This window comes from Streptomyces sp. CC208A, assembly GCF_030010625.1.
Classification (GTDB): domain Bacteria; phylum Actinomycetota; class Actinomycetes; order Streptomycetales; family Streptomycetaceae; genus Streptomyces.
Map to the genome: position 1 here is coordinate 228,533 of NZ_JASCXN010000002.1, position 114,049 is coordinate 342,581.

General features: G+C 74.5%; 101 protein-coding genes and 1 pseudogene (2 of these 102 cut by a window edge). 62 read left to right on the forward strand and 40 right to left on the reverse strand.

The genetic code is table 11. The features are described 5' to 3' along the window. Positions 1-456, reverse strand: partial view of a LacI family DNA-binding transcriptional regulator gene (locus QK442_RS03310; protein WP_282692247.1) — the beginning only. 552 nt of this gene lie to the left of the window's left edge; only the first 456 of its 1,008 coding nucleotides appear in the window; it begins with the start codon at positions 454-456; its stop codon lies beyond the left edge, outside the window. 215 nt (positions 457-671) lie between these two features. On the opposite strand from QK442_RS03310, the gene QK442_RS03315 reads away from it, so the two are divergent. The 3 genes from QK442_RS03315 (at position 672) to QK442_RS03330 (ending at position 6,270) form a co-directional block, all read left to right on the forward strand. Further along, positions 672-1,919, forward strand: a complete 1,248-nt coding sequence (locus QK442_RS03315; RefSeq protein ID WP_282692248.1) for an MFS transporter — start codon at positions 672-674, stop codon at positions 1,917-1,919. Positions 1,920-2,960: 1,041 nt separating this feature from the next. Then, positions 2,961-4,589, forward strand: a complete 1,629-nt coding sequence (locus tag QK442_RS03325; RefSeq protein WP_282692249.1) for an amidohydrolase — start codon at positions 2,961-2,963, stop codon at positions 4,587-4,589. A gap of 100 nt (positions 4,590-4,689) precedes the next feature. Continuing rightward, complete coding sequence (locus tag QK442_RS03330; RefSeq protein WP_282692250.1) at positions 4,690-6,270, forward strand: carboxylesterase family protein; 1,581 nt, start codon at positions 4,690-4,692, stop codon at positions 6,268-6,270. A gap of 482 nt (positions 6,271-6,752) precedes the next feature. Here the strand turns inward: QK442_RS03330 and QK442_RS03335 are convergent, their stop codons facing one another. Then, complete coding sequence (locus QK442_RS03335; protein ID WP_282692251.1) at positions 6,753-8,219, reverse strand: carboxylesterase family protein; 1,467 nt, start codon at positions 8,217-8,219, stop codon at positions 6,753-6,755. 292 nt (positions 8,220-8,511) lie between these two features. Next, the gene (surE, locus tag QK442_RS03340) at positions 8,512-9,429 is read right to left on the reverse strand and encodes a 5'/3'-nucleotidase SurE (protein WP_282692252.1); all 918 of its coding nucleotides are present in this window, start codon (positions 9,427-9,429) and stop codon (positions 8,512-8,514) included. Between the two features lie 963 nt (positions 9,430-10,392). Here surE and QK442_RS03345 point away from each other — a divergent pair. Continuing rightward, positions 10,393-10,914, forward strand: a complete 522-nt coding sequence (locus tag QK442_RS03345; RefSeq protein WP_282692253.1) for a phosphatase PAP2 family protein — start codon at positions 10,393-10,395, stop codon at positions 10,912-10,914. Positions 10,915-11,456: 542 nt separating this feature from the next. Here QK442_RS03345 and QK442_RS03350 read toward each other — a convergent pair. Next, positions 11,457-13,913: an ABC transporter permease gene (locus tag QK442_RS03350; RefSeq protein ID WP_282692254.1), complete on the reverse strand. Its 2,457-nt coding sequence runs from the start codon at positions 13,911-13,913 to the stop codon at positions 11,457-11,459. Next, positions 13,907-14,644 (reverse strand): ABC transporter ATP-binding protein, encoded by a 738-nt coding sequence (locus QK442_RS03355; RefSeq protein ID WP_282692255.1) that lies wholly within the window; start codon positions 14,642-14,644, stop codon positions 13,907-13,909. Before QK442_RS03355 ends, QK442_RS03350 begins: the two co-directional genes overlap by 7 nt. A gap of 190 nt (positions 14,645-14,834) precedes the next feature. Here QK442_RS03355 and QK442_RS03360 point away from each other — a divergent pair, with 190 nt between their 5' ends. Together QK442_RS03360 and QK442_RS03365 are read left to right on the forward strand one after the other, a co-directional pair. Continuing rightward, a complete protein-coding gene (locus tag QK442_RS03360) occupies positions 14,835-16,136 on the forward strand; it encodes a sensor histidine kinase (protein WP_282692256.1) in 1,302 nt (433 codons plus the stop codon). Further along, complete coding sequence (locus QK442_RS03365) at positions 16,109-16,768, forward strand: response regulator transcription factor (protein WP_282692257.1); 660 nt, start codon at positions 16,109-16,111, stop codon at positions 16,766-16,768. The genes QK442_RS03360 and QK442_RS03365 overlap by 28 nt, the downstream gene beginning before the upstream one ends. Here the strand turns inward: QK442_RS03365 and QK442_RS03370 are convergent. Beyond that, a complete protein-coding gene (locus tag QK442_RS03370; RefSeq protein WP_282692258.1) occupies positions 16,753-19,326 on the reverse strand; it encodes an AMP-binding protein in 2,574 nt (857 codons plus the stop codon). The genes QK442_RS03365 and QK442_RS03370 overlap by 16 nt on opposite strands. 207 nt (positions 19,327-19,533) lie before the next feature. On the opposite strand from QK442_RS03370, the gene QK442_RS03375 reads away from it, so the two are divergent. From QK442_RS03375 to QK442_RS03410, 8 genes are all read left to right on the forward strand, one after another. Beyond that, on the forward strand, positions 19,534-20,553 hold the full coding sequence (locus QK442_RS03375) for an iron ABC transporter substrate-binding protein (RefSeq protein ID WP_282692259.1): 1,020 nt from the start codon (positions 19,534-19,536) through the stop codon (positions 20,551-20,553). A 1-nt stretch (position 20,554) separates the two neighbouring features. Further along, positions 20,555-22,144: an iron ABC transporter permease gene (locus QK442_RS03380; RefSeq protein WP_282692260.1), complete on the forward strand. Its 1,590-nt coding sequence runs from the start codon at positions 20,555-20,557 to the stop codon at positions 22,142-22,144. Then, entirely contained in the window at positions 22,141-23,202 is a 1,062-nt protein-coding gene (locus QK442_RS03385; protein ID WP_282692261.1) for an ABC transporter ATP-binding protein, read from the forward strand. Before QK442_RS03380 ends, QK442_RS03385 begins: the two co-directional genes overlap by 4 nt. A gap of 75 nt (positions 23,203-23,277) precedes the next feature. Then, positions 23,278-24,114, forward strand: coding sequence for a DUF2785 domain-containing protein (locus QK442_RS03390; RefSeq protein WP_282692262.1), 837 nt, complete (start codon positions 23,278-23,280; stop codon positions 24,112-24,114). A gap of 86 nt (positions 24,115-24,200) precedes the next feature. Then, entirely contained in the window at positions 24,201-24,761 is a 561-nt protein-coding gene (locus tag QK442_RS03395; protein ID WP_282692263.1) for a PadR family transcriptional regulator, read from the forward strand. A gap of 36 nt (positions 24,762-24,797) precedes the next feature. Next, entirely contained in the window at positions 24,798-26,522 is a 1,725-nt protein-coding gene (locus tag QK442_RS03400; RefSeq protein WP_282692264.1) for an acyl-CoA dehydrogenase family protein, read from the forward strand. 79 nt (positions 26,523-26,601) lie between these two features. Continuing rightward, positions 26,602-28,293, forward strand: coding sequence for a serine/threonine-protein kinase (locus QK442_RS03405; protein ID WP_282692265.1), 1,692 nt, complete (start codon positions 26,602-26,604; stop codon positions 28,291-28,293). Positions 28,294-28,347: 54 nt separating this feature from the next. Further along, a complete protein-coding gene (locus QK442_RS03410) occupies positions 28,348-30,372 on the forward strand; it encodes a prolyl oligopeptidase family serine peptidase (protein WP_282692266.1) in 2,025 nt (674 codons plus the stop codon). 9 nt (positions 30,373-30,381) lie between these two features. On the opposite strand, the gene QK442_RS03415 is transcribed toward QK442_RS03410, so the two are convergent. Beyond that, positions 30,382-31,365 (reverse strand): LuxR family transcriptional regulator, encoded by a 984-nt coding sequence (locus QK442_RS03415; RefSeq protein ID WP_282692267.1) that lies wholly within the window; start codon positions 31,363-31,365, stop codon positions 30,382-30,384. Positions 31,366-31,513: 148 nt separating this feature from the next. On the opposite strand from QK442_RS03415, the gene QK442_RS03420 reads away from it, so the two are divergent. From QK442_RS03420 to QK442_RS03465, 10 genes are all read left to right on the forward strand, one after another. After that, positions 31,514-32,926, forward strand: coding sequence for an aminopeptidase P family protein (locus tag QK442_RS03420; protein WP_282692268.1), 1,413 nt, complete (start codon positions 31,514-31,516; stop codon positions 32,924-32,926). A 35-nt stretch (positions 32,927-32,961) separates the two neighbouring features. Then, complete coding sequence (locus tag QK442_RS03425; protein ID WP_282692269.1) at positions 32,962-33,885, forward strand: glutaminase; 924 nt, start codon at positions 32,962-32,964, stop codon at positions 33,883-33,885. A 196-nt stretch (positions 33,886-34,081) separates the two neighbouring features. Then, on the forward strand, positions 34,082-34,288 hold the full coding sequence (locus QK442_RS03430) for a cold shock domain-containing protein (RefSeq protein ID WP_282692270.1): 207 nt from the start codon (positions 34,082-34,084) through the stop codon (positions 34,286-34,288). A 54-nt stretch (positions 34,289-34,342) separates the two neighbouring features. Continuing rightward, positions 34,343-34,915, forward strand: coding sequence for a GNAT family N-acetyltransferase (locus tag QK442_RS03435; protein WP_282692271.1), 573 nt, complete (start codon positions 34,343-34,345; stop codon positions 34,913-34,915). 151 nt (positions 34,916-35,066) lie between these two features. Continuing rightward, the gene (locus QK442_RS03440) at positions 35,067-35,459 is read left to right on the forward strand and encodes an STAS domain-containing protein (RefSeq protein ID WP_282692272.1); all 393 of its coding nucleotides are present in this window, start codon (positions 35,067-35,069) and stop codon (positions 35,457-35,459) included. A gap of 23 nt (positions 35,460-35,482) precedes the next feature. Continuing rightward, positions 35,483-36,031, forward strand: a complete 549-nt coding sequence (locus QK442_RS03445) for a PadR family transcriptional regulator (protein WP_282692273.1) — start codon at positions 35,483-35,485, stop codon at positions 36,029-36,031. A 101-nt stretch (positions 36,032-36,132) separates the two neighbouring features. Then, a complete protein-coding gene (locus tag QK442_RS03450) occupies positions 36,133-37,329 on the forward strand; it encodes a DUF2306 domain-containing protein (protein WP_282692274.1) in 1,197 nt (398 codons plus the stop codon). Then, positions 37,326-38,231 (forward strand): hypothetical protein, encoded by a 906-nt coding sequence (locus QK442_RS03455; protein WP_282692275.1) that lies wholly within the window; start codon positions 37,326-37,328, stop codon positions 38,229-38,231. Before QK442_RS03450 ends, QK442_RS03455 begins: the two co-directional genes overlap by 4 nt. 10 nt (positions 38,232-38,241) lie before the next feature. Beyond that, positions 38,242-38,868 (forward strand): isochorismatase family protein, encoded by a 627-nt coding sequence (locus QK442_RS03460; protein WP_282692276.1) that lies wholly within the window; start codon positions 38,242-38,244, stop codon positions 38,866-38,868. Beyond that, entirely contained in the window at positions 38,865-39,383 is a 519-nt protein-coding gene (locus QK442_RS03465) for a GNAT family N-acetyltransferase (protein WP_282692277.1), read from the forward strand. The genes QK442_RS03460 and QK442_RS03465 overlap by 4 nt, the downstream gene beginning before the upstream one ends. A gap of 112 nt (positions 39,384-39,495) precedes the next feature. Here the strand turns inward: QK442_RS03465 and QK442_RS03470 are convergent, their stop codons facing one another. After that, the gene (locus QK442_RS03470; RefSeq protein WP_282692278.1) at positions 39,496-40,053 is read right to left on the reverse strand and encodes an alkylhydroperoxidase; all 558 of its coding nucleotides are present in this window, start codon (positions 40,051-40,053) and stop codon (positions 39,496-39,498) included. A gap of 285 nt (positions 40,054-40,338) precedes the next feature. Between QK442_RS03470 and QK442_RS03475 the strand changes: the two genes are divergently transcribed. Together QK442_RS03475 and QK442_RS03480 are read left to right on the forward strand one after the other, a co-directional pair. Next, the gene (locus QK442_RS03475) at positions 40,339-40,770 is read left to right on the forward strand and encodes an SSI family serine proteinase inhibitor (protein ID WP_282692279.1); all 432 of its coding nucleotides are present in this window, start codon (positions 40,339-40,341) and stop codon (positions 40,768-40,770) included. Between the two features lie 119 nt (positions 40,771-40,889). Then, the gene (locus tag QK442_RS03480) at positions 40,890-42,995 is read left to right on the forward strand and encodes a SpoIIE family protein phosphatase (protein ID WP_282692280.1); all 2,106 of its coding nucleotides are present in this window, start codon (positions 40,890-40,892) and stop codon (positions 42,993-42,995) included. Between the two features lie 16 nt (positions 42,996-43,011). Here QK442_RS03480 and QK442_RS03485 read toward each other — a convergent pair whose 3' ends face one another. Together QK442_RS03485 and QK442_RS03490 are read right to left on the reverse strand one after the other, a co-directional pair. After that, positions 43,012-43,632 carry a DinB family protein gene (locus tag QK442_RS03485; RefSeq protein ID WP_282692281.1) on the reverse strand — a complete coding sequence of 207 codons (621 nt, stop codon included), beginning with the start codon at positions 43,630-43,632 and terminating at the stop codon, positions 43,012-43,014. A gap of 70 nt (positions 43,633-43,702) precedes the next feature. Then, a complete protein-coding gene (locus QK442_RS03490; protein ID WP_282692282.1) occupies positions 43,703-44,191 on the reverse strand; it encodes an Lrp/AsnC family transcriptional regulator in 489 nt (162 codons plus the stop codon). A gap of 408 nt (positions 44,192-44,599) precedes the next feature. Between QK442_RS03490 and QK442_RS03495 the strand changes: the two genes are divergently transcribed. Both QK442_RS03495 and QK442_RS03500 read left to right on the forward strand, forming a co-directional pair. Next, entirely contained in the window at positions 44,600-46,150 is a 1,551-nt protein-coding gene (locus QK442_RS03495; protein ID WP_282692283.1) for an FUSC family protein, read from the forward strand. 85 nt (positions 46,151-46,235) lie between these two features. Then, on the forward strand, positions 46,236-47,297 hold the full coding sequence (locus QK442_RS03500) for a lactonase family protein (RefSeq protein WP_282692284.1): 1,062 nt from the start codon (positions 46,236-46,238) through the stop codon (positions 47,295-47,297). A gap of 101 nt (positions 47,298-47,398) precedes the next feature. Here QK442_RS03500 and QK442_RS03505 read toward each other — a convergent pair whose 3' ends face one another. Both QK442_RS03505 and QK442_RS03510 read right to left on the reverse strand, forming a co-directional pair. Next, positions 47,399-48,316, reverse strand: coding sequence for a hypothetical protein (locus QK442_RS03505; RefSeq protein ID WP_282692285.1), 918 nt, complete (start codon positions 48,314-48,316; stop codon positions 47,399-47,401). Positions 48,317-48,495: 179 nt separating this feature from the next. Further along, a complete protein-coding gene (locus tag QK442_RS03510; RefSeq protein ID WP_282692286.1) occupies positions 48,496-49,491 on the reverse strand; it encodes a BadF/BadG/BcrA/BcrD ATPase family protein in 996 nt (331 codons plus the stop codon). Between the two features lie 96 nt (positions 49,492-49,587). On the opposite strand from QK442_RS03510, the gene QK442_RS03515 reads away from it, so the two are divergent. Beyond that, positions 49,588-50,265, forward strand: a complete 678-nt coding sequence (locus tag QK442_RS03515; RefSeq protein ID WP_282692287.1) for a uracil-DNA glycosylase — start codon at positions 49,588-49,590, stop codon at positions 50,263-50,265. A gap of 24 nt (positions 50,266-50,289) precedes the next feature. On the opposite strand, the gene QK442_RS03520 is transcribed toward QK442_RS03515, so the two are convergent. After that, on the reverse strand, positions 50,290-51,372 hold the full coding sequence (locus tag QK442_RS03520; protein ID WP_282692288.1) for an exo-alpha-sialidase: 1,083 nt from the start codon (positions 51,370-51,372) through the stop codon (positions 50,290-50,292). Between the two features lie 125 nt (positions 51,373-51,497). Further along, a complete protein-coding gene (locus QK442_RS03525) occupies positions 51,498-52,577 on the reverse strand; it encodes an NADH:flavin oxidoreductase/NADH oxidase (protein WP_282692289.1) in 1,080 nt (359 codons plus the stop codon). A gap of 160 nt (positions 52,578-52,737) precedes the next feature. On the opposite strand from QK442_RS03525, the gene QK442_RS03530 reads away from it, so the two are divergent. Further along, a complete protein-coding gene (locus tag QK442_RS03530; RefSeq protein ID WP_282692290.1) occupies positions 52,738-53,139 on the forward strand; it encodes a helix-turn-helix domain-containing protein in 402 nt (133 codons plus the stop codon). On the opposite strand, the gene QK442_RS03535 is transcribed toward QK442_RS03530, so the two are convergent. After that, a complete protein-coding gene (locus QK442_RS03535; protein ID WP_282692291.1) occupies positions 53,117-53,770 on the reverse strand; it encodes a DUF305 domain-containing protein in 654 nt (217 codons plus the stop codon). The genes QK442_RS03530 and QK442_RS03535 overlap by 23 nt on opposite strands. Before the next feature lie 246 nt (positions 53,771-54,016). Between QK442_RS03535 and QK442_RS03540 the strand changes: the two genes are divergently transcribed. Next, entirely contained in the window at positions 54,017-55,534 is a 1,518-nt protein-coding gene (locus QK442_RS03540) for a hypothetical protein (RefSeq protein ID WP_282692457.1), read from the forward strand. 11 nt (positions 55,535-55,545) lie between these two features. Here the strand turns inward: QK442_RS03540 and QK442_RS03545 are convergent, their stop codons facing one another. The 4 genes from QK442_RS03545 to QK442_RS03560 form a co-directional block, all read right to left on the reverse strand. Beyond that, a complete protein-coding gene (locus tag QK442_RS03545) occupies positions 55,546-56,163 on the reverse strand; it encodes a helix-turn-helix domain-containing protein (protein ID WP_282692292.1) in 618 nt (205 codons plus the stop codon). Positions 56,164-56,295: 132 nt separating this feature from the next. Beyond that, positions 56,296-56,964, reverse strand: a complete 669-nt coding sequence (locus tag QK442_RS03550; protein WP_282692293.1) for a phosphatase PAP2 family protein — start codon at positions 56,962-56,964, stop codon at positions 56,296-56,298. A gap of 86 nt (positions 56,965-57,050) precedes the next feature. Continuing rightward, positions 57,051-57,992 carry a M56 family metallopeptidase gene (locus tag QK442_RS03555; RefSeq protein ID WP_282692294.1) on the reverse strand — a complete coding sequence of 314 codons (942 nt, stop codon included), beginning with the start codon at positions 57,990-57,992 and terminating at the stop codon, positions 57,051-57,053. A gap of 157 nt (positions 57,993-58,149) precedes the next feature. Next, positions 58,150-58,749, reverse strand: a complete 600-nt coding sequence (locus tag QK442_RS03560) for a DUF5134 domain-containing protein (protein WP_282692295.1) — start codon at positions 58,747-58,749, stop codon at positions 58,150-58,152. Between the two features lie 183 nt (positions 58,750-58,932). Here QK442_RS03560 and QK442_RS03565 point away from each other — a divergent pair, with 183 nt between their 5' ends. From QK442_RS03565 to QK442_RS03590, 6 genes are all read left to right on the forward strand, one after another. Then, a complete protein-coding gene (locus QK442_RS03565) occupies positions 58,933-59,505 on the forward strand; it encodes a GNAT family N-acetyltransferase (protein ID WP_282692296.1) in 573 nt (190 codons plus the stop codon). A gap of 156 nt (positions 59,506-59,661) precedes the next feature. Further along, positions 59,662-61,068, forward strand: coding sequence for a DUF6421 family protein (locus tag QK442_RS03570; protein ID WP_282692297.1), 1,407 nt, complete (start codon positions 59,662-59,664; stop codon positions 61,066-61,068). A gap of 44 nt (positions 61,069-61,112) precedes the next feature. Next, on the forward strand, positions 61,113-61,874 hold the full coding sequence (locus QK442_RS03575) for an SDR family oxidoreductase (RefSeq protein WP_282692298.1): 762 nt from the start codon (positions 61,113-61,115) through the stop codon (positions 61,872-61,874). Beyond that, positions 61,871-62,950, forward strand: coding sequence for a low specificity L-threonine aldolase (locus QK442_RS03580; RefSeq protein WP_282692299.1), 1,080 nt, complete (start codon positions 61,871-61,873; stop codon positions 62,948-62,950). The genes QK442_RS03575 and QK442_RS03580 overlap by 4 nt, the downstream gene beginning before the upstream one ends. Positions 62,951-63,030: 80 nt before the next feature. Continuing rightward, complete coding sequence (locus QK442_RS03585; RefSeq protein ID WP_282692300.1) at positions 63,031-63,627, forward strand: transglutaminase family protein; 597 nt, start codon at positions 63,031-63,033, stop codon at positions 63,625-63,627. Between the two features lie 10 nt (positions 63,628-63,637). Continuing rightward, on the forward strand, positions 63,638-64,330 hold the full coding sequence (locus QK442_RS03590; protein WP_282692301.1) for a phenylalanine--tRNA ligase beta subunit-related protein: 693 nt from the start codon (positions 63,638-63,640) through the stop codon (positions 64,328-64,330). A gap of 7 nt (positions 64,331-64,337) precedes the next feature. Here the strand turns inward: QK442_RS03590 and QK442_RS03595 are convergent, their stop codons facing one another. Beyond that, positions 64,338-65,063, reverse strand: a complete 726-nt coding sequence (locus tag QK442_RS03595) for a lysophospholipid acyltransferase family protein (RefSeq protein ID WP_282692302.1) — start codon at positions 65,061-65,063, stop codon at positions 64,338-64,340. A 379-nt stretch (positions 65,064-65,442) separates the two neighbouring features. On the opposite strand from QK442_RS03595, the gene QK442_RS03600 reads away from it, so the two are divergent. The 5 genes from QK442_RS03600 (at position 65,443) to QK442_RS03620 (ending at position 69,948) form a co-directional block, all read left to right on the forward strand. Continuing rightward, the gene (locus QK442_RS03600; protein ID WP_282692458.1) at positions 65,443-65,754 is read left to right on the forward strand and encodes a thioredoxin family protein; all 312 of its coding nucleotides are present in this window, start codon (positions 65,443-65,445) and stop codon (positions 65,752-65,754) included. Between the two features lie 218 nt (positions 65,755-65,972). Further along, positions 65,973-66,497: a flavin reductase family protein gene (locus tag QK442_RS03605; RefSeq protein ID WP_282692303.1), complete on the forward strand. Its 525-nt coding sequence runs from the start codon at positions 65,973-65,975 to the stop codon at positions 66,495-66,497. 199 nt (positions 66,498-66,696) lie between these two features. Further along, a complete protein-coding gene (locus tag QK442_RS03610; RefSeq protein ID WP_282692304.1) occupies positions 66,697-67,482 on the forward strand; it encodes an electron transfer flavoprotein subunit beta/FixA family protein in 786 nt (261 codons plus the stop codon). A 54-nt stretch (positions 67,483-67,536) separates the two neighbouring features. After that, positions 67,537-68,499: an electron transfer flavoprotein subunit alpha/FixB family protein gene (locus QK442_RS03615; RefSeq protein WP_282692305.1), complete on the forward strand. Its 963-nt coding sequence runs from the start codon at positions 67,537-67,539 to the stop codon at positions 68,497-68,499. A 156-nt stretch (positions 68,500-68,655) separates the two neighbouring features. Continuing rightward, positions 68,656-69,948 (forward strand): aldolase/citrate lyase family protein, encoded by a 1,293-nt coding sequence (locus QK442_RS03620; protein ID WP_282692306.1) that lies wholly within the window; start codon positions 68,656-68,658, stop codon positions 69,946-69,948. A 13-nt stretch (positions 69,949-69,961) separates the two neighbouring features. Here the strand turns inward: QK442_RS03620 and QK442_RS03625 are convergent, their stop codons facing one another. Next, on the reverse strand, positions 69,962-71,008 hold the full coding sequence (locus tag QK442_RS03625) for a LacI family DNA-binding transcriptional regulator (RefSeq protein ID WP_282692307.1): 1,047 nt from the start codon (positions 71,006-71,008) through the stop codon (positions 69,962-69,964). A gap of 145 nt (positions 71,009-71,153) precedes the next feature. Here QK442_RS03625 and QK442_RS03630 point away from each other — a divergent pair, with 145 nt between their 5' ends. Beyond that, complete coding sequence (locus QK442_RS03630) at positions 71,154-72,116, forward strand: ROK family protein (protein ID WP_282692308.1); 963 nt, start codon at positions 71,154-71,156, stop codon at positions 72,114-72,116. Between the two features lie 19 nt (positions 72,117-72,135). Here the strand turns inward: QK442_RS03630 and QK442_RS03635 are convergent, their stop codons facing one another. After that, positions 72,136-72,327, reverse strand: a complete 192-nt coding sequence (locus QK442_RS03635; protein WP_282692309.1) for a hypothetical protein — start codon at positions 72,325-72,327, stop codon at positions 72,136-72,138. Positions 72,328-72,465: 138 nt separating this feature from the next. Between QK442_RS03635 and QK442_RS03640 the strand changes: the two genes are divergently transcribed. Then, positions 72,466-73,509 carry an NUDIX domain-containing protein gene (locus QK442_RS03640; protein WP_282692310.1) on the forward strand — a complete coding sequence of 348 codons (1,044 nt, stop codon included), beginning with the start codon at positions 72,466-72,468 and terminating at the stop codon, positions 73,507-73,509. On the opposite strand, the pseudogene QK442_RS03645 reads toward QK442_RS03640, so the two are convergent. Next, positions 73,506-73,952, reverse strand: a pseudogene (locus QK442_RS03645) (MBL fold metallo-hydrolase); the annotation flags it as partial. The gene QK442_RS03640 and the pseudogene QK442_RS03645 sit on opposite strands and share 4 nt — an antisense overlap. A 431-nt stretch (positions 73,953-74,383) precedes the next feature. Next, the gene (locus tag QK442_RS03650; RefSeq protein WP_282692311.1) at positions 74,384-75,751 is read right to left on the reverse strand and encodes a dipeptidase; all 1,368 of its coding nucleotides are present in this window, start codon (positions 75,749-75,751) and stop codon (positions 74,384-74,386) included. Between the two features lie 312 nt (positions 75,752-76,063). Here QK442_RS03650 and QK442_RS03655 point away from each other — a divergent pair, with 312 nt between their 5' ends. After that, a complete protein-coding gene (locus QK442_RS03655; RefSeq protein ID WP_282692459.1) occupies positions 76,064-77,338 on the forward strand; it encodes a geranylgeranyl reductase family protein in 1,275 nt (424 codons plus the stop codon). A 53-nt stretch (positions 77,339-77,391) separates the two neighbouring features. On the opposite strand, the gene QK442_RS03660 is transcribed toward QK442_RS03655, so the two are convergent. Beyond that, a complete protein-coding gene (locus QK442_RS03660) occupies positions 77,392-77,856 on the reverse strand; it encodes a nitroreductase family deazaflavin-dependent oxidoreductase (RefSeq protein WP_282692312.1) in 465 nt (154 codons plus the stop codon). 237 nt (positions 77,857-78,093) lie between these two features. Between QK442_RS03660 and QK442_RS03665 the strand changes: the two genes are divergently transcribed. Further along, positions 78,094-78,798 (forward strand): TetR/AcrR family transcriptional regulator, encoded by a 705-nt coding sequence (locus QK442_RS03665; protein WP_282692313.1) that lies wholly within the window; start codon positions 78,094-78,096, stop codon positions 78,796-78,798. A gap of 24 nt (positions 78,799-78,822) precedes the next feature. Here QK442_RS03665 and QK442_RS03670 read toward each other — a convergent pair whose 3' ends face one another. Beyond that, on the reverse strand, positions 78,823-79,563 hold the full coding sequence (locus tag QK442_RS03670) for a maleylpyruvate isomerase family mycothiol-dependent enzyme (RefSeq protein WP_282692314.1): 741 nt from the start codon (positions 79,561-79,563) through the stop codon (positions 78,823-78,825). 175 nt (positions 79,564-79,738) lie between these two features. Between QK442_RS03670 and QK442_RS03675 the strand changes: the two genes are divergently transcribed. Continuing rightward, a complete protein-coding gene (locus tag QK442_RS03675; RefSeq protein ID WP_282692315.1) occupies positions 79,739-80,965 on the forward strand; it encodes an ROK family protein in 1,227 nt (408 codons plus the stop codon). A 147-nt stretch (positions 80,966-81,112) separates the two neighbouring features. Next, entirely contained in the window at positions 81,113-81,880 is a 768-nt protein-coding gene (locus QK442_RS03680) for a class I SAM-dependent methyltransferase (protein ID WP_282692316.1), read from the forward strand. A 5-nt stretch (positions 81,881-81,885) separates the two neighbouring features. Here the strand turns inward: QK442_RS03680 and QK442_RS03685 are convergent, their stop codons facing one another. Both QK442_RS03685 and QK442_RS03690 read right to left on the reverse strand, forming a co-directional pair. After that, positions 81,886-82,461: an ATP-binding protein gene (locus tag QK442_RS03685; RefSeq protein WP_282692317.1), complete on the reverse strand. Its 576-nt coding sequence runs from the start codon at positions 82,459-82,461 to the stop codon at positions 81,886-81,888. 188 nt (positions 82,462-82,649) lie between these two features. Then, on the reverse strand, positions 82,650-82,967 hold the full coding sequence (locus tag QK442_RS03690) for a hypothetical protein (protein WP_282692318.1): 318 nt from the start codon (positions 82,965-82,967) through the stop codon (positions 82,650-82,652). 196 nt (positions 82,968-83,163) lie between these two features. Between QK442_RS03690 and QK442_RS03695 the strand changes: the two genes are divergently transcribed. Next, positions 83,164-84,291, forward strand: a complete 1,128-nt coding sequence (locus QK442_RS03695) for a PLP-dependent cysteine synthase family protein (protein ID WP_282692319.1) — start codon at positions 83,164-83,166, stop codon at positions 84,289-84,291. On the opposite strand, the gene QK442_RS03700 is transcribed toward QK442_RS03695, so the two are convergent. The 3 genes from QK442_RS03700 to QK442_RS03710 are packed head-to-tail and all read right to left on the reverse strand — an operon-like array spanning position 84,251 to position 86,073. After that, positions 84,251-84,751, reverse strand: coding sequence for an SRPBCC family protein (locus QK442_RS03700; RefSeq protein WP_282692320.1), 501 nt, complete (start codon positions 84,749-84,751; stop codon positions 84,251-84,253). The genes QK442_RS03695 and QK442_RS03700 overlap by 41 nt on opposite strands. A gap of 48 nt (positions 84,752-84,799) precedes the next feature. Further along, entirely contained in the window at positions 84,800-85,258 is a 459-nt protein-coding gene (locus tag QK442_RS03705) for an SRPBCC family protein (protein ID WP_282692321.1), read from the reverse strand. After that, positions 85,255-86,073, reverse strand: coding sequence for a DeoR/GlpR family DNA-binding transcription regulator (locus QK442_RS03710; RefSeq protein ID WP_282692322.1), 819 nt, complete (start codon positions 86,071-86,073; stop codon positions 85,255-85,257). Before QK442_RS03710 ends, QK442_RS03705 begins: the two co-directional genes overlap by 4 nt. A gap of 153 nt (positions 86,074-86,226) precedes the next feature. Here QK442_RS03710 and QK442_RS03715 point away from each other — a divergent pair, with 153 nt between their 5' ends. Further along, the gene (locus tag QK442_RS03715; protein WP_282692323.1) at positions 86,227-88,578 is read left to right on the forward strand and encodes a hypothetical protein; all 2,352 of its coding nucleotides are present in this window, start codon (positions 86,227-86,229) and stop codon (positions 88,576-88,578) included. Here QK442_RS03715 and QK442_RS03720 read toward each other — a convergent pair. From QK442_RS03720 to QK442_RS03740, 5 genes are all read right to left on the reverse strand, one after another. After that, positions 88,548-90,989, reverse strand: coding sequence for a right-handed parallel beta-helix repeat-containing protein (locus tag QK442_RS03720; protein ID WP_282692324.1), 2,442 nt, complete (start codon positions 90,987-90,989; stop codon positions 88,548-88,550). The genes QK442_RS03715 and QK442_RS03720 overlap by 31 nt on opposite strands. A gap of 281 nt (positions 90,990-91,270) precedes the next feature. After that, positions 91,271-91,879, reverse strand: coding sequence for a hypothetical protein (locus tag QK442_RS03725; protein WP_282692325.1), 609 nt, complete (start codon positions 91,877-91,879; stop codon positions 91,271-91,273). Positions 91,880-91,976: 97 nt separating this feature from the next. Then, a complete protein-coding gene (locus QK442_RS03730; RefSeq protein ID WP_282692326.1) occupies positions 91,977-92,801 on the reverse strand; it encodes an MOSC N-terminal beta barrel domain-containing protein in 825 nt (274 codons plus the stop codon). A gap of 54 nt (positions 92,802-92,855) precedes the next feature. Continuing rightward, positions 92,856-93,383, reverse strand: coding sequence for a DUF6643 family protein (locus tag QK442_RS03735; protein ID WP_282692327.1), 528 nt, complete (start codon positions 93,381-93,383; stop codon positions 92,856-92,858). Between the two features lie 329 nt (positions 93,384-93,712). Then, positions 93,713-94,939, reverse strand: a complete 1,227-nt coding sequence (locus tag QK442_RS03740) for a glycosyltransferase (RefSeq protein WP_282692328.1) — start codon at positions 94,937-94,939, stop codon at positions 93,713-93,715. Between the two features lie 58 nt (positions 94,940-94,997). On the opposite strand from QK442_RS03740, the gene QK442_RS03745 reads away from it, so the two are divergent. The 8 genes from QK442_RS03745 to ligD all read left to right on the forward strand — a co-directional run bounded on the left by QK442_RS03745 (position 94,998) and on the right by ligD (position 103,179). Continuing rightward, complete coding sequence (locus QK442_RS03745; protein WP_282692329.1) at positions 94,998-95,795, forward strand: aspartate/glutamate racemase family protein; 798 nt, start codon at positions 94,998-95,000, stop codon at positions 95,793-95,795. Positions 95,796-95,887: 92 nt separating this feature from the next. Continuing rightward, positions 95,888-96,448 (forward strand): hypothetical protein, encoded by a 561-nt coding sequence (locus QK442_RS03750; protein ID WP_282692330.1) that lies wholly within the window; start codon positions 95,888-95,890, stop codon positions 96,446-96,448. 99 nt (positions 96,449-96,547) lie between these two features. Continuing rightward, complete coding sequence (gene lnt, locus QK442_RS03755; RefSeq protein ID WP_282692331.1) at positions 96,548-98,152, forward strand: apolipoprotein N-acyltransferase; 1,605 nt, start codon at positions 96,548-96,550, stop codon at positions 98,150-98,152. Between the two features lie 41 nt (positions 98,153-98,193). Further along, a complete protein-coding gene (locus tag QK442_RS03760; RefSeq protein ID WP_282692332.1) occupies positions 98,194-98,676 on the forward strand; it encodes an NUDIX domain-containing protein in 483 nt (160 codons plus the stop codon). Between the two features lie 139 nt (positions 98,677-98,815). After that, positions 98,816-100,708, forward strand: a complete 1,893-nt coding sequence (locus tag QK442_RS03765; RefSeq protein WP_282692333.1) for a GAF domain-containing protein — start codon at positions 98,816-98,818, stop codon at positions 100,706-100,708. 73 nt (positions 100,709-100,781) lie between these two features. Continuing rightward, a complete protein-coding gene (locus QK442_RS03770) occupies positions 100,782-101,387 on the forward strand; it encodes a DNA polymerase ligase N-terminal domain-containing protein (protein WP_282692334.1) in 606 nt (201 codons plus the stop codon). After that, the gene (locus QK442_RS03775; protein ID WP_282692335.1) at positions 101,384-102,280 is read left to right on the forward strand and encodes an ATP-dependent DNA ligase; all 897 of its coding nucleotides are present in this window, start codon (positions 101,384-101,386) and stop codon (positions 102,278-102,280) included. Before QK442_RS03770 ends, QK442_RS03775 begins: the two co-directional genes overlap by 4 nt. Beyond that, positions 102,277-103,179, forward strand: a complete 903-nt coding sequence (gene ligD, locus QK442_RS03780) for a non-homologous end-joining DNA ligase (RefSeq protein ID WP_282692336.1) — start codon at positions 102,277-102,279, stop codon at positions 103,177-103,179. The genes QK442_RS03775 and ligD overlap by 4 nt, the downstream gene beginning before the upstream one ends. A 9-nt stretch (positions 103,180-103,188) precedes the next feature. On the opposite strand, the gene QK442_RS03785 is transcribed toward ligD, so the two are convergent. Further along, a complete protein-coding gene (locus tag QK442_RS03785; protein WP_282692337.1) occupies positions 103,189-104,070 on the reverse strand; it encodes a siderophore-interacting protein in 882 nt (293 codons plus the stop codon). A gap of 347 nt (positions 104,071-104,417) precedes the next feature. On the opposite strand from QK442_RS03785, the gene QK442_RS03790 reads away from it, so the two are divergent. The 4 genes from QK442_RS03790 to QK442_RS03805 all read left to right on the forward strand — a co-directional run bounded on the left by QK442_RS03790 (position 104,418) and on the right by QK442_RS03805 (position 111,610). Beyond that, positions 104,418-105,245 (forward strand): TetR/AcrR family transcriptional regulator C-terminal domain-containing protein, encoded by an 828-nt coding sequence (locus QK442_RS03790; RefSeq protein ID WP_282692460.1) that lies wholly within the window; start codon positions 104,418-104,420, stop codon positions 105,243-105,245. 173 nt (positions 105,246-105,418) lie between these two features. Further along, complete coding sequence (locus tag QK442_RS03795; protein WP_031013754.1) at positions 105,419-105,622, forward strand: cold-shock protein; 204 nt, start codon at positions 105,419-105,421, stop codon at positions 105,620-105,622. Positions 105,623-105,740: 118 nt separating this feature from the next. Then, complete coding sequence (locus tag QK442_RS03800) at positions 105,741-107,318, forward strand: DEAD/DEAH box helicase (protein WP_282692338.1); 1,578 nt, start codon at positions 105,741-105,743, stop codon at positions 107,316-107,318. Positions 107,319-107,407: 89 nt separating this feature from the next. Beyond that, positions 107,408-111,610 (forward strand): HEAT repeat domain-containing protein, encoded by a 4,203-nt coding sequence (locus tag QK442_RS03805; RefSeq protein ID WP_282692339.1) that lies wholly within the window; start codon positions 107,408-107,410, stop codon positions 111,608-111,610. A gap of 16 nt (positions 111,611-111,626) precedes the next feature. Here QK442_RS03805 and QK442_RS03810 read toward each other — a convergent pair whose 3' ends face one another. The 3 genes from QK442_RS03810 to QK442_RS03820 all read right to left on the reverse strand — a co-directional run. Beyond that, positions 111,627-112,415, reverse strand: a complete 789-nt coding sequence (locus QK442_RS03810) for an ABC transporter permease (protein ID WP_282692340.1) — start codon at positions 112,413-112,415, stop codon at positions 111,627-111,629. After that, a complete protein-coding gene (locus QK442_RS03815; RefSeq protein ID WP_282692341.1) occupies positions 112,412-113,377 on the reverse strand; it encodes an ATP-binding cassette domain-containing protein in 966 nt (321 codons plus the stop codon). Before QK442_RS03815 ends, QK442_RS03810 begins: the two co-directional genes overlap by 4 nt. An 81-nt stretch (positions 113,378-113,458) precedes the next feature. Next, a protein-coding gene (locus QK442_RS03820; RefSeq protein WP_282692342.1) for a DUF4097 family beta strand repeat-containing protein crosses the window boundary here: on the reverse strand, positions 113,459-114,049 show its 3' portion. 252 nt of this gene lie beyond the right edge of the window; the window shows 591 of its 843 coding nt (coding positions 253-843); its start codon lies beyond the right edge, outside the window — the gene reads right to left on this strand; its stop codon occupies positions 113,459-113,461.

Genomic DNA, 114,049 nt, shown 5'->3' on the forward strand with positions numbered 1-114,049 from the left:
GGCCTTCGTCCCGGCCTGGAGGAGGACCTGCACCGCCTCGGCGGTCATCCTCGCGTCGCCCATCGACACGACCGCGGCGGGGCGCAGCCGCGCCCAGGCGCGGGCCGCCGTCACCGGGGCGGCGGACCGGTCGCCGTGCAGGACGACCGTGTAGCCGCGGTCGCCCAGGGCGGTCTCCAGCTCGTCCACCCAGTCGCTGAACAGCCGTCCCATCGCGGACACGGACGCGGGCAGCACCACCAGGTCGGTGCGTCCGGAGCGCAGCGAGGCCGCCGCCGCGTGCGGAACGTAACCGAGTTCCTCGGCGGCGGCCCGCACTTTCGCCTTGGTCGCCTCGCTGATCCGGGCCGACGGCGTCGCGTTGAGGACGAAGGAGACGGTCGCGCGGGAGACACCGGCGAGGCGCGCGACGTCGGCGCTGGTGACCGGGGGCCCGGGGCTCTGCTCAAGTGACATAACGATTGCATCATTCCAGTTCTCTGAAGGCTGGCGCAGCCTCTGGGGCGAGTGCTACACAGTAAGAGCAGGTTACACGTGTTATCTCGCTGGGGACTCATCCCGCGCCCGCTCTTCCGGCGCGACGGCCCGGCGTCCCCGCACCGCGCACTCCGCACCTCCACCGCGCGCACCCCCTTCCGTATCCCGGAGTTCCTCCCGAACCGGAGCCGACCATGAACAGCAAGACGACGGACGAATCCGCGAGAGCTGCCACGACCGAAGGGGCTCCGCCCCGCCTGGGCGGCCTCATGGCGCTGCTGGCGCTGGCCAACATGTCGATGTTCGCTCTCTACCTGGGCGTCGGAGCCGTCCTGGTCCCCACCCAGATCGCCCAGCTCGACCCCGTGAACAAGGTGGCGACCCTGGGCCTCGTGGGCGGGATCGGCGCGGTCTTCGCCACGGTGTTCAACCCGATCGCCGGCGCCCTGTCCGACCGGACCGGCCGCCGCGGCCCGTGGATTCTCGGCGGCGCCCTCGCCTCCCTGGCGCTCATGGCCTTCCTCGGCAGTGCCGACACCGTGCTCCTCGTGGCCATCGGCTGGTGCCTCGGCCAGGCGACCATGAACGTCTACCAGGCCGCGACCACGGCGGTCGTGCCGGACCGGATCCCGCCGGCCCGACGGGGAACGGCCTCGGCCCTCGTCGGCCTCGGCCTGCCGATCGGCGGCACGCTCGGCGTGCTGATCGCCTCGGCGACCGCCGGCACCCCGCGCACCGGCTATCTCGCACTCGGCGCGATCGTCGCCGTGGCGGCCGTCCTGCTGACCGCACTGGGCCGCGAACCGCGCCGGGAGCCGCTGCCTCCGGTCCCGCTGCGCCGGCAGGTCGCGACCTTCCTCTCGGCACTCGCGACCCACGACTTCCGCTGGGCCTTCATCGGCCGGGCACTGCTGGTCCTCGGCTACTTCTCCGTCACCGGCTACCAGCTCTACATCCTGTCCGACCACATCGAGCTGCCGGCCGGCCTGACGCCGCCCGCCGCGATAGCGATCCTCACCCCGGTCTCCATGGCGGCCATGGCGGTCTCCACGGTCGTCGGCGGTGTGCTGTCGGACCGCTGGAACCGCAGGAAGGTCTTCATCGGCGTCTCGGCCGCACTCGCCGGCCTGGTGATGGCCGTCCCGGTGATCAGCCCCACCTGGACGGGGATGCTCGTGTTCAGCGCGCTCAACGGCCTGGCCTTCGGCTGCTTCATGGCCGTCGACACCGCGCTCGTCACCCTCGTCCTGCCGAGGTCCGAGGACGCCGCCCGCGACATGGGCGTCCTCAACATCGCCAGCGCCGGCCCGCAGATCCTCGCCCCGTTCGTCGCCTCCCTCGTGATCGCCAACCTCGGCGGCTACACGGGCCTCTTCCTGGCCGGCGGCGCACTCTCGCTGCTTGGCGCACTCGCCATCCTGCCGGTCCGTACGGTCCGCTGACGCCGGGCACCGGCCGCCGTGCCCGTCCGGACGCCTCCTCACCGGTGCCGACGGCCGGCCGTGACCCCCTCCAGCCCCGGGACCCGCGGCGTGGACAGCGCGGGCCCCCGTTCCGACGCCGGAGAGCCATGAACACACAGCCCGACCCCCCTGCCACCGTGGCCGACCGCGACCGTGAGGCCGCCGTTGAGGAGACCCCCGCGATGTCGGACCTCACGGTCAAGGCCGCGCTGCCCGCCAGGGCCGACATGTGGTCCTCGCCCCCGAACGACGCGATCGGACTCGGCCGGCCCGCCATGTCCGACGGCCCGCCGGGGTGCGCGGCGAGCACGGGACACCGGACGACCCGCCGGTCGCCCTCCCGTCCCCGACCGCGCAGGCCGCCACCTGGGATCCCGAACTCGCCCGCCGTACCGGCCCCGCCCGTTCGCCCCGGAGGCACGCCGCAAGGGCGCCCACGCGGTCCTGGCCCCGACGGTCGACCCGCGTCGCACCCCGCGCGGACCGCCCTCGACGGGCTCGACACCGCCGTGCCCGAGCCGGACACCGTCTACGGCGAACACCTTGTCGCGGCAGTCCGTGAAGGCGGGTGCCGGGGCACGTCGTCGACGACACGGCCTGCCGTCTCCTGTGGCTCGCCGCCCGTGCCGGCCCCCCTCGACCGCGCCCCCGCCGCGGTGCCGGACGCGCTGCTGCCCACGGCCGTGGACGGCGAGGACCTCGCCCACGACGGCACCGGCCCCTCACGCCCCGCCCGGCAACCGGCCGCGTTCGCCGTGGCGGAAGCCCCGCCGGCGGGTCGGCGGGGGCGCGGACGCGGATCCCGCCGCGCGAGCCGCAGCCCTGGGACACCGCGGCGGGCGGCCGGCGGACGAGCCCGGCACGTACGCGAGGGAAGCCGGACGCGGCGTCGTCGACCGCCGCCCCAGCGCTGCTCCGGACGCACCCGAGGGCGCTTGACCCGCAGGACTTCGCCAGGGTGGGCGACCCGATCGCCCGCCCGAACCGGCCTGAACCGTTCGAACCGAGCGAGGAGCACCCATGCCGCAGCCACCCGCCGACCTGCTGATCCGTGCCGCCGTCGTCCACACGCTGGAGCCCGGGCAGGGCCCCCAGCGGGCCGTCGCCGTCAGGGGCGGGCGCATCATCGCGCTCGCACCCGCCCCGGACGGCCTGGACCATGTGACCGGACCCGTCACCGAGGTGGTCGACGAGCCCGGAGCCGCCGTCCTGCCGGCGTTCGACGACACCCACACCCACCTGATCCTCGCCGCCTACAGCGTCCATGACGTGCCCGTCCACCACGCCCGGACCATCCCCGAGTTCCTCGGCCTCATCCGCGAGCGCGCCGCCACCACTCCACCCGGCGAATGGATCCGCACCACCACCAACTGGCAGGAACTCGACCTCGCCGAACAACGCCTCCCCACCGCGGAGGAACTGGACCGGGCGACCACCGACCACCCGGTGCTGGTCAAGCGCGGCGGGCACAACGACGTGCTCAACTCCCACGCCCTGCGTCTCGCCGGCATCACCGCCGACACCCCGCAGCCCGAAGGCGGGATCATCGAGCGCGACGAGGAGGGCCGCTTGACCGGCCGGCTGATCGACAAGGCGATGGCCCTGGCGGAGCGGCTGCTCCCGCGCCCCGACCTGGACGGCCGGATCGACGGCCTGCGCCACGCCTCGCGCGACTACGCCGCGACCGGCATCGGCACCGTCCGCGACTGCATGGTCCCCGTCGAGGACCTGGAGGTGCTCCGCGCCGCCCGCGAGGCGGGCGCACTCGCGGTCCGCGTCCGCGCCCTCGTCTCCGGATTCGGCGTCCGGACCCCGGCCGGGATCGACGGCCTGCTGGACCGCATGGAGCCCTGGCGGCACACGGACGACGCCTGGTTGCGCGTCTGGGGCGTGAAGTTCGGCATCGACGGCGGGATCGAGGCCGGCGCGCTCGACGAACCGTACGCGGACCGCCCCTGCTACCACGGCCACCTGCTGTGGGAGCCGGACGCCTTGGCGGACGCCGTCGACCGGGTCGTACGACGCGGCTGGCGGGTCGGCGTCCACGCCTGGGGCGACCGTGGCCTGCGTACCCTCCTGGACGTCTACGAGACCGTGCTGCGGCGCCGTCCCGGCCTCCCGCAGGGCACCCTGGTGATCGAGCACGGCGGACTGGCCCGGCCCGACCAGCGAGCGAGAGCCGTCCGGCTCGGCATCCCGGTGACCGTCCAGCACCCCCTGCTCCACGACGCGGCCGCCGCGCAGATCCGCGCCTGGGGGGCCGACCGCGTCCGCGACCTCTTCCCGCTCCGGGAATGGATCGACGAGGGCGCCCTGCTCACCGCGGGCTCGGACTTCCCCGTCGGGCCGTACGGCGCCATGACCTCGGTCTGGGGCATGACCACCCGCCAGACCGTCGCGGGCGCCCGAGGGCCCGAGCACGCCATCCGCCGCGACGAGGCCGTCGCCCTGCACACCTCCCACGCGGCCCGTCTGCTCGGCGAGTACGACGACCGGGGCGGCCTCGCGCCCGGAAAACTGGCCGACCTGACCCTGTGGCCCACCGACCCCATGACCTGTCCCGTCGAGGAACTGGCGGCGCTGCGCCCCACCCTCACCGTGGTGGGCGGCCGGACCGTGCACGACTCCCGGGGCCGTGCGGCCCGCTGAGCCGACCGGCTTCGAGACGTGTGGCACCGCGATGAGAGGCGGGGCCACGGACATACCGATCAGGACTGCCGAGGCAGCCACGAGGAAGGGAACAGCAGCCGTGAGCCTTGTCGTCAGGACGACCGGAGGCGCGGTCGAGGGTGTCGCCCTCGACGGACTGAACGTCTTCAAGGGGATTCCCTTCGCCGCGCCCCCGGACGGCCCGCTCCGCTTCCGGGCGCCGGAACCCGCACCCGGGTGGGAGGGCGTACGCCCCGCCCGCGCGTTCGGTGCGGCGCCGCCGCAGCTGCCCCTGGTGCCCGGGATGCCCCGTTTCTGGAACCCCGAGGACGGGCTCGACTGCCTGACCGTCAACGTCTGGACGCCGGGCGGCGGAAGCGACCGGCTGCCCGTGATGGTGTGGATCTACGGCGGCGGCTGGAAGAGCGGGACCTCCAGCGACCCGGCGTACGACGGCGCCGTGCTCGCCCGTGGCGGTGTGGTGATGGTGACCTTCAACTACCGGGTGGGCTTCGAGGGCTTCGGCACCGTCCCCGGCGCCCCCGCCAACCGCGGCTTCCTCGACCAGATCGCGGCGCTCCGCTGGGTCAGGGAGAACATCGCGGCCTTCGGCGGAGACCCCGACAACGTCACGGTCTTCGGCGAGTCGGGCGGGGGAGCGTCGGTCGCCGCCCTGCTGTCCGCGCCCGCCGCGCGCGGGCTGTTCCGGCGGGCGATCGTCCAGAGCATCGCGGGCCGTTATCTTCCGCGGGAGGAGTCCGAGCGGATCGCCGCCCTGACGGCCGAAGCCCTGGGCATCACGCCGGAGGAACTCGCCGGCGTCGCACCGGAGGACCTGCTGTCCGTCCAGGACGCCCCGCTCGCGGCGATGGCCGCGGACCCGGGGGCGTGGACCACCCCGGAGACGATCACCTCCTTCTCGCCGGTCATCGACGGCGTCACCGTCGTGGACAAGCCCTGGCTCGCCCTGCGCACCGGAGTGGCCCGCGACATCGACCTGATCTCCGGCTTCACCCACGACGAGTTCACGATGTTCGCGATCGACCGCGGCCTGATCAGGCCGAGCGCCTCGGCCCTGGTCAGGTCCCTGCCCGCCCTCGCCGGAATGGCCGTCGGCCGGTTCCGCGACCGGAAGTCGCCCCGAGCCCCCCGCGTCAAGCGGCGCGTCGGCACGGTCGACCTGGCCGCCACCGCCGGGCACCTCGGCCTCGACGCGTCCGCCCCGGCCGACTACCGGGCCGCGTATCCCGGCCTGAGCGACGCCCGGCTGTACACCGTGATGTACTCCGACGCGCTCTTCCGGATGCCCGCGCTCTGGCTCGCCGAGGCGCACACCGCCGCGGGAGGCGTCAGCCACGTCTACGACTTCACCTGGCCGAGCCCGGCGCTGGGCGGCGCGCTGGGAGCCTGCCACACCGTCGACATCCCCGCGACCCTCGGCAACACCAGCAGCCCGCTCGCCTCCTTCGTCCTCGCGGGCCGGCCGCCTTCCGCCGGCTACGACCGGATGTCCGAACAGCTCCGGGCCGCCTGGATCGCGTTCGCGGCCACGGGAGACCCGGGTTGGCCGCCGTTCACCGCGGAGGACTCCCTCACCCGTATCTGGGACGTCGAACCCACGGTCACGGCCGACCCCCTCGGGGCCTCCCGCCGCATCTGGAAGCAGCTCTCCGGTCTGTGACCCGAGCCGTCGGCCGGGCCGGTACCCCGGGCACCGACCTGTTCCCGCTGATCGCCGCGGCAGGAGCGGGCATCGCCGTCGGCGTCGTCGGGCAGGCGGCCCTGGCCGCTGCTGCGCACCGGTCCGAAGCAGGGACGACCGGCATCGCCCCGGCCGCGGCGGGGGGCCACCGCCCCCGCCCCGCGGCGGCCGGGGCGCTGATCGGCGGGGGAGTCTCCGGACCGGACGTCGTTCTGCTGACGGTCGTCCCGGTCGCCGGGTGGCGCCCATCGCTCTGGCGCTCGCCGTGCGCACGTGTCACGGCAGGGGAACCGGAGCCGGTGACGTGCCGCCCCGGCGACCGGCCGGGCACCACTGTCCGCCCCGGCCGCCGGCGCATGGGACGGCGCCGCAAGGGGGGTGGGCCCCGTGCGGACAGCACGGGGCCCACCCCCCCTTTCCCCGGTGGTTACAGGGCCACGGGCGATGTGGGGCCGGGACGGTCAGGGGTGCGTCGACCGGTTCCAGAAGGCGCACTGGTGGGCCGAAGCGAAGGCGTCGGACATATGGATGGCATCCGGCTTCAAGGTGAGGACCTCGTACCCGGGGCCGACCGGGGACCACCGGGGCAGGCCGGGCACGTCCGGCCTGCCGGACCGGGCGAACGCGCCCCAGTAGCGCTTCACCGTGTCGGCGAACCGGTTCTGCACGGGAGTCAGCGGCGTGTGGGTGAGAGCGAAGTCGTGCACGTAGGCGAGTTCGGCGCTGTGGCCGTTGGCCATGTCCAGACCGGGCACCTGGGCCCCCAGGAGCGTGGGCGAGGCCGGGTCGTCGAACTCGTAGGCGTACGTGGGCACCTGACGGGCGAAGGCGCGAGCCGTCTCGACCGTGGGGCAGGCGAAGAGCGAGTCGGTCATGAGGGCGGACATCGCGAGGTAGGGGCCGACGCGGTCGGACAGCGGGTAGCGGGTCAGGACCTCGGTGGCGGCCGGGCCGTACTGTGCGTGGATCTGTGCCGTGTACTGGTCGGACGTCAGATGGGGCTGGGACAGGGCCACGAAGAACCTGCCCTCGGCGCGGGTGGTGCCGATGAGGACCGGCACCCTGTTCCACGTGCCTGAGGCGATGGCCTCGGAGGGCTGGTGCGGCAGCAGCCCGTCGCCGTACGCGGGCCCGGCGACCGGGATGTTCTGTGCGGCGGTTTCCAACGCCTGGACGGGCGCTTCGCGCAGGCAGGCCGCACGGCTCCGAGGGTCCGGGCATCCGACTGCGGCGGCGAAGGATTCGGCCTGCGCCCGTGCCTGTTCCCGGCTGGGTGCCCGCAGCAGCGAGCAGGGGCCGCTCTGCAGGATCGCCCGGCTGAAGAGGCCGGAGGCCCGGGGCGAGGCGAGAAGAGCGCAGACGGAGCCGCTGCCCGCGGACTGGCCGGAGACGGTGATGTTCCCCGGGTCGCCGCCGAAGGCCGCGACGTTGTCACGGGTCCAGGTCAGTGCCGCGATCTGGTCCATCAGGCCCCAGGAACCGGATCCGTTCCTGTTCCCGTCGGCGAGTCCGTCCAGGTCCAGGTAACCGAGCCGGCCGAGCCGGTAGTTGATGCTGACGACGACGCTGTCGGTGAGCCGGGCCAGGGTCTGGCCGCCGAACTGGGTGCCCGTACCCTGCGTATACGCTCCGCCGTGGATCCAGAGGATCACCGGCAGGCGCGATCCGGGGCGTGCCCGGTGCGGACGGTAGACGTCGAGGTACAGACAGTCCTCGCTGACGGCGGTCGGGTCGGCGAGACCGAACGGCGAGAACTGCCGGCATGCCGGCGCCTGTCGTGTCGCCTGCCGTGGGCCGGTCCAGCGCTGGGCCGGGCGGGGCGGGCGAAAACGCCAGGCGCCCACGGGCGGTGCCGCGTAGGGGACGCCGAGGAACGCGTGGGCCCCGCCGAGTGCGCTGCCCTGGAGCAAGCCCTGCTCCACCACCACGACCGGACGTTCCCGAGCCGGGGGTGGTGGTCCCGCCGCGGCGGGGGGGCGAGAACAGGGTGAGGGCGAGCAGAGTGGCGACGCCCAGGACCAGGCGCAAGGCGTTGCCGACGGCCGATGATCTCAACGGTTCTCCCTGGGGAAGGTGGAGGCGAGGGCGTACCGGGTGGCCTCGGATCTCCTCACCGAGACCACCCGGCGTCGTGCACGGGAAGGGGCGGCCGACAACGGCGCTCCGCCGCTACGGGCGTTCCGCCGCTACGGGCGTTCCGCCGCTACGGGTGTCCCGCCGCTACGGGCGGAGTCCGCGGAGCAGGGCGGCGGCCTTCGCGACGTCGACGGGCCCCGTGTTCCAGTCGGCGGTGATGGGCGTCAGCGACACCTTGTCCGCGCGGAGCGCCTCCACGTCGCCGCCCTTCGCCGGGGTCCGCAGGTCGACGGTCACCGAGACCTTCCACGTCCCGTCCCCGGAGTCCGTGTAGTTCGGCTTCAGGATCTGCTGCCCGTCCTGCGTCGTGACGGCCGTGCCCTTGGCGAGGCCCTTGCCGTCCTCGCCGACGACGGGGTGGTTGATGTTGAGGCCGACGCCTTCGGGGAGGAGACGGGCCGAGCGGGAGCGCTTGCGCAGGTGCTCGATGAGCTCGGCGACGAAGTCGCTGGTGGGATGCATCGCGTTGACGGTCGACTCGAAGACGGGGACGGAGAGACCGCCGGTGCTGACCGCGAAGGCGGGCACGCCCGCCTCCAGGGCGGCGACGGCGCCGCCCACCGTGCCGGAGTGGGTGGCTATGCCGGCGACGTTGGTACCGAAGTTGGCGCCGGAGACGACCAGATCGGGGGCCTTGCCGGCGAACACGGCGGAAAGGCCGAAGGCCACGGCGTCGCCCGGGGTCCCGTCGACCGCCCACACCTTGGGCCGCGGATGCCGTACGGTCACGGAGCTGCCGGTCGACATCTTGGTTCCCGTACCGCTCTGGTTGGTCAGGGGAGCGACGATGGTCACGTCGTGGCCCGCGGCCGCGAGCCGGTCGGCCAGGATGCGGATACCGGGGGCGTCGAATCCGTCGTCGTTGGTGATCATGATCCTGAGGGCCGTTGCCTCCCCCGTATCGGGCTGCGCCCCGACCTGCGCCGTAGCCGGGGTGGCCGTGGCCAGAACGGGGGTGCAGAGGAGCACGGCGGCCAGGGACAGCAGTCGTGTACGTCTCACGCGGAACTCCTTGGGAGGGAAGGGGATGTGCGGGGGTCGGTGCGCCGAGGCTCGGCCTTCGCACGGCCTCGGGCTCGCGCGGGATGGTCGGCGAGGCGAGAGAGGGATGGTCGGCGAGGCGTGCGAGAGGGAGTCGGCGCACGCCGCGGTCCGGTACGACCGCGAGCGCGCCGAGCGGGGCGACCTCGGGAGCGGTCGTGACACCACCGGTTTCCGTCAGGATGTTTGTGTCGCACGGAAGATGAGCAGAGGGTGCGAGGCCGCTCCTGGGCGGGAGCCGTCGTGTGCAGCCGACAGGAGAGGGGAGGCGGCGGGCTGATCGGGAAGCCGGACCATCTGATGGGTTACACGTGTCATCTATGCGGTGCCTCCTGTGTAGCACTGATCCCTCGCGGGCGCCAGGCGTCGATTCGGATTCCGTCGCAGTGTTCTTGGTGGCCGACGGTGAAGTCGCAGGTGTCACGTGTAACTATTCGGAATCGATGGGGCCTCGGGTTCGCGCGTCGCGCTCGTATCTCTTGTGCCGTCGGCCGAGAACACCCCATCCTCGGGCGTGGAGCGTCACTCGTGACGCACACCGACGCGACGGCGGTGGCGCTCCCTGAGCGCCGGCCCGCCGTCGGCCGTGAGGCCGGGGACCCTGTGCGTGACACGCCCGGGCGACATCCCGGTGGTCACGTCGGTGCTCCCCTGACTCCCACGAAGGATCCGCCTTCGGCCGCGCCCCCGTTGATCGGCCGTGCCCTCGAAAGGTGTGCCGTGCTTGATCCGTCCACTTCTGATGTGTCGCGCTCCGGCGCCCCTGCGGTACATCCCGTACACCCCGTCCCCGCACTTCCGGCACGGGGGACTCCCGCCCTCGGGCTCGTGCTCCTGTGCGTCGTCATGGCGGTGGGCGTCCGTCTGCGCACCGCGGGAGGCGCGTCCGGCCTTCAACCGCTGGACGATCGCTGGCTGCGGCTCATGGGTGAACCGCGAGCCGGTGCCCTTCACGATCTGGCCAACGCCCTGGACCTGTTGGGAGGCCCGCCCGGCATGCTGGTGCCGCTGGCGTTCTCGGGCTGTCTGTGCGTCTACGGGCGGTGGAGGTCGGGGCTCTTCGTCTTCACTGTCGCCGTGTTCGGGAGCGGTGTGGTCGTACCGCTCCTCAAGTCGGTGGCCGGTCGTCCCCGGCCGCCGCACCCGTCGGTGCTCGTGAGCGACGGCTCCTTCCCGTCCGGACAGGTGTGCGCGGCGGTCGCGCTCGTGATCGCCGTGGCCGTCGTCGCGTTCCGGCCGCGGGTCAGGACCTGGTGGTGGGCGTTCGGAGCTCTCTACGTCGGCGCGATGGTCTGGAGCCGGACCTGGCTGCACACCCAGTGGCTGACGGACGCGCTGGGCGGCGTACTGGCGGGCGCCGGTACCGCGCTGCTCCTGTGGTGCGCCTTCGCTCCTCTGCTGCGCCGCGAGGCGATCCGGATGGCGACCGGCAGGCTGTGGGACTGAGGAGAGGACGGGGCCCGGGCGTGGATGCGGGCGGTCGGCCGCGCCGATCCCTTCAAGTCCGGTGACCGGTCGTCAACCGGCTTCGCTCGACGGCGTCCACGGTGCCTTGACCGGTCGGGGCGGTGGTCTTCCCTTGCCGGGGCGGCCGGTCCCTTCGCGGACGCGCTGCTCGGGCCGGTTGCCGTCCGCCCGTTCCCCCTGCCGGACGGGTGCGCTGGTGGCGGTGCGGGAACGTGGCGGTGCGCGAACGTCGTACCGCGTAGCCGAGCAGGTCGCCGAGGCCCTCGGCGAAAGCGTGGTTCGTGTCCGTCCCGCGCGCTGACCCAGGCGGTTGGACGAGGAGGCGGCGTACCCGTTCCCGGCCGGGCGCCACGGCCGCGCTTGTGAGCGTACGGGGGAGCGGGGCCGCGCGACGGACCCGCCGGACGGTGGCCGGCCGCACGGAGCGGACGGAGGCACAAGACCCGGGCGTCCCGGGGAGGGCGGAACCACCCTCCCCGGGACGCCCGGGCGGCCGAGCGCCGCGGATCGTGCCCGGCGGATCACTCCCGTACGCCGGCCAGTTCCACCGCCCGGCGGCGCAGGGCGAGTGCGGCGGGGGCCACGGACGAGACCACGGCGAGCACCGCGCAGGTGGCCGCGGACAGGCCGATGGCCGTCCACGGAAGCTCGACGGTGGTCCGCACCGACAGCAGGCCCAGGGCGCTCCACATGCCCGCCAGGTTGACGCCGGCGACGAGGAGCCCCAGCACTCCGCCGACCGCCACCACCATCAGCGCCTCGGCACCCACCAGGCGCAGCACCTGCCGCCGGGTGGCCCCGGCCAGGCGCAGCACGGCGAAGTCCCGGACCCGCTCGGAGGTGGCCATGACCATGGTGTTGGCCACGGCGATGCCGGTGTAGAGGAGGGCGATGCCGAGGACGAGCAGGAGGCCCGTCCGGGTCGTCCCGTGCGTCCGGGGGGAGTTCGCCCGCACCCACTGGTCCCGGGTGAGGACCTGCCCGCCCGAGGCGTGCACCGCCGCCCGCAGGCCGGCGGCCACCGCGTCCGCGTCGGCGCCGTCCGCGAGGGCGACGTCGACACGGTCGACGGTCGCGCCGGGGGCGTTGCGCGGGGTGACGTAGACGCCGTTGTCGCCCGTGCCGGTGGCCATCACCGCGGCGATCCGCAGCGTCTTCTCCGTACCGTCGCCGAGCCACACCCGCACACGCTGTCCGACGGTGTGGTTCTGCCACTCCTCGTTGACGACGACGGAGTCGTCGTCGAGGTCGCTCACCCGCCCGGACGTGATCGGCAGGCGGACGGTGGCGGCGAGCGGGCCGGGTTCCGCCGCGCGGGCCTCGTTCCTGTGGAGCGACACCCCGTCCTCCAGGACGTGGACGGCGGTCGACGCGGTGGCGGACACCTCGGTGCCGGGCACCTCGCGCAGGCTCCGCAGGGTCGCCGGGTCGAAGCCCGTGCCGCTCGCCGGGGTGACGACGAAGGCGGCGGCCGTCCGTTCACGCACCTCGGTGGCCTTCGCCTCGTTCAGCGTGGCGGTGGCGCCGAGCAGCGATCCCGCGAGGGCGACCGTGACGAGGACGGGCGCCGCGACCGCGGCGGTGCGCCGCACACCGGCGGCGGCGTTCTCCCGCACCAGCATGCCTCCGGCGCCGGGCAGCCGGGCCGGAAGCCAGGCGATCAGCCGGGTCAGCGGGCGCACCACCACGGGCGCGAGCAGCGCGACCGCGGCGATCGACAGCATCGGCCGGCTCACATACGTCTTGCGGTGCAGCAGGTCGCCCGGGTCGCCGAGGAGAGCCAGGCCGAGGGTCACGACGGCGGTCAGCAGCAGCCCCGTGCCGAACAGCAGGCGGCCCCGGGTCATCGTCCGGGTGTCGACGGACGCCTCGCGCAGCGCCTGGGCGGGGCCGGTGCGGCCCGCCCGCCAGGACGCGGCCACCGCACCGCACACCGCGACGAACAGGCCCGTGGAGAAGGCCGCCCAGTAGGGCCAGGTGGCGTCCCCGATGCGGAACCAGGCCGGGGCCAGGCCGTCGTCGACGACCCGGGCGGCCAGTTCGGGCGCGGCGTACGCGCCGAGCACGCAGCCGGCGGCCGAGGCGAGCACGCCGACCAGGAGGGCCTCGGCGAGGACCATCCGGCGGAGCTGCCCCGGCGTCGCCCCGGCCGTCCGCAGCAGCCCGAACTCCCGGCGCCGCTGGGCGACCGAGAACGCGAAGGTGGACGCCACCACGAACACCGACACGAAGGCGGTGACCCCGCCCGCCGTGCCGAACAAGGCGTTCATCGCGACCAGGGCCTCCTTGTCCCGGTCCGGGGCGGCGTCGGCGTGGCGGCGCTCGTCCCCCGTGAGGACCCGTACGCCCTCGCTGCCGCGCACCGCCGCGCGTACGGCCTCCGCCTCCGCCTCCACGACCAGCTGGGTGCTGGTCGGCGCCAGCTCGGCGGCCCGTGCGTCGGTGTGGAACACGGCGTTCTCGAAGCCGCGCCCGGCCACGGTTCCGACCACGCGTACCGTGCCGTGACCGGTCAGGACCCGCTCGCCCGGCTTCGCCCAGTCGCCGCTGACGACGACCTCGTCGGCCGCGCGGGGCGCGCGCCCCGCGTCGAGCTCGTACGGGGCGAAGGCGGCGGTGGACCAGGGGTGGCCCACCAGGTCGCCAGGACCGCCTTGGGCCCGTACGGCGAACGACCGGTCGGGGACGACGGTTCCCAGCCGTTCCAGCCGTGCGACGACCTCCGCCGGCACCGCGTGCGGATGGGCGAGCTTCCCCGTCCGCTCGCCGATCGCGGTGGGCACCCGCAGGGTGTCCGCCCCCTTGACCACCACCGGAGCGGCGGCGAACCGCTCCGGACCGCGGTCGGGCGCGGCCGGCGAGGAGGCGAGCGCCAGGCCCATGACGGCGAGCAGCGCGACACCGAGCGAGAGCGCGACGAAACTTCCGGCGAAGCCGGTCCAGCGGGTGCGCAGGGTGCGCAGGGCGATGCTCAGCACGGTACGGCCTCCAGCCCGGTCATGCGCGCGGCGATGCCGTCGGCGCCCGCTCCGACGAGCTCCCCGTCGACCCGTCCGTCGACGAGGAAGACGACCCGGTCGGCGTACGAGGCGGCCACCGGGTCGTGTGTGACCATGACGACCGTCTGGCCCTCGGTGTCGACCATGCGGCGCAGCAGGGCCAGCACCTCACGGCCGGTCCGCGAGTCGAGCGCCCCGGTCGGCTCGTCGGCGAAGAGCACGTCGGGGCGGGTGATCAGGGCACGGGCGAGCGCCACCCGCTGCTGCTGGCCGCCGGACAGCTCCGTCGGCCGGTGGCCCGCCCGGCCGCCGAGCCCGACCTGTTCGAGGACCTCGCGCACCCGGGCCCTGGCCGGGCGCCGGCCGGCGAGCCGCAGGGGCAGCGCCACGTTCTGTTCGGCGGTCAGGGACGGCAGCAGGTTGAACGCCTGGAAGACGAACCCGACGCGTTCGCGCCGCAGGAGGGTCAGCTTCTTCTCGCTCAGCTCCGTCAGTTCGGTCCCGCCCACGGTGACCGACCCCGACGTCGGGCGGTCGAGCCCGGCGGCGCACTGCAGCAGGGTCGACTTGCCCGAGCCGGACGGGCCCATGACGGCGGTGAAGGTCCCCCTGGGGAAGGAGAGCGACACCTGGTCGAGCGCCCTCACCGCGCCGTCGCCGGAACCGTACTCCCGGCTGACGGAGCGCAACCGGATCGCGTCCTCGTTCATCGTGTCCTCACTGTTTCGGTGTCGGTCCTCCCCGCCCCACCCGGCGGCGGGACGGTGACTCCACGAAACCGCGGAACGGTGCCGCGGCGCAGTGCGGCAGGACCGAGACCCGGGGTAGGGCCAGGCATACCCCCGGTCCACCCCCTGGACCGATGGCACCGGGCGGCGCGGGCCTTCTACGGTGGCGGCCATGGACCCTCGGAACGTGTGGCAGGCCATGTCCAGGCCCGGTTATCTGCTGTCGGCGTGGCCATGGCGCGCCGTCGCCTATCTGCTCACCGGCGCACTGGCGGGCGTCGTCGTCCTGGGCGCGCTCCTCGGCGCGGTGGTCGCCGGCGGCGTCCTCGCCCTCGTCCTGGTGGGGCTTCCCCTGCTCGCCGCGGTGGCCCTCGCCGGCGTCCCGGTGGGGTGGGCGGAGCGGTACAGGCTGCGCCTGCTCGACCGGGACCCGGCCCCCGACCCGCACCGGGCGCCCTCCGCCGCGGGGTTGCGGCCGTGGCTGGCGACGCGGGTGAGGGAGCGGGCGACCTGGCGGGAACTCGGCTACACCCTGCTCTTCGCCGGACTGCTGTGGCCGGTCGACGCCCTCGCGGTCGTGGTCGGTCTGCTCGCCCCGGCGGCCATGGTCGCGACCCCCGTCCAGATGGCCACGGTCGGCGACGGCCAGGAGGCCAAAGTGCTCAAGGTGTGGACCGTCACCGGCTGGCCGGAGGCCTGCGCCGCCGCCGTGCTCGGACTGCTCGCCCTGGCTCTGGGCGGCTACCTCCTGGGGGTCGTGGCGGGTGCGCGGGCCGGGCTGACCCGGCTGCTGATCGCGCCGGACGAGGGCGGGTTGGGGGCCAAGGTCGTGGAACTCACGCGCTCGCGCGTCCGGTTGGTGGACGCCTTCGAGACGGAGCGGCGGCGCATCGAGCGCGATCTGCACGACGGCGCCCAGCAGCGCCTGGTGGCCCTCTCGCTCACGCTCGGTCTGGCCCGCCTGGACGCGCCGTCGGGGCCGCTCGCCGACCAGCTCGCCAAGGCACACGAGGAAGCGGGCGCGGCGCTCGCGGAACTGCGCGAGCTCATCCACGGCATCCACCCCAAGGTGCTCACGGACTACGGCCTCGAAGCGGCCGTCGCCGACGCCGCCGACCGCAGCACCGTCCCCGTCGACGTCGACCTGCGGCTCGCCGGACGGCTGCCCCGGGCGGTCGAGTCCGCCGCGTACTTCGTCGTCCGCGAGGCCCTCGCCAACGTGGAGAAGCACAGCGGGGCACACCGCGCCGAGGTGAGCGGAGAACACCGGGACGGCCGCCTGGTACTCCAGGTGCGCGACGACGGCAGGGGCGGCGCGGAGACCCGGGCCGGCACCGGAACCGGCAGCGGCCTGACCGGACTCGGGGACCGGGTGTCGGTCCTGGATGGCAGACTCTCCCTGTCCAGTCCGCCCGGCGGACCGACCCTGTTGCGTGTGGAGATCCCGTGCGAGTGGACCGAGCGCTTCGTGTAGTGCTGGCCGAGGACGGCGTCCTGCTGAGAGAGGGCCTCATCGGCCTCCTCGGCCGCTGCGGCCACGAGGTGGTCGCGGCCGTGGGGGACGCCCCGGCGCTCCTCGCCGCGGTCGAGGAGCACGTCCCGGACATCGTCGTGACGGACGTGCGCATGCCCCCGTCCTTCCAGGACGAGGGGCTGCACGCGGCGGTGCGGCTGCGCGAGAAGCGGCCCGCCCTGCCCGTCCTCGTCCTCAGCCAGTACGTGCAGCGGGCCTACGCCGCCGAGCTCCTGGACTCCGGTGACGGAACGGGCGTCGGTTATCTGCTGAAGGACCGGGTGGGCCAGGTCGAGGAGTTCGTCGACGCCCTGCGGAAGGTCGCGGACGGCGGCACCGTCGTCGACCCCGAGGTCGTCCGTCAACTGCTGCGCCGCCGCCGGGATCCCCTGGAGCGGCTCACCCCGCGCGAGCGGGAGGTCCTCGCGCTGATCGCCGAAGGCAGGTCGAACGGCGCGATCGCCCGCGCCCTGGTGGTGTCCGACGCCGCCGTCGGCAAGCACATCGGCAGCATCCTCACCAAGCTGGACCTGCCTCCCACGGACGAGACCCACCGCCGCGTCCTGGCGGTCCTCGCCTACCTGCGGGCCTGAGCGGCGCCCCCGCGGACGGCGGAGGCGCGCTGGACGAGCCAGGTGACGGCCGCGCCGTAGCCGACGCCGAAGACCAGGGAGACCGCGAGGGCCAGGTGCTTCGAGAAGTCGTCGAAGAGGGGGTAGACCTGCCAGTGCGTCAGGTAGATGGAGAGCGACGCTCCCGCGAGCAGGCCGGCCGCCTGGTTGACGCGGCGGACGCTGGGGAGGGTGGGGAACCACACGAGGAGGCAGAAGCCCGCCATGACGAACAGTTCCCGGCGCGGCTCGCCGGGGAAGAAGCCGGGGACGGCGGCCAGGGCCGTGGCCGTCACCAGGAGCCGGTGCGGCACGGTGCGGGCCCGGGCCGCCGCCCAGCCGAGGGCGAAGAGCCAGAAGACCGTGACCGCGTCGGTGATCTGGGCGCGGGCCGGCAGGCCCACGAGTTCGTAGCGGGTGAGCAGGCCGATCGCGACCAGGGCGACCGGAAGGCCGTACGGGAAGCGGAGCTCCAGGCGGTGGACCGCGGGGACGGCGAGCAGGGCCGTCAGGACGAGCAGGACGTAGACGAGGGCCTCGACGAACCAGAGGTGGATCCCGGGCCCCATGTCCTCCGGCCAGAGCGCGTTGTGCAGGAGGAGGACGTTGGACAGGTCGTAGTCGTCGCTGATGAGGAGCGCGAAGGCGGTCCACGCCATGGTGGGGACGGCGATCCGCGCGATGCTGCGGCCCGAGCGGCGTATCCGCCCGCGGCGCTCGGGCGAGGCGAGCAGGAAGCGGGCGAAGTTGAACCCTGCGACGGCGAGCAGCAGATGGGCCCCGCCCCGGAGCTCGAAGAGGCCGATGTGCGAGCCGACGACGCACACGATGGCCACCGCACGCAGCAGGACGCTGGTCTCCACGCTCCGGCGCCGTGACCGGCGGGCCGTGCCCCGTTCCTCCTCGGGAAGCTCCTCCCGTTCCTCCAGTTCGCGGATCGTGGCCGTGTGCCAGTGGAGCGGCAGCCGGCCCAGGCGTTGTTCAAGGCGGAGGGACATCTCGACGTACGACAGGGAGTCGCCGCCGAGGGAGACGAAGGAGCTGTCCGGCGTCACGTCCGTGCGGTCCAGGATCCGGGCGTAGAGCGCGCACAGGTCGTCCCCGTCCCCGTCCTCCTGTCCGGAGCCGCCGGTCGGGACCGCCAGTGCGCGTACGGCCTGGTAGTCGGGCTTTCCGGTGGGGAGCCGGGGGAGTTCGGGCAGCAGGTGGACGTGGACGGCGCGCGCGGGCAGGCCGCACTCCTCCACCACGCGCCCGCGGATCCGCCGCTCGTCCCAGCCCGGCTCGCGGACGACGGCGAGGACGAGGCCCTCGTCGTCGCCCGCGCACAGCGCGTCCAGGCCGTGCCGTTCGAGCAGGGCCTCGATCCGCTGGGGGTCGACCCGCAGGCCGAGGATCTTGAGGAAGCGGCTGCGCCGGCCGACTATCTCGTACAGGCCGGTGCCGGTGCGGCGGGCCAGGTCGCCGGTGCGCAGGGCGTCGACCGTACGGCCGAGGGCGAGGTCCTCGGGGGAGTGGGCGTAGCCGAGCATCACGTTCGGGCCCGTGTAGACGAGTTCACCGACACCGTCGGCCTCGGGCGCCTCCTCGGCCGGCTCCAGGCGGAAGGAGCCGCCGGGGACCGGGACGCCGATCGCCGACGGGTTCGCGACGGCCAGCGCGGGCGGCAGGTACGCCATGCGCGCGGTCGCCTCGGTCTGGCCGTACATCACGAACAGGTCCCAGCCGCGCCGCTGTCCGAGCCCGGCGTAGCGCGCGACCCGCTCGGGCGCGAGCCGGCCGCCGGCCTGGGTGACGTACCGCAGGCGGGGGAGGTCCATGTCGGCGAAGCCGACCCGGTCGAGGAGGTCGAAGGTGTACGGGACGCCGGCCAGCGCCGTGCAGCCGGCCGTCCGGAAGAGCTCCCAGAAGCAGGCGTCCGCCACCGACAGGCCGGTCAGGACGACCCCGGCGCCGCGCAGCAGATGGCTGTGGATCACGGACAGGCCGTAGCAGTAGTGCATCGGCAGGGTGGTGGCGGCGCGGTCGGTGTCGCGGATGCCGAGGTACGCGGCGATCGACTCGGCGTTGGCCTGGAGGTTCTCGTACGAGAGCCGGACCAGCTTGGGGGAGCCGGTGGAGCCCGAGGTGCTGAGCAGGAGCGCGAGGTCGGGGTGGAGGGTGTGGGAGGAGCCGGGGTGCCGCTCCTCGAACCGCCACTCCCCGTCCTCCTCGGGGTGGACGACGACATCGGGGTCGTACGCGGCGGTGAGCCCGGCGACCGCCTCCGGGTGGTCGCCGGGCACGAGCAGCACCACGTGGCCGGCCGACAGCGCCGCCAGGTGGACGACGAGCGCGCCGAGGCTGTTGGCTCCCGGCAGCAGGACGAGCCGCCGCTCCGGGCCGAGCCGCCGTGCGGCGTCCTCGACGCGCCCGGCCAGCGCACGGTACGAGAGCGCGCCGTCGGCGGTCACGACGGCGGTGCGGTCGCCGTGCAGCGCGAGGTCACGGGCGAGCGGGAGGGCGTGGCCGCCGACGGGCGGGGCGGGGAGGAGCGTCACGGGCGCATGCTAGGTAAGCCTTTCCTCATCGGAAAGAGGGGGGTGGGGTTCCGGATACCGGTTCGCGACCCCGCCGTTATCGAAGCCTGACTTGACCATTAGGTTAGGTTTACCTTATCAATACCGTATTCACAGGTTTGTTTGACATCAGGTTCGTCCGACACGGCGACACCAGTCGACAGATGACGGCAGGAAGGCCCCACCCGTATGCGCCGCCCCTTGGCCCGCACCCTCACCGCACTCGCCGCGGCCGCTCTGCTCGGCCCCCTGCTCTCCGCCTGCGGCAGTGACGAGCCGGCCGACCTCGTCATCTACTCCGGCCGCAACGAGAACCTCGTGAAGCCGCTCATCGAGAAGCTGGAGAAGCACCTCGACGCCCGCGTCGAGGTCCGCTACGGCGCCAGTGCCGAACTCTCCGCCCAGCTCCTCGAAGAGGGCGACAAGACCGAGGCGGGACTCTTCCTCTCCCAGGACGCCGGCGCCCTCGGCGCGCTCTCCAAGGAGCAGCGCCTCGCCCCGCTCCCGCAGGCCACCCTCGACAAGGTCGACGCGGCCTACCGCAGCTCGGCCGGCGACTGGGTCGGCACCAGCGGCCGCGTCCGCGTCCTCGCTTACCACCCCGACCAGGTGGCCACGCCCCCGAACAGCGTCCACGAGCTGGTGAAGCCCGAGTGGAAGGGCAGGATCGGCTTCGTCCCGACCAACGCCTCCTTCCAGGCCTTCGTCACCGGCATGCGCGTCCTGGAGGGCGACGAGGCCACCCGCACCTGGCTCAAGGGCCTCAAGGCCAACGAGCCCAAGTCGTACGACAACAACCTCAAGGTCCTGGAGGCCGTCGACAAGGGCGAGGTCCCGCTCGGCCTGATCAACCACTACTACTGGTACGAGCAGGCCGCCGAGAAGGGCGCGGACAAGCTCAAGGCCAAGCTCCACTACCTGCCCCAGGGCGACCCCGGAGGCCTGGTCAACGTCGCCGGCGTCGGTGTCCTCAAGGGCGCCGACGACAAGCAGGCCGCGTTCGCCCGGAAGGCCGTCGACTACTTCCTCTCCGCCGAGGCCCAGAGCTACTTCGCCGAGGAGACGAAGGAGTACCCGCTGGCCGCCGGAGTGAAGCCCGCCGAGGGCGTCCCCCCGCTGGAGACCCTGCAGCCGCCGAAGATCGACCTCGGCAGGCTCGACTCCCTCAAGCAGACCCTGGCCATGCTCCAGGACGTCGGACTGGTCTGACATGACCGCACCGGAGCGTTCCGCCCCGGCCCGTCACGACCCCCGCCCGGCAGGTGCTCAGGCACCCGCCGGGCGGGCGCGTGCCACCGGCCGGCCGCCGTGGATCCTGATCGTGCCCGCCGCCCTCGCGGCCGTCCTCGCCGTGCTGCCGCTCGGCTACCTCGGCGTACGCGCCCTCGAACGCGGCCCCGCCTTCGCCTGGGACGTCATCGCCGCTCCCCGCACCGGCGAACTCCTGCTGCGCAGCCTCGGCCTCACCGCCGCGGTCGTCGCCGCCTGCCTGCTCATCGGCGTCTCCCTCGCCTGGCTGACCGCGCGCACCGCGCTGCCCGGCGCCCGCGCCTGGTCCGTCCTCGTCACCCTGCCGCTGGCGGTGCCCAGCTACGTCACCGCCTTCGCCTGGCTGTCCGCCGCCCCCTCCCTCGCCGGCTTCACCGGCTCGGCGATCGCCCTGACCCTGGCGAGCTTCCCCTACGTGTACCTCCCCGTCGCCGCCGCCCTGCGCGGCATCGACCCCGGACACGAGGAGGTGGCCCGCTCCCTCGGCCACGGCCCGCTGCGCACCTTCCTGCGCGTCACCCTGCCCCAGCTGCGCCCCGCCGCGGCCGGCGGCGGACTCCTCGTCGCGCTGTACGTGCTCTCCGACTTCGGCGCCGTCTCGCTCATGCGGTACGACACCTTCACCCGCGGCATCTACGTCTCCTACCAGGCCAGCTTCGACCGCACCCCGGCCGCCGCCCTCGGCGCCGTGCTCGTCGTCATGACCGTGCTGCTCGTCACCGCCGAGACCCGCACCCGCGGCCGCGCCGACTACGCCCGCACCGGAACGGGCACCGCCCGGAAGGCCGTCCCCGCCGCCCTCGGCCGGCTGAAGCCGCTCGCCCTCGCCTGGTGCGGGACGGTCGTCGCCGCGGCCGTCGGCTTCCCGCTCGCCACCCTCGGCTACTGGCTGGCAGTCGGCTCCTCCGCCACCTGGGACCCGGCCACCCTCACGAGCACCGCGCTCGCCACCCTCGGCGTCGCCGCCGGCGGAGCCGCGCTCACCGTGCTGCTCGCGCTGCCCGTCGGCGTCATCGCCGCCCGGCACCGAGGCCGCCTCGCCGGCCTCCTCGAACAGGCCGCGTACGCGGGCCACGCCGTCCCCGGCATCACCGTCGCGCTCGCGCTCGTCTTCTTCGCCGTGCGCTACGCCCGCCCGCTCTACCAGGAGACCCCGCTGCTGCTGTGCGCGTACGCGGTGCTCTTCCTCCCCGTCGCGGTCGGCGCCATCCGGGCCGCCGTCCTCCAGGCGCCGCCCGTCCTCGACGACGTGGCCCGCTCCCTCGGCCGCGGCCCGTTCGGCGTCCTGCGCGAGGTCACCGTGCCGCTCGCCGCGCCCGGCATCGCGGCGGGGGCCGCCCTCACCTTCGTCGTCTGCATGAAGGAACTCCCCGCCACCCTGCTCCTGCGCCCCACCGGCATGGACACCCTCGCCACCCGGCTGTGGACGGAGACCGGCAGCGGATCGTTCGCCGCCGCCGCCCCCTACGCGGCCGCGCTGATCCTCCTGGCCGCCGTCCCCTCGTACCTCCTCGGAAGGCACCGCACATGACAGGCAAGGGCACGAACGAGCTCGATGTCCGCCAGGTCGTCAAGGCGTACGGGCCGGGGGCGCCGGTCCTCGACGGGCTCGACCTCACCGTCCCCGGCGGCGCCCTCGCCGCCGTCCTCGGCCCGTCCGGCTGCGGCAAGACCACCCTGCTGCGGGTCATCGCCGGCTTCCTGAAGGCCGACGCGGGCAGCGTCACCGTCGCCGGCCGGCTGCTCGGCGGCCCCGGCACGCACCTGCCGCCCGAGCGCCGCCGCATCGGCATCGTCCCGCAGGAAGGCGCCCTCTTCCCGCACCTCAGCGTGGCCCGCAACATCGCCTTCGGGCTGACCGGCCGCGACCGGGCCGCCCGGCGCGCCCGCGTGGGGGAGATGCTGGACCTGGTCGGCCTCGCCGGATACGGCGACCGCATGCCGCACGAGCTGTCCGGCGGCCAGCAGCAGCGCGTGGCCCTCGCCAGGGCGCTCGCCCCCGAACCCCACCTCGTGCTCCTCGACGAACCGTTCAGCGCCCTCGACAGCGCGCTGCGCGGCACGGTCAGGGCCGAGGTGCGCGGCGTGCTCCGGGAGAGCGGCGCGACCGGTCTGCTCGTCACCCACGACCAGCAGGAGGCCCTGTCCACCGCCGACCTCGTCGCCGTGCTCCGCGCGGGCCGCGTCGCCCAGTGCGCCACCCCCGAGGAGCTCTACCACCGGCCCGCGGACCCCTGGCTCGCCTCCTTCGTGGGCGACGCGGTCCTCGTGCCCGGCACCGTGGACGAGGGCGTCGCTACCACCCGCCTCGGCCGGGTGCCGCTCGTCGCCGCCCCCGCCGGGGTGCGCGACGGCGTCGTGGTCCTCCGCCCCGAGCAGCTCCGGCTCGCCGACCCGGAGTCGGCGGACGCCGGAGGCGTCGTGACCGACATCCGCTTCTTCGGCCACGACGCCCTGGTCACCGTGGACGTCGAAGGGCTCGACCAGCCGGTCGACATCCGCACCCCGAGCCCCCTGGAGGTCGGCCTCGGCCGCAAGGTCGGCATCAGCCTGACCGGCGAGGCCACCGTGCACCGCACCCCGGCGTGAGCCCGAAGGCCCCCGGTCCGGCCGGCCGTTCGATAATCGGTTGCCGGGGCGGGGGCCCTCCCCGAGGGTGACGGGGTGACGAAGAACGACAAGAGGCCGCCGGTCGACGCGGCCCGCTGGCAGCACCTCTACGCGAACGACTGCCCCGCACCCGCGGCCGCCGAACTCCCGGCGCTCACCGACGAACTGGCCGAGGCCCTGCGGCACCCCGATCCGGCGATCCGGGACGGCGAGCCGTACGTGGTGCTGCGGACCTGGATCGAGCGGGACGTGATCGACCGGCCGCTGCGCGCCCGGCTGGGCGCGGTGATGGCCGAGCGGTTCGGCGACCCCGAGATCCAGGCGCGCACCTTCGCCCCGCTCGTGCTCGACATGATCGTCGGCCGGGGCGACCTCGACCCCGGCTGGCTCGCCGCCTTCCGGCGGTGGTACCCGGCCGAGACGGACCTGCGCGGGTACGATCCCAGGCTCGGCTGGCTGCACGCCGTCGCGCACGGCGCCGACCTGCTCGGCGCCTTCGGGCTCCATCCCGGCGTCGACCCGAACGGGATGCTCGCGCTCGCGGCGGACCGTCTCACCGCCCCCACCGACCTGCTCTTCGCGCAGCAGGAGGACGACCGGCTCGCCCAGGGCATCGCCCGCACCCTGACCCGGCCGGAGCTGACCGAGGCCGAGGCCCTGCGCTGGCTCGACCCGGTCGAGGCGGACTTCGCCGCCGGACGCCCGCCCGGCGTCCCCACCACGGCGGCGCACACCTCCAACGCCATGCGCACCCTGCGGATGCTGTACCTCCTCGCCGACACCGGCGTACGACCGAGGACCGGCGCCCCCGCCCCCGTACGGCCGCCGCACGCCGAGGCGCTGAAGCGGCGCCTCGTGGAGGTGCTCGCCCCGGTGTTCCAGGCAGCCTGAGGGGAACGGGGGCCCGGGGGTGAGGCGCGTCTCACCCCCGGGTGCCCACCTTGCTATGCAACCAGTTGCATAGCAGGATCGGGGGCATGGCGCTCGAACACGCGATCCTCGTGTCCCTGCTGGAGAAACCGGGCTCCGGATACGAGCTGGCCCGGCGCTTCGAGCGGTCCATCGGCTACTTCTGGACCGCCACCCACCAGCAGATCTACCGCGTGCTCAAGCGGATGGAGAACGACGGCTGGGTGGCCGCCCGGGAGGTGCCCCAGCAGGGCCGGCCGGACAAGAAGGAGTACTCCGTCGCCGACCTCGGACACGCGGCGCTCAGCTCCTGGCTGCACGAGCCGATCGAACCCGAGAGCGTCCGGCACGACCTCGCCGTGAAGATCCGGGGCGCCGCCTTCGACGACCCCGCCGGTCTGATCCACGAGGTCGAGCGGCACCGGCAGGCGCACACCGCCCGGCTCGCCCACTACCTCGCGGGCGAGGAACGGGACTTCCCGCCGGCACCCGCCGCCGACGGACCGCCCGACGCCGAGCGGGAGTTGCAGCACGTCGTGCTGCGCGGCGGCATCGCGTACGAACGCATGATGATCGCCTGGCTCGACGACGTCCTCGCCACCCTCCACCGGTTCCGCGCCGGGAACTGACCCTCGCACCCACCCACCGAAAGGCGGCAACCCTCCATGGCCGACCCGCTCCTCTTCAACCCGCGCACCTACGACCCCGCGCACTTCGACCCCGAGACCCGCAGGCTGCTGCGCGCCACCGTCGACTGGTTCGAGGAGCGCGGCAAGCGCCGGATCATCGCGGACTACCGCACCCGCGCCTGGCTCGCCGACTTCCTCGAATTCGCCGCGAAGGAAGGGCTCTTCGCCACCTTCCTGACCCCCGCCGGCGAGGCCGGGACCGACGGCGGCGACAAGCGCTGGGACACCGCCCGCATCGCCGCCCTCAACGAGATCCTCGGCTTCTACGGCCTCGACTACTGGTACGCCTGGCAGGTCACCATCCTCGGCCTCGGCCCGGTCTGGCAGAGCGACAACGCCGCCGCCCGCGCCCGCGCCGCCGAACTCCTCGACCAGGGCGAGGTGTTCGCCTTCGGCCTCTCCGAGAAGGCGCACGGCGCCGACATCTACTCCACCGACATGCTCCTCACCCCCGACGGCGAGGGAGGCTTCCGGGCCACCGGCTCCAAGTACTACATCGGCAACGGCAACGCCGCCGGCCTCGTCTCCGTCTTCGGCCGCCGCACCGACGTCGAGGGCCCCGACGGCTACGTCTTCTTCGCCGCCGACAGCCGCCACCCCGCCTACCACCTCGTCAAGAACGTCGTCGACTCCTCCAAGTTCGTCAGCGAGTTCCGCCTGGAGGACTACCCCGTCACCGCAGAGGACGTCCTGCACACCGGCCGCGCCGCCTTCGACGCCGCCCTCAACACCGTCAACGTCGGCAAGTTCAACCTCTGCACCGCCTCCATCGGCATCTGCGAGCACGCGATGTACGAGGCCGTCACCCACGCGCAGAACCGCATCCTCTACGGCCGCCCCGTCACCGCCTTCCCGCACGTGCGCCGCGAACTCACCGACGCCTACGTCCGCCTGGCCGGCATGAAGCTCTTCAGCGACCGCGCCGTCGACTACTTCCGCACCGCCGGGCCCGACGACCGCCGCTACCTCCTCTTCAACCCCATGACGAAGATGAAGGTGACCACCGAGGGCGAGAAGGTCATCGACCTCATGTGGGACGTCATCGCCGCCAAGGGCTTCGAGAAGGACAACTACTTCGCCCAGGCCGCCGTCGAGATCCGCGGCCTGCCGAAGCTGGAGGGCACGGTCCACGTCAACCTCGCCCTGATCCTCAAGTTCCTCCGCAACCACCTCCTGGACCCCGTCGACCACCCGCCCGTCCCCACCCGCCTCGACGCCGCCGACGACACCTTCCTCTTCCGCCAGGGCCCCGCCCGCGGCCTCGGCTCCGTCCGTTTCCACGACTGGCGGCCCGCCTTCGACGCGTACGACCGGCTCCCGAACGTCGTCCGCTTCCGCGAACAGGCCGACACCCTCTGCGACTTCGTCCGCACCGCCGCCCCCGACGAGGCCCAGAGCCGCGACCTCGACCTGCTCCTCGCCGTCGGCCAGCTCTTCGCGCTCGTCGTCCACGCCCAGCTCGTCCTCGAACAGGCCGCCCTCACCGGCCTCGACGACGACGTCCTCGACGAGCTCTTCGCCGTCCTCGTCCGCGACTTCTCCGGTTACGCCGTCGAACTCCACGGCAAGGACTCGGCCACCGAGCAGCAGCAGGCCTGGGCGCTCGGCGCGGTCCGCCGCCCCGTCGTCGACGAGGCCCGCACCGCCCGCGTCTGGGCCCGCGTCGAAGCCCTCTCCGGCGCGTACGAGATGAAGCCCTGACCCCGCGGGACCGGGCGGCGCGCTCCGGTGCGCCGCCCGGTCCTCCGACTGTCGTCCCCACCGCCTACGATGACCGCCCATGAGCACGAGTGACGACGACGGCAGACCCCTCGTCGACGGACGGTTCCGGCTGGTCTCCCGGCTCGGCAGCGGCGGCATGGGCACCGTCTGGCGGGCCCGGGACATCGCCCTCGACCGGGACGTCGCCCTCAAGGAGGTCCGCCCGCCCGACCCCGCCGTCGAGGCGGCCAACCCCGGCCTCACCGCCCAACTGCGCGCCCGGGCCGTCCGCGAGGCCCGCGCACTCGCCCGCCTCTCCCACCCGCACGTCGTCACCGTCCACCACATCGTCGAACCCGCCGACGGCTCGGCCCCGTGGATCGTCATGGAACTGGTCGAGGGCAGTTCCGTCGCCGACCGGCTCGCCGCGGGACCGCTGCCCGTCCCCGAGGCGATCACCCTCGGCCGGCAGATCCTCGGCGCCCTGCGCGCCGCCCACGCCGCCGGCATCCAGCACCGCGACGTGAAGCCCGCCAACGTGCTGCTGCGCGCCGAAGGCGGCGCCGTCCTCACCGACTTCGGCATCGCCGTCCTCGACGAGGCCACCTCCCGGCTCACCGCCTCCGGCGACCTCATCGGCTCGGCCGAGTTCATCGCCCCCGAGCGGGTGCGCGGCGAGGAGGGCAACCCGGCCTCCGACCTGTGGTCCCTCGGCATGCTCCTGTACGTGGCGACCGAGGGCCACCACCCGCTGCGCCGCGCCACCAGCCTCGCCACCGTCGTCGCCGTCCTCGACGACCCGATCCCGCCGCCGGTCCGCTCCGGCGCCCTCGCGCCCGTCCTCACCCGGCTCCTCGTCCGCGACCCGGCCCAGCGCCCGGACGGCGCCGAGCTCGACCGCCTCCTCGCCGAGGCGCAGGGCGCCCCCGCCGGCGCTCCCGACCCGCGCGCCACCCCCGCCGACGCCGCACCCCAGGGCTTCGGCCCGCCGACCCCGCCCCCCACCCCGGCCCCGGGGCCGTACCCGTACGCCCACCCCGTCTACCAGCCGCCCGTCCCGCCGCCGACGGTCGCGGCGGGCCGCGCCACCGCCGCCCCCGCCCGGCGCCGCCGGCTCACGACCGCCGTGGCCGGCACCGTCCTCGCCGCCGGCCTCGTCGCCCTCGGCTTCCGCTTCCTCCCCCTCGGCGGAGAGGGCACCGAGGGCGCCGGCGACAGGACACCGGACGCGAAGGGCGGCACCACCGCCTCCCGCACCCCCGGGTCCACCACCGCCCCCACTCCCGCCGAGTCCTCCGCGCCCCCCGCCGTCACCGGCTCCCTCCTCACCCCCGACAACACCCGCGCCGTCATCGCCGCCTTCCGGGAGGCGACCGGCACGACCACCTTCAAGGAGCTGTACATCTACGACGCGTACGCCTTCGCCGGGATCCCCACGAAGCCGGGCGCCAAGACCTACGACCGGTACCAGTACCGGGACGGCAAGGTCGGCAAGCAGGGCGTCGGCGGCACCATCAGCTCCTCCCGCCCCGACGACCAGCCCTTCGACGTCACCCGCCTGCCCTGGGACGACCTGCCCACCCTGATGAAGCGCGCCGACCGCGAGCTCAAGGTCGAGAACCCGAACCTGCGGTACGTCATCGTCGACCGCTGGTCCTTCAACGAGGACCGCCCCACCCTCCGCGTCTACCGCACCAACGAGTACGGCGCGGTGGGCTACCTCGCCGTCGACGCCGACGGCAGGGTGGTGCACAAGGTGACCGCCGACTGAGGCACCATCGGCAGGACACCACCGCCGGGACACCCTCACAGGGCACCGGGGACAATGGCCCGCGTGAACCATGACGACCCGTACCTGTGGCTGGAAGACGTCGACGGCGAGGAGGCCCTCGCCTGGGTGGCCGAGCGGAACGCCGAGACGGAGGCCGAGCTCGCCGCCGGCCCCGGCTTCGACGCCTTCGCCGAGCGGCTGCGCGAGGTGCTCGACGCCGTCGACCGCATCCCGTACACCGCCCGCCGAGGCCCGTACCTCTACAACTTCTGGCAGGACGCCGAGCACGTGCGGGGCGTGTGGCGGCGCACCACCCTGGAGCAGTACCGCAAGGACGCCCCGGAGTGGGAGACGCTGCTCGACGTGGACGCGCTCGCCGACGCCGAGGGCGAGAAGTGGGTGTGGGCCGGCGCCCGGGTCCGGCGGCCCGTCCACGACCGGGCGCTGGTCTGCCTCTCCCGGGACGGCGGCGACGCCGTCGTGGTCCGCGAGTTCGACCTCGGAACCCGCGCCTTCGTCGAGGACGGCTTCACCGTGCCCGAGGCCAAGACCAGCATCGGCTGGATCGACGAGGACACCGTCTTCGTCGGCACCGACCACGGCCCCGGCTCCCTCACCGACGCCGGCTACCCCCGCACGGTCCGCCGCTGGCGGCGCGGCACCCCGCTCGACACGGCCGTCACCGTCTTCGAGGGCGAGGCCGCCGACGTCTCCGCCTGGGCCTGGCACGACGCCACCCCCGGCCACGAGCGCGACTTCGTCGGCCGCTCCCTCGACTTCTTCCGCAGCGAGACCCACCTCCTCACCGCCGACGGCACCCTCGTCCGCATCGAGGTGCCGGAGGACGCCGAGGTCTACGCCCACCGCCGGCACCTGATCGTCACCCTCAAGTCGCCCTGGCTCGGCCACCCAGCCGGAGCCCTCCTCGCCTTCGACTTCGACGCCTTCCTGGCCGGCGACCGCACCGCGGAGGCGCTCTTCACCCCCGACGAGCGGACCGCGCTCGCCGGACACTCCTGGACCCGGCACCACCTGATCCTGGAGACCATGCGGGACGTCAGCACCCGCATCGAGGTGCTGACCCCGCGCGCGGAGGGCGGCTGGTCGCGCGCCCCGCTCGCCGACGTGCCCCCGCTGTCGGCGGTCGCCGTCACCGACACCGACCCGGACGTCTCCGACGAGTACTTCCTCGACGTCTCCGGCTTCCTCCAGCCCTCCACCCTCACCCGCGGCACCATCGGCGGCGACAGCGAGATCCTGCGCCAGGCGCCGGCCCGCTTCGACACCGCCGGACTCGCCGTCGAGCAGGCCTTCGCCACCTCCGACGACGGCACCCGCGTCCCGTACTTCGTCATCGGCCCCGACCGGTCCGAGGGCGCGGCCCCCGGCCCCACCCTGCTCTACGGCTACGGCGGCTTCGAGGTCTCCCTCACCCCCTCGTACGCGGCGCTCACCGGCCGCGGCTGGCTGGAGACCGGCGGCACGTACGTCATCGCCAACATCCGCGGCGGCGGCGAGTACGGCCCCGACTGGCACCAGGCCGCGCTCGGCGCCCACCGCCACCGGGCCTTCGAGGACTTCGCCGCCGTCGCCCGGGACCTCGTCGCCCGCGGCATCACCACCCCGGCGATGCTCGGCGCCGCCGGCGGCAGCAACGGCGGCCTCCTCATGGGCGCCATGCTCACCCGCTACCCGGAGCTGTTCGGCGCGATCGTCTGCCAGGTGCCGCTGCTCGACATGGTCCGCTTCCACAAGCTGCTCGCCGGCGCCTCCTGGATCGCCGAGTACGGCGACCCCGAGGACGAGGCCGACCTGCCGCACCTGCGGGACCTCTCCCCGTACCACCGGCTCACCGCCGACGCCCCCTACCCGCCGGTGCTGCTCACCACCTCCACCCGCGACGACCGGGTCCACCCGGGCCACGCCCGCAAGGCGGCTGCGCGGCTGCGCGAGCTCGGCCACCCGGTGCTCTTCCACGAGAACACCGGCGGCGGTCACGCGGGCGCCAGCGACAACGCGCAGGCCGCCCGGAACAAGGCCCTGATGTACACCTTCCTGCGCAAGCACCTGGGTTCCTGAGGCCGGGGCTCAGAGCCAGCCGTGCCGCTGGGCCTGGAGCGCCAGCTGGAAACGGTTGGCCGCCCCCAGGCGGGCCATCAGGACCTGGATCCGGCGGAAGAGGGTGCGGCGGCTGACGCCGATCTCCCGGGCGATCACCTCGTCCGCCGCGCCCCCGGCCAGCAGCCAGAGGAGCCTCCGGTCGGCCGGCCGGAGGCCGCCCGGGAGCGCGGTGCGGCCGTGGAAGGGCAGCGCGTCCCGCCAGGACTGCTCGAAGAGCGCCACAAGGGCCGAGAGCAGTCCGCACGGCTGCACCACCAGCATCGTGTGGTGCACGTCGGCCTCCCTGATCGACAGGGACACCATCGCGTACGCGTCGTCGATGATCACCAGCTTGACCGGGACGGACGGCAGCACCCGCGCCTGCTCGCCCGCCGCGATCGCCGGCTCGATCGCCTCCTCCAGGTTTCCCGGCAGCTCCAGCGAGGCCCGCGAGTAGACCACCCGCTGGGTGACGCCCCGGGCGAGGGTGGCGAGCGCGTCCCCGGTGGCGCCGGGAATCGGGAAGTACGGCGGCGAGTCCAGCTGCCGGATCTGCTGCCGGGCGCTCGCCCACGCCTGCCGCATCCGGGGCCCGATCGCCTCCCCGGTCACCACCTCCACCAGGTCGGCGTCGGACGCGGCGAGCCGCTGCCGCCGGAACGCCTCGAAGGCGCCGCCCACCGTGATCCGCGACTCGTCCAGCTCGGCCGCCCGGTGCCGGCCCAGGATCTCCAGGCCCGCCGCCGGCGGCACCGGCGCCACCGTGTCGCCCCCGTCCACCGCCGGGCTCGCCAGACCGGCGTCGACCAGCTCCCCGTACGCCTCCGCCAGCGCGGGCCCGTCGAGCCCGGCGGCCTCCCCGACGACCTCCAGCGGCGCCGGGGCCCGCTCCAGGAGCGCGTGGTAGACCCGCGCCGCCGCCTCGCCGAGGCCCAGGAGCCGCAGCGCCTCGCCCAGTTTCGCGTTCGCCATGGCCCCATTCTGAGCGCGGTCCGGGCCCCCGGTGTCCGATCCGTGCCACTGGCACTCCTCGGCCCCACCGGGCCCCGCGGCGGGCTACGGTCCGTGAGCCGCCGACGACCGGCGGTTCCCGCAGGACCACCCGACGAAGGAGCCCGACGTGGCGAAGGGTCGCAAGAACGGCCTGTACGACTCCCCCTCCAAGGAACTGTCCGCGCTGATGCGGACCGGCTGGGCGGACACCGAGCGGCACGACCTGCCGGTCTCCGAGCAGGCGCCGTACGCCGCCGCCCGCCGTGCCGCGCTCTCCGCGCGGTTCCCCGGCGAGCGCCTGGTGATCCCCTCCGGCAACCTCAAGGTCCGCTCGAACGACGACACCTACCCCTTCCGGCCGCACTCCGCCTACGTCCACATGACCGGCGACCAGGCCCGCGACTGCGCCCTCGTCCTGGAGCCCCGCGAGGACGGCGGCCACGACGCGTACTGCTACCAGCTGCCCCGCGACAGCCGCGACGACGACACCTTCTGGATGGGGTACACGGCCGAGCTGTGGATGGGCCGCCGGCTCTCCCTCGCCGAGGCCGAGCGGGTCCTCGGACTGCCCTGCCGGGACGTCCGCGAGGCCGCCGGGGAGCTGGCCGCGGGCGCCGGCGTGCCCACCCGGATCGTCCGCGGCGTCGACCCCGCCCTGGAGGCGGCCGTCCGCACCGACGAGGAGCGGGACACCGAGCTCGCGGACGTCCTCAGCGAGCTGCGCCTGGTCAAGGACGCGTGGGAGATCGGCGAGATGCGCAAGGCCGTCGACTCCACCGTCCGCGGCTTCACCGACGCCGTCGGCGACCTGTCGACCGCCGTCGCCACCTCCGAGCGGTGGATCGAGGGCACCTTCTTCCGCCGCGCCCGCCTGGAGGGCAACTCCGTCGGCTACGGCTCCATCTGCGCGGCCGGCGAGCACGCCACGATCATGCACTGGACCTCCAACGACGGCCCGGTCCGCCCCGGCGAACTGCTGCTCTTCGACGCCGGCGTGGAGACCCACTCCCTCTACACCGCCGACGTCACCCGCACCCTCCCCATCAGCGGCACCTTCACTCCCGTCCAGCGGCAGGTGTACGACGCCGTGTACGAGGCCCAGCAGGCCGGCTTCGACGCGGTGAAGCCCGGCGCCCCCTACCGCGCCTTCCACGAGGCCGCCCAGCGGCACCTGGCGGCCCGGCTGGTGGAGTGGGGCTTCATCGAGGGCCCGGTGGACCGCGCGTACGAGCTCGGTCTCCAGCGCCGCTTCACCATGGCGGGCACCGGTCACATGCTCGGCCTCGACGTGCACGACTGCGCGTCCGCGCGCAACGAGGAGTACGTCGACGGCGTCCTGGTGCCGGGCATGGTCCTCACCGTCGAGCCGGGCCTCTACTTCCAGCCCGACGACCTGACCGTGCCCGCCGAGTGGCGCGGCATCGGCGTCCGCATCGAGGACGACCTGCTGGTCACCGAGGACGGGTACGAGAACCTGTCGGCCGCCCTGCCCCGCACCTCCGCCGAGGTGGAGGAGTGGATGGCCCGGGTCGCGGGCTGACGGATCTGACAAGGGCGGTCGCCGGGCCGCATCATATGATCATGATGCAGTCCTTCCTGCCTGTCCTCGAACGGATCGCCGAGGAGATCGAGGGCCTGGTCGGCCGGGGCCGCCCGGCCGACTACATCCCGGCGCTCGCCGCCGGCGACCCCCGCCGCTTCGGCATGGCCGTGGCCGAACTCGACGGGACGGTGTACGGGGTGGGGGAGTGGCAGCAGCCCTTCTCCACCCAGTCCGTCACCAAGGTCTTCACCCTCGCCCTCGCCCTCGCCGGGGAGGGCGAGGAGCTGTGGGAGCACGTGGGCCGCGAACCCTCCGGCAACCCCTTCAACTCGCTGGTCCAGCTGGAGTACGAGAACGGCATCCCCCGCAACCCCTTCATCAACGCGGGCGCGCTCGTGGTCACCGACCGGCTCCACCGGCTCACCGGCGACGCCTCCGGCCGCCTGCGGGACTTCCTGCGCACCGAGAGCGGCAACGCCGACCTCGACTTCGACCGGGACGTGGCCGCGTCCGAGACCGAGCACGGCGACCGCAACGCGGCCCTCGCCCACTTCATGGCCTCGTACGGCAACATCACCACCCCCGTCCCCACCCTCCTGCGCGAGTACTTCCGGCAGTGCTCGATCGAGGCGTCCTGCGCCGACCTCGCCGTCGCCACCGGCTTCCTCGCCCGGCACGGCATCCGCGCCGACGGCAGCAGACTCCTCACCCGCAGCCAGGCCAAGCAGGTCAACGCCGTCATGCTCACCTGCGGCACCTACGACGCCGCCGGGGACTTCGCCTACCGGGTGGGCCTCCCCGGCAAGAGCGGCGTCGGCGGCGCCATCATCGCCGTCGTGCCCGGCCGCTGCACCCTGTGCGTGTGGAGCCCCGGCCTCGACGAGCGGGGCAACTCGGTCGCCGGCGTCGCCGCCCTCGACCGCTTCACCACCATCACGGGCCTCTCCGTCTTCTGAACCGTTCTCCGGAGGGACCGTTCTCCGGAGGGACCGTTCTCCGGACGGGCCGTTCTCCGGATGGGCCGTTCTCCGGACGGGCCGTTCTCCGGATGGGCCGTTCTCCGGACGGGCCGTTCTCCGGATGGCGGAGGCGGGCCGTACGGGGTACACCTCCGGTGGGGCGCCGTGAGCGCCCGGAGCGAAGGAGGTCGCCGTGGACAACCGCACCACCGGATTCGTGCAGTCCTTCAACCGCCGCGCCGGCTACGGGTTCGTACTCCCCGTCGGCTCCGAGGAACCCGTCTTCTTCCGGGCGGAGGACGTCGAGGACGGCGTCCGCTCCCTCTCCGAGGGCCAGCAGCTCACCTTCGTCCTCGTCCTCGGCGAGGGCCGCTTCGAGGCGAAGGAGCTCCGCGTCTGACCCGGCGCGGGCTTCCTCCGTACGGAGCAGCGCCCGCCGTGGCGGGGTGGAGGGATGACCATCGACGTACGCCCGGCCTCCGTCTTCGAGGACGTCCGCGCGGTGATCGGCCCGAAGTCGCCCACCGCCACCGTGTGTTTCTGCCTGAGCCACCGGATCCCGGCGAAACTCGACAAGGAGCTGCGCGGACCGGCCAGGAGCGAGTACGTCGCGGCGCTGTGCGACCGGGAACCCCCGCCGGGCGTCCTCGCCTACGACGGCGACGAGCCGGCCGGCTGGGCCGCCGTGGCGCCCCGCTCGGAGACGGCCTTCGCCCGAAGCCGGAAGATCCCGCACGTCGACGACCTGCCGGTCTGGTCGCTCTGGTGCGTCCGGGTCCGCCCCGGCCACCGAGGGAAGGGCCTCAGCCACGCCCTGATCGCGGGCGCGGTGGAGTTCGCCCGCGCCCACGGGGCGCCTGTAGTGGAGGCGTACCCGCTGGACAACGGGGAGGCGCGCGTGGACACGACGATGGCCTACCCCGGGCTGCGGAGGAACTTCGAACGCGCCGGCTTCGTGAAGGTCGCGGACACCGCCTCGGTGCTCGTCGGCCACCCCCGGATCCTCATGCGGCTCGATCTGGGCTGACCACCGGCCGGGACCCGCCGTACACCTGTCCGACACACCCCGGGCCGCGCATTCACCGGATCAGGTGACTGAGGCCGAGGTGAAACGTCCCTCCCCCCGGCCCTCCGGCCACGCTCGACGTGACACTTGGACCCACCCTGTGGAGCGTCCGATGCAGCTGATCCCCCGTCACGACCCCCATCTCGCCGTCCGCACGGCCGGTGCGCTGACCGTCGCCGTCCTCCGCGGCGAACTGGACCTCGTCCTCGTCCGCCACCTGCGGCCCGAGCTCGACGCCCTCGTCCGCGAGGCCGAGGCCCTCGCCGTCGACATCCGTCCGCTCGGCTTCTGCGACGCCACCGGCCTCGGCCTGCTCGCCCACTGCGCCCGGGGCGCCCGCGAGCGCGGGGTGCCCTGGCAGCTCGTCTGCGACCAGCCGTGGATCCTCCGCCTGGTCCGGCTCACCGGCCTCGACGACCTGCTCAGGCCCGAGCCGGCCCTGTCCCCGCCGCCCGCGCCGCTGCGGTCCCCGGGTCCCCGCGCCCGGGCGGAGCACCCCGTCTGAGGCCCCGCGATACGGTCGGCCCCATGTCTGAAGTCCGGCTGACCACGCCCTCCTTCCTCGTCCTCGGCATCATCGACAAGCTGGGCGAGGCCACCCCGTACGACGTGAAGGTCGAGGCCGCGCGGACCGTCGCCCCCTTCTGGTCCGTGCCGCACGCGCAGGTCTACGCCCAGTGCGACCGGCTCCTCAAGGCCGGGCTGCTCTCGGAGGTCCGCCAGGAGGGCGGCCGCAACCGGCGGCTGATGCGGCTCACCGAGGAGGGGGCGGCGGCCCTGCGAGGCTGGCTCGCCGACCCCGCCTTCGTTCCGGTCGAGGCCCGCGAACGGGGCATCCTGAAGCTCTGGTTCGGCGCGAGCCCGCGCGTCCACGCCCCCGTCCAGGTCGAGGAGCACCGGCGCACCCTGGAGGAGTACGAGGGGCTGGCCGAGGAGGTCGGCGAACTGCTGACCCGCGGCCAGCGCGAGGCGCTGGAGTTCGGCATCCGCTACGAGCGGATGATGGTCGACTTCTGGCACTGGGTCGGGAGCCGCGAGCCGGAGGACGGTGAAGGCGCCGCTCCCGAACTGCGCTGACCCCTGGTAACAGCAGTTTGTTACCGACCGGTTGACCCCGGCCGTGGGCGGCCCTACCTTCCTCCATAGTCCAAAGTGGACTATCACGGAGGGGGGTCGCCATGAGGCGCCCGATCAGCACCAGACGCGGAAGGGCGGCCGTCATCGCGGTGACGGCGGTCTGTCTCGCGTACGCACCGATCGCCTTCACCGAACTGTGGCCCTACGCCCGCCCCGGCGCCCCCGCCCTCGGCGAGTGGCTCCTCGGCCGCACCGTCTCGCCCGAGTTCGTCGCCGACGCCGTCCGCGACCGCACGGAACCGTACGAGCGCAGCCTCGTCCCGCTGATCGTCCACTCCGTCCTCGGCGGCCTGCTGATGCTCCTCGGCCCCGTCCAGCTGCTCACCGCCGTCCGCCGCCGCGTCCGCCTCCACCGGGCCCTCGGCCTCGTCTTCGCGGCCACGGTGTACGTGTCGATGGCCGGCGCGGCGCTCTACCTGGTCCGCACGCCCCCGGAGCGGGCGTTCAGCGGCGCCGCCTTCTGGGTCGTCCTCGCCGTCGTCCTCGTCGGCACCGTCGGCAGCCTCACCTTCGGCCTTCTCGCCGCCTTCACCGGCTTCCCCGACCTCCACCAGCGCTGGCTGCTGCTCTGCTACGGCTTCCTGATGACCGCCCCGCTGCTCCGCCTCGAATGGGGCCTCCTGCCCGCCCTCTACCCCGGCCTGACGCTCCAGGACGTCAACCGCGTCGCGATCATGCACCTGGGCGCGCTGGTCTCCTTCGGCGCGCTGCTCGCCTCCCGCGCCCTCGACCGGCGGAGCTCCGTACCCGGCCTCACCGGCACCTGGGCGCCGGGGCCGGTCATGGTCCTCGCCCACCTCGCGGGCGCCGCGGGCCTCGCCGCGCTCGTCCCCGCCTTCCTCGGCCAGGGCGCCGAGGGCCGCCGACTGCTCCTCGCCTACCTGCTGCCGTACGCCGTCATGTACGCCGTGCTCGCCGCCCGGGCCGCGGGCGCGCGCCGCGCAGGCAACGCCTGGGCCCGCGAGGAGTGGCGGCTCCACCTCGCCGCGCTCCTCCTCGCCCCGGCCTTCTCGGCCGTCATGGTGCCCGTCCTGGAACGGGCCATGGGCCTGGACCGGGCGACGGCCCTCGTCGCCGCCGCCGGCATCGGCTGCGGCATGCTCGCCTACACCGCCGTCACCGTGGTCAGCCTCCGCGTCCTCGCCGGCCGCGAACTCCTGCGCCGCCGCCGGACCCCGGCACCCCCGGCCGCCGAACCGGCCCCCGCCCTCGCCCCGGTGGAAGGGAAGGGCCGATGAGCACCCCCGCCCCTCCCGCTTCAGGCCGTGCGCTCTCCTCCGCCGTCGTCGTCCTGAGCACCGTCGTCGCCGTCGTCGGCCTCGGCACCGGCTCCCTCCTCGCGGTCGCCGGTCTGGCCGGGTACGCGGCGGGCGCCTGGGTCTCGCCGGACCCCCTCAGCCCCGCGCTCATCGGCGCCGCCATGGTGGGCGTGGCACCCGCGCTGCTCACCCTCGGGCGGGCCCGCACCTGGGAGGAGGCGCGGAGTCTCTACCTGCCGCTGGTGGTCGTCATGGTCGGGCTGCTCGCCGTCACGCTCCTCAACGCCGGCGCCCTCCGGGTCGCCCGGGGCGGCCCGCTCTTCCTGGTCCTCTTCAGCCTCGGCTGGGTGCCGGTGGTGGCCGCCCTCGCGCTGGCCTCCCTCGGCTGCCTCGCCGCCCAGTACCGCGCGCCGGCCGGCGAGCCGTCCCGTACCGTGCCCGTCCCGGTGCCCGGCTGGTCCAGGCCGCTGCTCGCGGTCCTCGGCTCGGGCTGGCTCGGCATCGGCGCAGGGCTCCTCTTCCTCCCCGGTTTCTGGGGCGCGTTCGTGCCCTGGACGGTGAGCCGCGCCGACGCCCAGGGCCTCGGCGTCTGGGCCCTCGCGCTCGGCGCCGGCGTCCTCGCCTCGCTCGCCGAGGACGACCTGACGCGCAGTCGGCCGGCCCTCCGGGCCGTCCCCGTCGTCGCGCTCGTCTGCGGGATCGTGCTCGCCGGGCGCGCTCCGGCCGTCGACTGGGGCTCGGGCGGCGCGGTCTCGCTGCTCGCCCTGCTCGGCGGGCTGCTCGTGACCGGCGCGACCGGGCAGTTGCTGCTCGGGCGGGCGGGCCGGTCCGTGCCGGGGGAGGGGGCGGAAACCCGTGGAGCGGCCGGGGCGGGCGCGTGATGATGACCGGATGACCGCGCAGACCCCTCCGCCGCCTCCGCCCCTTCCGCCCGTGGACACGCTCGTCGTCGTCGACGTCCAGTCCGCCTTCGTCACCGGCGACGGCGTCGTGCCCGACGCCGCCCGGCTCGTCGACCGCACCGCCGCCCTGATCGCCCGGGCCCGCGCCGCAGGCGCGCTCGTCGTCCACCTCCAGAACGACGGGCCGCCCGGCGCGGAGGACGAACCCCACACCCCCGGCTGGGAGTTGCACCACCCGGTCGTGCCGGGACCGGCCGAGCTCGTGATCCGCAAGCCGTACGACGACGGCTTCCAGGAGACCGGGCTCGGCGCGGTGCTCACCGCGCACGGCGCCCGGGCCCTCGCCGTCTGCGGGGTGATGTCGGAGATGTGCGTGCAGGCCACCGCCCGTACGGCTCTGGCGCGCGGCTACCGGGTCGTGGTCCCGTACGACGCCCACGCCACCCAGGACTGCCCGGCCGTCCCCGGCATCGCCGACGCCGTCCCGGCGGCGGTGGTCTCCCGGGTCGCCGCCTACGCCCTGGGCTCCGACGCGGAGGTCACGGTCCCGGCCGCCGCCGTCGCCTTCACCGCCCCGGTACCGGCTCCTGGCGCCGTGGAAGGATCGGGTGCGTGACCGCACTCCACCACCGCCCGGCCGGCGAGGCCGACCTCGCCACCCTCGTACGGCTCCGCGACGACGCGGCCCGCTGGATGCTGGCCCGGGGCGTCACCGGCCAATGGCGGCCGGGGGAGCTGGACGAGGACCACTTCCGCCGGATCATGCGGCACGGCGAGGTCTGGCTCGCGGAGAGCGGCGGGCGCGTCGCCGGAGCCTGGGAGCTGTGGTGGGACGACGAGTCCGCTTGGGGGCCGCAGTCGCCCGTCGCCGGTTACGTCCACCGGCTCATGGTGGACCGCGCGGCCGCGCCCGGCACCGGCCGTCTGCTGCTGACCGCCGCCGAGCACCGTGTCGCCGAGGCCGGCAGGACCCGCGTACGCCTGGACTGCCTGGCCACCAACCCGAAACTCACCGCCTACTACCAGCGGGCCGGCTACCGCGTGGTCGGCCACAAGGCCGGCAAGCCGCAGCCGGGCGGCCCGGCGAAGTCCTTCACGCTGATGGAGAAGGAGCTGCCGGCGCCCGCCTGACCCGTGTCTTCCGGCTCCTGCCGAGCTCGCGACGCCCGGCACGGCGCCCCCTCCGGCCGCGTTGTCGCCGGTCGCCGGGGATCGGCCCTGACTCCCTCCTCCGCGACGCTCCCTAGCCCTCTTCCTCGCCGGCGTCCGGCTGGATGCCGGCGAGGAGGTTGAAGGCGCCCGTGAGCAGGTTGAGGCTGACCACCCCGACCACCTCGGCGATCACCCGGTCGCTCCAGCCGTGCGCCCGCACCTCGGTGACGTCCGCGTCGCCGAGCGCGCCCGGTTCGGCGAGGACCTTGAGGGCGAGGGCGATGAGGGCGGCCTCGCGCGGGTCGGTGGAGGTGCCCTGGCGGGCCAGGGCGATGTCGGACTCGCTCAGCCCGGCCGCCCGTCCGGCGGACTCGTGCGCCCGGCGGCAGGTCCCGCAGCCGATCCACTCCTGGACGGCCAGTGACAGCTTCTCGCTCAGGGCGCGCGGGATCTTCACCCGCTTCATCGCGCGGGACAGGCTCAGGTAACCCTCGATCATCGCGGGCGAGTTGGCCATCGTGGACACCATCTCGCCCGCCGAGCCGTGTCGTTCGACGATGTCCGCGAGCAGCTCGCGGGCCCGGTCCTGGGCCTGCTCGGGGGCGAGCGCCGGAAGGCGGCGGGCGGGGGTGCCGGTCGTCGTGGTCATACGATCCTCCTCGTGATACCTATGGGGGGTATAACGCGGGGCGGGTGGAGATCGTTCCCGCCCCCGGCGACGCGACGGCGACGGCGTCGGCCACGGGCCCTGAGGCCCCGTCGCCCCGTGCCGCCCCCCAGGCCCCGGTCGCCGCCGCCGTGCGGCCCGCCCCGTCCGAGGCGTACTCCCTCTCGGCGAACAGGCGAGCGGGCATGTGTCCGGCCGGGACCAGCCGCTCCGTCACCTCGGCCCGCCCGGTGGTGACCGCCGGCACCCCCGGATCGTTGCCCGGGCATGAACGCGCACACCCCCGCGGCCCTGCTGGCCGCCCTCCTCCTCGCCGCCCCCACCGCCGCGGCCTCCGCGACCGCCGCCCCGGCCGCTCCCACCGGCACGACCCTCCGGCTCACCGTCACCGGCCCCACCCCCCTCACCATCGCCCCGCCGCCCGACGGCGCCACCGCGTCCGCGCCCGCCTCGCGGACCGTCACCCTCCACTGCGACCCGCCCCGCGGGGACCACCCCCGCGCCGGGGCCGCCTGCGCGGACCTGGACGCCTCCCAGGGGCGCGTCGAGCGCGACACCGACACGGCCTGCATCCTTCTCTACGACCCCGTCGACGTCCGCGCCGAAGGCGTCTGGCGCGGCCGGCCGGTCTCCTTCGAACGCCGGTACGGCAACACCTGCGAACTGAACGCCCGCACCGGCGCCGTCTTCGCCTTCTGACGGCGATCCACGGCGACGCCGCCGAACGGATGCGGCGCGGGGGCCCTCCGAGGGCACCTCGGCTAGGGTGATTCGGTAGGGATCGCCCCCCGGGGCCAAGCCGATGCGTAGGTCGATGCGTGGACGCTCATCAGTCGTCGCCGAGCAGGGTTCCGCAGCCGCCGCGGGCGGCCGTCGGGGACGCGGGCGTGCTCCGGGAACTGCTCCCGATCGCCCTGTGGCGCGAGGACGCCGAGGGGCGCATCGTCGAGTGGTCGCTCGCCGCGCAGGACCTCCTCGGCCACCGCCCCGAGCACGTCCTCGGCCTCCCCGCCACCCCGCTCCTCGTCCCCGACGCCAACCGGGAGCTCGCCGACCGCCTCACCCGCCGCGTCCAGGCGGGCGAGACCATGGTCGGCACCCTCCCGGTCCGCCACCGCGACGGGCACACGGTCCCCATGGAGATGTGGATCGTGCCCGCCGCCGACCCCACCGGCCGTCCCGGCGCCATGCTCATCGCCGTGGAGACCTCCGAGGTCCTCCGGATGCGGGAGAACCTCGCCGCCATGGAGAGCCTCTTCACCCAGTCGCCCATAGGACTCGCGCTGCTCGGCCCCGACCTGCGCTTCCTGCGGGTCAACGACGCCCTCGCCCGGATGAACGGCGTCAGCGCCGCCGCACACGTCGGCCGCCGTCTCACCGAGGTCGTGCCCGGCGTCAACACCTCCGCCCTGGAAGGCCTGATGCGGCAGGCCCTCGACTCCCGCACGGCCGTCGTCGACGCCCGCCGGGTCGGCCGCACCCCCGCCGACCCCGACCGCGACCGCATCTGGTCCATCTCCTACGCGCCCCTGCTCGACCGCGGCACCCGCCCCGGCTCCGCCGACGGCGCCGCCGACCCCGCCAGGACCGGACGACCCCTCGGCCTCATCGCCTCCCTCGTCGACATCACCGAGAGCCAGGAGGCGCACATCGAGGTCGAACGGGCCCGGCACCGCTTCGCCCTCCTCGCCGAGGCGGGCGCCCGCATCGGCACCACCCTCGACCTGCGGCAGACCGCTCAGGAGGTCGTCGACTTCCTCGTGCCGCAGCTCTGCGACTCCGCCGACGTGCAGATGCTGGAAGCCGTCCTGGAGCCCGACGACCCGGCCGCCTCCTCCCGGGGCGTGCTGCGCCGCATCGCCGCCGTCTTCCCCGAACCGGCGCCGCCCAGCCCGCTGCTCGGACCCGGCCAGACCTTCCAGCTGCCCGCCGGCTCCGCGTACGAGCGGCTCGTCCTCGACGGCCGGCCCACCTTCCTCACCGATGCCGACATCCCGGTCCTCTTCCCCGGGAAGGCCGCCGAGTCGCTGCGCGACTACCTGTCGACCCGCTTCGGCTCCGCCCGTACCGTGCCGCTCGTCGCCCGCGGACAGGTCCTCGGCGCCGTCACCGTCACCCGCCTCAGGACCCGCGAACCCTTCGACGACCAGGACGCGGTGCTCATCGACGAGGTCGTCGCCCGGGCCGCGCTCAACATCGACAACGCCCGGCTCTACACCACCCAGCGCGCCGCCGCCCTCGCCCTCCAGCGCAGCCTCACCAACAGCGCGCTGCCCGCCGTCACCGGGCTCGAACTCACCGGCCGCTACCTCCCCGCGAGCGCGCACGACGTCGGCGGCGACTGGTTCGACGTGATCGAGCTGCCCGGCGACCGCACCGCACTCGTCATCGGCGACGTGATGGGCCACGGCATCCACGCGGCCGCCGTCATGGGCCAGCTCCGCACCGCCGTGCGGACCCTGGCCCGCCGCGACATCCCGCCCGCCGAGATGCTGCGCTCCCTCGACGCCGTCGTCGCCGACCTCGGAGAGGACACCATGGCGACCTGTCTGTACGCCGTGCACTCCCCGGCCACCGACACCTGGACGATCGCCCGCGCCGGCCACCTGCCGCCGGCCGTGGTCGCGCCCGACGGGGCGGTCTCCTTCCTCCAGGGCCCGCCGGGCACCCCGCTCGGCACCGGCGCGCACGACTTCGGCACCGAGGAACTCCCGCTGCCGCCCGGCGGCTTGCTCGTGCTCTACACGGACGGCCTGATCGAGGCCAGGGACCGGGACCTCGACGAGGGGATGCGCAAGCTCGCCCTCGCCCTCGGCCGGGCCGACGGCCCGCTGGACGAGGTGTGCGACGGCGTCCTGGCCCGCCTCCTCGTGGACCCCGCCCAGGACGACGTGGCCCTCGTCCTGGCCCGTACGACCTCCTGAACACCGGGCCCGGCGCTCAGGCCGCGCGGAGCCGGTACAGGTCGCGGAGGAGGGCGATCTCGGCGCCGTGGTGCAGGAGTTCCTGGTTCACCCACCACACGATCTCCAGGAACGGCTCCTCCGGGTCGCCGCCGTGCGGGTAGGTGCAGTACCCGACCGTGTCCAGCTCCTCGTCGCCGACGGAGAGCAGCGCCGCCCGCCAGGCCCCGGCGGCCGTGTCGAAGGCGGCGATCGCCGAGGACGCGTCACCGGCCGCCCGGTAGTCGTCGCGGGTCAGCGAGCGGGTGCCGTTCGTGTGGTCGGCGCGGAGCGCGAGGAGTTCGCTCAGGTGGGCGAGGCGCCAGGCGAGGGTCGTGAACGGAGGCGGCACGGGATGCGGATGCGGGGCGGTGTCCCGCCCCCACTCCCCGGCGCCGCTCAGGAGCACGGCGCCGGGGCCGGGCCCGTCGGCCTGCCGCCGTACCGACCAGCAGCCCGGCCCCGGCTCCCACAGGTACTCGGCGTCGGTCATCGGGCCCACCGGCACGTCGGTGCCGTTGCCGCTGTCCACCGCCGGCCCCGACAGGCGGTCCGTCAGCCGCTGCCGGGCGAAGTCGAACTGGGCGAGAAGGGGGACGAGTCGGGCGGGCATCGCCATGGGACGGCTCCGGTACGCGGGGACAGGACCGCCCGTACCCTGCCATGCGGGTGAGGCCCCCGCACGCGGATTACGCGCCCCGCCGCCCGGCGCCGCTCCGCCCCATCGACTCCACCAGGGGCAGCATCCGGTGGGCGACCCGCTCGCGCAGCGCGATCTCCGTACGGGTGCGGACCACGCCCGGCAACCGGATCAGCCGCTGGATCACGTCCTCCAGGTGGCCCGCGTCCCGGGCCACCACCCGGGTCAGCAGATCGCCCCCGCCGGTGATGGAGAACGCCTCGACGATCTCCGGCACGGAGGCGAGCGCGTCGCCGACCTCGTCGAGGTGGCCCTGCGTGACCTCCACGTGCACGAAGGCCAGCACGGGGTGCCCGAGCGCGGCGGGGGAGAGGACCGGGCCGGTGGCCGTGATCACCCCGTCGCGTTCGAGCCGGTCGATGCGGGCCTGCACGGTGCCCCGGGCGACGCCCAGGATCCGCGCGTACTCCCGCACACTGGTGCGCGGCTGCTCGATCAGGAGCCGCAGGATGCGGGTGTCGAGTTCGTCCACCGCCATGACGTGCCGGCCTCCCCGTGCCCGCCGGAGCGGGCCGGCCCCGGCGTGATGGTCCGCCCGGCGGAACGATCCGCGCGATCCGCCGGAATGATCCCGACTGTACCCAGTCCGCCGGCCCGAGGTCGTCCGCCCGGGCCGTTCTGGCCCCCGCTGGTCCGTTGGCTCGCACCTGGGTCGGTGAAACACCCGAAAACGGGGCCATTGGCACAGCTTTCCGGAGCCGATTTGAGCCAAGGGCCCGATCGGTGTTTTCCTTGTACCCATCAGGTACTTTCGGCGCCGCAGCGCCGGGACGGCGACGAGGCCGCCCCGGACCGCGGCGCCTTCGTCGTGTCCGTGCGCGCCCCACCACCCCCGGGGCAGGGCGCACGGCGGGCGAGCGGCAAGACGAGGGGGCGGCCGACCGTCATGAAGAGGATGTTCGTGGCTCCGGATCCGGGGCTCCTCCGGCTCAGGACCGGACTGCGCGCCGTGCTCGGCATCGCGCTCGCGGTGGCCGTCGCGGAGCTCGCGGGATTCTCGCTGACCGCGTCGATCACCGGAGGACTGGCGGCACTGCTCGCCCTGTTCACCGTCGCCGACGCCACCGTCCGCCGCCAGGCCGTCACCACCCTGCTGCTGCCGCTCGCCGGCTTCCCGGTCCTCGCACTGGCCACGCTCCTGCACGAGCACACCCTGCTCCGGGACGCGTCCTTCCTCCTCGTCGTCCTCGGCGGCGTCTACGCCCGGCGCTGGGGCCCGCGCGGCCACGCGCTCGGCATCTTCGCCTTCATGAACTTCTTCATCACCCAGTTCCTGCACGCCGTGCCCGCCCAGCTCCCCGAGCTGTACGCGGCCGTGGGCATCGCCCTCGCGGCCGCCGGGGCGGTGCGCTTCGTGCTCTGGCCGATCGAGCGGCGCACCCCGCCGCCCGCCGCCCCCGCCCCGCTGCCCGGCACGGGCCTCGCCCGGATCACCACCCGGCAGGCCGTCCAGGCCACCGCCGCCTGCGCCGTGGCGCTCGGCATCGGGCAGGTCCTCTCCGAGGACCGCTGGTACTGGGCCGTCGGCACCACCTGGTGGATCTTCGTGAACACCGTCTCCCGCGGCGAGACCCTGGTCCGCGGCTTCCGCCGCTTCCTCGGCACCCTCCTCGGCATCGCCGTCGGCATGGCCGTCGCCCTCCCGCTGCACGGCGCCCCGCTGCCCACCGCCCTCCTGGTGGCCGTCTGCGTCTTCGGGATCTTCTACACCGCGCCCCTCTCCTACAGCTGGATGATGGTCGCGGTCACCGTGATGGCCGGTCTGCTGTACGGGCTCCTCGGCGTCCTCGACCCGGCGCTGCTCGTGCTGCGCCTGGAGGAGACCGTGGTCGGCGCGGTCTGCGCCGCCCTCGCCGTCCTGCTGATCCTCCCGGTCACCACCCACGCCATCAACGACGCCTGGATCCAGCGCGCCCTGCGCGCGGTCCACGCCGCGACCGCCGCCTCCGAGCGGCGGCTCGCCGGCGACGAGCAGGCCGACCCCACCCCGCACGTCGCCGAGCTCGACCTGCTCCTCGGCCGGGTGCGGCTCTCCCTCGCCCCGCTCGTCCACCCGCTCAGCCCCTTCCGCGAGCGCAAGGCCCGGGCCCGTCAGGTCCTCGCCCTGCTCGACGAGTGTGCCGCCGAGGTGCGCGGCCTCGCCGCCGTCGCCGCCGACCCGGACGCCAGCCACGACGCCCGGCTCGCCGCCGCCTGCTGGCGGGTCGAGGCGGCCGTCGAACGCCTCACCTCGCCCCGTACGCCCGCCCCGTCCCGTACGCCGGAGGCCGGTACGCCTACGCCGGAGACCGCCCCGGACCGGCCCGCCGCGGAGCCCGGGGCCGGGCCCCACCCGGCCCCCGCCGCCCTCGGGCACGTCAGCGGTCTGGAGCGGCTGCTCGCCGCCCTCGACGAACCGCTCCGCACCCCGCCCGGCTCCCTCCTCGTCCGTTCCTGACCGGAACGAGGTTGGTCTAGACCGCCTGCTAACGTCGGCCCGAGACGGCCGGTCGCAGCGACCGGCCCCGGGGCAGGGAGGCGCCGTGGGCGGGACCGAGCGGACACACGAACGGGGAGCGGGCCGGGTGCGGGCCTACCTCGGCTCCTTCACCTCGGCCGGCGGCCGCGGGGTGCTCGCCGCCGACGTCGACCCGGCCACCGGCGCCCTCACCGTGACGGGCGGCACCGACGCCGTCCCCGACCCCTCCTACCTCGCCCTCGCGGACGGCGTCCTGTACGCGGTCTCCGAGACCGACCCGGGCGCCGTCGCCGCCCTCGACCCCGCCGGCCCCGCGCCGCGCCCGCTCGGCGCCCCCGTCCCCGTCGACGGTTCGGGCCCCACCCACCTGGCCGTCGCCGCCGGCCACCTCCTCACCGCCAACTACACCTCCGGCAGCGTCACCGCCCTGCCGCTGGCCCCCGACGGCACGCCGGGACCCGCCACCGCCGTCCTCCGCCACGAGGGCGGCGGCCCGGTCGCCGACCGCCAGGACGCGCCCCACGCCCACCAGGTCCTGCCCGACCCCGGTGGACGCTGGGCGGTCAGCGTGGACCTCGGTACGGACTCCGTGCGGGTCTGCGCCCTCGACCCGGCCACCGGTGCCCTCCGCCTCCACCGGGAGACCGCCCTGCGGCCCGGCTACGGCCCCCGCCACCTCGCCTTCCACCCGGCGGGCGGCCACGCCTACGTGGTCGGCGAACTGGAGCCCGCCGTCACCGTCTGCCGCTGGGACGCCGAGCACGGCGAGCTGACGCCGCTGGCGGAGATCCCGCTCGTCGACACGGACGCCGCAGGGCCCGCGTACCCCTCCGCCGTCGTCGTGGCGCCCGACGGACGGTTCCTGTGGGTGGCCGTGCGCGGCACCGACACGATCGCCGTCCTCGTCCTCTCCCCGACGGGCGACGAGGCGATCCGCTCCACCGCCGTGTCCTGCGGCGGGGAGTGGCCCCGCGACCTCGCCCTCGACCCCTCCGGGCGGCGGCTGTACGCGGCGAACGAGCGGTCCGGCGACGTCACCTGGTTCGACGTCACCCCCGGGACCGGCACCCCGGTCCGCGCCGGCTCCACCGAGGTCCCGGCGGTCACCTGCGTCGTCTTCGGCTGAGCGGGCCGCCGGTACGGCCCCGGGCGCCACGCCCGGACACGCGGAAGGGCCCGTACCGGACGGTTCGTTCCGGTGCGGGCCCTTCCGCGAGGGTCGGGGCGTCAGTGGGCCGGGGCCGCGCCCTGCTGCGGGAGACCGAGCACGGCCGCGTACTGCGAGGCCACCAGCTTGCCGAGCGCCGGGTAGGCGCCCAGGGTCTCGGCGGCCGGGCAGCCGGCCTCCTTCGAGGCCTCGTCGAGCAGGCCCTCGGCCAGCTCCGGGCCGATCAGGTACGGGGCCAGCGCCAGCTGCACGGAACCCGCCTCGCGCAGCTGCTCCGCCACGGAGGCGATCGAACCCTCCTGGTCGAGCGCGGCGGCCATCACCGGCACGGCGAGCCGGGCCGCGAGCAGCATGCCCGTGATGCCGGCGGCCTGCACGGCCTCCTCGCCGCCGACCGTGGCCAGGACGATGCCGTCCGCGGCGGTGGCGACGGTGAAGAGCCGGGCGCGGTCGGCGCGGGCGAGCCCCGCCTCCGACAGGCGCACGTGCAGCGCCTCGGCGAGCAGCGGGTGCGGACCGAGGACGTCGGCCAGCTCGGCGGTGTTGCCGCCGTCCATGACGGCCTGGCGGATCCGGCGCATGACGGCGCTGTCCGGGCCCGCGAGCAGCGGGACGACGATCGCGGCCGGGCCCTCCGGGGCCCCGACCTCACGGCCGGCCGCCACGGCGATCCGGTACCGCTCCTCGCGCAGCTCCGCCGCGGCGGTCAGCACGCCGGCGAGCGTCGGGTACTCCTCGCCGTCGCCGTCCACGAAACCGATCGCGGCCTCCAGGCCGGGCAGCTCGGACCGGGCGATGCTCACCAGCTCCTCGGCCAGTGCGCGTATGGCGGCCGAGGGCGTGCCGGGGACGGCGAGCACCAGGGCGGGAGCGCCCTCGGGCGCCGCCGCCGGGTCGGGGCGACGGTGCCGCCCGGACGGGCGGGGGCGCGGCATTCGTACAGGCAGGCCGTTGGCGGGCCCAGTGGGGGAGCTCATGGCGCCGCATGCTACTAACTTTGCGGACGGGCGCGTTCGGTGAGGTACGACCCCGCGCCTTCTGTCCCTGTATGTCCGGTCGCAGGTCCACCGGATCGTGGACGGGGACCCCGCCCGGCTCCCGGCACCCCCTCGACCAGCGGCGATGCCCTCCCGGGGCCGTGGTGCGCCGGTACCGGTCAGAGGATCCGGAGCAGGGCCGGGTCCTCGGGGAGCAGGCTGCCGCCGGAGGCGAGCGCGGCGGCCAGCGTCACCGCGCCGTCGAGCGGATCCCCCGCGGGAGCGACGGCCGGAACCTCGGGCAGCCGGTCCGCGAGCGCGGCCCGCACCGGTACGAGGAGCGGCTCCCCCAGCCGGAAGAGGCCCCCGGTGAGCGCCACCACGGCCGCCGGGTCCGGCGGGCAGACCGCCTCGGCGGCGTCGGCGATGTGCTCGGCGGCCCGCCGCAGGATCCCGGCGGCGACCGGGTCGTCCGCCGCGCAGGCCGCCACCTGCGGCGCGAAGGCGGCGAGCACGGCCGGCCGGTCCGTGCGCGGGTAGAGCGCGCCGGGCAGCCCCGCCGCCGGGCCGTGCAGCTTCTCCGCCCGGGCCAGCAGCGCAGCCGAACCGCCGCGCCGCCCGTCGTACGCCCGCAGCGCCGCCTCCAGGCCCGCCCGGCCGATCCAGGCGCCGCCGCCGCAGTCGCCCAGGAGGTGGCCCCAGCCGTCGGCCCGGTGCCAGCCGGTCAGGTCGGTGCCGAGGGCGATCAGGCCGGTGCCGCCCGCGACGACGACGCCGGGCCGCGCGCCGAGCGCCCCGGCGTAGGCGGTGACGGCGTCGGCGGCGAGCACGGTCCCGTGCACCCCCCAGGCCTCGGCGAAGGCCCCGGGGAGGACCGCCCGCAGCTCCTCGCCGAGCGTGGCCATGCCGGCGGCGCCCACGGCGGCGGCGACCACCGGCCGCCCCTCCCCGGCGTGCGCCCGCAGCGCGGCGACGGCCGGCAGCGCCGACTCCAGGAAGTGCGCGGCGGAGATCCCGCCCGGCCCGGTCCGTACGGGGCCGGGCGCGGCCGCCCGGTCGAGCACCGTCCCGTCGGCGGCCCGGGCGAGGGCGATCCGCAGCCCCGAACCGCCCGAGTCGATCCCGACGACCACCGCGTCCGCCGGCCCGCCGGCGCGCTCGCTCACGGACTCCACGCTGCAACCGTCCTCACCGGCCTCACCGGGTGGGGGCCTGGGGCCGCAGTCTAGGGCGGAGGGTGTTGTCGTTGTAGACCGCTAGAGTGACGGACCGTGACTGCGAGACCGTTGAACGAACTGGTGGAGCCCGGCTGGGCCGAGGCCCTGGAGCCCGTCGCGGGCCGGGTGGCCGCGATGGGCGACTTCCTGCGGCAGGAGATCGCCGCGGGCCGGACCTACCTGCCGTCGGGGCAGAACGTACTGCGCGCCTTCCAGCAGCCGTTCGACGACGTGCGGGTCCTGATCGTGGGTCAGGACCCCTACCCCACCCCGGGGATGGCGATCGGGCTGAGCTTCGCCGTGGCCCCGGAGGTGCGGCAGCTGCCCGGCAGCCTGGAGAACATCTTCCGGGAGCTGCACACCGACCTCGGGCTGCCCCGGCCGTCCAACGGCGACCTGACCCCGTGGACCCGGCAGGGCGTCCTCCTCCTCAACAGGGCGCTGACCACCGCCCCGCGCAAGCCGGGCGCCCACCGCGGCAAGGGCTGGGAGGAGGTCACCGAGCAGGCTATCCGCGCGCTCGCCGCCCGCGGCAAGCCCCTGGTGTCGATCCTCTGGGGCCGCGACGCCCGCAACGCCCGTCCGCTGCTCGGCGACCTGCCGGCCGTCGAGTCCGCGCACCCCTCCCCGATGTCCGCGGACCGCGGCTTCTTCGGCTCGCGCCCCTTCAGCCGGGCCAACGAGATGCTGGTCGCCCAGGGCGCCGAGCCGGTGGACTGGCGCCTGCCCTGACCCGGCCGGGGAGGGGACGTCCCGTCAGATCAGCGCCGCCCGGACGCACAGCACGTCCGGCAGGTGCTCGGCGAGGAGCTGCCAGCTGTCGCCGTCGTCGGCGCTCGCGTACACCTCCCCGTTGCGGTTGCCGAAGTAGACGCCCGCCGGGTCGGCGTCGTCCGTGCACAGCGCGTCGCGGAGGACCGTGCCGTAGTGGTCGCCCTCCGGGAGCCCCTTGCCCAGGGGCTCCCAGCTCGCGCCGGCGTCCGTGGTCCGGTAGACCCGGCAGCGGCGGCCCGCCGGGACCCGGTCGGAGTCGGCGGTGATCGGGAAGACGTAGGCGGTGCCGGGGCGGTGGGGGTGCGTGGCGGCGGCGAAGCCGAAGTCGGAGGGGAGCGGACCGCCGATGTCCGTCCAGCTCCGTCCGGCGTCGTCGCTGCGGTAGACGCCCCAGTGGTTCTGGAGGTACAGCCGGTCCGGGTCGCCCGCGTCCTGCGCGATCTTGTGCACGCACTGGCCGAACTCGGGGTGCGGATCGGGCAGGAAGACCGCGGAGACGCCCTCGTTGGACGGGACCCAGGAGGCGCCGCCGTCCCGGCTGCGGAAGACGCCGGCCGTGGAGACGGCCACCGTGACGGCGTCGGGGTCGCGGTGGTCGGTGACGACCGTGTGCACGGCCTCGCCGCCCCCGCCCGGCACCCACCGGGAGCGGGTGGGGTGCTCCCACAGCGGCCGGACGAGCGTGAAGGACTCCCCGCCGTCGTCGGAGCGGAAGAGCGCGGCCGGTTCCGTGCCCGCGTAGACGACGCCGGGGGAGTGGGCGGGGGCCGGGTGGAGCTGCCAGACGCGCTCCAGGGAGGCGCCGGTGTCCTGGGGGAACTTCACGGCGGGGGCGGCCGGTTCGGTCCAGGTGCGGCCCAGGTCGTCGGAGTGGAAGACCGACGGGCCCCAGTGGGAGCTGTCGGCGCCGACCAGCAGTCGGGGGGTGTCCGACCGGGTGTCGACGGCCACCGAGTAGACGGCCTGCGCGGGGAAGTGGGGATCGTCGAACTCCCAGCGCCCGTCGTGCCTGCGGCCGATGAAGAGTCCCTTGCGGGTGCCTACGGTGAGAAGTACGTCGGGCATGGTCGCCCACCTCCAGGACGTCGTTGTCGCGGATACGGGCCAGTCTGCACCCGGGTACTGACAACGGCTCCGGGGGCACCCCACGCCCGGACGGCGGCGGGTGTCCCCGGGAGGGGCGGGCGCCCTCAGATCGCCCAGGCGTACTGCGGGGGCGCGAAGGTGGAGGCGTTCAGCTCGCGCGCGGCCCGGCGGGCCCAGGAGGCGTCGCGGAGCAGCTCGCGGCCGAGCAGGACCGCGTCGGCCTCGCCGTTCGCCAGGATCTTCTCGGCCTGCTCGGGCTCGGTGATGAGGCCGACGGCGGCGACCGGGAGCCCGGTCTCGGCCTTGACCCGGGCGGCGAAGGGCACCTGGTAGCCGGGGCCGACGGGGATCCGCGCAGGCCCGCCGTTGCCGCCGCTGGAGACGTCGAGCAGGTCGACGCCGTGCTCGCGCAGCAGCCCGGCGAAGCGGACGGTCTCGTCGGGGGTCCAGCCCGCCGCCTCCAGCCAGTCGGTGGCGGAGACGCGGAAGAAGACGGGCAGGTGCTCGGGCCAGACGGCGCGGACCGCGTCCACGACCTCCAGGGCGAGCCGGGTCCGGTTCTCGAAGGAGCCGCCGTAGGCGTCGGTGCGGTGGTTGCTGTGCGGGGAGAGGAACTCGCCGATGAGGTAGCCGTGGGCGCCGTGCACCTCGACGACCTCGAAGCCGGCGTCCAGGGCGCGGTGGGCCGCGGCGGCGAACTTCCCGACGATCTCCCGGATGCCGTCCTCGGTGAGTTCGGTCGGGACCGGGTACCCCTCGTCGAAGGGGACGGGGCTGGGGCCGACCGGCTGCCAGCCCTCCTCCGCGGGGGCGGGGCCGCGGCCGAGCCAGGGGCGCTGGGTGGAGGCCTTGCGGCCGGCGTGCGCGATCTGGATGCCGGCGACGGCGCCCTGCGCCTTCACGAGGGAGGCGATCCGGCGCAGGCCCTCGGTCTGGGCGTCGTTCCACAGGCCCAGGTCGGCGGGGCTGATCCGGCCCTCGGGGGAGACGGCGGTGGCCTCGACCAGGATCAGGCCGGTGCCGCCGGTGGCGCGGGAGCCGTAGTGGGCGAGGTGCCAGTCGGTGGCGACCCCGGCGTCCGGCCCGGAGACCTCCGCCGAGTACTGGCACATCGGCGCCATCCAGACGCGGTTCGGGACGGTCAGCGAGCGGAGGGTGCAGGGCTCGAACAGGGCGGCGCTCATCGCGGACTCCGTTTCAAGGCGGCGGGGTGCCGGGCACGGGGAGGCCCGGCGAGATGCTCGTACGATACCCCTCGTAGTACGACACCTGTCAAACTACGAGGGTGCTCGTACAATGAACCCCGTCCCGGACCGTCCCTCCGGGGAGAACGGAGCCGCCGCCATGACGACCCCCGCAAGCCCCCGCCTCCTGGAACACCCCGCGCGCGAGGAGATCGGCCTGGAGCCGGTGCTGCACGCGCTCTCGGACGCCGTGCGGCTGCGGATCGTGCGGGAACTGGCCGCCTCGGAGACCGAGTTGAGCTGCTCGTACTTCGTCCTCCCGGTCACCAAGTCGACCACCACCCACCACTTCCGGGTGCTGCGCGAGGCCGGCGTCATCCGGCAGGACTACCGGGGCACCGCCAAGCTCAACAGCCTCCGCCGGGCCGATCTCGACGCCCTCTTCCCCGGTCTCCTCGACACGGTCCTGGCGGCCGCCGAGGCGCAGTCCGCCCGCCGGGACCCGGCCGGGACGGAGAGGGTGCCCGCGGCCGCCCCCGTCACAGCGACCGCATCCGGTTGATCTCGGCCGTCTGCTGCGCGATCACGTCGTTCGCCATCTCCTCCACCAGTACGTTGTTCCCCTCGCTCAGCGCCTCGGTGGCCATCGTCACCGCCCCCTGGTGATGGGTGATCATCAGGCGCAGGAAGAGCCGGTCGAACTCCGCGCCCTTCGCCGCCCGCAACTCCGCGAGCTGCGCCTCGCTCGCCATGCCCGGCATGGCGTGGTGGTCGTGACCGCTCTCCTCGCGCGGCCCGCCGTTGTTCTTCAGCCAGCCCTCCATGGCGCCGATCTCCGGGCCCTGGGCCGCCGCTATCCGCGCGGCCACCTTCTTCACCGGGGACGAGGCCGCCCGGTCCGGGACCAGGTCCGTCATGGTCAGCGCCTGGCGGTGGTGGACGATCATCATCGTCACGTACCGGAAGTCGGCCGCGTTGGGGCTGTCGTCGGGCAGCAGTGAGGCCGCCTCCTGCGGTGAGATCCGCCGCGCCGGCTCCCCGGGTCTGCCCGGCGCGACCACGGAGGGCCCGGACGGCTCCCCGGCCGCCCTGGGCGTCCCCTCGCCCGGCTCCGACTCGCAGGCGCCCAGGGCCAGTACGGCGAGGGCGGTCAGGACAACGGCGGCGGCGGTGCGCCGACGGCGGATCAGCAACGGGGCCTCCTGGGCTGCTTGCGGTCCGAACTTCTTGCGCTCTGACGGCTTCTTGCGGTCTGGTGCTTCTTGCGGTCGGTGGGGTCGATCCTGTCGGTTGTTCCGGGTCGCCGGGCGAATTCCCGTATGACATTCGTGTTGCCATCTGTTGAGATGTGCACGCCAAGGAACATACTGCCGGGGTCCCACATCCGTTCCCACCCGGAACGGATCCCGAGGGAGGACGGAGTGAATCACTTGCGCACCATCCGTACCCCGCACGACTCCACCCGTCAGTCGGCGAGACGTCTCGGCGTCGCCGCAGCCGCGGCCGGTCTCCTGGCCACACTGCTCGCGGCAGGACCCGCCGCCGCGATCCCCGACCCCGGAGACACCCCGCTCCGGGGCGCCGTCTCGTCCGCCCAGGCGGCCGACGCACGCGCCGCCATCCAGAGCGGCGAGATACCCGGAGTGGACGAGATCGTCCACTCCGACAACATCGAACACCTCGTCAACATCCCCAAGGACGCCCTCAAGGGCACCAACTCGGACCTGGCCTTCCAGGGCAAGTACGCCTTCGCCGGCAACTACGACGGCTTCCGGATCTTCGACATCAGCGACCCGAAGGACCCGAAGACCGTCGCCCAGGTCCTCTGTCCCGGCTCCCAGAACGACATCTCGGTCTCCGGGAACCTCCTCTTCCTGTCCACCGACTCCTCCCGCAGCGACAACTCCTGCAACAGCACCACGCAGCCCGCGTCGGTGAAGGAGTCCTGGGAGGGCATGAAGATCTTCGACATCAGCGACGTCACCGACCCGAAGTACGTCGCCGCCGTGGAGACCGCCTGCGGCTCCCACACCCACACGCTCCTGCCGAAGGGCGAGGACGTGTACGTGTACGTCTCCTCCTACTCGCCGAACGTGGCGTTCCCGGACTGCCAGCCCCCGCACGACGGCATCTCCGTGATCAAGGTGCCCCGCGCGGCACCCGAGCAGGCGGCGGTCGTCGGCTTCCCCGTCCTCTTCCCCGGCAAGGGCCCCGACGGCGGCGGCAACCCCGGCGCGCCCACCAACCCGGGCGTCTCCAAGACCACCGGCTGCCACGACATCACCGTGCTGCCCGGCAAGAACCTCGCCGCCGGCGCCTGCATGGGCGACGGCATCCTCCTCGACGTCTCCGACCCCGAGCACCCCCGGGTGCTCGACCAGGTCCAGGACAACGTCAACTTCGCGTTCTGGCACTCCGCGACCTTCAACCAGAAGGCGAACAAGGTCGTCTTCACCGACGAGCTCGGCGGCGGTGGCGGCGCGACCTGCAACGCGGCCGTCGGCCCGAACCGGGGCGCCAACGGCGTCTACGACATCGTCGGCAAGGGCAAGAACCGCAAGCTCGTCTTCCGCAGCTACTACAAGATCCCGCGCCACCAGGCCGACACCGAGAACTGCGTCGCCCACAACGGCTCGCTGATCCCGGTCAAGGGCAAGGACATCATGGTCCAGGCCTGGTACCAGGGCGGCGTCTCCGTCTGGGACTTCACCGACTCGGCCAGGCCCCGGGAGATCGCCTACTTCGAGCGCGGACCGATCTCCGCCGACCGCCTCGTCGGCGGCGGCTCGTGGTCCGCCTACTACTACAACGGCCACATCTACTCCAACGACCTGGTGAAGGGCTTCGACGTGCTGAAGCTCTCCGACCGGCGCACCGACCCCGCCCGGCGCATCACGATGGACGAGCTCAACGTCCAGACCCAGCCGGACTACTTCGAGGACTTCGACCGCGACTGACCCCGGCCACCTCAGAGCACGCCGTCGGGCGGACCCCCGTCCGGCGGCGTGCCGCGCTCCCAGGCCAGGCCGTACCGATGGAACAGCTCCGCGCGCAGCCGCGTCACCGGCATCGGCGCCCCCGGCAGCAGCACCGCCACCACCGCGCCCATCAGCAGCGCCCGCAGCAGCGGATAGTCCCGGTCCACGTCCTCGGAGCCGTACCGCTCCACGGTGTCCCGCAGCAGGGAGGCGAGCCGCTGCTGCTCCTCGCACCGCACGAACCCCTCGGCCTGGAGGATGCCGGCCATGTGCGTCCGCATCAGCGTCGGCCGCTCCACCGCGAGCCCCAGGATCGCGTCGATCGCCCGGGCCAGCCGCTCCTCGCCGTCCTCCGTGCGCGGCTCGCGCTCCAGCGCCTCGGCGAGCGTCAGGTGCATCAACCGGTGCACGGCCGACTGGAGCAGCTGGCGCTTGCCGGGGAAGTAGTACGAGACCAGACCGCGGGCCACCCCGGCCCGCTCGGCGATGGAGCCGAGGGTCGTGGCCTCGTACCCGTGGCGCCCCACGAGCTCGACCGTCGCCTCCAGGATCCGTTCCCGCGAGCGCCGCCGGAGTTCTTCGTTGACCGATGGGCTACGCGGCGTCATGCTGGGCTCCTGCGTTGACTGGCTCTCGGCCAATATACTCAGCGTGGACCGCCGCTCCGCCCCTGTGGCGTGACGGCGGGGAGGCCGCCTTTCCTGGGCGACACGGGGGATCGTCCAGGACGGGCGGCCTCGTCATGTCCCTTCCTCTCCATGGTCCCGCTCCCGCGCGGGGAGGGGGCGGCGACCGGGGAACCGGCGGTACGACACCACCGCGACGGCCACGCAGCACCAGCCGAGCAGCCAGCCGGCCAGCACGTCCGACGGCCAGTGCACCCCCAGGTAGATCCGGGTCCAGCCGGCCCCGAGCACCGAGACCACCGCCACCCCGGCCGCCGTGCCCCACCCCCGCCACGGCTCCCGTCCGACGAGCGCCAGCACCCACAGCAGCAGCCCGCAGACCACCGCGGCCGTCATCGCGTGCCCCGAAGGGAAGGAGGCGTACGAGGCCGAGTCCACCGGCTCCCGCCAGACCGGTCGCTCCCGGTCGACCAGCGCCTTGACCGCGTGCTGCACCCCGGCCGCTCCCAGGCAGGTCCCGGCCACCCACAGCGCGAGGCGCCGCCGCCCGTACAGGACGAGGGCCAGGACGACGGCGAGGGCCAGCGCCCGCAGCGTCCACGGGTCCCACACCCAGTCGCTCAGCGTCCGGTGGACGCGGGTGAGCCCGGGGTGGGCCAGGGCATCGCGGTGCAGGGCCTCGTCGACCGCCCGGTCGAAGGAGAGCAGCGGGGGCCAGCCGACCTCCACGAGCACGAGCAGCAGCAGGGCGAGACCTCCGGAGACCACGGCGGAATTGCGCATTCCACGATCCTGCCGGACCGGCCGCCGAGGATCGCTCCGCGCAACACCGGGACGCGCGCGGGCGGGCGCGCCATGTGTCACGGCCGTCAGCCGAGGGCGACCAGGCCGGGGAAGAAGGCGACGAGCACCGGGACGACCGGGACGAGCGCGGCCGCCGCCGTCAGCCGCAGGCGGTGCACGGCGGGCAGCCGGGGCGTGGCGGCCAGCAGCCGGTCGACCCGCTGGGGGAGCCCGGCCACCGGCCTGCCGCCGGGCGGGGCGGCGAACACCCCGCGCTCCTCGTTGAGTTCCACCAGGGCGAGCGCGACGGTCAGCCGGCCGAAGCGGCGCGAGGCCACGTCGTCGGCGGCCAGCTCGACCAGCCGGTGCATCTCCTCGCGGAAGGCGGCGAAGACCGGGATGCCCGGGAAACCGGCGGCCAGCGCGCCGGAGCAGTGGAGCAGCCAGTCGTGCCGGGCCCGGGCGTGCCCCTGCTCGTGGGCGAGGACCGCGTCGAGCCGGTGCCCCTCCAGGCGGCGCAGGGCGGCGGTGGTGACGACGAGCCGCGGGGCCGCCCCGGGCAGCAGCCAGGCGTCGGGGCGCTCGCCCTCCAGGATCACGAGCCGTCCGCCGGCCGGCTCCTCCCCGGGCAGCAGCGGGGAGCGGGCCAGCAGTTCGCTCCGGCGCTGCCGGCGGCGGGCGCGGGCCAGGCCGATCTCCCGCCCGAGCATGGCGCCGGACCACAGCCCGGCGGCCGCGAGGACCACGGCGAGCACCGCCGACCAGGGGCCGCTGGTGGTGAGTTGGTACGCGTCGACCACCGCGCGCGGCGCGGGCGCGAACACCTGCCCGCGCACCGCGGCCCAGGCTGCGGCCGCGCTGAAGGTCATCGAGAGCGCGAAGCTGACAAGCACCGCGGCCACCACGCACTGCCACACCCACAGCGCGACGACCGGTTCTCGCTCCGCCCAGTGGGCCCGGGCGAGCAGCCGGGGTGCGGTGAGAGAGGTCAGGGCGCCGAGCAGGAGCAGAGCGAGGGAGACCCACATGGCGCCAGGGTATGAGCGCGGTGCTCCCCGGGGGTATGGCCTCACCTGGCAAGTGACGTACGCCACGGTTTCACCGACCGGACCCCGAACGCCCGTACAGCGGACGGGACTCGGAACACACGGGGCCGGAGCGAGCGGAACCCGGAGCGCGCGGAACTCAGAGCGTGCAGAGCATCGCCAGCATGGCGAGCCCCATCGACAGGCGGCACACCCGTGTCAGCTCAGGCCGGGTCGCCCACCCGGGCCCGGGCCCTCCGCCCGCCGCCGGTCCGGCCACGCGCGCGTGCGGGACGGCCGGGACGAGCCGGGCGCCGGAGCGGAGCACGTACACCGTGTAGTAGAGGAGCAGCCCGCCGGTGAGCAGGGGTATGCCGCCCGCGGCGGCCGGACCTCCGGCACCGTGCGCCGCGTGCACCCCCTGTGCCCCCGTGACCGCCGGGGCCATCGCGAACGCCATGTAGACCATGGCGAGGGAGCCGACCGCGTGGTGCAGCCGGTGCGCGTCGCGGCCCGCCGCGAAGAGGTCCCGCGCCGCCACCGCGCCGAACAGCGCCGCGTACACCGCCCAGCTCCACGGCGGCGGGCTGAGGACCGCGGCCGGCAGCGCCATCGCGGCCATCCCGAAGCCCATCACCGCCTCCGCGCGCGCGGCTCGCCGCTCCTCGCCCGCGCACGCCCGCATCCGCAGCAGGCAGTACGCCCCGCTGGACGCGCAGAGCGCGACGAGCAGCCACCCCGACAGGGCCGGACCGTGCACGGCGCACCTCCCCTCGACTCGGGCCCCCTCGACTCGTGCCCAGGAGGGACTGCCCGTCACCGTGCGGCCGCACGCGGGCGCACGGGCGCGCACAGGCGTACGAAAGGGGAGTGCGGTGGCGCGCGTTAGGCTCGGGGACGATCGCGTACGCCGATCCACAGCGCCCGAGGGGAGCCCCGCACGATGGACACCGCCACGCCCGTTCCCGACACCGCCGCGAGCCCGGAGGCCGACGCCGTCAGCTACCGGTGGGCGGCGCTCGACGACGTCCCCGTGGTGGTGCCGCTCGTCGAGTCGGCCTACCGGGGGGACGCGAGCCGGGCCGGCTGGACCACCGAGGCGGACCTCCTGGACGGGCAGCGGACCGACCCGGAGGGCGTGGCCGCCGTGATCACCACCCCCGGCAGCATGCTGCTGCTCGTGGAGCGGGACGGCGAGACGGTCGCCTGCTGCCAGCTGGAGCGCCGCGGCGAGGCCGCCTACTTCGGCATGTTCGCGGTCCGGCCCGAGCTCCAGGGCGCCGGGCTCGGCAAGCGGATCATCGCGGAGGCCGAGCGGCGGGTCCGCACGCTGTGGGACGTCCGCGAGATGCACATGACGGTGATCACCGCCCGCGAGGAGCTGATCGCCTGGTACGAGCGGCGCGGCTACCGGCGCACGGGCGAGACGAGCCCCTTCCCCTACGGCGACGAGCGCTTCGGCGTGCCCCGGCGCGAGGACCTCCGTTTCGAGCTCCTGGTGAAGCCTCTGGACTGAACCTTCCGACGGAAGCACGCTCCTACCCCCCAACCGACGGGAAAAACTTCTGTCGGAGGGGTGTCTCACGGGAGAATTTCTCTTGCTCCTCTTGCGGTGATCAGCCCTGCGTGGATACGGTTTCTTTACGCAAGGTTCTCCTGTGGAGGAAGAGGCATGACGGAAATTCTTGTGCAGGACGTGACCGGTGGGGGGATAGCCACCGACGCCCGCGTGATCGACCACCCCGCCTGGCCGGAGCTCAAGGCCGCCGTGGAGGAGATCCGCGCCTGGCAGCGCGCCGACGGTTCCGTGGACTTCGAGGCCGAGGGCGCGCCCGCCCGCTCCCTCGTCGAGCGGACCGTCGACCGCATGGTGACCGCCGTCGAGCAGCTCTCCCCGCTCGTGCCGCACGACGCCGAGTACCACCGCGCGCTCGTCGCCGACCTGCGCAAGTGGGCCGAGGGCGGCTTCGCCGTCCCGGACTTCCTGGACTCGCTGCTCGTCTTCCACCCGGCCACGAGCCGCGCCGACGGGCTCCAGCACCTCGTGCTCTTCCCGATGTACACGCAGAACGGCAACCCGGACCGCAACTTCGAGGCCGTCGTGCTCCGCATGGTCTGGCCCGAGTGGCTCTCCGACCTCGAGGCCACCCGGTACGACAACCCCGGCTTCTGCGGCATCACCTTCGAGGACTTCACCGCCGGGTACGACACCAACTCGGCCGTCCTCTTCCCGGAGACCGTCGCCGTCCGCGAGGTCCCCGAGCGCTTCACCTGGGGCGGCATCTTCTGCGACCGAGAGGCCGCCCGCTTCCGCAAGGTCACCGAGGCCGCCGTCGACACCCTGGGCCTGAAGCTGCCCGCGGACATCGCCGCCATGCTCGACGACCAGACCCGCTGCCAGCAGGCGTTCGTGCTCTGGGACCTGGTCCACGACCGCGCCCACAGCCGCGGCGACCTGCCCTTCGACCCCTTCATGATCAAGCAGCGCCAGCCGTTCTGGATGTACGGCCTGGAGGAGCTCCGCTGCGACCTCACCGCCTTCAAGGAGGCCGTGAAGCTGGAGGCCGAGGGCAACACGCACGGCCGTGACGTGCAGTACGCGGTCCTCTTCGACCGGATGTTCCGCTTCCCGCTCACCGGCGACCGCAACCGCAACTACGACGGCCTGGGCGGCCAGCTCCTCTTCGCGTACCTCCACAAGAACGACGTGGTGCGCTGGACGGACAACATCCTCACCATCGACTGGGAGCGGGCCCCCGAGGTCACCAACCGCCTCTGCGGCGAGATCGAGACCCTCTACCGCGACGGCATCGACCGCCCGAAGCTCGTCCACTGGTTCAAGGCGTACGAGTTCGTCTCCGGCTACCTCGCCCCGCACCCGGGCTCCAAGTGGGCCAAGGGCCCCGACGCCCTGGACCTCACCCTCCCGCCGCGCAAGCTCGTCGACGACGTGCTTCCCGACGAGTTTCCGCTCAGCATGTTCTTCGAGGCCCTCGCCAAGAAGCTCAAGGGCGTGATCGCCGACACCAAGGGCATCACGGCGGCGGACCTCGCGGGCACCGAGCGGGTCGCCGCGTGAGCGAGCCCCGCCAGGAGACGCAGAAGACGGAGGAGGAGGCGCCCATGAACGCCGAAGCGAACGGTGGCTCCCTCGACGGAGCCGTCATCGCGGTGGCCGGCGCGGCCGGCCCCGCCGGCAAGGCGGCCCTGCTCCGCCTCGCCGAGGCCGGCGCGACCGTGATCGCCGCCGACGCCGACCCGGCCCGCCTCGCCGAGGCCGTCGACGCCGCCCGCTACGCCCACGGCGGCGCCGAGGTCGTCGGCGACACCGTCGACCTCCTCGACCTCGACGCCACGCGCGCGTGGGTCGACAAGACGGAGAAGGAGTTCGGGCGCGTCGACGGGCTCGTCCACCTCGTGGGCGGCTGGCGGGGCGCCCCCTCCTTCGCCGAGAGCGACCTCAAGGACTGGGACTTCCTGGAGAAGCTCCTGATCCGCACGGTCCAGCACACCTCCCTCGCCTTCCACGACGCCCTGCTCCGCAGCGGCGGCCGCGGCCGCTACGTGCTGGTCAGCCAGGTCGGCGCGCACAAGCCGCAGGCCAACAACGCCGCGTACAACGCGGGCAAGGCCGCCGCCGAGGCGTGGACCCTGGCCATGGCGGACTCCTTCCGCAAGCTGGGGGGCGACGACGGCCCGCAGGCGGCGGCTGCCATCCTGGTGATCAAGGCATTGGTGCACGACGCGATGCGCGCCGAACGCCCCAACGCGAAGTTCGCGGGCTTCACCGACGTGAAGGACCTGGCCGACGAGGTCGTCGGCCTGTGGGACCGGCCCGCCCAGGAAGTGAATGGACAGCGCCTGTGGCTGACCCCCGAGCCGTGACAGCGGCCCTCGGACCCCGGACCGACGCCCGTCGGCACCACGACCCGTCGGTCCGGGGCTTCGCCAGTGACAACTACGCCGGCGTCCACCCGGAGGTCCTCGCCGCGATCGCCCTCGCCAACGAGGGCCACCAGGTCGCCTACGGCGAGGACGAGTACACCGACCACCTCCAGCGGATCATGCACAGCCACTTCGGCCCGCTGGCGGAGGCCTTCCCGGTCTTCAACGGCACCGGCGCGAACGTGACCGCCCTCCAGGCGCTCACCGACCGCTGGGGCGCCGTGATCTGCGCCGAGACCGCCCACATCAACGTGGACGAGGGCGGCGCGCCGGAGCGGATGGGCGGCCTCAAGCTGCTCACCGTGCCCACCCCGGACGGCAAGCTCACCCCCGAGCTGATCGACCGGCAGGCCTGGGGCTGGGAGGACGAGCACCGGGCGATGCCCCAGGTCGTCTCGATCACCCAGAACACCGAGCTGGGCACCGTCTACACCGTGGACGAGATCCGCGCCATCGTGGAGCACGCCCACTCCAAGGGCATGAAGGTGCACCTCGACGGCGCCCGGATAGCCAACGCCGCCGCCTCCCTCGACGTGCCGATGCGCGCCTTCACCAACGCGGTGGGCGTCGACGTCATCTCGTACGGCGGCACCAAGAACGGCATGATGTTCGGCGAGGCCGTGGTGGTCCTCAACCCGGACGCCGTCAGCCACATGAAGCACCTGCGCAAGCTGTCCATGCAGCTCGCCTCCAAGATGCGCTTCGTGTCGGTGCAGCTGGAGGCGCTGCTCGCCAAGGACCTGTGGCTGCGCAACGCCCGGCACGCCAACGCGATGGCCCGCCGCCTCGCGGACGGCGTGCGCTCCCTGGACGGGGTGGAGATCCTCTACCCGGTGCAGGCCAACGCGGTCTTCGCGCGCCTCCCGCACGAGGTCAGCCGCCGGCTCCAGCGGCGCTTCCGCTTCTACTTCTGGGACGAGGCGGCCGGCGACGTGCGCTGGATGTGCTCCTTCGACACCACGGAGGAGGACGTCGACGCCTTCCTCCAGGCCCTGAAGGAAGAGCTGGCTCGCTGAGCCCCTGAACGTCTGCATGAATATGCGGTCGAGTGGAAAAAGATTGACTCCACTCGGCCGCATTCCTATGCTTTCAATCCATGGAACTCGTTCGGCAGACCCCCGACATTTCCGCCTATGTGGCCGCAAGCGAAGCGGTCGACCTCGATCATCCGCTGGTGCAGGAGACCGCCGACCGCCTGTGGAGCGTGCACCCCGACGCATACGCATACGCGAAAGCGGCCTACGAGTTCGTGCGGGACGCCATCCCGCACTCCGCCGACTCCGGCGACCAGCGGGTGTCCTGGCGTGCCTCCGAGGTCCTGGCCACCCGCAACGGCATCTGTGTCTCCAAGTCGCACGCCCTCGCCGCGCTGCTGCGGGCCCGCTCCCTCCCCACGGCCTTCTGCTACCAGCGGCTCACCGAGGAGGGTGCCGACCCGATGGTCCACGGGCTCGTCGCCGTGAAGCTGCCCGGGATGAGCCGGTGGGCGCGACAGGACCCGCGAGGAAACAAGGCGGGGGTCGACGCGCGGTTCTCCCTGGAGGAGGAGCGGCTGGCCTGGCCCGTTCGACCGGAGTTCAGCGAAGTGGACTACCCGGTACTCTATGCTGAACCTCACCCGGTCGTCCTGAAGGCCCTGCAGGAAGCTGTGGACCGGACCCATCTCTGGAAGACGTTCCCCACCGAACTCTGAACGGCGGACCATGACCCTCACGCTCACCGTCTCCGACGAGGTGCGCGCCCTCGTCCCCGGCTTCACCCACCTCGCCGTCGAGGCCCGCGGACTCGTCAACGGCCCCAGCGACGCCACCAGCTCGGCGCTCCTCGACGAGGCCGCCGGCCGGCTCGCGGCACGCCTCGACGGCCGCACCCCGGACCAGGACCCCCACGTCGCCGCCTGGCGCGCCGCGTACACCGCCTTCGGCGCCAAGCCCTCCCGCACCCGCAACTCCGCCGAGGCGCTCGCCCGGCGCGCCCTCGCCGACGGCGGGCTGCCCCGCGTCAACCGGCTCGTCGACGCCTACAACGCGATCAGCGTCGCCCACCTCGTCCCCGTCGGCGGTGAGGACCTGAACCGCATCCAGGGCGGCATGCGGCTCGTCCGGGCCACCGGTGAGGAGGAGTTCGTCACCGTCTCCGGCGGCGAGGAGACCGTGGAGCACCCCGAGCCGGGCGAGATCGTCTGGTGCGACGAGCAGGGCGTCACCTGCCGCCGCTGGAACTGGCGCCAGGGGCCGCGCACCCGCATCGACGACGACACCACCGACGCCCTCTTCCTCCTGGAGTCCCTGACCCCCATGACCCGCGGGGAACTGCTCGCCGCGGGGGAGGAACTCGCCGAGGCGATCCTGAAGGTCAGCCCCGGGGCGCGGATCACCGTCCGCGACCCCGAGTGAGCGGACGCTACTTCCCGGCCGCCTTCAGCTGCTCCGGGGTCGGCGCCGTGCCGCCCAGGTGCGCCGGGATCCACCAGGTGTCCCCGGCGTCCTTCGGGCGCACCGGATAGGCGCGCTGCGCGGCCTCCAGGAGCTCCTGGACGCGCTCGCGCAGCCGCCGGGTGATCGCCCCCGCGTACTGGTCGGCGGGGGCCTCCACGGGCTCCCCGACCCGGATCGTCACCGGGATGTGGGCCCGCTTGAAGTTCCGCGGCTTCCCCTTCGTCCAGATCCGCTGCGTCCCCCACAGGGCCATGGGGATCAGCGGCACCCCGGCCTCCTGGGCGAGCCGGGCCGCGCCCGACTTGAAGCTCTTCAGCGTGAAGGACTGCGAGATGGTCGCCTCGGGGAAGACGCCCACGATCTCGCCCGCCCGCAGCGCCGCCAGGGCGTGCTGGTACGCGTGCTCGCCCTGCGCCCGGTCCACCGGGATGTGCTTCATCGCCCGCATCAGCGGCCCGGAGACCTTGTGCCGGAAGACCGACTCCTTCGCCATGAAGCGCACCAGGCGCTTCTGCGGCAGCGCGGCGAGACCGTTGAAGACGAAGTCCAGGTAGCTGATGTGGTTGCTGACCAGGACGGCGCCGCCGGTCCGCGGGATGTTCTCCGAACCCTGTGTGTCGATCTTGAGATCAAGCGCCTTGAACATGGTGAGCGCGGCACCGATCACCGGCCGGTACACGAGTTCTGCCATGGGAGAGACACCCTTTCGTCCATGCCTTTTGGGAGGGCTCTCCCGGCGAAGTTACGCGGCCGTAGGTTTTCGGCTTTGGGCAGATCGTGCCGCATGTGGGCCGCCGTGACCAGTCCAGACGGCTTCGTACGGGGAGATTCTCGTCACTCGCGGTGGCCGTGGCGGGAATCGAACGGTGCCGTGCGACGCTGCTGGGAGAGGGAAGGCCCCGAGGAGAGGACCCCGGGGAGAAGGACGCGGGAACGGGGAAGCAAGGATGACGGCGGACACCACGAAGCGGCTCGCCCTGGAACCGGTGGCCGGCGGACCGGTGGCCGGCGGACCGGTGGCCGGCGGACCGGTGGCCGGCCGGCCGGAAGCCGACCGGCCGGCGGTCGATGTGACGGAGCGGCTCGCCCCGGGGCTGCTCGGCGCCGGCCTGGGGGAGCGCGCCACCCTCGTGCAGTTCTCCAGCGCCTTCTGCCAGCCCTGCCGGGCCACCCGTCGCACCCTCGCCGAGGTGGCCGCCATGGTGCCGGGTGTGGCGCACGTCGAGATCGACGCCGAGGAGCGCCTCGGCCTCGTCCGCGCCCTCGGGATCACCCGTACCCCCACCGTCCTCGTCCTCGACGCGGACGGCCGGATCGTCCGGCGGGCCGCCGGACAGCCCCGCCGGGCCGACGTCATCGCGGCCCTCGGCCGCGCCCTGTGACCGGCCGCCGCCCGTCCCTGACGCGGTGACACATCTCCCACATGCCGGTACGCACTTGACCGGGACCGTCACCCGTCGTCACTCTGACGGAGTGATCGGTGAACTCCTTCTCTACGGCCGGGCCCACGTGGACCTGGGCCGCCACGCGAGCGCGCGCTGTCCGGGCTTCTGACGCCCCCGGACCCCGCTCCACGCCGCCCCGCACGAAGGACAACTCCATGACGGTTTCGCCCGAGCTCCGTACCGTTCCCGCCATCGGCGCACCGAGATCCGCCTCGCCCGACCTGCTCCGCTCCGTCTTCCGCCGGCACGCCGCCGGCGTCGCCGTGATCACCGCCCACGGGGAGCGCCCCGTCGGTTTCACCGCCACCTCGCTCAACTCCGTCGCCGCCGACCCGCCGCTGATCTCCTTCGGCGTGGGCACCGGCTCCTCCAGCTGGCCCGTGGTGGCCGAGGCCGAGCACATCGGCGTGCACATACTCGGCGAGCACCAGGAGGAGCTCGCGGCCACCTTCGCGCGCAGCGGCGCCGACCGGTTCGCCGAGCCGACCCGCTGGAGCCGGGGCCCCGAGGGCGTGCCCGTCCTCGACGGCGTGCTGGCCTGGCTGGTCTGCCGGGTGGTGGCCCGGGTCCCCGCCGGCGACCACCGGATCGTGGTGGCCCAGGCGGTCGCGGGCGACCCCGACGGCGCGGGCCGTCCGCTGCTGTACCACCATGGGCGCTTCAACGCGCTGCGCGACTGAGAGTTCCCGTGACGGCCGCGCTTCGCGCGTTGGCAAGGTCACATTGCTGAGCGCTTGCTCAGTGGTCACGAACTGGGTGTACTGACGAGTAATATTTTGCTCGGGGCGCCCGGCGTCCCGACCGGAAACCCGCCCTTCAGGCGCCTATGCTGCGAGCAACAAGGCAGCCCAGTTATGACGATGCAGTAGGAGAGCCGGCGTGAGCTTGAGGATCGTTGTCTGTGTGAAGTACGTGCCGGACGCCACTGGCGACCGGAAGTTCGCCGACGACCTGACGGTCGACCGCGAGGACGTCGACGGCCTCCTTTCGGAGCTCGACGAGTACGCGGTCGAGCAGGCCCTGCAGATCGCCGAAGAGGCGGACGACGCCGAGGTCACGGTCCTCACCGTCGGCCCCGAGGACGCGCGCGACGCCCTGCGCAAGGCGCTCTCGATGGGCGCCGACAAGGCCGTCCACGTCGACGACGAGTCCATCCACGGTTCCGACGTCATGGCCACCTCGCTGGTGCTCGCCAAGGCGATCGAGAAGACCGGCTACGACCTGGTCATCGCCGGCATGGCCTCCACCGACGGCACCATGGGCGTCCTCCCGGCGATCCTGGCCGAGCGCCTGGGCGTCCCGCAGGTCACCCTGCTCTCCGAGGTCAAGGTGGAGGACGGCAAGGTGACGGGCCGCCGTGACGGCGACACCGCCTCCGAGCAGCTGGAGGCCTCCCTCCCGGCCGTCGTCTCCGTGACCGACCAGTCGGGCGAGGCGCGCTACCCGTCCTTCAAGGGCATCATGGCCGCCAAGAAGAAGCCGGTCGAGGAGCTGGAGCTCGACGACCTGGACATCGACGAGGACGAGGTCGGCCTGGAGGGCTCCTGGACCGCCGTGGACTCCGCCGACGAGCGTCCGGCGCGCACGGCGGGCACGATCGTCAAGGACGAGGGCGAGGGCGGCAAGCAGCTGGCCGAGTACCTCGCGAGCCAGAAGTTCATCTAGGGCTCGCGCGAGCCGTACCGACCGCCCCTTTCGTTCGCAGGAGATTGAAGTCCCATGGCTGAGATTCTCGTCTACGTCGACCACGTCGACGGAGCCGTCCGCAAGCCCACCCTGGAGCTGCTGACCCTCGCCCGCCGCCTGGGCGAGCCGGTCGCCGTCGCCCTCGGCAACGGCGCCGCCGACACCGCCGCCGCGCTCGCCGAGCACGGCGCCGTGAAGGTCCTCACCGCCGACGCCCCCGAGTTCACCGAGTACCTCGTCGTCCCGAAGGTGGAGGCCCTCCAGGCCGCGTACGACGCCGTCTCCCCGGCCGCCGTGCTCGTCCCCTCCTCCGCCGAGGGCAAGGAGATCGCCGCCCGCCTCGCCGTCCGCATCGGCTCCGGCATCATCACCGACGCCGTGGACCTGGAGGCCGGTGACGAGGGCCCGGTCGCGACGCAGTCCGCGTTCGCCGCCTCGTACACCACCAAGTCCCGTGTCTCCAAGGGCACCCCGGTCATCACGGTCAAGCCGAACTCGGCCCCCGTGGAGCCCGCCCCGGCCGCCGGCACGGTCGAGGCGCTGGCCGTCTCCTTCTCGGAGAAGGCGCACGGCACCAAGGTCACCGCCCGCACCCCGCGCGAGTCCACCGGCCGCCCGGAGCTGACCGAGGCCGCGATCGTCGTCTCCGGCGGCCGCGGCGTCAACGGCGCCGAGAACTTCGCGATCATCGAGGCCCTCGCCGACTCGCTCGGCGCGGCCGTCGGCGCCTCCCGCGCCGCGGTGGACGCCGGCTGGTACCCGCACTCCAACCAGGTCGGCCAGACCGGCAAGTCGGTCTCCCCGCAGCTGTACATCGCCGCCGGCATCTCCGGCGCGATCCAGCACCGCGCCGGCATGCAGACCTCGAAGACCATCGTCGCCATCAACAAGGACGCCGAGGCCCCGATCTTCGACCTCGTCGACTACGGCGTGGTCGGCGACCTCTTCGACGTCGTCCCGGCCCTGACCCAGGAGGTCCGGGCCCGCAAGGGCTGACGACCAGCGCTTCCGCAGGTCCAGAGGGCCGCACGGCGAGTTTCGCCGTGCGGCCCCCTGTCGTTTCGGACAACCATTGACGCAGGTCCCGGCGGACTACTAACTTCACCATACGGATTACTGATTCCGTGAAGCGGAAAGTAGGAGGAGACTGGGATGGGTCAGCAGGAGAAGGTGTCGACGAGCCTCGCGGGCGCGGTCAGCGAGGGCATCAGCTCCTCCCTCGCCGCGGTGGACGCCGAGCTCGACCGCCGCTACCCGGGCGACCCCGGCACCCGCCAGCCCGTCCACACCGTCTACGTCCCCGGCGACGCCTTCGCCGCCGACACCCTCCGCTCCTGGGGCGACCAGGCCCTCGCCGCGCTGGACGAGCACGCCCCCGACGCCGCCTCCTTCGCCGCCGTCCTCGGCCTCTCCGACGCCCTCGCGGAGGACGTGTACGCGCGCGTGCGCGCCAAGCTGGAGCGCGAGCCGATCGAGGACCTGCGGGTCGACTTCGAGGACGGCTACGGGGGCACCGACGAGGACCGGCACGCGGCACGCGCCGCCCGCCTGATCTCGGAGGCGTACGCCGGAGGCACCGCCGCCCCGTACATGGGCATCCGGATGAAGTGCATGGAGGCCGCCGTCCGCGACCGCGGCATCCGCACCACCGACGTCTTCCTCACCGGCCTCCTGGAGCACGGCGGCTTGCCCGACGGCCTCGTCCTCACCCTTCCCAAGGTCACCTACCCCGAGCAGGTCACCGCCTTCGTCCGGCTCCTGGAGGCCTTCGAGAAGGCCCACGGCCTCGACGTCGGCCGCCTCGGCTTCGAGATCCAGATCGAGACCAGCCAGGCCATCCTCGCCGCCGACGGCACCGCCACCGTCGCCCGCATGATCGACGCCGCCGAGGGCCGGGCCACCGGCCTCCACTACGGCACCTTCGACTACAGCGCCTGCCTCGGCGTCTCCGCCGCCTACCAGGCCAGCGACCACCCGGCCGCCGACCACGCCAAGGCGATCATGCAGGTCGCCGCCGCCGGCACCGGCGTACGCGTCTCCGACGGCTCCACCAACGTGCTCCCGGTCGGCTCCACCGCCCACGTCCACGAGGCGTGGAAGCTGCACTACGGGCTCACCCGCCGCGCCCTGGCCCGCGCCTACTACCAGGGCTGGGACATGCACCCGGGCCACCTCCCCACCCGCTACGCCGCCGTCTTCGCCTTCTACCGCGAGGGCTTCGAGACCGCCGCCAAGCGCCTCTCCGCCTACGCCAACCACGCGGGCGGCGACGTCATGGACGAGCCCGCCACCGCCAAGGCCCTCTCCTCCTACCTGCTGCGCGGCCTCCAGTGCGGCGCCCTCGACACCGCCGAGGTCGACGCCCTCACCGGCATGACCCGCGCCGCCCTGGAGCGCTTCGCCGCCCCGCGCCGCGGCGACCTCACCGCCAGTACGGACCGCTGAGTCCGACGGTACGTCAGGCAGGTGGCGGCGGGACCTCGCCCGAGCCCCGGGCGAGGAGCCGCGTGCCGATGACCACCCGGCGCGGCGGCTCCGCGGCCCCGCCGAGGCGCCGGAACAGCCGCTCGGCGGCGGTCCTGCCGAGCGCCGCCGGATCCTGCGCGACCACCGTGACGCCCAGGACGTCGCCGAGTTCGACCTCGTCGAAACCGACCAGCGCCACCGTCGGCCCCCGGCCGCCGGCGGTCCGCCCGGCGAGGACCCGGACGGCGGTGACGGTGACCCGGTTGTTGCCCGCGAAGAGCGCCGTCACCGGCTCGGGTGCGGACAGCATCCCGGCGATCGCCGCCGCCACCCGCGCCGGATCCGTCGGACCGGACGCCACCCACCGCCCGTCGACCGGCAGCCCCGCGTCCGCCATCGCCGCCCGGTAGCCGCGCAGCCGCTCCGCCGCCGTGTGGATCCGCGGCCGGTCGCCGACGAAGCCGATCCGCCGGTGCCCGTGGGCGATCAGGTGCGCCACGCCCTCCCGGGCCCCGCCGAAACCGTCCGAGAGGACGGCGTCCGCGTCGATGAACCCCGCCGGGCGGTCGGCGAAGACCGTGGCCACGCCCGCCCGGATCTCCGGCTCCAGATAGCGGTGGTCGTCCCCGGCCGGGATCACGATCAGGCCGTCCACCCGGCGCGCGCACAGCGTCAGCGCCAGCTCCTGCTCGCGCCCGGGGTCCGCCGCGCTGGAGCCGTTGATCAGCAGCGTGCCGTGCGCCCGGGCGACCTCCTCCACGGCCCGGCCCAGCTGCCCGTAGAAGGGGTCGGCCAGGTCCTCCAGGACGAGCCCGACGGTCGCCGTGCGGCCCTTGCGCAGCACCCGCGCGCTGTCGTTGCGGCGGAAGCCGAGGGCGTCGATGGCCTCGCGCACCCGCCGCTCGGTCCCGGCGGTGACCCCCGGCTCGCCGTTGACGACCCGCGAGACCGTCTTGAGGCCGACGCCCGCCCGGGCGGCGACCTCCTTCATCGTGGGCCGGTTGCCGTAGCGGGGCTCGGTGCGGGTGGTCTCGGCCACGGTGCGGGGTTCCTCCGTCGCGGGGGCCGGGGGCGCCGTCCGGCGCCGTCCGGCGGATCGGGTGCGGTGGGCCCGAGCATAGAGCCTGGACAACGTTGTCAACCCTGCCGGGGAACGGCACGGGGCACCGTGAGAACCTACGTGCATGCCCACCACCTCCGGACCCGCGGCCCCCGCCGTCCCCGCCTCCGCCCCGGTCGTCGCCCTCGACATCGGCGGCACCAAGATCGCCGGAGCCCTGGTCGGCACCGCCGGACGAGTCCTCACCCGCACCCGGCGGCCGACGCCCGCCCGGGAGGACGCGGAGACGGTGATGGGAGCGGTCGGCGCGGTGCTCGCCGACCTCGCCGCCTCCCCGCTCTGGGAGGCGGCCGGAGCGGTCGGCATCGGCAGCGCGGGCCCCGTGGACGCCGCCCGGGGCACCGTCAGCCCGGTCAACGTGCCCGGCTGGCGGGACTTCCCGCTGGTGGAGCGGGTGCGCCGGCTCACCGGCGGCCGGCCGGTCACCCTCGTCGGCGACGGCGTCGCCATGACCGCCGCCGAACACTGGCTCGGCGCCGCCCGAGGCCACGACAACGCCCTCGGCCTCGTCGTCTCGACCGGCGTCGGCGGCGGCCTCGTCCTCGGCGGCCGCCTCCACCCCGGCCCCACCGGCAACGCCGGTCACCTCGGCCACCTCAGCGTCGAACTCGACGGCGACCCCTGCGCCTGCGGCGCCCGCGGCTGCGTCGAACGCCTCGCCGCAGGCCCTCACATCGCCCGTCGCGCGCTCGACTGCGGCTGGCGGCCGGGACCCGACGGCGACGCCTCCGCCGCCGCGGTGGCCGAGGCCGCCCGCGCCGGCCACCCGGTGGCCCTCGCCGCCTTCGAACGGGCCGCCCGCGCCCTCGCGGCCGGGATCGCCGCCACCGCGCACCTCGTGGAGGTCGACATCGCGGTGGTCGGCGGGGGAGTGGCGGGCGCCGGCGAGATCCTCTTCGCCCCGCTCCGGCGCCACCTCGCCGACTACGCCACGCTCTCCTTCGCCCGCGGCCTGACGGTCGTCCCCGCCGTCACCGGCACGGACGCGGGCCTCCTCGGCGCCGCGGCCGCGGCCCGGACGGCCTGAACGACCCCGGGCGCCGCGCTCACTCCCGTACGACGGAAGTCCCGGGCTCCGGCGCCCGCTGCTCCACCACGACCAGGAAGGCGTCGGACGCCAGGTCCATCACCACCCGGGCCGGCACCCCCTCCTCGCGGCACGCGCCCGCGTACTCCTCGGCGGGCCAGTGCCCCCGGGGCCCGCCCGCCGGAAACCGCTCCAGAACCGTACGGTCCATCTCCGCACCCCCTCGTGCTCGCCGTTCTCAACGACGTCCGGGCCCGAACCGTTACGCATCGGCCCGGACATGTGTTCGTGGTTTTCGTGGCAGGGTGTTGCGGGCAAGCCACAGGGGGCCGTCGATGAGGGGGGAATCGTGATCGTCTGGATCAACGGTGCGTTCGGCGCGGGAAAGTCCAGCACCGCGCGCGAACTGGTCGGACTGATCCCGCACAGCACGCTGTACGACCCCGAGGCGACCGGGGGCGAGGTGCGCCGGCTGCTGCCCGCCGAGCGGCTCGCCGAGGTCGACGACTACCAGGACCTGCCGATCTGGCGCCGGCTCGTCGTGGACACCGCCGCCGCCCTGCACGCCGAGGTCGGCGGGGTGCTCGTCGTGCCGATGACGCTGCTCAGGCAGGAGTACCGCGACGAGATCTTCGGCGGTCTCGCCGCCCGCAGGATCGACGTCCGGCATGTGCTCCTGGATGCAGAGGAAACGATCCTGCGGGCGCGGATCGAGGGACGGACGGAGTACGGCGACCCGGCCGTCGACGCCGATGTCCGCCGCTGGTGCCACGCCCACCTCCCGCCCTATCGGGAGGCCGTGGCCGGCTGGCTCGGCGCCGACGCCCACACCGTCGACACCTCGGCGCTCACCGTCGCCGAGACCGCCCGGGCCGTCGCCGACGCGGTCCTGGGCGGCCTCGCCGCGCCCTGCGGGATCGTCCAGACGCCCGAACCGACCCGCGAGACCCTGGCCGCAGGCGTCCTCCTCTTCGACGAACAGGACCGTTTCCTCCTCGTCGACCCCACCTACAAGCCGGGCTGGGAGTTCCCCGGCGGTGTCGTCGAGCCCGGCGAACCGCCCGCCCGCGCGGGCATGCGCGAGGTCGCCGAGGAGATCGGCCTCGAACTCGGCACCGTGCCCCGGTTGCTCCTCGTCGACTGGGAACGCCCGAAGCCGCCCGGCTTCGGCGGCCTCCGGCTCCTCTTCGACGGAGGCCGGCTCGCCGCCCGCGACACGGCCCGCCTCCGTCTCCCCGGCGCCGAACTGCGCGCCTGGCGCTTCGTCACCGAGGAGGAGGCCGCCGACCTCCTCCCGCCCGTCCGCTACGACCGCCTCCGCTGGGCCCTGCGCGCACGGGAGCGCGGCACCGTCCTCAACCTGGAGGCGGGCGTCCCGGTGGGCCGGGGCTAGGCCGACCTGGCTGCCGCCGCCGACAGCTGCTCCGCCGTGTCCACGGTCACCGCGGGCCCGTGCCCGCAGCACAGCACCGAGGGGCGCAGCTCCGCGAGCCGCCGCATCGACTCCAGGGCACGGGCGCGGTCCACGTGGAACACCCCGAAGGTCACCCCCTGCACCGTCGCCACGGTGTCGCCCGCGAAGAGCACGCCGTGGCGGGGGAGATGGACGGCCATCGAACCCGGCGTGTGTCCGGGGGTGTGGACCGCGACCGCGCCGTCCCCGAAGCCCAGCTCCTCGCCGTCCTCGACCTCCCGGTCCACGCGCGTGGGCGGCGCCTCCGGGGCGGTCAGGCCGTGCTCCCACAGGGGAAGTTCCCACTCCAGGAGGTCGGGCTCGGGCATCGGAGCCTCCCCGTGCACGTACGGCGCGTCGAGCCGGTGGGCGACGATCTCGGCACGGATCGCCGGGGCCCGTCGGGGGGCTGAAAGCAGTTGCTTGATGCGTCAACGGACGTCGACAACTGTCAGTGTGCGTGGGTAGGCTGGATGCCGGTCGGGCGGCGATAGCCAAGCCGTCCGACCGTAGTGCGGCGGCAGCTTAAACACGCACCCGTGGATCACGGTCCACCGTCGCCGGGAGTGGCCCGGAGACGTAAAACCTGCGTGGAGCCGGTGTAAGACCCGGGGTTTCCCGGGCTACCGGCGGTGAAGCGCGGACCGTAGTCGCGCCCCGGACGGGCCGCGAACGGACCTTCTGGGCAGAAATGCCCGGAATGCTGAGAGCCGCTGAGGCTTTGAGCAACGGTTCTACGCTCTGGGTGAGGTTCGCCCGACGCTGAACCGGCGCCGGAGCCGGTACGGGACCGGCACCGGCGCCTGTCGGGCCGTCAGGCCCGGTGGCTGCCCGCGTAGTTCACCAGGAACAGCGCTTCCGCCACGGCGAGCCGCTCCAGCTCCTCCGGCGAGACGGACTCGTTGACCGCGTGGATCTGCGCGTCCGGCTCGCTCAGCCCGATGAGCAGGATCTCGGCCGCCGGGTAGAGCGAGGCGAGGGTGTTGCAGAGCGGGATCGAGCCGCCCATGCCGGCCGCCTGCATCTCCTGGCCCGGGTACGCGACCCGCATCGCCTCGGCCATCGACGCGTACGCCGGGCTGGAGACGTCCGCCTGGAACGGCTGGCCCTGGCCGACCTGCTCCAGGGTCACGCGCGCGTTCCACGGCGTGTGCTTCTCGATGTGCGCGAAGAGCAGCTTGGTCGCCTCGGCCGCGTCCTGGCCGGGCGGCACCCGCAGGCTGATCTGGGCGCGGGCGGTCCGCGGGATCGACGGGGTGGCGCCGGCCACCGGGTGGCAGTCGATGCCGACGACGGTGACGGCCGGACGGGCCCAGATGCGGTCGGCGACCGTGCCGGCGCCCGGCAGGTCCACGCCCGGCAGCACCTTGGCGTCGGCGCGGAACTGCTCCTCGGGGTACTGCAGCCCCTCCCAGACGGCGTCGGTCGGCAGACCGTCGATCACCGTCGAACCGTCCTCGGCCCGCAGCGAGTCCAGGACCCGGATCAGCGCGGCGAGCGCGTCGGGCGCGGCACCGCCGAACTGGCCCGAGTGCAGATTGCCCTCCAGGGTGTCGACCTGGACCCGGATCATCGTCATGCCGCGCAGGGTGGCGGTCACGGTCGGCAGGCCGACCCGGAAGTTGCCCGCGTCGCCGATCACGATGGTGTCGGCGGTCAGCAGCTCGGGGTGCTCCTCTGCGTACCGCTCCAGGCCGCCGGTGCCCTGCTCCTCCGAGCCCTCGACGATCATCTTGACGGTCACCGGCACCCCGCCGTTGGCCTTGAGGGCTCGCAGCGCCAGCAGGTGGAGGATGAAACCGCCCTTGCAGTCGGCGGCGCCGCGCCCGTACCAGCGGCCGTCCTCGCGCTCGGTCAGCGTGAAGGGCGGGGTCAGCCACGCCGACTCGTCCAGCTTCGGCTGCACGTCGTAGTGGGCGTAGAGGAGGACCGTCGGCGCCCCGGCCGGGCCCGGCAGCACGCCGTACACGGCCTTCGAGCCGTCCGGGGTGTCGAGCAGTGCCACCTCGCGGAAGTCCTCGGCGCGCAGCGCGTCGGCGACCCAGTTCGCGGCGGCCTCGCACTCGCTGCGGGGGGCCACGGCCTCGTCCGCGACCGACTCGAAGGCGACCAGTTCCGTCAGCTCGGCCTTCGCGCGAGGCATCAGGGACCGGACGGTCTCGGCGATCGGATTCGGGGTCATGGGCACGCTCCTCGTGGGTGCGACGTTGAGAGCAAGAAGGAGCGAACGGCGTATCTGGTGGTACGGCGATCGCACCGTCGATCCTACGACCGGGCCGTCACCTACCGAGCCGTAGGATGCGGGAAGCAGACGCCGGTCGGATCAGGAGCAGAAGCACACGTGAGCAGCGAGCACGCAGAGAACGCCGGTCCGGAGCCCACCGAGCCGCTCGTGCCCGGCGATCCGGCCCCGGCGGCCGGGCCGTCCGGCGCGACCGCGGACCCGGGCGCGGACCCCGGCACTGTCGTCGACGGCGATCCGGACCGGCCGGAGGTGTGGGACGTCGTGGTCGTCGGCGCCGGTCCCGCGGGCGCGTCGGCGGCGTACGCGGCGGCTGTCGCGGGCCGCCGGGTGCTGCTCCTGGAGAAGGCCGAGCTGCCCCGGTACAAGACCTGTGGCGGCGGCATCATCGGCCCGTCCCGCGACGCGCTGCCGCCCGGCTTCGAACTGCCGTTCCGGGACCGGGTGCACGCGGTCACGTTCTCCCTCGAAGGCCGCTTCGCCCGCACCCGCCGCTCGCGCCGGATGCTCTTCGGCCTGATCAACCGGCCCGAGTTCGACGCCCAGCTCGTCGAGCACGCGCAGAAGGCGGGCGCCCAGCTCCGCACCGGCGCGACCGTGACCCGCGTGGAGCAGCACGGCCCGTCCGTGCCGGACCGGCGGACGGTCGCGGTGGTCCTCGCCGACGGCGGGACGGTGCTGGCGCGGGCCGTGGTCGGCGCGGACGGCAGCGCCAGCCGGATAGGGGCCCACGTCGGGGTGAAGCTCGGCCAGGTCGACCTGGGCCTGGAGGCGGAGATCCCGGTGCCGCCGTCGGTGGCGGAGGACTGGAAGGGCCGCATCCTCATCGACTGGGGCCCGATGCCCGGCAGTTACGGCTGGGTCTTCCCCAAGGGCGACACGCTCACGGTCGGCGTCATCTCGGCGCGCGGCGAGGGCGCGGCGACCAAGCGGTACCTGGAGGACTTCGTCGCCCGGCTCGGCCTCGCCGGCTTCGAGCCCGCGCTCTCCTCCGGTCACCTCACCCGCTGCCGCACCGACGACTCCCCGCTCTCCCGCGGCCGGGTCCTGGTCTGCGGCGACGCGGCGGGCCTCCTGGAGCCGTGGACCCGCGAGGGCATCTCGTACGCGCTCCGCTCCGGCCGGCTCGCCGGCGAGTGGGCGGTCAGGGTCGCGGAGGCCGGCGACGCGGTGGACGCCCGCCGGCAGGCGCTGAACTACGCCTTCGCGATCAAGGCGGGGCTCGGCGTGGAGATGGCGGTCGGACGGCGGATGCTCGCCGTCTTCGAGCGCCGCCCGGGCCTGCTGCACGCGGTGCTCACCGGGGTGCGGCCGGCCTGGAAGGTGTTCGCGGACATCACCCGCGGCTCGGTCACGCTCGCCGGCATGGTCCGGTCGAACGGCCTGGCCCGGCGGGCCCTGGACGTGCTCGACAAGCGCATGGACACGGAGTCCGGCGTCGGCCCGGCGGGCCGGGGCGTGAACCGCGGGGACGGGGACGGCGCTCCGGCTCCGGAGGGGGCGGGCGAGGACGCCGCGGAGCGGTGAGGTAGCCGGGGAACGACGAGGGCGGGCGCGGAGCTTCGGGGCCGTGCCCACCCTCAGGCGTTCGGGGCGGACGTGATGCGGAAGACGGGGTGCTTGGGGGCGATGGCGCGCAGCTCCTCGTCGGTGGAGTCCGGGCCGACGCCGCCGAAGAAGACCCCGACCTCGGCCTTCCAGCGCTTGAGGTAGGCGCGCAGCACCTCCGTCTTGGCGTCGTCGTCGACCTCGGCGGCGGTGAACGGCTCCACGTGCTTGCCGAGGTGCAGCTCGCCGCCGCCGGCCGCCCGCATGTTGCGGGTCCACTGGACGTGACCGCGCGGGGCGACCAGGTAGCGGGCGCCGTCGAGGGCGAGCACGTTCACCGGGGTGGTCCGCCAGGCTCCGCTCTTGCGGCCCCGGACGGCGAGGACCCGCGAGCCCCAGACGCTGATGCCTCGGCGGGTGAGCCAGGCGACGGCGCGGTTCATGACGTTGACAGTGAACCAGCCGGGCTTGATGACGTGGGCGGGGTCGGCGGACATGGGGCCTCCTGGGCGTTGTCGCGGTGGCGGTGGCGGTGGCGGTGGCGGTGGCGGTGGCGGTACGGGCGGTGGTGTGAGCGGTGGTACGGAAGGGGAGCGATGCTCTCGCTCCGTATCGCTTCCCTGGAACGTGAGCACTGCTCTCGCCTGAGAGCAGTGTGCACGGATCGTCGCTCGCAAGCAAGAGCGGTGCTCTCGTTTCGGTGCGCCGATCCAGAACGTGGCACACTGCTCTCCATGACCACCGTTCAAGGAGCCCGCGCCCGCGCCCGGATCGAGATCACCGCCGCCATCAAGGACGAGGCCCGCCGGCAGCTCGCCGCCGAGGGCGCCGCCAAGCTCTCGCTGCGCGCCGTCGCCCGCGAGCTCGGCATGGTCTCCTCCGCGCTCTACCGCTACTTCCCCAGCCGCGACGACCTGCTGACCGCGCTCATCATCGACGCGTACGACGCCGTCGGCGCCGCCGCGGAGCAGGCCCACGCCGCCGCCGAACGCGACACCCCCCGTGACCACCTCTCCCAGTGGACCGCCGTCTGCCGCGCCGTCCGCGCCTGGGCCGTCGCCCACCCCCACGAGTACGCCCTGATCTACGGCTCCCCGGTCCCGGGCTACACCGCCCCCCAGGACACCGTGGGCCCGGCCGCCCGGGTCGGCCTGCTCCTCGTGGCGACCGCCCGCGCCGCGTACGAGGGCGAGGGCGTCGCGCTGCCGCCGCTTCCGGGCGGCCTGGCGCCGGAGGCGGAGCGGCTCGCCGCCGACCTGGCCCCCGATCTGCCGCCCGCGCTCGCCGTCGCCCTCGTCTTCGCCTGGGCGCAGCTCTTCGGCCTGGTGTCCTTCGAGGTCTTCGGGCAGTTCAACCGGATCGTCGAGGACCGGGACGCCTTCTTCGCCACCGCCGCCGAACGCCTCGGCCGCGAGGTCGGGTTGCGGCCCCGGCCCTGACCGGGGCCCGTGCCTTGTCCGGGATCAGACGATCGCCGAGGTCTCCCGCCACAGCCGCAGCAGGTCCGCGTCGCCCGTGACGGTCACCGCCGAGGCGGGCAGCCGGTTCCACAGCGTCAGGTACAGCCGTTCGGCGGTCCCCGACACCTCGGCGTCCGCCGGGCCGCCCGCCGCCGCGCGTTCCGTGACGGGCGGTTCGGCCGAGAGCCGTACGGTCCACACGTCCCCGGTGTCCGTCGCCCGGATCCGCAGCGAGCGCGGCCCGTCGGTCCTGACCCGGCTGCGGTCGCGGGCGTGGAAACCGGCGAGGAGTTCGTCGACGCCGTCGGCGGCGAGACCGGCCTCGACCGGGCCGGGGCCCGTGGGCAGCGCCGACTCGGCGTCCGCCCGGTGCACGGCCGTCTCGTGGGCCTGCCGCCTGGCCCAGAAGGCGAGCGGCGACGGCGCCGGCAGGAAGGTCCAGGCGGTGAGCGTCTCCGGCGCGGCCCGCAGGGCGGCGACCAGCTCGGCGTGCCCCTCGCGGAAGTGGGCGAACAGCGCGTCGCCGTCCAACCGGGGCTCGTCCCCTTCGGGCTGGTACGCGGTGTGCCCCTCGACGACGAAGCCGGCCGCCCAGCGGTGCACCATCGTGGTGTGCCGCAACAGGTCCCGCATCCGCCACCCCGGACAGGTCGGCACCTCCGCGTCCGGCCCCGCCGCCTCCGCGGCCTCGGCGAGCCCGCGCCCCGCCGCCTCCAGCGCGTCGATGTGCTCCGCGATCTTCATCGTGCCCCTCTCCCTGGTGTACGCGTGTACGCGTGTACGTGGCCATGGCGTACGTGCTCCACGGCAGACGTGTCCATGATCGGGATTCTGGCACCGGAACGCCCCCCGCACGCGCCCCTCGGCCGGATCCGCCCGGCGTCGGGCGGGCGGCCCCGATCATGGCAGACTCGGGCGCATGAACGGCAAGGCGACGACGACGCGTACTCGGCTGGACAGGGGGCGCGGCGCGCTCGGCCCCGCGCTGGAGCTGGTGCACACCGGCCGCGCGCCGACGCGGGCCGTCCTCACCGCCGAACTCGGCGTCACCCGCGCCACCGCCGGGGCCGTCGCCGCCGAGCTGGAGGCCCTCGGGCTCATCCGGGTCGACTCCAACCCCGGGGCCGCCGCCGGTTCCCAGGGCCGCCCCTCGCACCGGCTCGCCATCGACGAGAAGGGCCCGGTGGTGCTCGCCGGGCAGGTCCACCCCGACGGTTTCCGGGCCGCGCTGATCGGCCTCGGCGGCACCCTCGTGGCCACCGTCCCCGGCAAGGTGACGGTCTCGGCCGACCCGGCGCAGGTCCTCGGCGCCGTCGTGGACGCGGGCGCGGGACTGCTCCGCGAGACCGGGCGGCGCTGCGTCGGCGCGGGGCTCGCCGTGCCGTCCGCGGTCGCCGAGCCCGACGGCACCGCGCTCAACCCCCTCCACCTGGCCTGGCCCGCGGGCGCGCCGGTCCGGGAGATCTTCGCCGAGCGGATCCGGGCCGCAGGCATCGAGGGCCCGGCCTTCACCGGCAACGACGTGAACCTCGCCGCGCTCGCCGAGCACCGGCACGGCGCCGGCCGGGGCGCCCGCGACCTGCTGTGCGTGGCCACCGGGCACCGGGGCGTCGGCGGGGCGCTCGTCCTCGACGGGCGGCTCCACACGGGCAGTTCGGGCCTCGCCCTGGAGGTGGGCCATCTGACGGTCAACCCGGAGGGCCGCCCCTGCCACTGCGGCGGCCGCGGCTGCCTGGACGTCGAGACCGACCCGCTGGCCTTCCTCACGGTCGCCGGCCGGGCGCCGGGCCCGGAGGTGTCCCTCCTCCAGCAGGCCCGCGACCTGCTGCGGACCGCGCCGGACGACCCGGGGGTGCGCGGGGCGGTGGAGGAGCTGATCGACCGTCTCGGCCTGGGCCTCGCCGGTCTGGTGAACATCCTCAACCCGGACCGGATCGTCCTCGGCGGGCTCCACCGCGAGCTGCTCGACGCCGACCCTGAGCGGCTGCGCGCGGTCGTCGCCGACCGCAGTCTGTGGGGCCGCAGCGGCGGCGTCCCGATCCTGCCGTGCACCCTGGACCACAACAGCCTGGTGGGCGCGGCCGAACTGGCCTGGCAGCCGGTCCTCGACGACCCGCTCACCGCCCTCGGCGGCGCCCCCGTCTGAGCCCCGGCCGCGAACGTACAGGGAGGTCGGCCCGCCTCCACCAGCGCCGCCGACCGGATCCCCGGGCCCGCCCCGGCGGCGCATGGCGGGAACAGGTGCGCGAAAAGGGGTGGGCGCGGTCCGCCGTGCCCGGTAACGTCCCCGTTCATGATCGCTTCCGATGCCGAACTCCCGCCCCGCCTGGGCAGCCTCACCTTCCACGGCCCGCTCTCCGAGGACCGGGCCGACCGCCTCGTCCGCCGGATCGCCGACTCCCGCCCCGCCGACGTCCTCGACATCGGCTGCGGCTGGGGCGAACTGCTGCTCCGCGTCCTCGACGCCGTACCGGGGGCGAAGGGGACCGGCATCGACATCAACGCCGAGGACCTCGCCCGGGGCCGGGCGCTCGCGGCGGAGCGCGGCCTCGCCGACCGCGCCCTCTTCGTCGAGGAGTCCGCGCGCGGCACCGACCGCGGCCCCGTCGACGCGATCCTCTGCCTCGGCTCCAGCCAGGCCCTGTGCGACCCGGAGCTGCACGACCCGGCGGAGGCGCTGCGCGAGCTGCGCCGCCTGGTCCGGCCCGGCGGCGTCGTGGTGCTCGGCGAGGGCTTCTGGGAGCGGACCCCGACCGAGGCGGAGCTCGCCGGGATGTGGCCCGGCGCCTCCACCGGCGACCACCTCCTGCTGGGCGGACTCGTCGACCTGGCGATCGGGGCGGGGTTCCGGCCGGCCTGGATCGAGTCGGCGGGCCGCGAGGAGTGGGAGGAGTTCGAGTCCGGCTACCGGTACGACACGGAGCTGTGGCTCGCCGCCCACCCGGACCACCCGCTGGCCGCCGAGACCCGCGAGCGCGTCGACCGGCAGCGTTCCGGGTGGCTGAACGGCTACCGGAACGTCCTCGGCATCGCGTACCTGACGCTGGTCGCCACGGCCTGAGGCCGTCAGACCCCGGCGCCGCTCGCGGCGAGCGCCGGGGCCTCGGCCGGGGCGCCGAGGGAGACGCCCGCGAGACGGCTGTACGAGACGACCGGGCCCACCGGCACGAGACCGAACCCGGCCTCGGCGCCGACGACGGCCGGATCGGCGGCGCACGGCGGTGCCGTCAGGGCGAACCAGACGACCTTGCCGCTCGCGCCCTGCGGGCGGGCGCCCCAGCTGTCGCTGAGCGCCCCGACGATGGCGAGGCCACGGCCCGACGTGGCGAGCACGTCCTCCGGCCCGCCGTCCGGTTCCCCGGCGGCCGGGGCCGCCGCCACCGGTATCCGGGGGTCGTTGTCCCGGACCGAGACGGTCAGTCGGTCGAGCAGGAGTTCCAGCTCGACGGTGCACTCCTTGTCGGGCTGCGCATGGCGGTGCACATTGCTCAACAGCTCGGTCAATCCCAGTCCGACGGGATCGACCAGGTCGTCGAGGCGCCAATGGCGCAGATGGGCGGAGACGATCCTGCGGATCTGTCCGATCCGCGACGGCAGGGCCTGGAGCTCCACCGCGTAATACCTGCTCGGCTCGCTGATCACGGCTGCGACTCCCCGAAGTAGTCCTGAAGAAGACGGAGATTCGGATCTGTCATGCGGTACATCAGGGCGGCGCACTGAGCACAGTGTCACCACCGTTGAACCCTCAGTGAGGTGGTTCCAGCCTGAACCAGCCGTCACCGCGCCGCAACCCGCCGCGAGCTTCCCCAGGTCAGCGCTCCGCCCCAGGCTTATTCACCGCGGGCCGCCCGCTTCAGCGCGGCGAGGAAGCGGCCCGCCTCCTCGGCGTCCCGGGCGTCGTCCTCCCCGGCTCCGTCCATGGTCAGCCGGTAGCGCGTGCCGTTCACCTTCGCCACCGTCTCGTCCGCCTTCGCGAACCACGGGCGGCCCGCCCGCACCGCCTTGACGGGCGCGCTGTCGATCTCGGAGCCGTAACTCGTCAGCAGGGCGAGCCGGCCGTCCTCGATGCGCACCTCCCCGGCGCGGGTGAGCGAGCGCGGCCACCGCGCGATCCGCACGCCCCTGGCGCTGAACTCCGGTTCCGCCATGCCGGTCCACCCCTTCCGCCCGCTCTGTCCCTCCCAGTGTGCCGGGCCTCCGGCACGGACACCAGTGACGGTCGCTCAGCTGTTCCCCAAGCATGTCCTATGGAGCGTCAAAGGGAACGTTTGCCCAGGTGAGAGGGGTATTGTCGAAGGCGGGAAGCCAGGGTCACCCCCCGGCGCGACAGCGAGGAGAAATCCGTTGAGCACCACCCCCGTCACCACCGGAGCCGTCGCCACCGTGGACGTCGACCGCAGCGATCCGGCCTACCGCGCCTGGCTGAAGGAGGCCGTCCGCAAGGTCCAGGCCGACGCCAACCGCTCCGCCGACACCCACCTCCTGCGCTTCCCGCTCCCCGAGAAGTGGGGCATCGACCTCTACCTCAAGGACGAGTCCACCCACCCCACCGGCAGCCTCAAGCACCGCCTCGCCCGCTCGCTCTTCCTGTACGCGCTCTGCAACGGCTGGATCCGCCCCGGCAAGCCGGTCATCGAGGCGTCCAGCGGCTCGACCGCCGTCTCCGAGGCGTACTTCGCCAAGCTCGTCGGCGTCCCCTTCGTCGCCGTGATGCCCCGCACCACCAGCCCCGAGAAGTGCCGGCTCATCGAGTTCCACGGCGGACAGTGCCACTTCGTCGACGACCCCCGCTCGATGTACGAGGAGTCCGCGGCGCTCGCCGCGCGCACCGGCGGCCACTACATGGACCAGTTCACCTACGCCGAGCGGGCCACCGACTGGCGCGGCAACAACAACATCGCCGAGTCGATCTATCAGCAGCTGCGCCTGGAGCGCTACCCCGAGCCGGCCTGGATCGTCGCCACCGCCGGCACCGGCGGCACCTCCGCCACCATCGCCCGCTACGTCCACTACACCCAGCAGGACACCCGCATCTGCGTCGCCGACCCGGAGAACTCCTGCTTCTTCGACGGCTGGGTGCACCACGACCCCGACGCCACCGCCGACTGCGGCTCCCGCATCGAGGGCATCGGCCGGCCCCGGATGGAGCCCAGCTTCGTGCCCGGCGCCGTCGACCGCATGATGAAGGTCCCGGACGCGGCGAGCGTCGCCGCCGTCCGCGCCCTGGAGACCGCGATCGGCCGCAAGGCGGGCGGTTCCACCGGCACCGGCCTGTGGAGCGCCCTCAAGATCGTCGCCGAGATGGTCGCCGAGGAGCGCACCGGCAGCGTCGTCACCCTGATCTGCGACCCCGGCGACCGCTACCTCGACAAGTACTACTCGGACGCCTGGCTCGCCGAGCAGGGCCTCGACATCGCCCCGTACGCCGCCGCTATCGAGCGTTTCCTGGCGACGGGCGTCTGGCCGGAGTGAGCCGCCGGTCGAGGGCGGCCGCCGCCCGATGGAAGGACAGGCCCAGGCCCGGTGACGCCAGCCGCAGGCCGGTGCGGAACGGGGCCGGGCCGTCGGCCGCCATCGTCCAGCGCAGCCGTGTCCCCGGGCCCTCGGGCGTCAGCGCCCACTCCTCGGCCAGCGCGGACACCGCCGGCGCGTTGGTGAGGTCCACGCGGTAGGCGTAACGGAGGTCCGGCTCGGCGGCCAGGATCGTCTCCTCGAACCGGACGCCGCCGCGCAGCCGTATCGTACGGCGCGCCCCGTCGTCCAGGGGGACGGCCGAGGCGACCGGGGTGAACCAGGCGGGCAGGCTCCCCACCTCCACCGCGATCGAGCGGTAGACCGCCGACGGCGGCGCCTGGAGCGTGGCCTCGAAGGCGAGGCGGACGGGCGCGGTGACGGTGAAGTCGAGCTCCACCGGCCGCAGTCGGCGTGGCATGGCGGGACCTCCCGGATCGAGTGGAGAAGCACCCTAGCTGACAGACCGTCAAGGAGAAAGCCCGTTCGAGGGACGGTGGTGCAGGAGTCCGTCCAGGGCCCGGCCGAAGACCACCCGGCCCGCCCGCGCGAGCAGCGGATCGAAGACCCCCGGCACGCCCCGTACCGCCAGCCCCTCCGTCCACACCACCCGCGCGCCGCCGCCCTCGGCCGCCACCTCGACCTCCGCCCAGCCGCGCACCACCCGCCCGTACTTCTCAAGCCGGCACACCCCCGGCCGGTCCCCGCGCGGCGGCTCCCAGCGGACCACCTCCATCGGGTCGTCGAAGCCCAGCGGCCCGAGCCCGGTCCTCGCCGTGAACCGCGTCCCCACCCGGGTCGGCCCGGGCGTCAGGACCGTCGTACGGGTCAGCGGCACCTGCCGGCCGTGCGCCGGCCAGTCGGTGAGCCTCCGCCACGCCTCCGCCGGCGCCAGCGGTACGCGGCGGACCACCCGGAACCGGCTCACGCGGCCGTCTCGCCGGCCACCAGCAGCCCCGGCACGTGCTCCACGACCTCGGCCCGCACCTCCGCGGACATCCCCCGGTCCGTCACCCAGGTGTCCACCTCGTCCAGCGACCCGAACGAACTCAGGCCCACCGTCCCCCACTTGGTGTGGTCCGCGACCACCACCACACGCCGCGCCGAACGGATCAGACAGCCGTTGGTCTCCGCCTCCGCCAGGTTCGGCGTCGACAGGCCCGCCTCCACCGACAGGCCGTGCACGCCCAGGAACAGCACGTCGAAGTGGAGCGAGCGGACCGCCCGGTCCGCCACTGGACCCACCAGCGCGTCCGACGGCGTCCGCACCCCGCCCGTCAGCACCACCGTCGGCACCCGCCGCCCCTCGCCGGACGCCGGCCGCGCCTCGTGGAAGACGTCCGCCACCCGCACCGAGTTCGTCACCACCGTCAGGTCCGGCACGTCGAGCAGCTGCCGCGCCAGCGCGTACGTCGTCGTCCCGCCGGAGAGCGCGATCGCCGCACCCGGCGGCACCAGCGCCGCCGCCGCCCGCGCGATCTCGTCCTTCGCGCTCGGCTCCAGCGCCGACTTCGCCTCGAAGCCCGGCTCGTGGGTGCTCGGCTCCGCCACCGGCACCGCCCCGCCGTGCACCTTGGCGACCACGCCCTGCCGGGCCAGCGCGTCCAGATCGCGGCGGATCGTCATGTCCGAGACGCCGAGCCGCCGCGTCAGCTCGTTGACCCGCACGCCGCCGCGCCGCCGCACCTCGTCGACGATCAGGGCGCGCCGCTGCTCCGCGAGGAGGTTCTGATTGTCACTCACCGCCGGGTCGGTCCTTCCGCAGGAGACAACAGGAGACACAGAAGACAAGGGAACGGCCGTCGGATTCGGTGAGGAACCGTGCGGAGGCGCACGGTGGTCCGCGATCCTGGAGGCCACGTCGCATCCTCCCACCCACGAGAGGAAGACCCCTCAGTGTCCCCTGCCACACCCGTCCCCGAGCGCGGGGGCGCGGCGCTCGAACTCCTCGTCCACGGAGTCGGCGGAGCCACCCCCCAGTCCATGCTGGACGACCCCAGGACCGTACGGGTCACCGGCGACGAGACCGCCGCCGTCCACCGGCGCGCCGAGGACCTCGACGCCGAGGACCATCCCGGGCGGCACACGGCCCGGCCGGTACCGGAGGCGTACGTCTGGTCCAACCTCACCTCGGGCGACGGCGCCCGCGCCCTGTGGCTGCTGCTCCTGCCGTTCATGGTGGCCAACCTCGCCCACTGGATGCGGCCGGCCGCCCCCGGCCGCCCCGGCCTCGTCCGGCTCTACGGCGTCCTCGTCCGCCTCCTCGCCCTCAGCCTCACCGTCCTGCTCACCGCCGCCGCCTGCGAGGTCGCCCTCGACCTGACGGCCTGGCAGTGCGCCGGCACCCCGGCCTGCGCCGACGGGCGCGCCTGGCTCGGCTTCCTCGCCGCCGACCGGGGCGGCTGGTGGTCGGCCCCCGGCCGCCGGCTCGCCCTCGCCGCCGTCGTCCCGGCCGTGCTCGTCGGCCTCCTCTGGTACCTCTCCCACCGCACCTGGAGCGCGTACGAGGCCCAGGTGCCGCCCACCGGCGAGTCCACCGCCACCACGGAGAAGGCCGGTGTACCGCCCGAGGGCTCGCGGCCCGCACTCGGCCGGCCCGGTTTCTGGTACGGGAGGCGGCACGTCGCCCGGCTGCGCGCCGCGCACACCGCCGCCGGCTTCCTCACCGTGACCGCCGCCCTCGCCGCCGCCCCCGCCCGCCACGACACCGGTGCGCTCGCCGCCACCGGACTCGCCCTGCGGGCCGCCCTGTTACTGTGCGCCGCCCTCGTGCTGTGGGCGATCTGCGGCCGGGGCCGCAGCGAACGCCGGCTCGACCGGCGGGTCGAGAGCGTCGTGGTCACCCGCCTGCCCGCCGCCTCCCTCGGCCTGCTCGTCCTGACCGCCGTGCACACCGCCTGGGCACGGCCCGGCTGGAGCTCCGCCGGCACCCTTCCCGGCGACGCCGTCTTCGGGGTCCTCACCCTTGCCCAGGGCGGTCTCGTCGTCGCCCTCGGCGCCGTCGCCCTGCTGCTCCAGCGGCCCCGGCGCGACCCCCGCACCGCCCTCGCCGGGCTCGGCGGACCCGCCACCGCCATGCTGGCCTGCGCGCTGGGCGGGGTCATGTCCGGCGGCGTCGCCCAGCGGGTCGCCGACTGGCTCGACGGCCCCGCCACCCCCGGCACCGCCGCGAGCCCCCTCGTCGGCCCGCCCGTCCTCCTCAGCTGGCAGGCGTCCGTCCTCCCCGTCCTGCTCCTGCTGCTCCTCGGGCCCGCCGCCCTCCTCGGCGTCCGCACCGCGCTCACGGCCCGCCGGCTGCGGGCCGCCGTCGAGGCCGACTACGCCGGCGAGACCCCCGACCCGGTCCGTACCGGCCAGATCGCCGCGAGCCGCGCCCGCGCCTCGCTCACCGACTCCGCCCCCCTCCTCGTCGGCGTCGTCTCCGGCACCGCCCTGCTGCTCGGCGCCGCCGCCGTCGCCGGAGCCTGGATCAGCGACGAGGTCCCGGGCCGCGCCTTCTCCGGCGCCCACCCCGCGCTCGCCGCGCTCGCCACCACCACCCAGGCCCTCGGCTCCTGGATGACCGGCTTCGGCTTCCTGCTCTTCGTCACCTGGGGCCGCCGCGCCTACCGCGACGCCTCCGCCCGCCGCACCATCGGCATCCTCTGGGACGTCGGCACCTTCTGGCCGCGCGCCGCCCACCCCTTCGCACCGCCCTGCTACGCGGAGCGGGCCGTGCCCGACCTCACCTGGCGGATGCGCTCCTGGACCGGGCGGACCGGCGGCCGCCTCGTCATCTCCGGCCACTCCCAGGGCAGCGTCCTCGCCGCCGCGGCCGTCTGGCAGCTGCCGGCCGCCACCCGCGCGCGGGTCGCCCTCCTCACGTACGGCTCCCCGCTGGAACGGCTCTACGGCCGCTGGTTCCCCGCCTACTTCGGCCCCGACGCCCTGCGCGGCCTGCACCGGGCCGTACGCTGCTGGACCAACCTGCACCGCGCCACCGACCCCATAGGCGGCCCGGTCCGCGTCCCCGCCGAGGAGGGCAGGCCGGCCGTCGACGCCCCGGTGCTGCTCGACCCCGTCGCGTACGGACGAACCCGCGCCCACCCGCTGCCCGAGCCGGTCCTCGGCCACTCCGACTACCAGGCCGACCCGGCCTTCGCGGCCTACCGGGCCGGGCTCCTGGACCGGCTGCTGCCCGCCCTGCCCCGGCAGCCGGCCGCCGACGAGGCGGCGGATCAGGGGAGTTCGGGCAGGTCCTCCGGGTAGAGCAGGGTCAGGTCGTCCGTGCTCGCCTCGGCGAGCACGGCGACCCGGCCCGCGTGCCGCTCCACCATCGACTCGAAGGTCTGGCGTGCGGTGCGTCCGTTGCCGAACGCCGGGCCCTTCGGCAGCTTCTCGAAGTACGTGACGAGGGCGTCGTCCGTGCCCGGAGCGAGCCGGTACTCGTGCTCGTCCGCCTGCTGCCGCACGATCCGCAGCAGCTCCTCCGGCGTGTAGTCACCGAAGCTGATGGTACGTGAGAAACGGGACGCCACACCGGGGTTGACGGTGAGGAACCGCTCCATCTCGGCGGTGTACCCGGCGACGATCACCACCACCGCGTCCCGGTGGTCCTCCATCAGCTTCACCAGCGTGTCGATCGCCTCGCGCCCGAAGTCCCTCCCCGAGTCCTCCGGCGACAGCGCGTACGCCTCGTCCACGAACAGGACCCCGCCGCGCGCCCGGTCGAAGGCCTCCTGGGTGCGGATCGCGGTCGAGCCGATGTGCTCGCCGACCAGGTCGACCCGGGAGACCTCCACCAGATGGCCGCGCTCCAGGACGCCGAGCGAGGCGAGGATCTCGCCGTAGAGACGGGCGACGGTGGTCTTGCCGGTGCCCGGGTTGCCGGTGAAGACGAGATGGCGGCGGACCGAGGCGGCCTTGAGCCCGGCCTCCTGCCGCCTGCGCCCCACCTCGATCATGTTGGTGAGCGTCCGCACCTCGTGCTTGACGCTGTCCAGGCCGACCAGCGCGTCGAGCGCGCCGAGCACGTCCTCCGAGGACCGGGGCGCGGGGACCGGCGCGACGTCCGCAGGGGCGGCGGCCGGGGGCGGGGACGAGGAGACGGTGGTACGCGGAGGGGGGAAGGCGCCGAGCAGGCCGGGGGAGTGCCGGCCGTCCGCCAGGACCGGGGCCGACGCCGCGGGTTCGGGGACCGGCGGGGTCCGTACCGCGCTCTCGTCGCCGGTGCATTCCTCGACCACGGGCCCGTCCTCGGGGAACTCGTACCCGCCGCGCGCGCACCGCTCCGTCCGGCAGCGGCGCAGCACGGTCCGGCAGCCGTCCATCACGTGGAAGCCGTAGCCGCCGCTGCCCGTTACCCGGCAGCCGTGGAAGGTGCCGCGGCCCTCCGCCGACACGTAGAAACCGGCCTCGGCGGGGGAGGTGACCGCACAGCGCTCGACCGTGGGATCGGCGCCCTTGGTGACGATGACGCCCGTCTGCACGGAGTCCACCGTGCAGTTGGCGAGGGTGCCGCCGCTGCCGTGGTCGCGGAACCACGCCCCGGTGGACGCCTCCTTGATCCGGCAGTCGTCGAGCTGGGCGGTGGCGCCGTCGCTCACCGACACGGCGGTGTTCCGCACCTGCGTCAGATCGCTGTCCACGACGTCCACCCGGGAGCCGCGGTCGAGCACGAACAGCGCGTCCGGCACGTCGTGCACCCGGCACGCGTCGAGGACGGCGCTCGCCCCGTCGCTCACCCACACCGCCGGATAGTCGCCCGTGCTGTCGTGGATCTCGCACTGGTGGGCGTCCACGCGCGTGCCCGGGTCCCACACGGACAGGCCGTTGCGCCCGAACCGGCGCACCGTCGACCGGGTGAGCGTGAGCACCGCGCGCGACCGCAGGTCCACCGCGTTCTCCGGCACGTCGTGGATGTCGCAGTCGGAGAGCGTGAGCACGGCGTCCGTGTCCAGGGTGACGCCGTCGGCGGAGGTGCGGTGGACGGACGAGTCGACCAGGTGCGCGGAGGCGCGGGCCGCGATCTGGAGGCCGGCGCCCTTGATCTCGTACACCTCGCAGCCGACGCCCTCCAGGCCGCTGTTCTCGCCGGTGACGGCGATCCCGGCCCCGGAGGCGTGGTGCACCCGGCACCGCTCCAGGCGCGGGTGCGCCCCGCCGCGCACGGACACCCCGGCCTGCCCGGCCGCGACGACCTCGCACTCCTCGAAGACCCCGCCGGCGCCGTCGACGGCGGCGATGCCGACGCCGGCCGGGTTGTCGACGGTGCAGCGGCGGGCCGTCGGCCGAGCCTGCCCGCGCACCTCGATCCCCGAGGCCGAACGGGTCATGATCCGCAGGTCGAGCAGCTCGGGCGTGCCGTCCTCGACGAGCAGCGCCGGTGCCGCCACGTCCTGGCCCTCGATGTGCAGGTCCCGCACCACGGCCGAGGCGCGCAGCGTCAGCGGCACCCCGTCCGGCGGCGCGATCCGCACGGGCCCGGACCCGTCCTCGGGTCCCCGCAGGGTCACCGCCCGGCTCACGACGAGGTTCTCGCGGTAGGTGCCGGGCGCGACGGTGAGGACGTCGCCGTCACCGGCCGCCTCCAGCGCGGCGGCGAGGGAGGCGTACTCGCCCGTGCGGCGCCGCCACCGCGACGTGCCGGTGTGCGTCACCTGGACCGTGCCCTGTGCCATGGGTGTGCTCTGCCCCCGCCTCGTGCGCCGACGCTGAACCGGATCCAGGATCCGATGTCCAGGATCCAATGCCCTGGCCGAACTTCTGGATCCCAGATCTTGGATCCGATATCCAAGACTCTGGATCCAAGACCCTGGATCCAATGTCCGGGATCCAGGATCTTGGATCCAATCTCTTGGATCGTGGATCCGATGCCCCACCGTAGCGCGCGATGAGGCGTGGGGTTGACGGGTCGTCGAGCCGCACCCGTACGGGGCACGGAAGCCGAGGTTCCGGGGCGTCAGCTGCCGGTGCCGGTGCGCCCCCAGTCGGGCCCGACCGACGCCCAGGCGCGGTCCAGGTGGGCGTACCGGCGTACGTGCAGCCGCCGCATCACGAGCCGTCGGACGGTCTCCACGGCCAGGCCGGTGAGGGCGGCCGCCATCACGCCGACGCCGGCGGCGTGGGTCCGGGCGGTGGAGTCGGCCATGGGGGCGGTTACGGGCCGGCCTTCGCGGTCGGTCCAGAGCGGGAAGGTGTCGCCGGGCGCGCCGCTTCCCCGGGAGACCGTGACGGTGCCCGTCCGGGGGGTGCCGTCGGGGGCGGTCCAGGTGGCCACGACCGCGCGCCGGAACCGCTGCCCTGCCGACTGCTCGTCGGCCGCGGCGGCGCTCGGCGGCGTCGGGGCGGGCCGGAGCACCCGGGCCGTGGTCTCCGCGCGGCCCTGCTGCTGGGCGTGGACCGCGCGCTGGAGCGAGTGCCGCGCGGAGGAGGCGGCCGTCAAGGCCGCCACGGGCACCGCCACGCACAGCGCGACGACGGCCGCGAGCGCCACCCACGCCTCGACCAGGTCCGTCGTCCGGCGCAGGGGATTGTGCCGCCAGCGCCAGAGTCCGGTGACCGCACGCATGCCGGAACCCCCTCGTTCGTCGTTCCTTGGACGAGTGTGCCCGCGGCGCGGCCGGTCCGCCTGTCGAACGGAGGGACGAGCGGAGGGGAGGGCGGGGTCAGTCGAGGATCTTCACCGGGTCGCCGACGCGGAGCGTGCCGATGTGCTCGGGGACGAGGTTCTGGCCGAAGACGAGCCGCCCTCCGATGGCGCGGTGCCGTCCCAGGGTCCGCAGGGGCTCCTTGCCGCGTTCGGCGGTGGCCTGGTCGGTGGTGGTCACCACGCACCGCCCGCACGGCTTGGCGACCCGGAAGGTCACCTCGCCCACGGCGAGCCGGGTCCAGCCGTCCTCCGCCCACGGTTCGGTCCCGTCGACGACCAGGTTGGGACGGAAGCGGCTCATGGGGAGCGGGCCCTCGTGGGCGTGGTCGCCCCGCGCGATCAGCGCGTTGAGGGCGTCCAGGGAGGCGCTGGCGGTGACGAGCAGCGGATAGCCGTCGGCGAGGCTGACGGTCTCGCCCGGGAGCGCGTACGCGGGGTCGATCGGGCGGCGGTGCTCGGGCGCGTCCAGGTGCACGAGGCGCGCGTCGGTCTCCAGGTGGGCGGAGAACCAGGCGGCCGCCGCCGCACCGGCGGGCACCGTCTCCACGGCCTTGCCGAAGATGCCCGTGGTCAGCGTGGCCGAGGGCTCCGGCACCGGGACGACGAGCGGCTCCAGACCGGGCGCGGTCAGCCGCAGGCCGCCGCCCGGGAGGGGTTCCGCCGAGGCGAGGGCCAGGCGGGGGTGGTGGCGCTGGGTCATGACCGTGTCGTCGGCGTCGACGACCGCCCAGCGGCGGTCGTGCGCGAGGCCCCAGGGCTGCACCTCGGCCTGAGTGGGGCTGAGCGCGCGCAGGGCCTTCACCGGGTGGACGTGGACGGAGCGGAGGACGGGATCAGCCATGGGCCCATCCTGTCAGCCGCTCCGTCCCCGGTGGGACCGGGCCCGCGCGATCCGTCAGTAACCGCCGCCCTGGTAGGGGCGGTTGTACGGGTCGTGATACGGCGCGGGGGCCGGGACCGGCGCGGGGGCCGGGACCGGCGCGGGGCGCGGCGCGGCCGGGCGCATCGCCTCGTAGCCGGTGGCCGCCGGGCGGGCCGGCTGCGGGACCGGTCCCGTCGGGTAGCCGCGCGGCGGCGTGGGCTGCTGCGGGATGTACGGCGTGGGCGCCGGCTGGAGCGGTGCGGGCGCCATCTGCGGGGCCGGCTGGGGGTAGCCGTACCCGCCGCCGTGGTAGGCGGGCGCCGGCTGGGGGGACGGCGCCGACGGGAGGGCGGGCAGGGCCGCCGGCAGCGCCGGCAGATAGGAGCCCGAGGGGGCGGGCGCCGGCTGGTAGCCGGTGGGGGCCTCGTACGCGGCGGGCACTCGGATCGGGGCGATCTGAGGCGTGCCCCGCTCCGCGACCAGGGAGTCGTAGATAGGGGTGTCCGGGAAGGACGGCGCGGTGTGGTAACCGCCTCCATAGCTGGAGCGGGGGGAGGTCATGGCACATAAGTTAAGCCCACGATCTGCCGATTGGGGAGCCTGCTCAACAGCTTCTTTGACGGGCTTCTGGCGGCCGTGGATCCCCAACCCGATCGAACATGCCAAAAACGGGCACGGCGTCGTTCCAAGATCGCGTAAAACCCGAGCTGAGAGGGGGTTACCGGCGGGTCGACCCCGTCGGCCCCGACCGCCACCTCCGGTATGAAGACCGGATAAAGAAAAGGCGACCGGAAGGGTGCGGGGGAAGTGATCTTGGGTATGCAGAATCGTCAATCCCGCACTCGGGGGTGAAGTGCGCACGCGCCGAATTCGCCGGGTCACTCCCCGTGTCACTTCCTCTGTCGCTCCCTGGGCCGGGACGCGAATTCCCCCTCCGCACGCCTTCCGGAGTAGACCCGCCCCTTCCACGCCCCGCCCCGCCCCCGGTGATGCCGCACCGCCGAATCCACCGTCATGAGCAGATAGAGGAAAGCGGTGAACGGCAGCAGCGGCGCCGCCCACAACGGCTGCCGGTAGTAGCGGAGCATCGGCGCGTACGTCCCCGCCATCACCGCCCACGCCGCCCCGCCCGCCCACGCCGCCGGCGCGTCCCCGGTCGCGAGCCCCGCCAGGCACGCGACCGGCGGCACCAGATAGACGAGCACGAGCCCGGCGACCGTCCCCAGGAGCAGCAGCGGGTGGTACCGGAGCTGGGCGTACGCGCTCCGCGCCACCATCCCCCACAGTTCCCCGAGCCCCGGATACGGGCGCACCGAGTCCACCCGCTCCGCGAGCCCCAGCCAGATCCGGCCCCCGGCCGCCCGCACCGCGCGCGCCAGCGACACGTCGTCGATCACCGCCGTACGGATCGCGTCCGGCACCCCGGCCGCCACCGCCGTCTCCGTCCGCAGCAGCACACAGCCCCCGGCGGCCGCCGTCGCCCGCGGCCGGGCGGCGTTGATCCGGCGGAAGGGGTAGAGCTGTGCGAAGAAGTAGACGAAGGCCGGGACCACCAGGCGCTCCCAGAAGCCGGTCACCCGCAGCCGGGCCATCTGCGAGACGAGGTCGCGGTCGTCGTCGAGCGCGGCCGCCACCAGCCGGCGCAGACTGTCGGGTTCGTGGGCGATGTCCGCGTCCGTGAGGAGCAGGAACTCGGGCCCCCGCGCGCGTGCCAGCGCCATCCCGTGCCGCAGCGCCCACAGCTTCCCCGTCCATCCGGGCCCCGGCTCGCCCGGCGACACCACCGTGAGCGGCAGCCCGCCGTGCCGGGCGGCCAGCTCGACCGCGAGCCGGCCGGTCCCGTCCGTGCTCCCGTCGTCGACGAGGATCACCTCGGCCCGGCCCGGATAGTCCTGGGCCAGCAGCGACGGCAGGCTCAGCGGCAGGACCCCGGCCTCGTCCCGCGCCGGCACGACCACCACGACCCCGGGCCACGCCTCCGGCCCCCCACGCGCGCGGGACCCGCCCCCGCCGGTCCGCGGAAGGCGCTGGTCGGTGCGCCAGAAGAAGCCCTGGCCGAGCAGCAGCCAGACCCAGACGGCCAGGGAGACGGACGCGAACCAGGCAAGGACGCTCATTCGTCGCAGTCTGCCCCAGAACGCCGGGCATCCGGGGCCCATCGGCTAGGGTGACCGGGTGAAGATCGCGCTCATGGACTCCGGAATCGGCCTCCTCCCGGCAGCCGCCGCGGTGCGGCGGCTGCGCCCGGACGCCGAGCTGCTGCTCTCCAACGACCCCGACGGCATGCCGTGGGGACCGCGTACCCCCGAGGACCTGACCGGGCGCGCCCTCGCCGTCGCCCGCGCCGCGGCCGACCTGCGGCCCGACGCGCTGATCGTGGCCTGCAACACCGCCAGCGTCCACGCCCTCCCCGCCCTGCGCGCCGCCCTCGAACCGGCCCTCCCGGTCATCGGCACCGTGCCCGCGATCAAGCCGGCCGCGACGGCGGGTGGCAGGGTCGCCATCTGGGCGACCCCCGCCACCACCGGCAGCCCCTACCAGCGCGGTCTCATCCGCGAGTTCGCCGCGGGCGCCGAGGTCACCGAGGTGCCCTGCCCCGGCCTCGCCGACGCCGTCGAGCACGCGGACCCCGAGGCCGTCGACCGGGCCGTCGCCGCCGCGGCGGCGCTCACCCCGCCGGACGTCCGCGCCGTCGTCCTCGGCTGCACCCACTACGAGCTCGTCGAGGACCGCATCCTCGCCGCCCTCGCCCCCCGCCGCCTCCCCGGGCTGCCGCCGGTCGTCTTCCACGGCTCCGCCGGCGCCGTCGCCGCCCAGGCCCTCCGCCGGATCGGCGCCGAACCCGCCCCCGCCGCCGCGCCGACCGGCACCCTCTCCGTGCTGCTCAGCGGGCGCCCCGGCGTCCTCCCCGCGGCCGCCCTCGACTACGCGGAAGGCCGGCTCCTGGCGGGCGCCCCGGCACCCTCCCTCTGATCTCTGCCTGGCCCTCCACTCCTTCGCCCACTGTCATCAGGTGACTCCGCTCCGCTGCGCTTGATCGGGCGCGGCTGGGTAATATGCCCGATATGAGGCAGGAATCCGGGCAGTCGCGCACCGACGGACGCCCCACCGTGTGGACCGGCCGCGCCACCAACCGCTTCCAGTGGGTCGCGGCCGTCGCCGGTGCCGCCTGCATGGCGCTCGGCATCACCATCGCCGTCGAGTCCCCCTGGGCCTCCGGCATCCCCGCCCTCGTCATGGCCGTGGTCGGCTGCGTCGCCGCCGGACTCCTCGTCCTCTTCGGCACCCTCGCCTTCGTCCACGTGGAGGTCCGGGTGGACGACCGGGCCATGGAGGTCCGCTGCGGACACATCGGCGTCCCCCGCCGGACCATCCTGCTCACCGAGGTCGTCGGCGCCGACTACGCCCCGCGGGTCACCCCCCGCCACTGGGGCGGCTGGGGCTACCGCTGGCGCCCCGACCGGGGCACCGCCGTCGTCGTCCGCCGCGGCGAGGGCCTGGTGCTGCGCCTCGCCGACGGACGGAGCTTCACCGTCACCGTCGACGGCGCCGCCTCGGCGGTCGACTCCATCCGCGCCCGCCTCCGCCGTCCGGCCCAGCCCCCGACCTCCGCCGGCACCGCCTGACCGGCACGCGCGCGTACGGAGGGAGACGGAGCCGGGACGGCCCGCCCCCGTACGGTGCCGGACCGGGCGTCGACAGGCCCGCCCCGTACACTCCGCAAGGTGAGCACCACCATCACTCCCGAAGCCGCCGACGACGCGTCCGCGACCGACGGCGGGCCGCGCCGCTTCGGCCGGGCCACGCGGTTCGTCCGCCCCGGAGCGGCCCTGCTCTCCGGCGCCCTGCTCTACCTGAGCTTCCCGCCGCGGCCCCTGTGGTGGCTCGCGCTGCCCGCCTTCGCCCTGCTCGGCTGGAGTCTGTACGGCCGCCGCCTCCGCGCGGGCTTCGGCCTCGGCTACCTCGCCGGTCTCGGCTTCCTGCTGCCGCTCCTCGTCTGGACCGGCGGCGCGGTCGGCGCCGTGCCGTGGCTCGCCCTCACCGCCGTCGAGGCCCTCTTCATCGGCGCCGCCGGACTCGGCGTCGCCGCCGTCTCCCGGTTGCCGTGGTGGCCCGTCTTCGCCGCCGGGGTGTGGATCCTCGCCGAGGCCGCACGCGCGCGCGTGCCCTTCGGCGGCTTCCCCTGGGGCAAGATCGCCTTCGGCCAGGCCGACGGGATCTTCCTCCCCCTCGCCGCCGTCGGCGGCACCCCCGTGCTCGGCTTCGCCGTCGCCCTCTGCGGCTTCGGCCTGTACGAGGCCGTCCGCCTGGTCCGCCTCCACCGCGCCACCGGCGCCGTCCCGCGCGGACCGCTCGCCGCCGCCGCGCTCTCCGTCCTCCTCCCCGTCACCGGCGCGCTCGCCGCCCTGCCCCTGGTGGACGACTCCGCCGAGGACGGCACCGCCACCGTCGCCGCGATCCAGGGCAACGTGCCCCGCCTCGGCCTCGACTTCAACGCCCAGCGCCGCGCGGTCCTCGACAACCACGCCGCCCGCACCCGCGAACTCGCCGCCGAGGTCGAGGCGGGAACGAAGCCGAAGCCCGACTTCGTGCTCTGGCCGGAGAACTCCTCCGACATCGACCCGTACGCGAACGCCGACGCCGCCGCCGTCATCGACGACGCCGTCCGCGCCGTCGACGCCCCCACCGTGGTCGGCGCCGTCCTCGCCCCCGACACCGGCAAGCTCCGCAACACCCTGATCGAGTGGGAACCCGGCAAGGGACCCGTCGCCACCTACGACAAGCGGCACGTCCAGCCCTTCGGCGAGTACATCCCCATGCGGTCCTTCGTCCGCCTCTTCAGCAGCGACGTCGACCGGGTCCGCCGCGACTTCGGCCCCGGGAACGAGGTCGGCGTCTTCGACCTCGCCGGCACCAGGGTCGGCCTCGCCACCTGCTACGAGGCCGCCTTCGACTGGGCCGTCCGCGACACCGTCACCCACGGGGCGCAGCTGCTCACCGTCCCCAGCAACAACGCCACCTTCGGCCGCAGCGAGATGACCTACCAGCAGCTGGCGATGTCCCGGGTGCGGGCCGTGGAGCACAGCCGGGCCGTCGTCGTCCCGGTCACCAGCGGCGTCAGCGCCGTGATCCGCCCCGACGGCGAGATCGTCTCGCGGACGGAGATGTTCACCCCGGCCTACCTGGTCGAGGAGGTGCCCCTGCGCTCCTCGCAGACCCCCGCCACCCGACTCGGCACCCTCCCGGAGGCCCTGCTCGTCGCCGTGGCGGCCGCCGGACTCGGCTGGGCCGCCGCCCGCGCCGTACGCGCCCGCCGGACACGGCCCTGAGCCCCGGGGCACCCAGCGGAGAATGATCTAGGGTCGACCGCATGGGTACCCCCGATTTCATCCGTGAACTGCGCAAGTCCGTCGGGCACCAGCTCCTCTTCCTGCCCGGCGTCAGCGCCGTCGTCCTCGACGACCGGGACCGGATCCTGCTCGGCCGCCGCGCGGACACCGGGGCGTGGGCCGTGATCGGCGGCATCGTCGAACCCGGCGAGCAGCCCGCGGACTGCGCGGTCCGCGAGGTCGAGGAGGAGACCGGCGTGCTGTGCGTGCCCGAGCGGATCCTCCTGGTCGAGACCCTGCGCGAGCCCGTCGTCTACGGCAACGGCGACATCTGCCAGTACATGGACGTGTCCTTCGCCTGCAGGGCCGTCGGCGGCGAGGCCCGCGTCAACGACGACGAGTCGATCGACGTCGGCTGGTTCGAGGCCGACTCCCTCCCCCCGATGAAGCGTTTCTCCCACCGGCGGATCGAGAAGGCGCTCGCCGACGACCCCCCGTGGTTCCGCACCACGGACCGCGGCTGAGGCGAGGTCGGCCCCGGCCGACCCCGGTCGGAGTCGTCCGGAGTCGGCCGGAGTCGGCCGGAGTCGTCCGGAGGAGTTGTCCACAGGCGGGGTCCACAGGGGTGGTGCGACCCCCCGGACGGCGGGTATCCCTGTGTCCATGTCCCACGAACACGTCTCCTACCTGGAACTCCTCGCCCGGGGAGCCGCCGCGGAGGCCTACGACCGGCCCATGCTCCTCGCCCGCGCGAGCGGCGCGGGCCCCGAGACGCTGGCCGGTCTCGAGGAGGCCCAACAGCTCGCCCTGCGGGTCCGCGCCGAACTGGAGGGCCGCCGACGGCGCGAGGCCGAGCTGTCCGCCCTCTTCGCCACCGCCCACGACCTCGCGGGACTCCGCGACCTCGACGCGGTCCTGCGCGCCATCGTCCGGCGCGCCCGCTCCCTCCTCGGCACCGAGGTCGCCTATCTGAGCCTCAACGACCCGGCGGCCGGCGACACCTACATGCGGGTCACCGAGGGCTCCGTCTCCGCCCGCTTCCAACAGCTCCGCCTGGGCATGGGCGAAGGACTCGGCGGACTGGTCGCGCAGACCGCCCGCCCGTACGTCACGGCCGACTACTTCGACGACGAACGCTTCCAGCACACCCGCGCCATCGACACCGCGGTCCGCGACGAGGGCCTGGTCGCCATCCTCGGCGTGCCCCTCAGCCTCGGCAGCCAGGTCATCGGCGTGCTCTTCGCCGCCGACCGCCGGGCCAGGGTCTTCGAACGCGAACAGGTCGCCCTCCTCGGCTCCTTCGCCGCCCACGCGGCCGTCGCCATCGACACCGCCAACCTGCTCGCCGAGACCCGGTCCGCCCTCGCCGAGCTGGAGCGGGCCAACGACATCATCCGCGAGCACAGCGCCGTCATCGAGCGCGCCTCCGAGGTCCACGACCGCCTCTCGGAGCTGGTGCTGCGCGGCGGCGGCGTCCACGACGTCGCCGAGGCCGTCTCCGAAGTCCTCGGCGGCACCGTCGAGTTCACCGAGACCACCGCCGGCGCCGCCCGCCGCGCCGGCGGGCACGCGGTCCGCGACGGCGACGACTGGGTCGCCGCCGTCTCCGCCGGAGGCGAGCACCTGGGCGCGCTCGTCCTGCGCGGCCGGCCCGACCTCGACCCCGTCGACCTGCGCACCCTGGAGCGGGCCGCCCTCGTCACCTCCCTGCTGCTGCTCGCCCGCCGCTCGGCCGGCGAGGCCGAACGGCGGGTACGGGGCGAGCTGCTCGACGACCTCCTCGACGCCCCCGACCGCGACCGCCGCCTGCTGCGCGAGCGCGCCGTCCGCCTCCGTACCGACAGCGAGGCGCCGCACGTGGTGCTCGCCGCCCGCATCGACCGGGCCGGGCCCACCGGCGGCGCCGAGCCGTCCGGCCGCGAGAGCGCCGACCGGCAGCGCCTGTGGTCCGCCGCCTCGCACCTCGCAGCCACCCGCCGCGGCCTCGCCTCCGCCCGCGACGGCGGTACGGTCCTCCTGCTGCCGCTGGGCCCCGGCGAGGACGCCGCCGAACTGGCCCGCCAGACCGCCCGCCACCTGGGCGGCACCCTGCGCGAGCCCGTCACCGTCGGCGCCTCCGCCCCCGTACGGGACCCGCTCGACCACCCGGACCGGGTGGCGGCCGCGTACCGGGAGGCACGCCGCTGCCTCGACGCCCTGGGGCTGCTGCACCGCGCGGGCGAGGGCGCGGCGGCCGAGGACCTCGGCTTCCTGGGCCTGCTGCTCGCCGACGGCCGGGACATCGGCGGCTTCGTGGAGCGCACGATCGGCCAGGTCGTCGCCTACGACGCGCGTCGCGGCACCGATCTGGTGCGCACCCTCGACGCCTACTTCGCCAGCGGCATGAGCCCGGCCCGAACCAAGGACGACCTCCACGTCCACGTGAACACGGTGGCCCAGCGGCTGGAGCGCGTGGGCCGGCTCCTCGGCCCGGACTGGCAGTCGCCCTCCCGCGCCCTGGAGATACAGCTGGCGCTCCGCCTGCACGCCCTGTCGTCGGCCGTCGCCCGCGACTGACCCCGGCCGGGCGCCGGACACGTGTGCCCGGGAAGCGGCGGGGTAGACGCGGGGCCGGAGAGGAGGGACGGCCATGACCGGAGCGGACACGCCGGCGGAGTACCGACGGAAACGGGACTTCCGCAGGACCCGCGAGCCCCGGGGGAGGAGCGGCGGCGGGGCCGGGGACGAGCCCCGGTTCGTGGTCCAGATCCACGAGGCGACCACCACGCACGTCGACTTCCGCCTGGAGGTCGACGGCGTCCTCAGGTCCTGGTCGGTACCCAAGGGGCCGTTCGGCGATCCGCACGACAAGCGCCTGGCGATGCCCACCGAGGACCACCCCCTGGAATACCGCGACTTCGAGGGGACCATCGCCGAAGGCGAGTACGGCGCCGGCACGGTGATCATCTGGGACGAGGGCGGCTACCGGAACCGCAGCACCGACGAGCACGGCCACGAGATCCCGTTCGCCCGGGCGCTCGACGCCGGTCACGCCTTCTTCCGGCTGGACGGGCACAAACTGCGCGGCGACTGGGCGCTCACCCGGTTCCGCGAGGGTTCGGGCGGGGAGCGGGAGGCATGGCTGCTGGTCCGGCGCGGCCACCGGGCGGGCGGCGGCACCCCCGACCCGCGGCGGGCCCGTTCGGCGCGCAGCGGACGGACGCTCGGGCAGGTCGCCGCCGAGGAGGCGGCGTGAGCCTGCTCGACCGGCTGCCCCCGGCAGAGCGGGAACGGCTGCGCGAGGCGGGGCCCAAGACCCGTGAACGGCCGAGGCTCGCCGTGCTCACCGACCGCCGCACCTTCACCGACGACATGCTGTTCGAACGCAAGCTGGACGGGGTGCGTGTCGTCGCGCTCCGCGACGGCGACCGGCTGCGGCTGCTCTCCCGCACCGGCAAGGTCCCGAACTACACCTACCCGGAGGACGTCGAGGCCGGCCGCGTCTCCGTCCTCCGCTACCTGTTCGACCTGCTGCGCCTGGACGGCCGGCGCACCACCGCCCTGCCGCTGCGCACCCGCAAGTCCCTGCTGCGCGACGCCCTCGACTTCCGCACCCCGCTGCGCTACACGCCCCACCGCGTCGGCCGCCGGCTGCCGGCCGACGCCTGCGGGCGCGGCCGGGAGGGCCTGATCGCCGAACGGGCCGACGGCCGCTCCGTACACCACCGCTCCACCGACCGGCTCAAGCTCAAGTGCGCCGCCGGGCAGGAGCTGGTGGTCGGCGGCTTCACCGAACCGGCCGGCAGCCGGGTCGGCTTCGGCGCGCTCCTCGTCGGCCGCTACGAGGGCGAGCGGCTCCGGTACGCGGGCAAGGTCGGCACCGGCTGCGACCCCGACACCCTGGAGGGCCTGCGGGCCCGCCTGGCCCGCCTGGCCCGCCTGGCCCGGCTGGCCCGGCTGGAACAGGACCGCTCACCGTTCGCCGACGAGGTCAGGGAGCGGGCCGTGCACTGGGTCCGCCCCCGACCGGCCGCCCAGATCGCCTTCACCGAGTGGACCGGAGCCGGGCGGCTGCGCCATCCCCGCCACCTGGGCCTGCGCGACGACAAGCGGCCCACCGACGTCATCCGTGAGCGAGGCACCCCATGACCACCACCGACTTCCGCGTGAGCGGCCGGACCGTCGAGATCAAACGGGCCGGGAAGGAGCTCTTCCCCGACGACGGCATCACCAAGGCCGACCTCGCCGACTACTACCGCCGGGTCGGCCCGCGCATCCTGCCGCACCTGCGCGGACGCCCGCTGATGCTCGAACGCCACCCCGACGGCATCGACGACGGCCGCTTCATGCAGAAGGACGTCCCCGCCCACTTCCCGGACTGGATCCACCGTCGCCGGCTGCCCAAGGAGGGCGGCACCGTCACCTACCCGGTCTGCGACGACCTGGCCACCCTGCTCTACCTGGTCGGCCAGGCGTGCATCACCCCGCACCGCTGGCTGTCCAAGGCCGACCGGCCCGACCACCCCGACCGCCTGGTCTTCGACCTCGACCCGCCCGGCGAGGACTTCGAACCGGTCAGACGGGCCGCCGCCCTGCTGCACGAGCTGCTCGACGAACTCGGCCTGCCCACGGCCCTGATGACCACCGGCTCCCGCGGTCTGCACGTCCTGGTCCCGCTCGACCGCCAGGCCCCCTTCGACGCCGTCCGCGCCTTCGCCCGTGACGTGGCCGACCTGCTCGCCGACCGGCACCCGGAGGAGCTCACCACCGCGCCGCGCAAGCAGGCTCGCAAGGGACGCCTCTACCTCGACATCCAGCGCAACGCCTACGGTCAGACCGCCGTCACCCCCTACGCCGTCCGCGCCCGGCCCGGCGCGCCGGTCGCGGCCCCGCTGAGCTGGAGCGAACTGGACGCCCCCGACCTCACCCCCCGGCGCTGGACGCTCGCCGCCATCGGCGAGCGACTGGAGGGCGACGACCCCTGGGCACAGGAGTCGCGCCGCGGCCGTTCCCTGAAAGCCGCCCACGGACGGCTTGAGAAGCTCTGAGGCGGCGGGTCAGGAGAACCGGGCCCGCGCCTCCGCCAGACGCTCCTGGGCCTCGGCGAGGTCCTCCGCGGTGGGGGCGTCGTCCTGAGCGAGCGTCAGGCGCCAGCAGCCGGAGAACTCGATCCGGCTCCTGGCCATGCCGCGGTCGTCCAGCAGATGCCGCCGCATCCGGCGTACCAGACCGGCCTCCCCCGCGATCCAGGCGAACCCCTCGCCCCCGGGCAGTACGGCGGCCCGCAGCGCGTCGGCCAGCGTCTCGCTGCGCCCCGGCTCGGCCGCGCCGCGGTGCAGCCACGTCGTGGTCAGATCGGCCTCGGTGCGGAAGGGCTGCTCGTCGGCCGCCTCCTGGACCTCGACGAAGGCCAGCACCCGCTTGCCGGCCGGCAGGCTCTCGACGATGGTCGCCATCCCGGGGACGGCGGTGTCGTCACCGGCCAGCAGCACCCAGTCGGCCTCCGCGAGCGAGGCGGACAGCGGCTCGGGGCGCGCGAAGTAGGAGCTGGGCCCGAAGACGCCCAGGCAGTCGCCCTCCTTCGGGTCCATGGCCCACCGGGTGGCCGGTCCGGCGTGCCGGTGCAGGACGAAGTCGAAGGTGAGGGAGTGCGTGGCCGGATCGTGCGCGCGGATCGTGTAGCTGCGCATCCACGGCCGCTCGTCCTCCGGGACGGCGCTGAGGGCCTGGTACCACGACGCGAGGTCGGCGGCCCCGTCGGCCTCCGGCAGGAGCGGCCGGGACTGGCCGGGACGCGGGAAGTAGAGCTTGACCTGCTGGTCGGGTTCCGTGAGGGAGAAGCCCCGGAGGTCGTCGCCGGTGAGGGTGACGCGTGCCAGACGGGGGGTGATCCGCTCGGTCCGACGGACGTGCAGGAGCCAGATGGGCAGGCTGTTCATGAGTTCCTTCGCGTACTCGGGGCGGAGGAGGGAAGAGGTCTCTGCTCTTTTGCCGCCACAACACTTTACGCCATAAGCCGCAACACTTTACGCCATAAAGAGATGCCGGTACGGAAGTGCGGACGATGCCGAGCGCTCCTGGGCGCCGGTGCGCTGCGGGTGCCTCCCCGAGCCCCACGCCGTGCCGGGGCAGGCCTGTGGAGAGCGCGGACTCGCCGGCCGGCGGCGCACCCTCCTTGTTCTGAATGGCGCGCGAGGAATTCGGGACGGCCGTCGGGAAATGGCGTGAAGCGGCCGTGCGGTAAGGTCAAGGCCGTCCGGATCCCGCGCCGATCGAAAGGGTCGTGGTGGTCGTATTCGCCGGCCAGGGGGATTTCCGCCGTTCCCTGGCCCTCCTGTGGCGCACTCCCGGTGAGGCGGCCGCCCGGAGCGGCCCGGGCCCCCGGCCCGGACTGACCGTCGACGCGATCGTGGACGCCGGGATCGCCCTCGCCGACACCTCCGGAATCTCCGCGGTCTCCATGCGCGAGGTGGGAAAGCGCGTCGGACGGACCGGAATGGCGCTGTACACCTACGTGCCAGGCAAGGGCGAGCTGGTCGACCTCATGTACGACCGCGCCCTCGCCGAACTGCCCACCGACTACGACCTCGCGGACGGCTGGCGCGCCGCGCTCTCGGCCTGGGCGCACGACTACCGGACGTTCTGCCTGCGCCACCCGTGGATCCTCCAGGTCTCCCAGGCCCGTCCGGTCCTTGGGCCGAACGACAGCGCCGTCCTGGAGACCCTCCTCCGCATCCTCTTCTCCACCGGGCTGAGCGCGCAGGCGCTGCGGCGGCTCGTCGGCACCCTGGTCAACCACGTCCGGGGCGCCGCGCAGACGGTCGTCGACCTCCGGCAGGCCGCCACCGCCACCGGGGTCTCCGACGAGGACTGGTGGGCCGCCCGCTCCGCGGCCTTCGAGGAGGTCGTGCCCGACTTCGCCGCGCGCTTCCCGGCGGTCGTCCGACTCTCCACGGAGGCCGCGGCGGCCCCGCCCGACCCGGAAGGGCCGTACCTGGAACGGGAGGCCACCGAGACCTTCGACGCCGGGCTGGCCGTCCTGCTCGACGGCATCGAGGCCCTCGTCCGCCGTGGCGCGCCGGACGCGCCCCGGGCGCAGGAGCGGAGGCTGTGAGGCCGCGATGTGGTGCGGGGCCCGCCATCCGGGCCGGGGCGTGTTACTCTAAAAGTGTTGCAGTTGTGGTACCCATGAACCTATGTGCGCCTGACCGGAATGCTTTTCCGCAGGCGCATTATTCGTTTTCCGGCATCTCCGGATGGGGCCTCTGCCTACAGAAGGAGAAGGTCATGGCACAGGGAACCGTGAAGTGGTTCAACTCGGAGAAGGGCTTCGGCTTCATCGAGCAGGACGGCGGCGGTCCTGACGTGTTCGCGCACTACTCGAACATCGCGACGCAGGGCTTCCGTGAGCTGCAGGAAGGCCAGCGCGTCACCTTCGACGTCACGCAGGGCCAGAAGGGCCCGCAGGCGGAGAACATCGTCCCCGCCTGATCGCCGGACGCCCGTCCGCCGCTCACCGGGGTCCGCACCGTCGTGGTGCGGACCCCGGTTTGTGCTGTTCGCCGTTGGAAGAAGCTGTTCGCTGTACGAGGAAAGGCAGAGCCCCCCTATGTCCCGAAGGCCCCGGAAGCCGGGCAAGCGTGTCCCGGCCGGTCAGGCTTCGGCGCCGGTCCCGGCGCGGTCCAGCGAGTTCAGCATGCCGGAGAGCGCCACGCCCGCCCTCCCCGCCGCGGAGGACTTCGCCGGGCTCGACATGCCCGCGGGGCTCCTCGCGACCCTCACCGCCCAGGGCGTGACCACGCCCTTCCCCATCCAGGGCGCCACCCTGCCCGACTCGCTCGCCGGCCGTGACGTGCTGGCGCGGGGACGGACCGGTTCCGGCAAGACCCTCGCCTTCGGCCTCGCGCTGCTGGCCCGCACCGCCGGGCTGCGGGCGGAGCCCAGGGCTCCCCTGGCGCTCGTCCTCGTGCCCACCCGCGAGCTCGCGCAGCAGGTCACGGACGCCCTGGCCCCCTACGCGACGGCGGTGAACCTCCGGCTCGCCACCGTGGTCGGCGGGCTCTCGATCACCAAGCAGGCCGCCACCCTGCGGCGCGGCGCCGAGGTCGTCGTGGCGAGCCCCGGCCGCCTCAACGACCTCGTCGAGCGCGGCGACTGCGTCCTCGACGACGTCCGGATCACGGTCCTCGACGAGGCCGACCAGATGACCGACATGGGCTTCCTGCCGCAGATCACCAAACTGATCCGGCAGGTGCGGCCCGACGGGCAGCGGATGCTCTTCTCCGCCACCCTCGACCGCAACATCGACCAGCTGGTACGGCGCTTCCTCACCGACCCGGTGGTGCACTCCGTCGACCCGTCCGCCGGCGCGGTGACCACGATGGAGCACCACGTCCTCCACGTGCAGGACGCGACCGACAAGAAGGCCGTCACCACCCGCATCGCCGCCCGGGACGGGCGCGTGATCCTCTTCCTCGACACCAAGCGGTCGGCGGACCGGCTCGCCAAGCGCCTCCTGTCCGTCGGCGTCCGCGCGGCGGCCCTGCACGGCGGCCGCACCCAGCCGCAGCGGAACCGCACCCTGGAGCAGTTCAAGACCGGCCAGGTCACCGCGCTGGTGGCGACGAACGTCGCGGCCCGCGGCATCCACATCGACGACCTCGACCTCGTCGTGAACGTCGACCCGCCGGCCGACCACAAGGACTACCTCCACCGCGGCGGCCGCACCGCCCGCGCCGGCGGATCCGGCAGCGTCGTCACCCTGGTCCTGCCGGAGCAGAAGCAGGACGTCACCCGCCTCATGAAGGACGCGGGCATCCGCCCCCGTACGACCCGCCTCAAGTCCAGCGACGAGGAGCTGGCCACCCTCACCGGCGCCCGTGAACCCTCCGGAGTGGCCGTCACCATCGAGGTGCCCCAGCAGCAGGCCCCTGCGGCCTCCCGCCCGGCCCGCAGGACCGAGGGCGCCGGACAGGGCTCCGGCCGCCCGTCCCGCCGCCGCCGGAGCGGCGGTGGCACCAAGGCCTCGACCACCGCCACCCCCACGGGCGGCCGCGGCACCGCCCGCCGGTCGGGTTCCGGTTCCGGCGCCGGAGCAGCGGGCGACGGCACGGCCAAGGCGGGCCGCGGCTCCGCCCGCCGTCCGCGCCGCCGCACCTCCGCGCCCGGCGGTGGCTCCGACCGCTGACGGCGGCCGCGGGGCGGGCCGCCGGGCCGTCGGAGGAGGGGTGACAAAACCCTCCGCGTCGTCCCGGGGCAGGACCGTACGATCCGGGAGTGAGCCCGACGCCGAACCCGACACCGAACCCCCACGCGTACCCCTCCGGACCGGTCCCCGCGAGCCCCGAGGAGGCGCTCGCCCGGGTCGCTGCGGGAGAGCCGCCGGTTGCCTGGCGCGGGTGGCCCGCCGGGGTGTTGGTGCCGGCCGTACGGGTGGCGTTGCTGGGGGCGGAGCTCGTGCGGGAGCCGGCGGTGCTGCGGCGCGAGGAGCGGGGGGAGGCGCTGTACCAGGCGGTCCGGGGCGTGGGGGTGGCCTCGGCGGAGCTCGTCGGTGAGCTGGCGGGGAGCGGCGACGGTGTTCTGGAGGGGGAGGCGCTGCGGCTTGCCCGGGAGGGGCTGCGGGAGGGAGTGCTCGCCCCCGGGTTCGTGCGCGAGGTGCTGAGCGGTCTGACGGGGGCGGCGTCCGCCGCCGTGGTGAACGGGGCGCTCGCCGGGCTCGCCGAACCCTGGGCCGTGGCCGAGCCGTTGGCGGCCGAGCTTCCCGAGCGGCTGCTCGCGCCCGCCACCGCCGAGGCCGCGCTCGCCGTCGCCGTGGCCCATGGGCACGGCGGGCCGCTGTGGCGGGCCGCCGGGGATCCGGACGTGGCGCCCCGCGTACGCCGGCGCGCCCTGGCCCTGTACGGCGAGACCGCCCGGCGCGACGACGTGCCTGCCGTCCTGGCTCTCGCCGGCACGGGTCCGCTGCTCCTCGGCGGTCCGGCGGTGGACTGCCTGCGCGCCCTGCACCGGCGCGGACACTTCGTCACCGACGCGGACCTTCCGGCCGTCCTGGACCTCGCGCTCGCCGACCACACGATCCCGGCCCGCGCCGTGGCCACCGTCCTCTACACCTGTCGGCGCTCTCTCCTGCGCCTGCTCGTCGCCGCCGCGCCCGACGCCCCGGACTGGCCGCGCCGGCTCGACCTTCTCGTCGCACTGGACGAACAGGGGGTCGCGGACCTGCCGGTGGCCGCGGAGATCGCCCGTGTCCTGCCGGACGCCGCAAAGCCGGGACCGTTCCTGCACGCTCTGCGTGCCCTCCGCGACCCGGCGACCGAGGACGCCGTCCTCGACGCCCTTCCGCACGCGCCCGCCGACGCGCTCGACGCGCTGGAGGCCGTGGGCGGCGACCGGACCGTACGCGTCCTGGCGGCGGCCCTCGGTCCCGATGTCCTCGACGGCGTCGCGCGGCCCGGTGACGCGCCCGCCTCCGAGGACGTCGAGCGCGCCGTACGGGCCTTCCGGCCGCGGGCCCTGGAACTGGTCTGGCTGCTCACCACGGATCCCGGCGTCCGGCGGCGGCTGCTCGCGCGGATCGACGGCGCCGAGCTGCCCGCCCGGATCGCCGCCGACCTCGGCGGACCCGACGAGCGCGAACTCGCCCTCCTCTCCCTTCACTTGGATCCGGACCGGCCCGTCGACGCCCTCCGGCGGATCGCCGAGCACGCCGACGCGGGCGGCCTTCCCGTCCTCGCCGACCTGCTGCTGCGGATCGCCGGAGAGGCGGCCGCGGCGTGGGAGCCCGGCGCCGCCGGGCCCGTGCCCGACGCCGAACCCGCCGTGCCGCCCGAGGCCGTGAGCGCGCTGGTCGGCCTCGGGAGGCGGTGGTACGCGCGCCGCCGGATCCGGCCGCTGTGCCTCCTGGACGCCTCAGACGCCGCGACCGCCGGACAGGCGCTCGCCGCCGACCTGGCCCTCGGGCTGCTGGACCGGCCCGGACTCACGGCGGGCGAACAGCGCGTCCTGCTCCGGCTGTTGCTCGACCTCCCGCAGGCGCCGCACCACCGGATCCGGCCCCGGGTCCACCGCCATCTGCGCCACCCCGACCGGCACGTCCGCAAGCACGCCGTCGCGCTCCTCGCGCGGGACGGCACCGGCGACGGCGTCGAGGCCGTGTCGGCGACGCTGCTCGCCCTCACCGGCCCGGACCGCGACCCGCAGACCGTACGCCAGACCCTGGGCGCCCTCGGCGACGCCGGTGCCCGCTGGGCGTCGGACGCCCTCTCCGCCTGCCTCGGCCACCCCGCCATGAACGTCCGCAAGACGGCGGCCCGCGCCCTCGCCACCGCCGGTACGGCCCGGGCCGTACCGCACCTCCTCCACCGCCTCGGGCACGACGACAACCCCGGCCTGCGCACCCACCTCCTCGACGCCCTGCGCGCCCTCCTCGGCGACACCCTCACCGCCACGGTCACCGCCGCGGCGGACCGCGCGACCGACACCCGTGTCGGTGACCGGCTCCTCGCCGCGCTCCCCACCACACCGGACCCGGACCCGGATGAGACGGACCTTCGTCGTCTGACGGGGGACGGCTGGGATCCGGACGCCGCCCTGCGCCTTGCCGAACGCCACACGCCCGCCGCCGGGCACCGGGCCGCGTACCTCCGTGAGCTGCGCCCGTACCTCCGCGACTGGCTGGAACTCGCCGGTACTTCGGCGCGGGCGCGCCGGGCCGTCCTCGGCGTGCTGCCGAACCGGGTCTGCCCCGGCCCGTGGGAGGTCCACGAACGGGACGCGTTCGCCCGTCACGTCACGGTCCTCCTCGACGGCCTCGCGGAGGCGGAAGGCGAGGCACGGGACACCCTGATCGCGCTCCTGGAGGCGGCCGCTCCCCATCCGCGCCCCGGCCTCGCCGCCGAAGTCGCCGCCGGTGAACGGGCCTTGCCGCCCTGTCGCCCGGGCCGCCGCTCCACCCTTCCGCTGCTCCGGCTCGTCGGCGCGGTCCCCGTCCGCGCCGACCTCGACCGCGAACTCGCCGCCGCCGCCCTGGCGTCGGACCCGGAGGCCGCCCGGGCCCGTCTGCTGCGCGAGACGTTCGGGATCGGCGAGGCGGGGCCCCGACCGCCCTGGTACGGCGAACTCGTCGCCGCCGTACGGAGCGTGCCGGAGCTCGCCGCCCACCGGGAACGGTCTGCCGCTGTCGGCTCCCGTGAACTGCTCGCCGCCCTCGTCGACGTACAAGCCGGCGCTCCGCCGGACGTCCGGGCCGCGCTCGTCGACTGGATGACGGAGCTTCAGCCCCTGGCCGTACCGCCGTGGACCCTCGCGGAGACGGCCCGCGCCGAGGTCTCCCCGGCGCGTGTCGCCCGCCCCGCCGACCTGGACCAGCCCCGCTCCGCCGCTCAGCGGGAACGCCTGCTCGCCCTCCTCGCCTCCGACGCGCCGGACCGGCGGAACACGGCGGCGCGTGCCCTCCTCGCCTGGCCCGAGCCGGACGTCCGCGCCACCGTCCTCGACGTGTATCTGCGCGGGCGGATCGACGAGCCCGCCGACCCCGCGCTCCGCACCGCGCTGGGCCACGCGCTCGCGGAGACCGACCCCGCGTCCCTGCTCGGCGACGGGGTACGGCCCGACCGCGTCGCCCGGATCGCCGCCACCGCCTGCGACGTACGACGGCTCCCGTCCCTGCTGCCCGTCCTCCTGCACCTGTGGCGGCACGGGCCGGAGGGCGCACGCGCGGACGCGTTCACCGCCCTGCGGCGGCCGCCCGCCGATCTCCTGGCCGGGCACCTGGAAAGCGGGGCCGCCCCGGGGCTGCTCGTGCTGCTCGCCGGTCGGTCGCTGCGGCGCACCCCGGCCCTCGACCGGCTGAGCGAGCGCCATCCGGAGGCCGGTCTCGTCCTCGTCGACGGCCCGCCGCACGGCCCGGAAGCCGCCGAACGGCAGGCGGCCGCCCTCCGTGCCCTGCGCGAACGCGCCCCGGCACCGGCCGCGCCCGCCTCCTCGCTCCCGTACGAGGAGCTGGTCACGCTGCTGCGGTCGCCCGAACCCCTGCGGGTCCGGCGCGCCCTGGCCCAGCTGACCGAGCACGCCGCCGAGTTCGAGCCGACGCGCCTCGCGGAGCCGCTGCGGGAGCTGCTGTCGCACCCGGTGGCCGGGGTACGGCTCCACGCGCATCGCGTGTCGCGGGCGCTGCTCGACCGGGAGACCCATCTGCGGCTGACCGAGGTCCTGCTCGACGATCCGCGCCCCGATGTCGTCCGTGGCGCGATCCGGGTGCTCTCGCGGGCACGGTGGCGGCCGGCGGTCCCCGTCTTCGTCGCCCTCCTCGACCACGGCCGGCCCACCGTGCGGCGGACGGCGGAGGAGGCGGTCCTGCATGCGGGCCGGGAGTCCGTTCCCTCACTGCGCCGAGCCGCCGCCCACGCCCGCCCGGACCGCCGGGCCGCCTACGAGAGGCTGCTCGCGCGTGTCGGGGAGGGGGAGACGGCGGCTCGGTAGACCGGGACGCGGGAGGCTACTTGGGGTCCTTGCGGAAGGTCTTGGTGGACCAGAGGTAGCCGAGGACGGTGAGGGCGGCGCACCAGGCGAGGGCGAGCCAGCCGTTGTGGCCGATCCCGGTGCCGAGGAGGAGGCCGCGGAGGGTCTCGATGGCGGGGGTGAAGGGCTGGTACTCGGCGATCGGCCGGAACCAGCCCGGCATGGAGTCGACCGGGACGAACGCGCTGGAGATCAGGGGGAGGACGACCAGTGGGAGGGCGTTGTTGCTGGCCGCCTCCGCGTTGGGGGAGACGAGGCCCATGCCGACCGCGATCCAGGTGAGCGCGAGGGCGACCAGGGCCGTGAGGCCGAAGGCGGCGAGCCATTCCAGGGCGGTGGCGTCGGTGGAGCGGAAGCCGACGGCGACGGCGACGGCGCCGACGAGGAGGACGCTCATGAGGCACTGGAGGACGCTGCCGACGACGTGGCCGACGAGGATCGAGGGGCGGTGGATCGCCATCGTGCGGAAGCGGGCGACGATGCCCTCGGTCATGTCGTTGGAGACGGAGACCGCCGTCCCCACCACCGTGCCGCCGACGGTCATCATGAGGATGCCGGGCACCACGTAGGCGATGTACGCGGAGCGGTCCGCGCCGCCGCCCATGCCGGCGCTCATCACGTCACCGAAGACGTAGACGAAGAGCAGCAGCATCATCACGGGGGTGAGCAGCAGGTTCAGGGTGAGGGAGGGATAGCGCCGGGCGTGCAGGAGGTTGCGCCGGAGCATCGTGTGCGCGTCGCGGACGGCGAGGGTGAGGGTGCTCATCGGGAGGCCTCCTGGGTGAGGGCGAAGAAGACGTCGTCGAGGTCGGGGGTGTGGACGGTGAGCTCGTCGGCCTCGACGCCCGTGGAGTCCAGCCAGTCGAGGAGGGAGCGCAGTTCGCGCTGGCTGCCGCCGCTGGGGATCTGGAGCGTCAGGGACTCGTCGTCCCGGGTGGCCACCTGGAGGGTCGTGACCGCGGTCCGGTAGACGGCGGGGTCGGTGAAGCGGAGGCGGACGTGGCCGCCGGGGATCTGGCGCTTGAGCTGGTCGGCGGTGCCTTCGGCGACGATGCGGCCGCCGTTGAGGACGGCGATGCGGTCGGCGAGTTCGTCGGCCTCCTCCAGGTACTGGGTGGTGAGGAAGACGGTGACGCCGCCGGCGACGAGTTCGCGGATGATCTGCCACATGTTGTGGCGCGAGCGCGGGTCGAGGCCGGTGGTCGGCTCGTCGAGGAAGATGATGCGGGGGCCACCGACCAGGGTCATGGCGATGTCGAGGCGGCGCCTCATGCCGCCGGAGTAGGTGGAGGCCGGTTTCCTCGCCGCCTCGGTGAGGTCGAAGCGTTCGAGGAGCTCGGCCGCGACGCGGCGGCCCTCGGCCCGGGGCAGGTGGTGGAGGTCGGCCATGAGGAGCATGTTCTCCTCGCCGGTGATCAGGCCGTCGACGGCGGAGAACTGGCCGGTGACGCCGATCGCGGCACGGATCCGGTGGGCGTGGGTGGCCAGGTCGTGGCCCCCGACGCGGACGTGGCCCGCGTCGGGGGCGATGAGGGTGGAGAGGATCTTCACGGCGGTGGTCTTGCCGGCGCCGTTGGGGCCGAGCAGGGCGAAGACCGTTCCTTCGGGGACGGTCAGGTCGACCCCGTCGAGGACGGCCTTGTCGCCGTACGACTTGCGCAGACCGTTCACCGCGATGGCGGCCGGGCCGGGGCGGCCACCCCCTTGACCGGGCACGGAATTGGACATGGGCATGACAGAAGAAGGCATGGGGGCCTCCGATCGAAGGCGGGGGAGGGTGGGAAGGGGAGGGGGCGGCGCCGTCGTGGCTCAGACGCGGGCGCGGCGGATGTCGATGTTGCCGTGGCGGGTGCGGGCGCGGACCTTGACGGTCTCCTCGGTCTCCTCCGGCGCGTCGGAGGCGGTGAGCCCGTTGCGCACCTGGCCGGAGCCCGAGGTGGCGTCGAGCCACGCGGCCGTGCCCTCGCGGACGCCGACGTCGATGGCGCCGTAGTTCGTCTCCAGCCGGACCGTTCCGCGGGCGACCTCGCCGATGCTCACGGTGCCGTGCGCGGTGGTGGCGACGACCGAGTTCTCGGCGCGGCCGACCGTGATGTCGCCGTGGGCGCCGCTCACCCGCAGCTCGCCGGTGACGGCGCCGACGGTGGTGGTGCCGTGCGAGTTCTTCAGGACCGCGTGGCCGTCGACCAGGCCGACGCGCACGCTGCCGGAGCTGGTGGTGATCTCGGCCGGGCCCTCGACGCGGTCCACGCTGATCGAGCCGTGCGAGGCGGTCAGGTGCAGCGGGCCGGTGGTGTCGAGCCGGGCGTCACCGGCGGAGGTCTTCACGCGGACCTCGCCGAGCCGCCCCTCGCAGAGCACCTGGGTCCAGGCGCCGTCCAGGTCGACCCGCGAGCCCGT

Bases quoted from the DNA above. Each gene is read 5' to 3' on its own strand.
- QK442_RS03725 (WP_282692325.1), bottom strand. From the start codon at position 91,879: ATGCGTGCGGTCACCGGACTCTGGCGCTGGCGGCACAATCCCCTGCGC.
- QK442_RS03375 (WP_282692259.1), top strand. From the start codon at position 19,534: ATGCGCCGCCCCTTGGCCCGCACCCTCACCGCACTCGCCGCGGCCGCT.
- QK442_RS03615 (WP_282692305.1), top strand. From the start codon at position 67,537: ATGGCTGAGATTCTCGTCTACGTCGACCACGTCGACGGAGCCGTCCGC.
- QK442_RS03740 (WP_282692328.1), bottom strand. From the start codon at position 94,939: ATGAGCGTCCTTGCCTGGTTCGCGTCCGTCTCCCTGGCCGTCTGGGTC.
- QK442_RS03425 (WP_282692269.1), top strand. From the start codon at position 32,962: ATGATCATGATGCAGTCCTTCCTGCCTGTCCTCGAACGGATCGCCGAG.
- QK442_RS03660 (WP_282692312.1), bottom strand. From the start codon at position 77,856: ATGTCCGCCGACCCCGCCCACGTCATCAAGCCCGGCTGGTTCACTGTC.
- QK442_RS03765 (WP_282692333.1), top strand. From the start codon at position 98,816: ATGTCCCACGAACACGTCTCCTACCTGGAACTCCTCGCCCGGGGAGCC.
- QK442_RS03395 (WP_282692263.1), top strand. From the start codon at position 24,201: ATGGCGCTCGAACACGCGATCCTCGTGTCCCTGCTGGAGAAACCGGGC.
- QK442_RS03495 (WP_282692283.1), top strand. From the start codon at position 44,600: ATGAAGAGGATGTTCGTGGCTCCGGATCCGGGGCTCCTCCGGCTCAGG.
- QK442_RS03675 (WP_282692315.1), top strand. From the start codon at position 79,739: ATGAACGGCAAGGCGACGACGACGCGTACTCGGCTGGACAGGGGGCGC.
- QK442_RS03720 (WP_282692324.1), bottom strand. From the start codon at position 90,989: ATGGCACAGGGCACGGTCCAGGTGACGCACACCGGCACGTCGCGGTGG.
- QK442_RS03315 (WP_282692248.1), top strand. From the start codon at position 672: ATGAACAGCAAGACGACGGACGAATCCGCGAGAGCTGCCACGACCGAA.
- QK442_RS03570 (WP_282692297.1), top strand. From the start codon at position 59,662: ATGACGGAAATTCTTGTGCAGGACGTGACCGGTGGGGGGATAGCCACC.
- QK442_RS03605 (WP_282692303.1), top strand. From the start codon at position 65,973: ATGACGGTTTCGCCCGAGCTCCGTACCGTTCCCGCCATCGGCGCACCG.
- QK442_RS03345 (WP_282692253.1), top strand. From the start codon at position 10,393: ATGGGTGAACCGCGAGCCGGTGCCCTTCACGATCTGGCCAACGCCCTG.
- QK442_RS03770 (WP_282692334.1), top strand. From the start codon at position 100,782: ATGACCGGAGCGGACACGCCGGCGGAGTACCGACGGAAACGGGACTTC.
- QK442_RS03450 (WP_282692274.1), top strand. From the start codon at position 36,133: ATGAGGCGCCCGATCAGCACCAGACGCGGAAGGGCGGCCGTCATCGCG.
- QK442_RS03505 (WP_282692285.1), bottom strand. From the start codon at position 48,316: ATGAGCTCCCCCACTGGGCCCGCCAACGGCCTGCCTGTACGAATGCCG.
- QK442_RS03475 (WP_282692279.1), top strand. From the start codon at position 40,339: ATGAACGCGCACACCCCCGCGGCCCTGCTGGCCGCCCTCCTCCTCGCC.
- QK442_RS03690 (WP_282692318.1), bottom strand. From the start codon at position 82,967: ATGGCGGAACCGGAGTTCAGCGCCAGGGGCGTGCGGATCGCGCGGTGG.
- QK442_RS03590 (WP_282692301.1), top strand. From the start codon at position 63,638: ATGACCCTCACGCTCACCGTCTCCGACGAGGTGCGCGCCCTCGTCCCC.
- QK442_RS03530 (WP_282692290.1), top strand. From the start codon at position 52,738: ATGACGACCCCCGCAAGCCCCCGCCTCCTGGAACACCCCGCGCGCGAG.
- QK442_RS03435 (WP_282692271.1), top strand. From the start codon at position 34,343: ATGACCATCGACGTACGCCCGGCCTCCGTCTTCGAGGACGTCCGCGCG.
- QK442_RS03485 (WP_282692281.1), bottom strand. From the start codon at position 43,632: ATGGCGATGCCCGCCCGACTCGTCCCCCTTCTCGCCCAGTTCGACTTC.
- ligD (WP_282692336.1), top strand. From the start codon at position 102,277: ATGACCACCACCGACTTCCGCGTGAGCGGCCGGACCGTCGAGATCAAA.
- QK442_RS03650 (WP_282692311.1), bottom strand. From the start codon at position 75,751: ATGACCCCGAATCCGATCGCCGAGACCGTCCGGTCCCTGATGCCTCGC.
- QK442_RS03490 (WP_282692282.1), bottom strand. From the start codon at position 44,191: ATGGCGGTGGACGAACTCGACACCCGCATCCTGCGGCTCCTGATCGAG.
- QK442_RS03595 (WP_282692302.1), bottom strand. From the start codon at position 65,063: ATGGCAGAACTCGTGTACCGGCCGGTGATCGGTGCCGCGCTCACCATG.
- QK442_RS03545 (WP_282692292.1), bottom strand. From the start codon at position 56,163: ATGACGCCGCGTAGCCCATCGGTCAACGAAGAACTCCGGCGGCGCTCG.
- QK442_RS03630 (WP_282692308.1), top strand. From the start codon at position 71,154: ATGCCCACCACCTCCGGACCCGCGGCCCCCGCCGTCCCCGCCTCCGCC.
- QK442_RS03470 (WP_282692278.1), bottom strand. From the start codon at position 40,053: ATGACCACGACGACCGGCACCCCCGCCCGCCGCCTTCCGGCGCTCGCC.
- QK442_RS03385 (WP_282692261.1), top strand. From the start codon at position 22,141: ATGACAGGCAAGGGCACGAACGAGCTCGATGTCCGCCAGGTCGTCAAG.
- QK442_RS03635 (WP_282692309.1), bottom strand. From the start codon at position 72,327: ATGGACCGTACGGTTCTGGAGCGGTTTCCGGCGGGCGGGCCCCGGGGG.
- QK442_RS03565 (WP_282692296.1), top strand. From the start codon at position 58,933: ATGGACACCGCCACGCCCGTTCCCGACACCGCCGCGAGCCCGGAGGCC.
- QK442_RS03405 (WP_282692265.1), top strand. From the start codon at position 26,602: ATGAGCACGAGTGACGACGACGGCAGACCCCTCGTCGACGGACGGTTC.
- QK442_RS03325 (WP_282692249.1), top strand. From the start codon at position 2,961: ATGCCGCAGCCACCCGCCGACCTGCTGATCCGTGCCGCCGTCGTCCAC.
- QK442_RS03440 (WP_282692272.1), top strand. From the start codon at position 35,067: ATGCAGCTGATCCCCCGTCACGACCCCCATCTCGCCGTCCGCACGGCC.
- QK442_RS03380 (WP_282692260.1), top strand. From the start codon at position 20,555: ATGACCGCACCGGAGCGTTCCGCCCCGGCCCGTCACGACCCCCGCCCG.
- QK442_RS03680 (WP_282692316.1), top strand. From the start codon at position 81,113: ATGATCGCTTCCGATGCCGAACTCCCGCCCCGCCTGGGCAGCCTCACC.
- QK442_RS03550 (WP_282692293.1), bottom strand. From the start codon at position 56,964: ATGCGCAATTCCGCCGTGGTCTCCGGAGGTCTCGCCCTGCTGCTGCTC.
- QK442_RS03810 (WP_282692340.1), bottom strand. From the start codon at position 112,415: ATGAGCACCCTCACCCTCGCCGTCCGCGACGCGCACACGATGCTCCGG.
- QK442_RS03585 (WP_282692300.1), top strand. From the start codon at position 63,031: ATGGAACTCGTTCGGCAGACCCCCGACATTTCCGCCTATGTGGCCGCA.
- QK442_RS03785 (WP_282692337.1), bottom strand. From the start codon at position 104,070: ATGAACAGCCTGCCCATCTGGCTCCTGCACGTCCGTCGGACCGAGCGG.
- QK442_RS03730 (WP_282692326.1), bottom strand. From the start codon at position 92,801: ATGGCTGATCCCGTCCTCCGCTCCGTCCACGTCCACCCGGTGAAGGCC.
- QK442_RS03760 (WP_282692332.1), top strand. From the start codon at position 98,194: ATGGGTACCCCCGATTTCATCCGTGAACTGCGCAAGTCCGTCGGGCAC.
- QK442_RS03735 (WP_282692327.1), bottom strand. From the start codon at position 93,383: ATGACCTCCCCCCGCTCCAGCTATGGAGGCGGTTACCACACCGCGCCG.
- QK442_RS03410 (WP_282692266.1), top strand. From the start codon at position 28,348: ATGGCCCGCGTGAACCATGACGACCCGTACCTGTGGCTGGAAGACGTC.
- QK442_RS03520 (WP_282692288.1), bottom strand. From the start codon at position 51,372: ATGCCCGACGTACTTCTCACCGTAGGCACCCGCAAGGGACTCTTCATC.
- QK442_RS03460 (WP_282692276.1), top strand. From the start codon at position 38,242: ATGACCGCGCAGACCCCTCCGCCGCCTCCGCCCCTTCCGCCCGTGGAC.
- QK442_RS03665 (WP_282692313.1), top strand. From the start codon at position 78,094: ATGACCACCGTTCAAGGAGCCCGCGCCCGCGCCCGGATCGAGATCACC.
- QK442_RS03445 (WP_282692273.1), top strand. From the start codon at position 35,483: ATGTCTGAAGTCCGGCTGACCACGCCCTCCTTCCTCGTCCTCGGCATC.
- QK442_RS03750 (WP_282692330.1), top strand. From the start codon at position 95,888: ATGAGGCAGGAATCCGGGCAGTCGCGCACCGACGGACGCCCCACCGTG.
- QK442_RS03795 (WP_031013754.1), top strand. From the start codon at position 105,419: ATGGCACAGGGAACCGTGAAGTGGTTCAACTCGGAGAAGGGCTTCGGC.
- QK442_RS03700 (WP_282692320.1), bottom strand. From the start codon at position 84,751: ATGCCACGCCGACTGCGGCCGGTGGAGCTCGACTTCACCGTCACCGCG.
- QK442_RS03525 (WP_282692289.1), bottom strand. From the start codon at position 52,577: ATGAGCGCCGCCCTGTTCGAGCCCTGCACCCTCCGCTCGCTGACCGTC.
- QK442_RS03815 (WP_282692341.1), bottom strand. From the start codon at position 113,377: ATGTCCAATTCCGTGCCCGGTCAAGGGGGTGGCCGCCCCGGCCCGGCC.
- QK442_RS03415 (WP_282692267.1), bottom strand. From the start codon at position 31,365: ATGGCGAACGCGAAACTGGGCGAGGCGCTGCGGCTCCTGGGCCTCGGC.
- QK442_RS03575 (WP_282692298.1), top strand. From the start codon at position 61,113: ATGAACGCCGAAGCGAACGGTGGCTCCCTCGACGGAGCCGTCATCGCG.
- QK442_RS03455 (WP_282692275.1), top strand. From the start codon at position 37,326: ATGAGCACCCCCGCCCCTCCCGCTTCAGGCCGTGCGCTCTCCTCCGCC.
- QK442_RS03620 (WP_282692306.1), top strand. From the start codon at position 68,656: ATGGGTCAGCAGGAGAAGGTGTCGACGAGCCTCGCGGGCGCGGTCAGC.
- QK442_RS03355 (WP_282692255.1), bottom strand. From the start codon at position 14,644: ATGAACGAGGACGCGATCCGGTTGCGCTCCGTCAGCCGGGAGTACGGT.
- QK442_RS03555 (WP_282692294.1), bottom strand. From the start codon at position 57,992: ATGTGGGTCTCCCTCGCTCTGCTCCTGCTCGGCGCCCTGACCTCTCTC.
- QK442_RS03360 (WP_282692256.1), top strand. From the start codon at position 14,835: ATGGACCCTCGGAACGTGTGGCAGGCCATGTCCAGGCCCGGTTATCTG.
- QK442_RS03400 (WP_282692264.1), top strand. From the start codon at position 24,798: ATGGCCGACCCGCTCCTCTTCAACCCGCGCACCTACGACCCCGCGCAC.
- QK442_RS03670 (WP_282692314.1), bottom strand. From the start codon at position 79,563: ATGAAGATCGCGGAGCACATCGACGCGCTGGAGGCGGCGGGGCGCGGG.
- QK442_RS03800 (WP_282692338.1), top strand. From the start codon at position 105,741: ATGTCCCGAAGGCCCCGGAAGCCGGGCAAGCGTGTCCCGGCCGGTCAG.